Raw genomic sequence first — 92,823 nt, 5'->3', positions numbered from 1 at the left:
GGTGGTGCCTTCCCTCCCCCCACTCCCCCCCCCCCCGCCACCCCCCCACGATCCGTCTGTGGCCCCTTCGCCGCGATACGACACCCCCGGAAACCGCATGTTCGGCCGGACGGGACTGTCAGGCGGAGGCGCCCTCCGGCGCCGGTGTGCCGTCGGGCAGGGCGTGCCGGCGGTCGTCACGCATGAGGACGCTCGCGACGATCGTCACCACGACCACGACGACGCCCATGACGATGTACGAGTGGCCGAAGCCGATCGTGTCGTACGCGGCGCCGAACGCCCACGAGAAGATGACGATGCCGATCTGCTTGGCCATGTTGAAGCCGAGCATGTAGGCCGTGGCCGAGATCCGGACGTCGAACATGCGAGTCAGGTACTTCATCACCGAGATCAGCATGAGCGGCATCTCGATCGCGGCGAGCAGGCGCCAGACGATCAGCATCTCGGTGGAGGTGAAGAACGCCGAGCCGAGCACGCGCACGACGAGGACCAGGCCGAACAGGAGGAGGCCGTTCTTGGCGCCGATCCGGTTGATGAGGAACGGCGTCGCGATCATGACGACCGCCTCGAGCAGGATCTGCACGAACACCACGCGGGAGAACAGCACCTGCGAGTCGATGCCGCCGGTGACGAACTGCGCGAAGTAGTTGGGGAACTGCTGGTCGAACACGTCGTAGAGGGCCGCCGTACCGAACATCAGCACCATGAAGCCGACGAACGACCGGTTCGTGAGGAGCTCCCTGACGGTGGCGAGGGAGACCTTGGTGCGGGCGCCTCCGTCGGCGTCGCCGCTCACCGCCGCGTACCCGGGCTCGCCCGGCTTGGGGGTGCGCGCCACGAAGAGGAGCACCCCGAGGACGATCGCGGAGAAGGTCCCGGCCCACCAGATGTTGTCGGGGTTCGAGGCCCAGATGAACCCGCCGACGAGGGACGCGGTGGCGCCGGCGACCGACCCGAACAGGCGCACGTGCCCGTACTCGAAGCCGTTCGCCCGCGCGTTGCGCTCGTTGAAGGTCTCGACGATGCCGACGCCCGCGTTGAGCGTCAGCGACAGGAAGATGCCGCCGACGACGGCGCCGAGCACCTGGTTCGCGTTGACGATCGGCGTGAACACGAACGCGAAGAACGGCCCCATCATCGCGCCGACCAGGACGACGAAGGCGAAGAGGTTCTTGCGGAAGCCGAGCTTGTCCTGGATGAAGCCGTAGAACGGCTGCAGGCAGAACGCCGTGAACGCCATCACCGAGTTCAGCAGACCGATGTTGCCGTGCGACATCCCGGCCTCGGTCTCCAGCCAGCGGCTGAGGAACGTGAAGGCGAGCTGCCAGATCGCGAAGTAGAAGAAGAACAGTCCGCCGAAGTTCCAGAACGCGGGCTTGCGCAGCGAGTCCCGGGCGCGGGGCTTGGTGGCGCCGTCGGGGGTCGCGGTGGTGGTGCTCATCAGAAGGCTCCGTCGGCGGGGAGGACCTCGGTCGAGGTCGGGGTGGGGCGGGTGTCGGGCACCGGCGTGCCCCACACGGGGTTGCCGTCGGCGTCGAAGGGCAGCACCTGCGCGCGGGCGTGGCGGTTCGGGTCCCACAGCGGGTCGCCGGAGATCTCGGTGTAGGTGCGCGCGTGGTAGACGAGGACGGCGTCGCCGTCGGGCGTCTCGGTGAACGAGTTGTGGCCGGGGCCGTACTGGCCCACGGACGGGTCGCTGACGAACACGGGCTCGGTGCTCTTGGTCCACGACGCCGGGTCGAGGAGGTCGGCGCCCGAGTCCGCGGTGAGGAGGCCCATCGCGTAGTCGATGCCGGTGGCGGCGCCGGAGTAGGTGAGGAAGACGCGGCCGTTCCGGACGAGGACGGACGGGCCCTCGTTGACCCAGAAGCCCTTGGTCTCCCAGTCGAACTCGGGGCGCGTCAGCTCGACCGCCGGGGTGGCGAGCGTCCACGGGTTCGCCATGCGGGCGATGTACAGGTTGGAGTGGCCGCGGACCGTGAGGTCCTGCTGCGCCCAGACGAGGTACTGCTCGCCGTCCGTCACGAAGCTCGTGGCGTCCAGCGCGAACGACTCCCACCCGGTGTCCACCTGGCCGCGCTCGATCCACTCCCCCTCGAAGGGGTCGTCGGCGGTGTTCTCCAGCACGAAGATGCGGTGGTTGAACGTCTCGTTCTCGCTCGGGGCGTCCACGGTGCCGTGGTCCACGGGGGCGGCGGCGTAGTAGATGTACCAGGCGCCGTGCACCCGGTGGATCTCGGGGGCCCAGATGAGCTGCGACTGCGGGCCGGTGGCGTGCCGCTCCCAGATCGTCACCTCCTCGGCCTTCTGCAGGTCCTCGAGGCGGTCGGCGCGGCGCAGCACGATGCGGTCGTACCGGGGGTGCGAGCCGGTGAAGTAGTAGGTGCCCTCGTGCCGGAGCACGCACGGGTCGGCGCGCTGCAGCACGATCGGGTTGACCGTGACCTGGTCCGTCAGTTCGGCCTGCATGGTGTCTCGTCCTCCGGTGTCCTGCTCTGGTCCGGCAGCGCGCAGCGGTGCTGCTCCACGGGAGAATGTAAACGATGTAAACCGACCCGCGCTGTGACCTCGGAGACGCCTTTCCCGAGAGCCGCGCCATGACCTGCGCGAAGGTGCCCGCGATGTGACGAGGCCCACCCCGGAGCCGCCCACGGAGCAGGACGGCGGGAGCCTCAGTGCGTGACGACGAGCCCCAGCGACTCGGCGAGGACGACCGCCTGGGCCGGGTCGACGACGGCGCCGGTCAGCCGGGCCGCGCGCGGGTCCAGCGCCGACAGGTCGGTGCCGCGCAGCACCGCCCCGCGCAGGTCGACGTCGGCCAGCTCCGCGCCCGACAGGTCCACGCCGATCACCGTGGCCCCGGACAGCCGCGCCCCGTCGAGGTCGGCCTCGCGCATCCGCAGGCCCTCGAGGTGGACGCCGTCCATCGCCGCCCGGCGCAGCGTGACGAAGGACCAGTCCCCGCGCTCCGCCCGCAGCAGGTCGAAGCGGCAGTCGTCGAAGCGGGAGCCCACGAGCTTGCAGCCCTCGAACGACGCGTCGAACAGGTTGGTGCGGCTGAACGTGCACCCCGTGAACGCGGACTCCCGCCACGCCGACGCGTTGAACCGCGCCCCGCGGAACGTGCACTCCTCGAAGGTGGCGCCGGTGGCCGTCACCTCCGTGAGGTCGACCTCCACGAGCTCCACCCGCTCGAACGTGCGGCCGGAGAGGTCCCGGCCGTACCAGTCCTCACCCCGCACGGTGCTCCCCGGTTCGATCGTGTCCGGGACGGTCCTCCGCTCGGCGTCGCTCATCCCCGAACGCTAGCCCGACCCGACGACACCGGCCCCGCCCTCGGTGCGGCGCCCCGCGCCCACGCCGAGGCGTAACCCGACCGCGGACAGATGGCGACATCCCGGGCATCGCTCTGTCACGCGGACTACCTCGCGGGATCTCGCGCTACCTCGGCCTGGTCCGGACTACCTCGCGGGATCTCGCGCTACCTCGGCCTGGTCCGGACTACCTCGCGGGATCTCGCGCTACCTCGGCAGGTCGGGCACGACCTCGGCGGAGCGGGTGACACTGGACCCGTGCCCGACACCACGACGCCCCGAGGGCTGATCCTGACGCCCGGCGCGGGCGCGAGCCGCGACCACCACACGCTCGTGGCGGTGGAGCGGCGGCTGGCCGCGCTCGACCCGCCGCTGCCCACCGAACGCGTGGACTTCCCGTACCGGCTGGCGGGCAAGCGGATGCCCGACCGGCCGCCGGTCGCCGTCGCGCACCTGCGCGACGAGGCGGCGCGGTTCGCCGGGTCGCTCGGCGTCGGGACCGACGCGCTGCTGCTGGGCGGCCGGTCGTACGGCGGACGGATGTGCTCGATGGCGGTGGCCGAGGGCCTGCCCGCGGCGGGCCTGGTGCTGCTCAGCTACCCGCTGCACCCGCCGGGCAAGCCCGAGAGGCTGCGGGTCGAGCACTTCCCGCAGCTCGACGTCCCCGTGCTGTTCGTCTCGGGCGACCGTGACCCCTTCGGCAACCCGGACGAGCTGGCCGAGCACGCGGCGTCGATCCCCGGCCCGGTCACGACGATCACGCTGCCCGGCGCGCACGACGTGCGCGGCAAGGACGACGACGTCGCAACCGCCGTCGCGGACTGGGCGCGCACGCTCTGACCTCTCCCGCGCGCCCGCATGTCCACCGATGCGCGCTTTTGTCCGCTCGCGCTCGGCACGACCGTCCGCCTGCCAGCATCTGTCCCGTCACGACCGTCGTCCGACGGCACATGTGTGCAAGGAGGCCCTCATGTCCACGAGAAAGCTCCGACGCTCCGGCGTCGCGTTCCTCGCCGTCGGCGCCGTCGCCGCGCTCGGCGCCTGCAGCGGCGGCGACGCCTCGGGCGGCGGCGACGAGGACGTCACCCTCACGTTCGCGTGGTGGGGCGACGCGTCGCGCGCCGAGCGGTACGAGAAGGCGATCGACCTGTACGAGGAGAAGAACCCGCACGTCACCATCCAGTCGTCCTACGCGTCGTTCGCCGACTACTGGACGTCCCGGAACACGGAGGCCGCGAGCGGCAGCCTGCCCGACGTGTTCCAGATGGACGTCTCGTACCTGTCGCAGTACGGCGGCACCGGGCAGATCGCCGCGCTCGACGAGTTCGCCGCGGACGGCACGATCGACATCTCGACGTTCCCGGAGAACGTCATGCCGGCCGCGAAGGTGGACGGCAGGCTGGTCGGCATCCCGACCAGCACGGGCGGCATCGCGAACTTCTTCAGCACGGGTCTCCTGAAGGACCTCGGGGTCGACGTGCCCGACGGCGACCTCACCTGGGACGAGTACGACGCCGTCCTGTCCCAGGTCGGCAAGGCCGGCACGGACCACGACCCGAAGGTGAGCGGGTCGACGCAGTACACGCAGATCTGGACGGTCTTCGAGATCTGGCTCGCGCAGCAGGGCAAGTCGCTCTACGCCGCGGACGGCGCGCTCGGCTTCACGGAGGCCGACCTCACCGCGTGGTGGGAGCGCGCGACGCCGCTGTTCGACGACGACGGGTTCATCGACCCCAAGCGGCAGGAGCAGCTCAACGGCGCGGACGTGCTGGGGTCGGGCGTCACGGCGAGCGAGCTGAGCTTCTACAACTTCCTGGTGCGCTTCTCGGAGGGCAGCGCGGGCGGCGAGTTCGCGATGACGCTGCCGCCGGCCGACGATCCCGGCAACCGGGGCCTGTACCTCAAGCCGTCGCTGGAGCTGTCCATGTCGGCGAACTCGGAGCACCCCGAGGAGGCGGCGAAGTTCATCGACTTCATCGCCAACGACCCCGAGGTGAGCAAGGAGTTCGGTCTCTCGCGCGGCGCCCCGATCTCCCAGCCCGCGCTCGACGCCCTCGAGCCGGAGGGCCTCGACAAGCAGATCCTCGAGTACTGGGAGCAGCTGTCCGAGGTGGCCGGCGACACTCCCCCGCCGCCGCCCGAGGGCGCCGGCGCCGTGGAGGTCGAGTTCACCCGCATCGCGCAGGACATCGGCTTCGGCACCACCGGCCTCGACGACGGCGTCAAGGAGTTCTTCTCCATCGCCCCGGGGATGCTGGGCTGACGCCCGGACCCGCACCGGGCGTGCTGCCCTGATCCTCGAACAGCGGTCTTGAGGATCAGGGCAGCACGCTCGACGCGTTGCCTTCAGCGGCCGCCCGCGGGTGTCGCCGGGTACTCGGCGGGCTTCTTGCCCAGCTCGACGGCGAGCTCGTGCCGGCCCGCGAGGATGTCGGCCCGCTCCTCGTCGCGCTGGCGCAGGGCGTCCGCCTGCAGCTCGGGCGAGAGGTGGTCCCAGTACAGGGTGCCGTCGAGGTGCTGCGCCTCGTGGATGAAGGCGCGGGCCAGGAACCCGCGGCCGGAGAGCTGCACCGGGCCTCCGTGCTGGTCGACGCCCCGCACGGTGGCGGCACCGGGTCGCTCCAGCGGCTCGTACGCGCCGGGCACCGACAGGCACCCCTCGTCCTCGGTCTCCGGCTCGGCGTCGTGGTCCATCTCGAGCACGGGGTTGACGACGTGCCCCACGTGCCGGTCGCCGCGCTCGTCGGTGACGTCGTAGACGAACAGGCGGATCCCGACACCGACCTGCGGCGCCGCCAGCCCCACGCCCTCGGCGTTCTCCATCGTGGCGAACATGTCGTCGACCAGGCGCGCGAGCTCCGGCGTGGAGAACGTCTCGACGGTCGCGGCGGGGGTGTGCAGCACCGGCTCGCCGATCTCCGTGATCCGCAGCACGCGGCCGCGCGCCGCCTCCGGCGCCTGGGCCGGGTACGGGTCGGCGGGCTCCCCCAGCAGGTACGTGGTGGGCCGACGTCGTCCGAAGCTCCAAGCCATGCGCCGAGCCTATTTCAGGACGACGGGGACCCGCGCCCAGCCGCCGACGGGCGGCGCCTCGCGCACCGGTGCCTCGTCGTCGGCGGGCAGGATCCGTTCGGTGCCGGCCAGCAGCTCGGAGACCGCGACGCGCAGCTCCATCAGGGTGAGCGCCCTGCCGGGGCAGACGTGCGGCCCGACGCCGAACACGAGGTTCGCGGCGGCGTTCTCCTCGGGGCGGAACGCGTCCGGGTCGCCGAAGACCTCCGGGTCGCGGTTCGCGGCCGTCCAGCTCAGCAGCACCCGGTCGCCGGCCGGGACGGTGCGGCCGCCGATCTCCACGTCGCGGGTGGCGCGCCGCCGGTTCGACACGAACGGGTCGTCGATGCGCAGCACCTCCTCGATGGCGGCCTCGATCGCGGCGTGCTCGCCGCGAGCGACGCGCTCGCGGGTGACGTCCTGCCGGTCGGGGTGGGTGGCGAGCCGGTGCACGACCACCCCGAGGCACGCCGCCAGGGACCCCAGGTCGCCGGCCGTCCAGTTCCGCAGGATCGAGACGACCTCGGCGTCCGTGAGCGGGCGGCCGTCGACCGTCTCGTGCAGCAGCCTCGTGGTGACGTCGTCGGGCGCGGCGTCCCTGGCCTCGCGCCGCTCGCGCACCAGCGACCCCACGAGCTCGTCGAACCGCGCGGCGACGGCCGCCGTGCGCGTCAGGTCGCCGGAGCGGGTGGCGTCGTGGTTGTCCGCCATCCACGCGACGAGCGCCCCCTCCAGCTCGGCCGGCCAGCCGAGCCACGTCGTCTGGGTGCGCACCGCGAACGGGGCGCCGAGGTCCGCGATGGCGCCGACCGTGCGCCCGCGCGGCAGCGCGGCGACGATCGCCGCCGCGTGCGCGCGGCACTGCTCCTCCTGCTCGGCGACGGCGGCGTCCGTGAGGTAGCGGTCGACGACGGCCCGGTACGCCGCGTGCTCCGCGCCGTCGAGCGAATTGGGGATCGCCCGGTGCCGGCCGGCCGCGCTGGAGAACGTCTCCGGGTCGGTCGCGGCGGCGACCACGTCCGCGTGCCGCAGCAGCGTCCACGTGCCGAGCCCGTCGTGGTCCACGGGGCACACCCCGCGGCGGGCGTCGAGGTGGGCGCGCAGATCGGCGGGGCCCGTGGCCCCCGCGTGGGCGTCGGTCGTCATGGCCCCACCGTAGGGGCGGGCGTCTCGTGGTTCTCCCCGAGCCGTGTCATACCGCAGGGGGACCCCCGCCGGCGCGGAATCCGCTCGTGGTCCGACGCGGCGGGCCCGCCGACGCGGGCACCTTGGGTGTCATGACACCTCTGCTGAGCGCGCGTGGACTGACGATGCAGTACCCCGGCGGGGTCACGCCCGCCCTGGACGCCGTGGACCTCGACATCGCCGCCGGCGAGTCGGTGGCGATCATGGGCGCGTCCGGCTCCGGCAAGACGACGCTGCTGCACTGCCTCGCGGGCATCCTGCGTCCCACGGCCGGGTCGGTCACCTTCGCGTCGGGGCAGGGGCCGGTGCGCGTCGAGTCGCTCGACGACGCGGCCCGGTCGCGGCTGCGGCGCGAGGAGCTCGGCTTCGTGTTCCAGCAGGGCCTGCTGCTCGACGAGCTGACCGCGCTCGAGAACGTCGCCGTGGCCCGGATGCTCGGCGGGGTGCCGCGCGGGCAGGCCGAGGCGGAGGCCGCGCAGTGGCTGCAGTACCTGGGCCTCGCCGGGCTCGAGCAGCGGCGGCTCGGCGAGCTGTCCGGCGGGCAGGCGCAGCGCGTCGCGATCGCTCGTGCCCAGGTCACGGGTGCCCGGCTGATCTTCGCCGACGAGCCCACCGGCGCCCTGGACTCCGCCACGTCCGTCGAGGTGCTGGACCTGCTGCTCTCCGCCACCACGCAGGGCCGCACGCTCGTCGTCGTCACGCACGACGCCGACGTCGCGCGCCGCTGCGCCCGCACCGTCGTCCTGCGCGACGGCCGCGTGGTCTCGGACACCGCCGCCCCCGCGGCGGCCGCCGACGCCGCCGAGGTGTCGCGATGACCGCCACCGCCCCGGCGCCCGCGCCGTCCGCCGTCCCGGGCGCGCGCCCCGCGGGCGCGCTCGCCACCGCCGTCCACCTCGCCCCGCTGTTCCGGCGGCGGCGCGACGACGACCGCCTGGCCACCGCCCTGCCCGTGGCGAGCTTCGCCGTGGTCACCGCCCTGCTGCTCGTGGTGCTGGGCGGCGCGCAGGCCTTCTTCGGCTGGGACGACGACCTGGCCTCCACCTACGAGACGCTCGCCGTCATCGCCGTGGTGCTGCTGCTCGTGCCCCTCGCCACGGTGGGCGCGTCCGCCGCGCGCCTCGCCGCCCGACGGCGCGACGAGCGGCTCGCGTCCCTGCGCCTGCTCGGCGCGACCACCGGCACGATCACGGCGCTCACGGTGCTCGAGGCGGCCGTGACGGCGCTGGTCGGGGCCGTCCTCGGCGTCGTGCTCTACGCGGTCCTCGCGCCGCTCGTGGGCCTGCTGCACTTCCGCGGCGAGGCGCTGGGCGCCCAGATGTGGGTGCCGTGGTGGTGGCTGCCGCTCGCGGTGCTCGGCGTCGCGCTGCTCGCCGCCGCGAGCGCCGTCGTCGGGCTGCGTGCCGTCGTCGTGACGCCGCTGGGCGTGCGCACACGCCAGCGCCCGGGCACCGCGCACTGGGTCCGGGTCGTGATCGCCGTCGGCGTGCTCGTCGTCGGGCTCGGCCTCATGCAGGTGCTGGGGGTGCTCGGGGAGATGGGCGGCATCGTCGCGATCGTCGGCACGCTCGCGGCGATCTTCGGCGGCATGCTGCTCGCCCTCGACGCCCTGGGCCCGTGGTTCGTGCGTGTGCGGGCGCGACGCCAGGCGCGCAAGGCGCAGACGGTGCCGCGGCTGCTGGCCGCGCGCATGGTGCTCGAGGACCCGAAGGCTGCCTGGCGGCAGGTGAGCGGCGTCGCGATGACCAGCTTCGTCGGCGTCTTCGGCGCCGTGGGCCTCGCGATGGCGGACATGACCTCGACCGAGGGCATGGACGCCGACGAGCGGTGGCTCATGCAGGACGTCTCGACCGGCGTCCTCGTCACCGTGGCGGTCTCGTTCCTCATGGTCGCCTGCTCGGTGGGCATCAACCAGGCCGCCTCGACCCTCGACCGCGCGGCGGTGCACGTCTCGCTCGACCGCCTCGGCGTGCCGCGGGACGTGATGAGCGAGGCCTCCCGCCGCGCCGTGATGTCGGCGCTGTGGATGGTGGCCGGCGGGTCGGCGCTGTGCGCCGCCGTGCTGCTCTTCCCCCTGGTCGGGATGGCGATCTTCGTCCAGCCCGTCGCGATCGTCACCGCGCTGGCCGTGTTCGCGCTCGGGTTCCTCGCCGTCCGCGGCGCGGCGGCGCTCAGCGCCCGCCTCGTGCCGGGGATCCTCGCCCGGCCCGAGCGCGCGCTCTGACGCCGCCGGTCAGCCGGCGGAGCCGTCGGTCTTCTTTCCCGTCTCGCGCTCCCACGCGTCGAGCTGCTGGGTGAGGGCCCGCGCCAGCTCGAACACCTGCTGCGGGGGGATGCGCACGCGCGAGACCACCCGCCCCGGCACCACGCGGCCGGTGACCGCTCCTGTGTCGGGGTCGGTCACCGGCTGCGGCGGCTTCGTGGCCGCGACGAAGTCGATGACGAACGACGTCGACGTGTGCCACAGCGACGCGAAGTCCGCCGGGACGCCTCCCTCCAGCTCGGTGGGGACGTCGATCTTGAACTTCACCTCGTTGCTCGCCATGGCCACCACTGTCGCGCTCCTGCGCCCCCACCGCCAGCAGCCCGGCGGTGGGCACGGCGTGCCGGCCGCGCGGTCAGGAGCGCCCACACCGCCAGCCCCACGACGAGGGCCCAGAAGGCAGACCCGACGCCGAGCAGGACGAGGGGGCTCGCCGCCGTGAGGAACGTGGCCGTCGCGGCGACCCGGTGCTGCTCGTCGCGGAGGGCGGCGGACAGGGCGGAGCCGAAGGTGGCGAGCAGCGCGAGGCCGGCGACCGTCTCGAACACCCCCGCCGGGGCCGCCGCGACGAGCGCCGTGACCAGCGGCGACAGGACGGCGAGCACCAGGTAGGCCCAGCCGGCGCTCTGCGTCGCCACCCAGCGGCGCCGGGGGTCGGGGTGCGCCTCGGCCGACGCCGGGAGCGCCGCGGTGATGGCGGCGAGATTGACCGCGTGGCCGCCGGCGAACGCGCCCACCACCGTGCCGGCGCCCGTGACCAGCAGCGTCTCCCGCCACGGCACGGTGTAGCCGAAGGAGGCGAGGACGCTGACCCCCGGGACGTTCTGCGACGCCATCGTCACGACGTACAGCGGGAGGGCGATCCCCACGATCGCGGGCAGCGTGAGCGCGGGCGCCGTCAGGGCGAGGCCCGGCGGCCGCAGCGCGAGCGTCCCGTCCCCCGCGGCGACCGTCCCCAGGACGACGGCGACGGAGAGCACGAACGCCGCCGGGGTGGCCCACCGCGGCGCCAGGCGGGCGAGGAGGAGCCACAGCACGATCACGGGCGCGACGAGCAGCGGCGCGGCCGTGACGGCGACCAGCGGCTGCAGGCACAAGGAGAGCAGCACCCCCGCGAGCATGGCCTGGGCCACGGGCACGGGGATGGCCGCGACGAGCCGGCCGAGCGCGGGCCAGGCCGCGGTGAGCCCGATCAGGGCGCCGCACACCACGAACGCCCCGACGGCGGCGGGCCAGCCGCCGGCGACCCCGCCCGCGCCCACCAGGACGGCGGCGCCGGGGGTGGACCACGCCAGCGTCAGGGGCGCGCGGTGACGGCGGCTGAGCCAGATCATCCCGAGCCCCTGGACGACGCACAGGGCGAGGAGGCCGGACGCCGCCTGTTCCGAGGTGGCCCCCACCGCCCCCAGGCCCGCGACCACGACCGCGAACGAGCTGGTGAAGCCGACCAGGGCGGCGACGATCCCGACGCCGACGGGCTGCGCGAGCGAGCGTTCCACGAACGGAACGGTAGGCCCCGTCGGCCGCGTTCCGCAAACAGAACGCTAGGGTGGCCTCGTGCGATCTGCCGAGCTCTCCGCGCTCATCGGCGAGCGCCTCACCGCCGCCCGTGCCGTCCGAGGGCTCTCCCTCGGCGCCCTCGCCCGCGCCGCCGGGATCGGCAAGGGCTCGCTGTCGGAGATCGAGGCCGGGTCGCGCAACCCGAACCTCGCCACGCTCTACGCCCTCGCCGGCGCCCTCGACGTCCCGATGTCGTGGCTGCTCGCGGAGCAGGCGGGCGCCGAGGTGTCCTCCCCCGGCATCCGCACCCGGCTGCTGGCGGCGACGCAGGCGGACGACGCCACCGTGGAGGTCTACGCCCTGCGGCTCGACCCGGGCACCATGCACCGCTCGGAGGCGCACGGCGCCCATGTCACCGAGCACCTGCTGGTCACGCGGGGCCGGGCCGAGGTCGGGCCGCTCGACGCGCCGGCCGAGCTCGCGACCGGCGAGTCGCTGCGGTGGCGCGCGGACTCCCGGCACGGGTACCGCGCCCTCGACGACGCGCCCGCGGAAGCCGTGCTCACCATGTGGTGGCGCCCGATCGACGCAAGGTAGTCATACAGGTTCACGACTTGTATGCTCACCTGACGCCGGGGACGAGCCCGGCCCGGCCGCGACGGCGGCCCGCAGACGCGAGGGAGCGCCATGCCCTACCAGCCCGACGCCATCCGGTCCGTGCAGCTCTCGACGCTCACGCTGCCGCTGGCCACCGCCATCTCCGACGCCAAGGTGTTCACCGGGCGGCAGAAGCCCATGACCGAGGTCGTGTTCCTCGTCGCCGAGATCACCACCGAGCAGGGCCACGCGGGCCTCGGCTTCTCGTACTCCAAACGCGCGGGCGGGCCGGCCCAGTACGCGCACGCCAAGGAGGTCGCCCATGCGGCGATCGGCGAGGACCCCAACGACATCGCCAAGCTGTACACGAAGCTGCTGTGGGCCGGCGCCTCCGTGGGCCGCTCCGGCGTCGCGACGCAAGCGCTCGCCGCGGTCGACATCGCCCTGTACGACCTCAAGGCCAAGCGCGCCGGCCTGCCGCTGGCCAAGCTGCTCGGCGCGCACCGGGACTCCGTGCGCACCTACAACACCTCCGGCGGCTTCCTGCACGCGAGCATCGACGAGGTGAAGGACCGGGCGTCGCGGTCGCTGGCCGAGGGCATCGGCGGCATCAAGATCAAGGTCGGCCTGCCGGACACCCGCACCGACCTGGCCCGCGTCGAGGCGGTGCGCGAGCACCTCGGCGCCGACGTCCCGCTCATGGTCGACGCCAACCAGCAGTGGGACCGCACCACCGCGCTGCGCATGGGCCGCCGGCTCGAGCCCTACGACCTGGTGTGGATCGAGGAGCCCCTGGACGCCTACGACGCCGAGGGCCACGCGGCCCTCGCCGCCGCCCTGGACACGCCGGTCGCGACCGGCGAGATGCTCGCGTCGGTGGCCGAGCACGAGCGCCTCATCGCCGCCCGGGCCTGCGACATCATCCAGCCCGACGCCCCGCGCGTCGGCGGGATCACGCAGTTCCTGCGGCTGCTCACCCTCGCGGACCAGGCCGGGCTGGACCTCGCGCCGCACTTCGCGATGGAGATCCACCTGCACCTGGCGGCCACGTACCCGCGCGAGCCGTGGGTGGAGCACTTCGACTGGCTCGACCCGCTGTTCGAGGAGCGCCTGGAGACGAAGGACGGCCGGATGCTCGTGCCGGACCGTCCCGGGCTCGGCGTCACCCTCACGGAGCAGGCGCGGGCCTGGACCACGGACAGCGTGCTGGTCGGGTCGCGTTGAGCGCCGGCCGGGGCGCAACGCCCGGGGTGCGGCGGATGGAAGCATGAGCCCATGCCCCCTACCCTGAGCGGCGCGCTCGTCGCCGCGCTGCGGGCGCGGATCGTCGACGGCGGCATCGCCCCCGGCGAGAAGCTGCCCAGCGAGACCGCGCTCGCCGCCGAGCACCAGGTCAGCCGCACCGTCGTGCGCGAGGCGATCGCCCGCCTGAACCTCGAGGGCCTGGTCCACACCCGGCGCGGCAGCGGCAGCTACGCGCTGGCGCCGCCGGCCGGGGAGGGCGACGACGTGCCCCTCGCGCGCTCGCTCGAGGACCGGCTCGACCTGGTCGACTTCCGCCTGGGCGTCGAGACGCAGGCGGCCGCCCTCGCCGCGGAGCGCCGGTCGGACGCCCACCTCGACGCGCTCGCCGCCCGCCTGCGGGACCTCGACGGCGCCCAGGGGCACCCGGCGACGGCGATGCAGCACGACTTCGCGTTCCACCGGCTCGTCGCGGAGGCGGCGCAGAACCGGTACCTCCTGGAGGCGCTGGACCGGCTCGGCCCCCAGATGATCGCGATGCCGCGCGGCCGCCTGGGCTCGCCCGCCACGCCTCCCCCGGGCACGGAGGACGGCACGCCGCGGCGGTTCGCGACCGTCACGCAGGAGCACCAGGCGATCCTCGACGCCCTGGCCGCCCGGGACCCGCTCGCCGCCGCGGCGGCGATGCGCGTGCACCTGGCCGGCTCCCGGCGCCGGCTGCTGGCGGAGTCGGGCGGCCGCTGACCGGCGGCTCAGCCCGCCTGCGCGCCGGCGCTCTCGGGCGCGCGCCCCGCACCGCCCAGCGGCAGGGCGAGGATCGCCAGGTCCAGCCACCGGCCGAACTTCGTGCCGACCTCGGGCAAGCGCCCGACGTGCGCGAACCCGAGCGACTCGTGCAGCCGGACCGACGCGGCGTTGCCCGCCTCGATGTCGGCGAGCATGACGTGGTGCCCGGCGGCACGGGCGCGGGCGACGAGCTCGACCAGCAGCGCCCGGCCCAGCCCACGGCCCTGGTACCCCTCGGCCACGTAGACCGAGTCCTCCACCGTGTGGCGGTAGCCGAACTTCGCGCGCCACTGCGCGTAGGTGGCGTACCCGGCGACCGCGCCGTCGTCGTCGGCCACGAGGATCGGGTTCCCCGCGGCCGCCTGGGCGCCGAACCACCGCTCCCGCTCCGCGCGCGGCACCTCGTCGTCCGTCCAGATCGCGGTCGACGTGCGGATGGCCGCGTTGTGGATCTCCAGGAGGGCATCGAGGTCGGCGTGGACGGCGTCGCGCAGGATCATGCGCATATAGTAGCCATCATGTTCACTATCGTATTCGCGGGTGGCGCGTGACCGACGACCTCGGCGCCGCCCTCGCCCACACCCTGCAGGCCGCCCGGGCCGACCGCGGGCTGAGCGTCGCCGCGCTCGCCGAGGCGTCGGGCGTCTCGCGCGCGATGATCTCCCGCATCGAGCGCGAGGACGCCCAGCCCACCGCCGCGCTGCTCGGCCGGCTCGCGGCGGCGCTCGGCATGACGCTGTCCGAGCTCGTGGCCCGCGCCGAGGGCGACACGAGGCGGCTGGCCCGCCGGGCGGAGCAGCCGACGTGGACCGACGCGGGGACGGGGTACGTCCGGCGCGCGGTGTCCCCGCCGGCGAGCGCCGCGCTGGAGCTCGTGGAGGTCGAGCTCCCGCCGGGCGCCGAGGTGACCTACCCCGCCGAGTCGTACCGGTTCGTCGACCAGCAGATCTGGGTGCTCGACGGCGCGCTGCGGTTCGTCGAGGGCGAGCAGGTGCACGACCTCGGCCCCGGCGACTGCCTCCAGCTCGGCGCCCCGGCCGACTGCACCTTCGTCAACGCGACGCGGTCGTCGTGCCGCTACCTCGTCGTCCTCGACAAGCTCGCGGCCCCGCGCCCGCGGTGAGCACGGCTACGACGCCGGCTTGACCGCCAGCACGGGGTGCTCGGCCTGCAGCAGGATCCGCTGCGCGACGGAGCCCATGATGAACTTCCCCACCGGGCTGCGACGCCGCAGCCCGATGACGATGAGGGTCGCGTCGTGCCGCTCGGCGAGCTCGAGGATCTCGTCGCTGAAGTCGTCCCGGTGCGTGCCGCGCACCACCCGGGCGGCGACGCCGGCATCGGACGCCGCGGCGAGCACCCGGTCGAGGTCGTCGTCCGTCGCGACCGTCGTCTCGACGAGCGACCCCTCGCGCGCGGAGTTCACGACGAGCAGGTCCTCGCCCCGCAGCCGGGCCTCGGTGATGGCCGCCGTGGCGGCGGCCTCCCCCACCGGGGTGGGGACGTATCCCACGACGATGCTCATACGGATGCTTCCTCTCGGTCGGGGGTCGGCGCCTGCGCGGGCCGACGGCGACGGGCGGACTGCACGAGGGGCCAGACCGCGACGACGACGAACAGGGCGAGCAGCACGGCGGAGATGGGCCGGGAGACGAACCCGGAGGGGTCGCCGCCGAACATCAGCAGCGAGCGCCGCACGCTCTCCTCCAGCAGGGAGCCGAGCACGAAGGCCAGCACCAGCGGGCCGGGCTCGAAGCCGAACTTCTTCATGAGGTAACCGACGGCGCCGAAGACGACGACGAGCAGCACGTCGAAGGCGGAGTTGTTGATCGTGTACGCGCCGATCATCGTGATGAGGGCGGTGATCGGGGCGAGGATCGCGGCCCGCACCCGCAGGATGCGCACGAAGACGCCCACCAGCGGGATCGACATGATCAGCAGCAGGATGTTGCCGACGTACATCGAGTTCACGACGCCCCAGAACAGCTCGGGGTGCTGATCGACGAGCTGCGGGCCGGGCGTGATGCCCTGGATGAGCAGGGCGCCGAACATCAGCGCCATCGTGGCGTTGGCGGGGATGCCGAGGGTGAGCAGCGGGATGAACGAGCTGGTGGCGGCGGCGTTGTTCGCCGTCTCCGGCCCGGCGACGCCCTCGATGGCGCCCTTGCCGAAGCGCGACGGGTCCTTGGCCCGCTTCTTCTCGGCCGCGTAGGCGGCCATCGACGCGATGGTCGCGCCGCCGCCCGGCAGGATGCCGAGGAAGAAGCCCAGCACGGACCCGCGGGTCACGGCGCCGGAGGACTCGCGCAGGTCGGCGCGCGACGGCCAGACGTTCGTCACCTTGCCCGGGGCGTGCACGGCCCGGTGTCGCTCCTCGAGGTTGTAGAGGATCTCCCCGAGCCCGAAGAGGCCCATCGCGACGGGCACGAAGTCGATCCCGTCGGCGAGGTCGAGGCTGCCGAAGGTGAACCGCTCGGTGCCGGTGAACGCGTCGCGGCCCACGGTCGCGAGCAGCAGCCCGATCGCCGCCGCGACGAGGGCCTTGACCCGCGCGCCGGACGCGATCGTCGAGACGAGCAGGATGCCGAGCAGCGCGAGGGCCGCGTACTCGGGCGGCCCGAAGTCGAGGGCGAAGCTCGCGACGACCGGCGCCAGGAAGGTGAGCCCGACGATGGCGACGGTGCCGCCGACGAACGACCCGATGGCGGCGATGCCCAGAGCGGTGCCGGCCTTCCCCTGCCGCGCCAGCGCGTGCCCGTCGAGCACGGTGACCACCGAGCTCGCCTCGCCGGGCAGCCGCAGCAGCACGGAGGTGATGGTGCCGCCGTACTGGGCGCCGTAGAAGATGCCGGCGAGCATGATGATCGCGGTGACGGGCTCGATCCCGTAGGTGAGCGGCAGCAGGATCGCGATCGTCGCGGCCGGGCCGAGGCCGGGCAGCACGCCGATGAGCATCCCGATGAGCACCCCGACGAGGCAGTACAGCAGGTTCGTGGGCTCCAGCACGACCTCGAACCCGGCCATGACGTTCTGCAGGTTGTCCACGTGACGTCTCCTTCAGACGGTCGGGCGGGTCAGAACAGGTGCGGCACGTTGGTGCCGAGCGCGGCCACGAACACGAGGTACAGCGCGACGACGGCGCCCAGCGAGCACACGACCGACGTGCGCCACGACTCGCCGCCGAGGAACCGCATCCACACGAGGCTGAGCAGCAGGGACGGGATCTCGAAGCCGATCACGGGCAGCAGCGCGACGAGGCCGAGCAGCGTCGCGAGCCCGACCAGCGGCATCCACGAGTGGCGCGTGAACCGCTCGCCGTCGCCGCCGGCCCGGCCCACGACGAGCTGCGCCAGCGCGAGCACGACGAGCGCCACGCTCACGACCAGCGGCCACATGCCCGAGCCGGGCTGGGCGGGCGTGCCCACCCCGAGGGCGAGCGCGACCACCACCCCGCCGACGCCGACCGCGAGGGTGACGAGGCCCGCGCCGAGGTTGGCGACCGGGCCGGCCGGGGGCGGGCCGTCGTCGTGCACCTCGGGCTCGGCGGCGGGCTCGGCGGCGACGGCGGGCTCAGGGTTCGGGGGGTGCGGCGCGGTCATCATCGGTCTCCTCCGGCGGGCTCGCCGCTCACTCGGCGAGCGAGATGTCGTACTCCGCGGTCAGGTCCTGGTACTTCTCGGCGAGCGCCGTCCACTCCTCGACGACCTCCTCGCCGCTGATCTCGTGCGGCGTGAGCAGGTTGTTCTCGTTGAACGACGTGTACGCGTCCTCGGCCACGGCGGCGTCCACGGACTCCACGAGCCGCGCCTTGACGTCCTCCGGCAGCCCCTTGGGCGCGGCCAGCGCCCGGTACTGCGACACGGGCACGTCGTAGCCCTCCTCGACGGCGGTGGGCACGTCGGGCAGGAACTGGTTGCGCTCGGCGGAGAACGCGAGCAGCGGCACCACGTTCCCGGCGTCGAGCTGCGGCTTGGCCTCGCCGAGCTGGATGGTCGCGACCTGCACCTGGTCGCCGACGACGGCGGTGAGGGCGGGCGAGCCGGAGTCGAACGGCACGCTCGTCCCCTCGATCTCGGCCTGGGCGAAGAGCACCGCCTGGGCGAGCTGCGAGCCCGTGCCGACGCCCGTCGTGCCGTAGGTGACCTTGCCGGACGCCGCCTGGAGGTCGTCCAGGCTCTCGAAGCCCGACTTCTTGCTCGCGACCAGCACGTAGTCGTCCTGCGAGAGCCCCTTGAGGACGTCGACGTCGTCGAGCGAGACGGCCTCGTCCTCCGAGACCGCGAGCGGCGTGATGGTGATGAGCGACGCGTTGAGCAGCACGAGGTTCGAGCCGTCGGCCGGCTTGCCCGCCACCTCCTGCGTGGCGACGGCGCCGTTCGCGCCGGCCCGGTTCACGACGGGCACCGAGACGCCGAGGTCGGTGGCCATGCCGTCCGCGAGCGCCCGGGCGATCAGGTCGGTGGAGCCGCCGGCGTCCTGCCCGACGGTGAGGGTCACGGGGCGGGAGGGGAAGTCCGACGACCCCCCGGCGCCGCCCGATCCCCCGGCGACGTTGCCGCCGCAGGCGGCGAGGGTGAGCGCGGCGACCGCGGCGGTGGCACCGGCGACGGCACGGCGGTGGGCAAGTCTCATCACAGCTCTCCTCGTTGAGATCTCGATCGAGCGGCGCGAGCGTCGTCGCCGCGTCAAGTCCGGTCGGGCGACGACTCTAGGGAGCCATACGATGCCTGTCTAAGCCTCAATCTGCATGGCTTGATCCAATGAAGGCATCAAGGAGACCCGGGATGAGCACCGCGTACACCCTCGACCAGGTCCGCTGCTTCGTGGCCGTGGCGGAGGAGCTGCACTTCGGCCGCGCCGCCGAGCGCCTGAGCATGACGCAGCCCCCGCTGAGCCGGCAGGTGCAGAAGCTCGAGCACGCCGTCGGCGTGGCGCTGCTGGAGCGGGACAACCGGCACGTGGAGCTCACCACCGCCGGCGCGGTCTTCCTCGTCGAGGCGCGCCGGCTGCTGACGTCTGCCGACGCCGCGCCCGCCCTCGCCCGCCGGATCGCAGCGGGCCGCGCGGGCGTGCTGCGGCTCGGGTTCACCGCGGCGACGGGCTTCAGCCTGCTCGGCACGCTGGTGCAGGAGATCGCCGAGGTCATGCCCGACGTCGACCTCGACCTGCAGGAGCTGGTGACGGTCGAGCAGCTCGAGGCCATCCGGCGCGGGGAGCTCGACCTCGCCCTGGGCCGCCCGCCCTTCGACGACCCGCGGCTCGACTCGCACCTGCTCCTGTCGGAGGACCTCGTCCTGGTGGTGCCCGAGGGACATCCCCTCGCGACGCTGCGCAGGCCGGTCGGGACGGCGGACCTGCGCGACGTCCCGCTCATCGGCCACCACCCGACGAAGGCGCGGTACTTCTACGACATGGTCGTGCGGTACGTGGACGTGGAGCACGCGAACGTGGTGCACGTCGTGAGCCAGATCCTCACCATGTGCTCGCTGGTCGGCGCCGGGCGCGGCGTCGCCTTCGTGCCCGAGTCCGCCCGGCTGCTCGGCCTGACCGGCGTCCGCTTCTGCGACCTGGCCGACGTGCCGCACGCCGTCGTCGAGCTGCACGCCCTCTGGGACCGGGGCTCCAAGAACCCCGCGCTGCACGAGCTCGTGCGCCACCTCCGCGCGGTGCACGACTGATCCGCACCCAGGAAGTCGATACCCGCACGGCATGAACCGATGCCATTCCGGGCTTGGACAGGCATCATGAACGCTTCTTAGGTTGTCCGACGAACTGTCACCGCCGACGTCTGTCACCAGGAGGGGCCATCGTGGCCACGTACTCACCCTCGGAGCTCGCCGCCACCCTCAAGGAGGGCCTGCTCTCGTTCCCCGTCACCCCGTTCACCGCGGACGGCGAGGTCGACGACGCCCGGTACGCCGAGCACATCGCGTGGCAGACGAGCTTCGGGATCGGCGGGCTCTTCGCCGCCGGGGGCACGGGCGAGGGCTTCAGCCTCACGCCGGCCGAGACCGCGCGCGTGGTGGCGCTCGCCGTCGAGGCCGCCGACGGTGCCACCCCCGTGCTCGGCAGCGCCGCCGGCAACACGGCCCAGGCTGTCGAGAACGCACGGGCGGCCGAGGAGGCGGGCGCCGAGGGCGTCCTGCTGCTGCCCCCGTACCTCACCGACTGCGACCAGGACGGCCTGCTCGAGCACGCCTCCGCGGTGTGCGCCGCGACGAGCGTCGGCGTCATCGTCTACAACCGCGCCAACGCCGTGTACTCCGCGCAGACGGTCGCCCGGCTGGCCGAGCGGCACCCGAACTTCATCGGCTTCAAGGACGCCCTCGGCGACATCGAGCAGCTCACGCGCGTGGTCGCCACCAACGGCGACCGTCTCTTCTACCTCGGCGGCCTGCCCACCGCGGAGACGTTCGCGCTGCCGCTGCTTCAGCTCGGCATGAGCACCTACTCCTCGGCGATGTACAACTTCGTGCCCGAGTTCGCGCTCGAGTTCTACCGCGACGTGCGGAACCTCGACCGCGCCGCCGTCACCGAGAAGCTCACCCGGTTCGTGCTGCCCTACCTCGACATCCGCGACCGGGCCAAGGGGTACGGCGTCTCGATCGTCAAGGGCGGTCTGCGGGCCGTCGGGCGCGACCTCGGCGGCGTCCGGCCCCCGCTGCAGGACCTCACCGAGCGCGACGTCGACGACCTGCGCGCCCTCGTCGACGCCGCCGGCGTCCGCCCGGCCGACGTCGCCCTCACCCGCTGACCCGAGGACCGGCCACCCGCACCCACCCGCGCACCGACCTGCGCACCCAGGAGGGAACCCCATGACCGTCACCGCCGTCCTCGCCGGGCACTCGATCGTCGCCGGAGAGCCGCTGGTCGGCGCCGCCGGCACGGCCGTCGCCCACGACCCCGCCACCGACGAGGCGCTCGAGCCCGCCTACTCGCTCCTTTCCGTCGACCAGCTCGCGCACGCCACGGCCGCCGCGGAGGAGGCCTTCGCGTCCTTCTCCGCGCTGGCCCCCGAGCCGCACGCCCGCTTCCTCGAGCGCGTCGCCGCGAACCTCGAGGCCGCCGGGACCGCGATCGTCGCGCGGGCGATGCGGGAGACCGGCCTGCCCGAGGCCCGGCTGACGGGCGAGCTCGCCCGCACCACGGGACAGCTGCGCCTGTTCGCCGCCGTCGTGCGGCAGGGCGACCACCGCGGCGTCCGCGTCGACCCCGCCCTGCCCGACCGCACCCCGCTCCCCCGCGCGGACCTCCGCCAGCGCAAGGTGCCCGTCGGCCCCGTCGCCGTGTTCGGCGCCAGCAACTTCCCGCTCGCGTTCTCGGTGGCCGGCGGCGACACCGCCTCGGCGCTGGCCGCCGGCTGCCCCGTGGTCGTCAAGGCGCACGGCGCGCACCCGGGCACCGGCGAGCTGGTGGGCCGCGCCGTGGCCGACGCCGTCGCCGCCGAGGGTCTGCACCCCGGCGTCTTCTCCCTCGTCTACGGCCCCGGCGCGCGCGTCGGGCAGGCGCTGGTGGGCGACCCGGTGATCCAGGCGGTCGGGTTCACCGGCTCCCGCTCCGGCGGGCTCGCGCTGGTGGCCGCGGCCGCCGCCCGCCGCGTGCCGATCCCGGTGTTCGCGGAGATGAGCTCGATCAACCCGGTGATCGTGCTGCCGGGCGCCCTGGACCCGGACGACGGGGGCGACGCCGACGCGCTCGCCGCGCCGTACCTGGCGTCGGTGACCGGGTCGTCCGGCCAGCTGTGCACCGCCCCGGGGATCGTGCTCGTGCCGCGCTCGGCGCACGGCGACGCGTTCGTCGACGCCGTCCGCCGCACCGCCGAGGCCACCACCGGGCAGACCATGCTCACCGCCGACATCGCCCGGGCGTGGCACGACGGCGTGGACGCCCTCGCCGCGCAGGACGGCGTCGCCCTCGCCGGCACCGGGACGCCCGGCGCCGCGCGCAACGCGCCCGCGCCGTCGGTCTTCGTCGCCGACGTCGCCACCTTCCTCGCCAACCCGGTGCTGGAGGAGGAGATCTTCGGCGCCGCCTCGCTCGTGGTGCGCTACGCCGACGACGACGAGCTCCTCGCCGCCGTGGGCCGCCTCGAGGGGCAGCTCACCGCCACGCTGCACCTCAGGGAGTCCGACCGCGCCACGGCCGCCCGCCTGCTGCCCGCGCTGGAGCGCAAGGCCGGCCGCATCCTGGCCAACGGCTGGCCGACCGGCGTCGAGGTGGGCCACGCGATGGTGCACGGCGGCCCCTTCCCCGCGACGTCGGACGGGCGCACGACGTCCGTCGGGACGCTGGCGATCGAGCGGTTCCTGCGGCCCGTCGCCTACCAGGACCTGCCCGAGTACCTGCTGCCCGAGCCGGTGCGGCCGGACAACCCGTGGCGCCTCACCCGGCGCGTGGACGGCGTGCTCCGGCCCGCGGCCGGCGCGGAGGGTGCCCGGTGAGCGCCCCGACCGTCGCCCGCGTGCGGGTCGTGCCCGTCGCGGGGCACGACTCCATGCTGCTCAACCTCTCCGGCGCGCACGCGCCGTTCTTCACCCGCAACGTCGTGCTCGTCGAGGACTCCGAGGGCCGCACCGGGCTCGGCGAGGTGCCGGGCGGGGAGAAGATCCGCGCGACGGTCGAGGAGGCCGCGGCCCTCGTCGTCGGGCAGCCCGTCGCGCGGTTCCGGTCCGTGCTGCGGGGCGTCGCGGCCCGGTTCGCCGGCCGGGACGCGGGCGGGCGCGGCAACCAGACGTTCGACCTGCGCACCACCGTGCACGCCGTGACCGGGCTCGAGTCCGCGCTGCTCGACCTGCACGGGCAGGCCCTCGGCGTCCCGGTGGCTGAGCTGCTCGGCGAGGGGCAGCAGCGCGACGCCGTCCCGATGCTCGGCTACCTGTTCTACGTCGGCGACCCGGACGCCACCGACCTGCCCTACCTGCGCGAGCCCGACGGCCCGGACGCCTGGTCCCGGCTGCGCCGCGAGGCCGCCATGGCCCCCGACGCCGTCGTCCGCCTCGCCGAGGCCGCGCGGGAGCGGTACGGCTTCCGCGACTTCAAGCTCAAGGGCGGGGTGCAGGCCGGCGACGCCGAGGTCGACGCCGTCGTCGCGCTCAAGGAACGCTTCCCCGACGCCCGGATCACGCTCGACCCGAACGGCGGCTGGCTCCTGGACGACGCCGTCCGGCTCGGACGACGGATGCGGGGCGTCGTCGCCTACGCCGAGGACCCGTGCGGCGCCGAGGGGCGGTTCTCCGGCCGCGAGGTGATGGCCGAGTTCCGCCGCGCCACCGGGCTGCCGACGGCGACCAACATGATCGCCACCGACTGGCGCGAGCTCGGGCACGCGATCCGGTCGGACGCCGTCGACATCCCGCTCGCCGACCCGCACTTCTGGACGATGGCGGGCTCCGTGCGCGTCGCGCAGCTGTGCCACGAGCTCGGCCTCACCTGGGGCTCGCACTCCAACAACCACTTCGACGTCTCGCTCGCCATGTTCACGCACGTGGGCGCCGCCGCCCCCGGCGAGATCACCGCGCTCGACACGCACTGGATCTGGCAGGACGGCCAGGGGCTCACCCGCCGCCCGCTCGAGATCTCGGGCGGCGAGATCCGGGTGCCGACCGCGCCCGGCCTCGGCGTCGAGCTCGACCCCGACCGCCTCGCCGAGGCGCACGCGCTGTACCTCGAGCACGGGCTGGGCTCGCGGGACGACGCCGTCGCGATGCGGTACCTCGTGCCGGGCTGGGAGTTCGACCCGAAGCGCCCCTGCCTCGTGCGGTGAGGTCCCGGCGTCACGGTTCCGGGTGCGGCGCCCCGTCGTCCGCCCGGAACCGGCCGAGCTCCGCCCGGGCGAAGGCCACGCGCTCGGTCTCGCGCCCCTGGGCCGCGCCCAGCGCGTCCGCGAGGTCCTTGGCCGCCTCCAGGCGGTGCCCCCGGCGGCGACGGTCGCGGAGGCCGCCGCCGCGGCGGAACGCGCGCCGCTGCTTCCAGGCGCCCGCGAGCGCGTCGGCCTCCTCCGGGGTGAGGGTGCCGTCCTCGACCTCGGGCGCCATCAGGTCCCGCATGGCCGCCCGCTCCGGGCCGACCGTCACGTGGAAGACGACCAGCACGACCGCGATCGCGACGACGACCTGCACCGCCAGGATCACCGGGATGAGCGGGCCCCCGCCCGCCAGCGCCGCGGTGCTGTCCCACGCCCAGTGCAGCGCCATCGCGACGAGGCAGAACAGCAGCCCGCGCCCGACGCGCCGACGCTGCGCGACCGTGCCCACGAGGTAGACCACCCCGGCGCCGAAGATCGCGGAGTACAGGATGTGCGACGTGAACCCGGTGGCGAGGCGCAGCACCACGGTGTTCAGGCTGGAGCCGACCGGGTCGACCCCGAACCCCTCCGGCGCGGAGTTCAGCGCGTACAGGATGTCCTCGAGGATCTCGAAGCCGAGGCCCACGAACGCGCCGACGACGAAGCCGTCGAACGCGGTGCGCAGCACGCGCGGCGCGATGAACAGGAGCAGCAGGACCCCGGCGCCCTTGCCCCACTCCTCCATGAGCGGCGCCGCCAGGCCCGCCCCCCAGTCCACGGCGAACGCCGGGCCGCCCAGCTTGGCGTAGAGGCTCAGGAGGGCTGCGTTCCCGTGCAGCGCGATCGCCCAGGTGGCGGCGAACCCGCCCCAGAGGAAGGCGGCGACCCGCAGGTCCAGCGGCTGGCGGGAGTACCGGTCGATGTGGGTGGTGAACCACCAGAACAGCACCGCGTACGCGGCGAAGATCGCCGCCGAGATGCTCAGCGGCTCGCCGTAGGCGGGACCCTGGCTGCGCACCTGGGAGACGGCGAACCAGAGGCCGTACGCGATCACGGCCACGAACACCCACAGGCACGCGTTGCGCGGCTGGACCCACGAGACGCGTCGGCCCCAGCCGACCTCGTCGACGACCTGGGCCCGCCGGTCGAGCAGCTCCGTGCGGGTCATGACGCCTCCACCGAGGTGACGGGACGGATCGAGCGGATCATGCCCACGACGTCGGACTCGAGCTCCGCGTCGTCGGTCTCGTGGGGACCGGTGAGGACCACCTCCACGCCGGTGCCGTCGAAGACGTACGCCGCGACAAGCCCCGTCCCGCCGGTGAACGTGAACCGGCCGGCGACCCCTCGCTCGCCCTGGGCGGTCCGGAACGTCTCCACCTGGCCCATGTCGATGGTGGCGCCGTCGCTCAGCCGCTCGTTGTTCTTCTGCAGCTGCGCCATCAGCTCGGCGGGCGTCCCGTCGAACGTGTCGGAGACGACGGAGAACGTGAAGCCGTCCTTCGACACCTGGGCCGTGTTCGGGAAGCCGCCGGACTCCGGGGGCTCGGACGCGAGCACGCCCGAGTCGATGCTCCACCCGGCGGCGGGGTCGAACTCGACGCCGTCGACCCGGATGACGTCGCCCGCCTTCGCGGGGTCGTCCACCGGGACGCTCCGGTCGAGGGCCGGCAGCCCCCACATCGCCACCGCGACCAGCACGACCACGATCGCCGCGGGCAGCAGCGTCACGCGGTCCATCCCCAGCCAGCGGCGCTCCACCGGCACCCAGTCCGGCGGCACGCTCTGCTGCTCCGGCGCGACTCCCGCTCCCATGGCCCTCCCCCGGACGCGACGGGCGCACGCGTCGGCGTCGCCCGGCAGCGCGGAGATCGCGCGGCTGTACGGAAGATCGCACGACCCGGGAGGATGCGCGCGGCGAGGACGCACTTCGCCCCGGTTCGTCCGTCGAGGCGGGGGCGCGGCACGCGGCGCCGGGAGCAGCGGTATCAGACGGTCCGTGCGGCCGTCGTTCCATGCAGGGGCCGGTTCTCCCGACCCGACGCACCACCGAGGAGACGCCCGATGTCCGCCATCGACGCATCCGTCACCGCCCCGACGGCGGCTGCCCCGACCTCCGCCGCACCCGTCCCGGCTCCCGCCCCTGCCGTGGCCGAGCCGCCGGTGGTCACGGGCGCCACCGGGCACGCCACCGTGTCACCGCGGCTACGCACCTACGCGTACGTCGTCGCGCTCGTCGTCGGCGCGCTCGCCACTGCCGCGTCCACCATCACCGCCGCCGTGGCGCCCGGGTCCGCGCAGACCGTGACCGCCGTCGGCGGCGCCGTCGCGGGCCTGTTCGCCACCATCTCCGGTGGCCTCGGCACCGCCTACCGCCCGACGTCGTCGCGCGGCACGTCCTGACCGCCGGGCCCCGGGCACGACCGCGCCCCGCGCCACGACCCCCCTGCGTCGTGCCGCCCGTCGCGTCGATCAGGCCGCGGACGCCCTCCTCAGCCGTCGTCGCACTCGGGGCACTGCGCGGAGAGCTCCTCCAGCGCGTCCTCGTGCCCCCGGCACGGGAGGTGCCACCCGGTGTTGGCGATGATCGTGTGGCTGACGGATCTGCTGGAGACCGACTCAGCGCCCGACTCCGCGCCCGACTCCGCGCCCGACTCCGCGCCCGACTCCGCATGGACCACCGCCGCCGCGATCCCCTGACCGCACACCAGGCACCTGGTCGACGCCACGTACTTCACCGTGGCCATGCCCCCACCGTGGCTCCGCGCCACGATGCACGCATCCCGGTCGGCCTGACCACACCTGCCCGCCGGGTGGCGGCCCCGCATCGCGTCCTCCGGTTGCCCGCGGCCGCGGTCTGAGCTTAAGTTAATCGCGATTCACGCTGGGGTGGATCGGAGACCACATCACGAGGGCTCGGACGGCGCCGCGGGACAGGGGGGCGAGACAGGCGGCGTCGACGATCCGCGGACGAAGGGGTTCGACGTGGGCGAGATCAGCAGACGGAGTCTTCTCAGGGCAGGCGGGACGATCGGGGCGCTCGGTGCGCTCGCCGGTGCGGCCCCCGCGCACGCATGGACGTGGTCGTCGTCCGGGTCGGTCGCCGGCACGGGCACCGGCCGCGACCCGCGCGAGGTGTGGGACGACCTGGCCGACCCGGTGCTCGCGAACCTGCTCGACACGGGCGGGGTGCCCGCGGTGAACGCGGCGCTCGCCTCCTGGACCACCAACGGCCAGGCGCTCCCGGCCGGGCTTCCCGCCGACGTCGAGGCGCTCGTCACGCGGGCGCGCGAGCTGCCCTCGTGGGTCGACCACTCGCGGCTCGACAAGGCGTTCACCTTCACGACGAAGCGGGGCCTCTACCTCGGTGTGCTGTACGGGATGAACAGCGGCATGATGAGCGCCGCGATCCCGCGCGAGGCCCGGGCCGTCTGGTACTCGAAGGGCGGCGCCGACCTCACCGACCGCATCGCCAAGACCGCGAAGCTCGGCTACGACATCGGCGCCCACCACGCCTACCGGCCCGACGGGAAGATGATCGTCACCTGCGTGAAGACCCGCCTGGTCCACGCGGCGGTGCGCCACCTGCTGCCGCAGTCGCCGCACTGGTCCGCCGTCGCCGACGAGCGGGTGCCGATCAGCCAGTTCGACATCATGGTCACCTGGCACAGCCTCGCCTCCTCCGTCTGGCAGAAGCTCGTGGAGTGGAGGGTGCCGATCTCCTCGGCGGAGGCCGACGCCTACCTGCACCTGTGGCAGGTGACGGGCCACATGCTCGGCGTGCTCGACGAGTACATCCCGTCGAGCTGGGACGAGGCGCTGGCGCAGCGCGAGCAGGTGCTCGTCCCGCTGCTCGCCAGGACCGACGAGGGCGTGCTCATCGCCGACAAGCTCGTCAAGCTGGGCGAGAACCTCGACTTCACGCTGGTCACCAAGCCCGCCTTCGAGGCCGTCACCCGGTACATGCTCGGCGACAGGGTGACCGACATGCTCGAGCTACCCCGCCGGCCCGTGCTCGACGCGACGATCTCGGCCGCCTGGATCCCGTTCGTGCGCGCCCGCGAGCTGGGGCTCCTCGTCCCCGGCTCGCCGGCCGTCTACTGGCTGTTCGACGAGCTCCTGCGCAAGGTCGCGCTGCTCTACCTCGAGCCCACGAAGCCGATCGACATCGACATCCCGACCATCAACAACCCGGACTACGACTAGCGGGTCACGACCCCGACCCTTCCCCCGACTCCGGCGGCAGGTCCGCGGTCACGGCGCCGTCGCGCCGTCCGTGCCGTTCGTACCCGGAGGACGCGTCCGCTCGTGGACGTCGTCGAGGTGCGCGCGCAGCTCGGGCGGCCCGTGCACGACGAAGCCGCAGTCTGCCGCCAGCAGACGCAGCGCCAGCCACGCGACCGTGTCCGGGGTGCTGCGCCACCGCGTGCCGTCGCCGTCGGCGGCGAGCGTGCCGTCGCCGAGGTGGTCGGCCAGGCGCTCCCGGGCGACGGCGAGGGGGAGGCGCAGCGTGACGTCCGCCCGCACCGTGGGCGCCATCGCCGCTTCGTCCCGCTCCAGGTGCGCGGGGACGTCGGCGGCGCGCAGCTCGTGACGCGACGGCGCCCCGGTGGCCCGCGGGTCGCTGACCCGGTCGGCACGGAAGGTCCGCCAGTCGTCGCGGTCGAGGTCGAACGCCACGAGGTACCAGCGCCGTCGGACGACGACGAGCTGCTGCGGCTCGACGTGCCGTGGCCCGCGACCGCCGCCCCGGGCCTCGTAGGTGAGCCGGACCCGCTCGCGGTTCGCCGCCGCACCGGCCAGCACGGTGAGGACGTCGGGATCCACGGCTCCCCCGGCCGGCCGCTCCCAGGTCATCGCGCTCGCGCCGAGCGTCCGGACGCGGTGCCGGAGCCGGGACGGCAAGGACCGGCTCAGCTTGGTGAGCGCGCGGACCCCCGCGTCCTCGAGGCCCGGGAGGCCGTGCACGGCGACGGTGCGCAGGCCGAGCGCGACGGCCACGGCCTCGTCGTCCTCCAGGAGCAGGGGCGGCATGGAGGTGCCGGCCACCAGGCGGTACCCGCCGTGGGCGCCGAGCGTGGCCTCGACGGGGTAGCCCAGCTCGCGCAGGCGGTCGACGTCGCGGCGCACGGTGCGCGGGGTGACGTCGAGCCGCTGCGCCAGCTCGCTGCCCGACCACACGCGGGCGGTCTGGAGCAGCGACAGCAGGGCGAGCACGCGCGAGGTGGGTCCGGTCATGGCGACATCGTCTCGCCGATCGCGGACAGGAACAGTCCTCTTTCATGCCTAGCGTGGGGGAACCAGCGCACGCATTACGACGGGAGAGCACCATGACCGCACGTCAGAGCACCGCCCCGGACGGCTACACGACCGTGGCCCCGTGGGTCGTCACGGACGACACCGGCGCCTTCCTCGACTTCGTCACGGAGGTGTTCGACGGCGAGGAGATCGCCCGCGTCGCCACCGAGGACGGCTCGATCGGCCACGGCGAGACCCGCGTGGGCGACACCGTCGTGCTCGGGTTCGACCGTCGCCCCGAGTGGCCCGCCATGCCCAGCCTGCTGCGCGTCTTCGTGCCCGACGCCGACGCAACCTTCGCGAAGGCCGTCGCGGCGGGCGCGCAGGTCGTGACGGACCTCTCCGACAGCGCCTTCGGTCAGCGCGGCGGACGCGTCAAGGACCCGTTCGGCAACGTCTGGTGGGTCGTGAGCCACGTCGAGGACGTGCCCGAGGAGCTCGTGTGGCAGCGCCTGCAGCAGCCCGGGTTCGCCGACCAGATGCGCGTCGCGCAGGAGACGCTCGACGCCGAGCTGAGCGGACGGTCGCACGGCCGCAGCAGCGCGCCCGTGCGCTGAGCACCGCGGGACGACGAAGGCCCGGAACCGCGAGGTTCCGGGCCTTCCGTGCTGAGCCGCCTATCAGAATCGAACTGATGACCCATTCATTTCCAGAATAAATCTGCTGACACTCTGGCATCACCGAAAGCGCGTGTGACATGCAAAAAGACAACCCGCGGACAACCCGGGGATAGCCCAAGATGTACCCCAAGATGTACCCCAGAATCGAGGCGACGTGAGACGGAGCGAGCAGGCCAGGCGGAGGCAGTACGGCACCGGAGGCGTGAGCTACGACGCCAAACGCGGCCGCTGGATCGGGACGATCGAGGTCGGCTACACCCGCGCCGGCGGCCGCCGACGCATCAAGGTCTCCGGCAAGACCAAGGGCGAGGCGCAAACCAAGCTCCAGGCCCGCCAGAAGCAGATCATCCGCGAGGGCGTTCCCGCTGCCGGCACCCGCCGCCTCACCGTCAAGGCCTGGGCCGACGACTGGCTCGAGATGACCGCCGACAAGGCCCGCAGACGGCCGCCGGGGACCGCAAGGCCTGGCGCGCCCTGCAGGACGAGGCGCAGGTGGCCCGGGTTATCGACGGACCCGCGCGTCCCGGCGTCCAGTACGACGACCGCGGCCCGAATCTCGTCGGCCGCTATTACGTCCCCCACGAGGCCCGGCACACCACTGCCACGATCCTGCTCGAAGCAGGCGTGTCCGAGCACGTCGTCATCGCGATCATGGGTCACGCCAGCATCATCACGAGCCGCGGATACCAGCACGTCTCTCAGTCGCTCGCCCGCCGCGCACTCGACGACGTTGCAGGCCGCCTCGGGTTGGTAGCAGGGTGAAAGGTCAGACTTCGTCCAGCCTCTGAATTGACTTGGCGGTGTACTTCACCGAGACCTCGCCACCGGGCTTGCGTACCTCGACAGCATCCGCGATGACGCGTACGCGACTCCCCCAGACAGCGTTCTTCAACGCGTCCGCCGGCAGCTTCGACCCACGCACGTACTCCCAAGTGCCGAGGTCCGTCTCGATCGCGAGAGCCGTCTTGTCGCTGATCGTGTGCAGGACACCGACGACTTCCGCTTCACCATGATCAAGCTCCCGCGACGCGATCAGCGCCGACAGTCGCCCGGCGTCCGACGCGGGGAGAATGGCGCGCCGAGTCGGCTTGCCCGGCTCGCGCCACGTCACATCTGTCTCGAAGTCACCCACGGAGAGCATCTTGCTGAATTCGCGCAGCGCTGCCGCAGCTCTTGGCCCGAGGTCCGAGATCTCGTTGAGCAGCGGCCCTTCGTCCGCGTCGGCAGGCAGCGCTCGGGCAGCGTCAAGGAGGCCAATGACTTCGCTCACGGCCTCATCCGTACGCTGCGTCCGCGGCTCGTCGATGAGCTGGATATCACCGTCTGGCCTGAGCTCCTGAGCGGGGGTGATCTCGGGCATGAAGTCCAATACGACGGACCCGACATAGGGGCTCGCCGCGAGCCGCAGGTGAGTCCGAGCGAGTACCGGCGCAGGGAAGGATCCACGCAGGTTGCGGTAGCCCTCCTGCGCTGCCCCCACGGCGGTGACCAGCCGCTGGAACGTGGTCATCACTTCCCCGACCGCAGCCATGCGCGCCGCCGAACCCTCGACCCCTCTCCCGGCCAGGTGAAGGGTGCCGGTGGAGACCATCGAGCGCCCTGGGAGCTCCTCACCCCCGACGGCTTCCATCGCCCGTCGGGCGAGGTCGTCCGGTGTCTTCCAGGTCGCCGGCTCCGCCGCGGCCAGCAGACGTTCCTGGACAGCACGGGCACGCTCACTCATGGCCATCGAGGTTCACCTCCAGGTAACCGCGTCGCGGAATCGAGTCCAAACGTGAGGGAGGAGCCCCCTTCGCCCCCGAACGCAGACGCAACCAGAGGTCGTCCCAATAGCCGCGCTGCCGGAGGTACTGCATATCCTCGGGCCCCCGCGGAGCCGCAGTCCCATTCGACACCCACGGTACGACATAGGCGTCGACCCGCAGCCCGACGCCGTGCAGCCATCCGGGCGTCGTGAATGTCTGTAGAGCGCTGGCGGTGGTGGCATCAGCCGCAGCCCGCTGGAGCTCCGTGTCCTCGACCCAGTACACGACGTCGATATCACCCGGTTCGGGCTTCGTCGTCAGGAACGACCCCCCGAGCCATGCGCAGGCGATCCGGACGTGCGAGGCCAGGATCGTCGTAGCGTCGAGCCACTCCTCCCACAGCTCCTCGCGCCGCGGCAACGGGAACGGCTCGACCAGGGCCGCCCGTATCTCAGGGATCGTCGCGGGGAAGCGCCCGACCGGCAGCGCGCCGGTGTTGGCGTCGAACTCCGGGATCACTCGTGGGCCACCTTGCCGCGGCTACGCGACGAAAGAAGGCGTTCCGCAGCGGCGGAGACCCCACCGTCCCGTGAAGGACTGCTGTCAACCCCACTCACGCGGACCGCAGCTGCGGACTCACGCGGCGCGGCTGCTTCCTCCACGACGTCACGGGGAGCGGCGTCGTTGCGCTCGCGCAGGAGCTCCTCGACCCGGCGCTGAAACTCCTCAAGGCGCTCGACCCGCTCGACGAGACCGCTGAGGTCCTCGAGGGTCACATGCTTCGCCGGCACAGCCTCAACGACGGCCGCTCCATCTACGGCGATGGGCCCCAGGACATTGGCCGCCAGCCTGAAGGCGCGCTTCGGGGGCGACGCCGAGCGCTCCCAGTTGCCCACGGTGCGCAGGCTCACCCCAGCAAGCTCGGCGAACCTCGGGCGCGACATGCCCGCTCGCTCCCGGGCCGCCCGGATGTCCTCGCCGTCCATATGGGTAACTCTGACAGGCAACCTCAGGCAAGACGAACTGGCGCGACAGCATTTCACCCCCCGGATACCAGAAAACCAAGGGTGTAACTCACGCCCATTCCTGCTGGCAGGACCGATAATTGCCCATCTTGCCTGGCACCTGTTGCATGTCTTGCCTGAACTTGCCTAGACTGCCAACCATGCACCAGAGACTCCTCCACGGGCCCGCCGTTCGGGCCCTGCGCGAGGCCCTCGGGATCAAGCACGGGGTGTTCGCCGTCGAAGTCGGGATCAGCCCCGGCTACCTCACACACGTCGAGAAGGGCGCCAAGCAGCCCTCCCCCGCGGTCGTCGCGTCCATCGCGAAGCGCCTCGGCGTCTCCATCGACCAGATCACCTACTTGGTGAGCGCGGACGCGAAGGCCTCACCGACGGTGGCCGCCTGATGGACCTCGCCGTGATGACGTCGCCCCTCGCCCTCGACCTCGCCGGGGCCGCCGCACTCACTCCGTTCACCGAGAAGGTGATCCGCGCGGCCATCACCCAGACGGATCCCACCGCATGGCCACCGCCGCTTCGCGCGAAGGTCGTCGGCCGCATGACCGACGGCCGGCCCCGCAAGTACATCGTCCTCGTCGACGACCTCAAGCAGTGGCTGGAGGGGCCGTCGGGGGCAGGATGGTGGTCTCGGTCATGGCTGGGGTCCCTCCGCTCTGGACGACGTCGTACGACGACGGAGGATGGCACGGGTGCAGCGCTTCTCCCGCATGTACCCCGAGATGTACCCCAGGCCCCCAGACCAGCCTAGGGACGCGAAACGGCCCGGCACCTGATTTCCCAGGTGCCGGGCCGTTTCTGTGTCGGAGCCGCCTATCAGAATCGAACTGATGACCTATTCATTACGAGTGAATCGCTCTACCGACTGAGCTAAGGCGGCGTGCCGCGCACCGGTGCGGAACCGGATCAACGGGCGCGCCTACAGTACCCGACGCGCGGGGCCGTCTCCAAAACCGCAGGCTCCGGGCCGCGCCGCTTCCGCGCGACAGGCCGTGCTGACCTCCGCATACTCGTGCCCATGCAGCCCACGACGACGCAGAGCACGGTCATCACCACGGGCCGAGGGTGGTGGTGGAAGACGCTCGTCCTCGGCATCCTGCTGTGGGCCGTCACCGCCGTGGTGACGTTCAGCACCCAGAACTCGAACCTCATCCCGACGGTGATCCTGCTGGGCAGCTTCCTCGTGCCGTTCAGCGTGGTGCTGTTCGTCGTGGAGAAGGCGCACGGCTCGATCGACATCATGCTGCTGCTGGGGGCGTTCTTCTTCGGCGGCATCTTCGGCGTGCTGGGCGCGTCGATCCTGGAGTCGCACCTGTCGCCGTCGCTGTGGATCTACGTGGGCGTGGGCGCGATCGAGGAGGCCGTGAAGATCGCCGTGTTCCTCGTGGTGGGCGCGCGGGTCGCCGAGAAGACGGGGCTCAAGGGCGCTCTCCTCGGCGCGACGGTCGGCGCCGGGTTCGCGGCCTTCGAGTCCGCGGGCTACGCGTTCAACGCGAGCCTCACCCGCCTGGGCCAGATCGACCTCAACGCCCTGCTGCAGACGGAGGCCGTGCGCGGCCTGCTCACGCCGGTCGGGCACGTGCTGTGGACGGCGATCCTGGGCGCGGCGATCTTCGGCGCGGCGTCGGCGGCCGGGAGGTACCGCTTCACGGGCGGCGTCGTGCTCGCCTACCTCGCGGTGGTCGCGCTGCACGCCCTGTGGGACTCGATGGGCTTCATCTCCGCCTACCTCGCGCTCAAGGTCACGGGCGGCGTGCACTACGAGCTCGCCTACGGCCAGCTGCTGCCGGTCGCGTCCGACAACGCCTCGACGTGGTCGACCGTGTTCTACGTCCTCGGGCTCGTCGTCATCTCCGTGCTGGGCGTGCTCGCCCTGCGGCACTGGGCGCGCGCGAAGCGCCCGGCCGAGGTGTCCGTCTGAGCCCGAGCCGTCAGCAGGTGGTGCCGTCCGCCGGCACGTCCCCGTCCACGAGGTAGGACTCGACGGCGTCGGCCACGCAGCCCCGCGACGGCTGGTAGGCGGTGTGCCCCTCGCCCTGGTAGGTGAGCAGCACGCCGGAGTCGAGGGTGCTCGCCAGCCCCTCGGCCCACACGTACGGCGTGGCCGGGTCGTTGGTCGTGCCGACGACGACGATGGGCGGCGCGCCCTTCGCCTCCAGGTCGAACTCCTGCTCCACCTGGGGGTACTCCGCCCCGGCGCACGTCAGCCCGCCGTAGCCGAAGAACGAGCCCATCGTCGGCGCGTCCTTCTCGATCGCTGCGGCGTCGGCCCGCATCTGGTCGACGTCGGTCGTGGCCCGGTCGTCCAGGCAGTTCACGCCGCGCAGCGCCTCCTCCGAGTTGGACGAGTAGCTGCCGTCCGCGTTCCGGTCGAAGTACTGGTCGGACAGGTAGAGCAGCACGTCGCCGGTGCCCTCGTTGATGGCCTCGTCCAGGCCCTGGGTGAGGGCGGGCCAGCTGCCCTGGTTGTAGAGGGTGACGGCGATGCCGTAGAAGGCGAGGCTCTGCGTGACCGTGCGCCCCGAGCTGGACGTGGGGTACGGCCGCTCGAAGGCGTGGTCCAGCACCTGCCGGATCTGCCGCATGCCGTCGTCGACCGAGCCGGTGAGCGGGCAGTCCGCGCCCGCCTGGCAGTCCTGCACGTAGGCCCGCAGCGCGTTCTCGAAGCCGACCGCCTGCCCGTGGGAGATCTCCTCCGAGCTCAGCGTGGTGTCGATCGCGCCGTCCAGCACGAGACGGCCGGCACGGTCCGGGAACAGGCCCGCGTACGTCGCGCCGAGCTGGGTGCCGTAGGAGAAGCCGAGGTAGTTCAGGGCGTCGTCGCCGAGCACCGCGCGCAGCATGTCCATGTCGCGAGCCGCGCTCTGCGTGTCCACGTGGCCGAGGACCTCGCCCGAGTTCTCGGCGCACGCCGCGTTCCACGCCTCGTACTCCTCCTGCATCGCCTGGAGGCCGGCGTCGGTGCTGCGGTCGAAGTCCTTGGCCAGCGACTCGTCCTTGCGGGCGTCGTCGAAGCACGTGAGCGGGGTGGAGCGCTGCACGCCGCGCGGGTCGAACCCGACGATGTCGAACGCGTCCTGCAGCCGCTTGCCGAACGTCGCGCCACCGCCCTGCGCGTCGCCGCGCACGAAGTCGACGCCCGACGCACCCGGCCCGCCGGGGTTCACCAGCAGCGAGCCCTCCGGGTCCTTGCCGTCCGCAGGGTTGCGTACCAGGGACAGCTCGATGCTGCCCGCGTCCGCGTCCTGCCAGGACAGCGGCGCCGACGCCGTCGCGCACTGCAGGCCGTCCTCGCAGTCCTCCCACTCGAGCGACTGCCCGTAGTACTGCTCGAAGCCCTCGGGGGCCTGCGACGCGGCGGGCCCGGAGGCCGGGCCCACCGGCGACTGCTCCTTGGCGGGCGACGTGCACCCGGCGAGCAGCACGGCCGCGGCGACGACGGCGGCGGCGCCGCGCGGGCCCGAGCGTCGGAGGCTCGAGCGACGGAGGCTCGCGCGGAGGGAGGTCGTGCGGCGGGCGGTCGGGCGGCGCTCGTCGGAAATCACCCGCCCAACCTACCGTCGCCGCGGACCCCGGTCCGACGTGCTCAGCCCGCGGCCGGGACCCAGGCCACGGGGCCTGCCGTGGCGTCCTTCGCGCGCGGCCTCACCTCGACCTCGCCCAGGTCCCCGAGGCGCACGGTCACCGGCGTCCCCGCGTCGGCGTCGGACGGGACGGCGACGGCGCTCGTCGTCGGCGCGTAGTCCATCGTGCACGGGCCCGGGTCCGGCTCCACCATGCCGACGACGACCACCTCGTGCGCGTCGTCCCAGGCGGCCTCGGCCTCCGCCACCCGCGGGCACGAGCTCGACCCGTACGTCACCACCAGCAGCACACCGGGGGTGGGCGACCAGGCGGCCCCGGCGGGGCTGTCGAACGTCCCCTCGGCGCCGTCAGGCAGGCCGCGCACGTGCTCCCCGGGCTCCGGTGCGGCCGCGCCGTCGGACGGTGCCGGGCTGGATGAGGGGCCGGCCGGCGAGCTCGGTGAAGGGCTCGACGACGGCGCTGCCGGCGACGACGGCGCGGGCGAGCCCGACGTCGACCCGCTGCCCGGTGAACCACCGGACGCGCAGGCCGTCACGAGCACGGCGAGGGCGGCCACGGCGCCGGCCAGCAGGGGACCGCGGAGGGCGCGGAGGGTGCGATCCGTCACCGGGCGACCGTCTCGCGGACGTCCGCGAACCGCAACCGCTCGGGCGTCTCCTGCGGGGCCGCCTTGCGCAGGAAGTCGCGCCGCTTGGCCGCGAAGCCGCGCCGGTCGTCGAAGAGGTCGCGCGCCATCTCCGCGAGCTCGATCGTGCGGTAGTACGACAGCGGACGGCGGGGCGCGCGCACCTGGGCCGCGGCCGCGACCTCGGCCCGGCGCTCGGGCGTCGTCAGCGCGGCGGCGCGGTCGGCCAGCCACCCGGCGAACCGCTCCGGGTCGCGCGGGCCGACGGCGTCCACCAGGCCGGTCCGCGCCGCCTCCGCGACGGACACCGGCAGCTTCGCGCTGAGCAGCCGGTCGGCGTCGACCTCGCCGAGGCGGGACGCGACGGTCCACGTGTGGAGCTCGGAGCCGAAGATGCCCATGTCGTAGTACGGGTTGAGCACGACGCCGTCGCGCGCGACGACGACGTCGGCGCACAGGCCCGCCATCACGCCGCCCGCGCCCGCGTTCGCGGTGAACGCGGCCACGGTGAGCTGGTCGGCCGCGGCGATCGCCTCGCACAGGTCGTCGATGGCCTGGATGTTGGCCCACGCCTCGGCGGCCGGGTCGGCGGCCGCCTCGATCGCGCCCAGGTGGATGCCGTTCGAGAACGCGTGCTCGGTGCCGCGCACCACGAGCACCCGCGTGTCCTCCGTCAGGGCCTTCTCGACCGCGGTCGTGAGACGGCGGCACTGCTGGGTGTGCATGGCGCCGCTGTACGACCGGATCGTGAGGTAGCCGACGTCGCCGTCGCGCTCGTACACGGACTCGGCGAGAGCGGCCGGCGCCGGGCGGAACGGCACGCCGGCGACGTCGAGCACCCACGACGCGGGCAGCTTGGTGCCGCGCTTCTCGGCCAGGGTCGCGGCGTACCCGACCCACAGGGTGCCGTCGCCGGTGGCGATCGCCACGGCGTCCTCGTCGCGCCCCACCACCATGCCGGGGGCGGCCAGCGGGTCCACCGGCTCGGGGACCGCGACGGCGTCGAACAGGCAGAAGCGCGCGCCCTGGAGCGTCGCGGGGGCGCCGGGCGCACCGTCGGCCGCCGCGATCGTGCGCGCCAGCTCGGCGGCGGGGCGGGACAGGTCGAGCTCGAACGCCGCCCGGCGCAGCAGCGGCAGCTCGCCGGTTCCCGGCACCTCGCGCTCGAGCCGGTCGGCGGGCGTCGGGTCCTCCCCCGCCGCGACCTTGCGCAGCACCTCGTCGACGCACGCCAGCGCGGCGTCGGCCACGAGCCCGTTGTACAGGGCGCTCTTGGCGACGGGGACCGTGGGGAGCGCGAACGTCGACGTCGCCCACACCGGGCCGGCGTCCATCTCCTCCACCGTGGACAGCGCGGTCACGCCCCACCGGTCGCGGCCGTCGAGGATCGCGTGGTCGAGGGAGGACGGACCGCGGTCGCCCACCGGTCCGGGGTGCACGACGACGGTGGTCCAGCGCCGCCAGACGTCCTCGGGCACCCGGTGCTTGAGGAACGGCGCGAGGATCAGGTCCGGGCCGATCGCCTCCACCCGCGCCGTCAGCTCCTCCGGCGAGCCGAACGCCGGCGCCAGCTCGACGCCCACGTCGTGGCCCCGGTCCGCCAGGTGCCCCCACACGCGTTGTGTGAGCCCGTTGAACGCCGAGACGAGCAGCAGGATCCTCATGCCAACCCCCAGTCTGGTCATGGGGCCACCATGGCCCCCGCCGCGGAACACCTCACCGCATGAAGGGGTGATGAGGCAACTGTCGCCCGCGAGACCCGCGCGGGGTGGTCACCCCTGGGGGCGGAGCGCGACGGCCATCGCCTCGAGCGCCAGGAGCGGCGCCACGTTGCCCTCGAGCCGCTCGCGGGCGACGCCGATCGCGTCCATCCGGCGGATGGTCTGCTCGGGCGTCGAGTCCGCGGCGAGCGCGCGCACGGTGCCGTCGTGCTCGGCGTTCACGAGGTCGACCGCGGCGCCCAGCTGCACCACGAGCACGTCCCGGTACAGGGACAGGAGGTCGACCATCGACCGGTCGAGCACGTCGCGCTGGCGGCGCGTGGCGCGCCGCTTCTGGTCGTCCTCGAGCTGCTTGAGCTGCGAGCGCAGCCGGGGCGGCAGGGTGTCGCCGTCCTGCACGCCGAGGGCGCGCATCAGCTCCGCCTTCTCGACGGCGTCGCGCTCCGTCGTGGCCGCCACGGCCTCGGCCTTCGCGACGTCCACCAGCTCCCCCGCGGCGAGGACGGCGTCCCCGACGCCGCGGATGCGCCGCGCGATCTCGAGGACGGCGTCGCGACGCTCGCGCGCGTCGGCGTCCCGGGCGAGCCGGCGGGCGAGCCCGACGTGCGACTGGGCGGCGCGCGCCGCGGTGAGCGCGACCGCCGGGTCGATGCCGTCGCGGCGCACCAGCAGGTCCGCGACGTCCTGCGCGGGCGGCACGCGCAGCACGACGCCACGGCATCGGGACCGGATGGTGGGCAGCACGTCCTGCGCGCTCGGGGCGCACAGCACCCAGACGGTGTGCGGCGGCGGCTCCTCGATGGCCTTGAGCAGCACGTTGGTGGTGCGCTCGGCCATACGGTCCGCGTCCTCGACGACGATCACGCGGTAGCGGCCGGAGGACGGCGTGCGTGCCGCGGTCATGATGAGGTCGCGCACCTCGTCGATGGTGATGACGACCTTGTCCGTGGCGACGACCGTGAGGTCCGGGTGCGTGCCTGCCAGCGTCGTCGTGCAGGCGCGGCACCGCCCGCAGCCACCGGTCTCGCCGTCGGTGCCGGTGCACTGCAGCGCCGCGGCGAACGCCCGCGCCGCGACCGACCGGCCCGAGCCGGGCGGGCCGGTGAGCAGCCACGCGTGCGTCATCGCGGCCGGATCGGTGGCAGCGCGGCGCAGCGTGGCGACGGCGTCCGGCTGGCCGACGACGTCGTCCCACACGCTCACGCGCGACCCTCCCCGGCCTTGTCCCCCTCGGTGTCCTGCACGGTCGCGGCCTCCTCGACCACGGGGGTGAGGTCGAGCCGGGCGGCGACGTCCACGCGCACCTGTGCCTGCACGTCGTCCAGGCTCGCCGAGGCGTCCACGACGACCCAGCGCTCGGGGTCGGCGGCGGCCCGGCGCAGGAACGTCTCCCGCGTGCGGCGGTGGAACTCGTCGCCCGCCCGCTCCAGCCGGTCCGGCTCGCCCGACAGCCGGGCGGCCCCGACCAGCGGGTCGAGGTCCAGCAGCACCGTGACGTCGGGCAGCAGGTCGGCCGTGGCCCACAGTGAAAGCGCCTCGATCTCCTCCTCCGACAGCTCCCGGCCGCCGGCCTGGTACGCCACGGAGGAGTCGAGGTAGCGGTCGGTGACGACCACGGCCCCGCGCGCGAGCGCCGGCCGCACCACCGTGGCGACGTGGTGGGCGCGGTCCGCCGCGTACAGCAGGGCCTCCGTGCGGGGGTCGAGGTCCTCGCCGTGCAGCACCTCCCGGCGCAGCGTGGCGCCCAGGTCCGTGCCGCCGGGCTCCCGCGTCACGACGACCTCGCGGCCCGTGACCTCGTGCAGCCACTCGCCCAGCAGGCGCACGTGCGTGGACTTGCCGGCGCCGTCGCCGCCCTCGAACGAGACGAAGTACCCGGGTGCGCTGCTCACGCCGGACACCCTAGCCGTGACCGACGACACCGCCGCCCGCCGTAGCGCCGGGCACCGTGCGGGGGCACGATGGCAGTGATCCCTCGACACGCAGGAGGTTCGATGTCCACCCAGCCGCAGCCGTCCCAGACCGTGCTCACCGAGGAAGAGTCCTGGTCGCTGCTCGCCGGGCAGAAGATCGGCCGGTTGGTCACGTCGGTGGCCGGCGAGCCGGAGATCTTCCCCGTGAGCTTCGCGGTCGCCGACCAGCGCATCTTCCTGCGCACCAAGCCCGGCACCAAGCTCGCCGAGGTGACGATCAGCCCTCGGGTCGCGTTCGAGGCCGACGAGATCGGCGACGACGGGGCGTGGAGCGTCGTGGTCAAGGGCCGCGCCCAGATCCTCGAGCACGAGGACGACCTGGCCGAGGCGCGCACGACCGGGCTCGTCAGCTACCTCGAGGACGGCAAGACGGTGTGGATCCGCATCGCGCCGAGCGAGGTCTCCGGCCGCCGGCTCGTGCCGGGCGACCTGCGCTGACCGTCCCCGCCGAGGGCCCGGGTCACTCCCCCGGGTAGACGACGCCCACCTGGCGGCGGACGTCGTCCATGGTGCGCATGACCTCGAGCGTGCCGTCCCACGACATGCGCGGGCTCTCGACGTCCCCCGCCGCGACGCGGCGCGCCACCTCGGCGGCCTGGTACTGCTTGCCCTCGCCGCGGAAGCCGTCGTACGCCCAGGTGGCGCCGTCGTGCCGCTCGACCGTGAACGACGTCGGCGCGTAGAACGTGCGCGCCACCTCGATCCGCCCCTCGGTGCCCGAGATCACGGCCGTGTTCGCGGTGCGCGCCCACAGCGTGGTGGACAGGGTGGCCTGCGTGCCGCCGGGGTAGCCCAGCACCATGCCGATCTGGCCGTCGACGCCCGTCTCGGTGAGCGCGCCGACCGCAGTGACGGTCTGGGGCGCGCCGAGCAGGTCGTGCGCGAAGGACACCGGGTAGACGCCGAGGTCCAGCAGCGCGCCGCCGGCCAGGCCCGGCGCGTAGAGCCGGTGGGCGGGGTCGAAGGGGAACTGCTGGCCGTGGTCCGCGATCACGCCCACGACGCGGCCGATCTCGCCGCGCGCGATCACGCCGCGCAGCGCCGCGACGTGCGGCAGGAACCGCGTCCACATCGCCTCCATGACGAAGACGCCGGCCGCGCGCGCGGCGTCGAGCACCTCGCGCGCCTGCGCGGTGTCCTGGGTGAAGGCCTTCTCGACGAGCACGTGCTTGCCCGCCCGGATCGCCAGCAGCGCGTGCTCGTGGTGGTGCGAGTGCGGCGTCGCGACGTACACGACGTCGACCTCGGGGTCGGTCACCAGCGCGTCGTAGTCGCCGTGCGCTCGCGCGCCCGGCGCGTGGGCCGCCGCGAACGCCTCGGCCTTGGCCACGTCGCGCGAGCCCACCGCGACGACCGACGCCGCCGTGTGCTGCCGGACGCCGTCGGAGAAGGACCCGGCGATGTTGCCGGCGCCGAGCACGCCCCAGCGCACGGCCGGAGCGGTCCGCGGGTCGGGCACCGTCCCGGCGAGGTCGTCGGTGGTGAGGCCGGGCGCGAACGAGGCGGGTGTGACGTCGGTCATGGCCGACACGGTACCCGCCGGACGGCGGCCCGCGGAGGGTCGGGTCTCAGGCCGGGACGCCGCCCGACGCCGCCACCACCCGGTTGGCGACGTCCCGCACCTGCTCCAGCTCCACCAGGCTCAGCCCGCTCGCCGCGACCACCTTCGCGGGCACCTCCTCCGCCTGGTCCCGCAGCGCGCGACCCGTCGCCGTGAGGTGCAGCTCGACGACGCGCGCGTCGCCGGCGCCACGGCGGCGCTCCAGCAGGCCCTGGCGCTCCAGCCGCTTGAGCAGCGGCGAGAGCGTGCCCGGGTCGAGCAGGAGCCGCGCGCTCAGCCCGGTGACCGTCGTCGTCGCGCCGGCGCGGTCGTCCTGCCACAGCCCGAGCATCACGAGGTACTGCGGGTGGGTGAGCCCGAGCGGCTCGAGGATCGGGCGGTAGATCGACACCATCGCCCGGGCGGCCGCCGAGAGCGAGAAGCACACCTGCGCCTCGAGGCGCAGCGGGTCGGCGGGCAGGTCCATGCGCCCACCCTACGAGTCGGCATATAGTTGGCGCACCAATGGTTGGCCCACCAAGCTTTGCTGAGGGAGTGTCATGGCACGCCGCGAGGACGACGACCGGACCTGGGGCATGAAGGTCACCGAGAGCCTCCTGAGGTTCTTCGGGCCCGCGTCGATCCGCCGTACGCCGCCGATCCCGCCCAGCGCGGAGGACCTCGCCCGCGACGCCGCGCTGCGCCGCTCCCTGCAGCGCGTCACCCACCCCGACGGGCACGTGTACCTCGTCGAGCGCGAGGACTGACCGCCTCAGGTCGTGCGAGCGCCGTCGCGCTACTTCTTGGCGGCCGGCTTCTTCGTCGCCGGCTTCTTCGCGGCGGGCTTGCGCGTCGTCGTGCGCTTCTTGGCCGGGCCGGCCGCCCGCTTCTCCGCCAGCAGCTCGACGGCCCGCTCGGGCGTGATGCTCTCGGGCGTCAGGTCGCGCGGCAGCGTCCGGTTGGTCTCGCCGTCGGTGACGTACGCGCCGAAGCGGCCGTCCTTGACCACGATCGGCTTGCCGCTGGTCGGGTCGTCGCCCAGCTCCCGCAGCGGCGGGGTGGCCGCGCGGGCGCCCCGCCCGCGCTTCGGCTCGGCGTAGATCTTCAGCGCCTCGTCCAGCGTGATGGTGAAGAGCTGCTCCTCCGACGCGATGGTCCGCGAGTCCGTGCCCTTCTTGAGGTACGGGCCGTAGCGGCCGTTCTGGGCGGTGATCTCGTCGCCCGACTCGGGGTCGGTGCCCACGACGCGCGGCAGCGACAGGATCTTCAGCGCGTCGTCGATCGTCACCGTCTCGAGCGTCATCGACTTCAGCAGCGACCCGGTGCGCGGCTTCGGCTGCGCGGCCTTCGCCTTCTTCTGCGCCGCCGCCGAGAGGCTCGGGTCGATCTCCGGCAGGTCGAGCACCTCGGTGACGTACGGGCCGTAGCGGCCGTTCTTCGCGATGATCTCGTTGCCCGACACCGGGTCCGTGCCGAGCACCTTGCCGTCCTCGGCGCCGGCGGCCAGCAGCTCGCGCGCCTTCGCCACGGTGAGCTCGTCGGGCGCGACGTCGTCGGGGATGGACGCGCGCGGCGGGCTCTGCCCCTCCTCGACCTCGGCGCCCAGGTCCTCGACGTACGGGCCGTACCGGCCGACGCGCACCCGGATGCCCTCGCCGATCTCGACCGAGTTGATCGCCACGGGGTCGATCTCGCCGAGGTTCTCCACCAGCTCGTGCAGGCCCCAGCCGGTGCTGTCGCCCGAGCCGTCGCCGAAGTAGAACCGCGTCAGCCAGGCCACGCGGTCCCGGCTGCCCGACGCGATCTGGTCGAGGTCGGCCTCCATCTCGGCCGTGAAGTCGTAGTCCACCAGCCAGCGGAAGTGCTCCTCGAGCAGCTTCACGACGGCGAACGCGAGCCAGGTGGGCACCAGCGCCTGGCCCTTGGTGCGCACGTAGCCGCGGTCCTGGACCGTCGAGATGGTCGCCGCGTACGTGGACGGGCGCCCGATGCCGAGCTCCTCCAGCGCCTTGACCAGCGACGCCTCCGTGTAGCGGGCGGGCGGCGTGGTCGAGTGCCCCTCGGCGGCGAGGTCGTCGCCGCGCAGCGGGTCGCCCTCGGCCATGCGCGGCAGCCGCGCATCCTTGCCCGACGCGCCGGCGCCGTCGCCCTCGGCGACGTCCGTGCCCTCCTCGTACGCGGCCAGGAAGCCACGGAAGGTGATGACGGTGCCGGACGCCGAGAACACGGCGTCGCGGCCCGCGAGCTCGCCCGCGGCGCCGGTCAGCGAGGCCGCGAGCCGCACGGACGCCGTCGACCCCTTGGCGTCGGCCATCTGCGAGGCCACGGTGCGCTTCCAGATCAGCTCGTACAGCTTGAACTGGTCGCCGGAGATCTCGCGGGCCACCTGGGCGGGGGTGCGGAACGAGTCGCCCGCGGGGCGGATGGCCTCGTGCGCCTCCTGCGCGCCCTTGCTCTTGGACGCGTACAGGCGCGGGGCGCCCGGCACGTACTCGGGGCCGTACAGCTCGGCCGCCTGCCGACGCGCGGCGTCGGTGGCCTCCGCGGACAGCGACGGCGAGTCGGTCCGCATGTAGGTGATGTAGCCGTTCTCGTACAGCGCCTGCGCGGTGCGCATCGCCTGGCGCGCGCTCATGCGGAGTTTGCGACCGGCCTCCTGCTGCATCGTCGAGGTGGTGAACGGCGCGGCCGGCTTGCGGGAGTAGGGCTTGGTCTCGAGCGACCGGACGGCGAAGGCGGCGTCCGCGAGGCCCGCGACGACGGCGCGCGCCGACGCCTCGTCGAGCTGGACCACGCCGGTGCGCACCTTGAGGCGGCCGCGGTCGTCGAAGTCGCGGCCGGACGCCACGCGGTCGGCCCCGAGCCCGGTGAGGCGGGCGCGGAACGCCTGCCCGGAGTCGTCGCCCTCGGTCGGCGCGAACTGCCCGGTGACGTCCCAGTAGTCGGCGGGGACGAACGCCATGCGCTCCCGCTCGCGCTCCACGACCAGCCGCGTCGCGACGGACTGCACACGGCCCGCGGAGAGGCCCTGGCGCACCTTGCGCCACAGCACGGGCGAGACCTCGTAGCCGTAGAGGCGGTCCAGGATGCGGCGGGTCTCCTGCGCGTCGACGAGGTCCTCGTCGAGCTCGCGGGTGTTCTCCAGCGCCCGCAGGATCGCCTCGCGGGTGATCTCGTGGAACACCATCCGCTTGACCGGGACCTTCGGCTTGAGCTCCTGGATGAGGTGCCAGGCGATGGCCTCGCCCTCGCGGTCCTCGTCGGTGGCGAGGTAGAGCTCGTCGGCCTCCTTGAGGGCCTTCTTCAGCTCGCGGACCTTCTGCTTCTTGTCCGCGTGCACCTCGTAGTAGGGGTCGAAGCCGTTGTCGACGTCGACGGCGAACTTGCCGTACGGGCCCTTCTTCATGTCCGTCGGCAGGTCGCGCGGCTGCGGCAGGTCGCGGATGTGCCCGACGCTCGCCTCGACCTCGAAGTCGTCACCGAGGTAGCCCTGGATCTTGCGGGCCTTGGTGGGCGACTCGACGATCACGAGCTTGCGTGGCTGGGGCATCCGTTCCTGCTTTCCCTGGTGCTGCGGCGGTGCGGGCGGCGTGCTGCTGCGGTGGTGATGGTGGCCGGCCGACCGGTCATGTCACGGTACGACATCTGCTCGTCACTTCCCCGACACGGCCGCCGGGCGGCACTCTACCGAGACGTGCGGCGGGGCTGCGCGGTGAGCTGCCGGAGCACGAGGAGCGCCGCGAACGCCGCCGCGGTCACCGCGAGCACCCCCAGGACGCCCGCCGCGTACGCGGTGAGGTCCGGCGACAGGGGCACCGGGTCGCCGTTCGTGACGAGCCCCACGAGGGTGCCGCCGGAGACGACGACGCCGACCGCCGACGCGGCGAGCAGCAGGCCCGCCACGACGTACGACCCCGGTGCCGACGAGGATCCGCCCCGTCGGTGCGGCTCGTCCGTCGACGACGCGGGCGTGAGCGCGCAGACCGCGGCCCCCCACGCCAGGACGACGAGCACCGCGGCGACGACGTCCGACGGCCGGTGCCACTGCCCCACGAGCGTCGAGACGCCGGTGGCCGCCGTGTAGGCGGCACCGAGGATCGCGACCACCGGCCGCCAGGCCCGCGGCGTGACGAGCAGCAGCGCGACCGACACGGACGCAGCCACGGTCGTGTGCCCGCTGGGCAGCGTGTTGGGGCCGGTCCACCCGGGCAGCAGCTCGGGCCGGTCGAGGACGCCGTGCTTGAGCACCTGGGTCGTGACGTTCGCGCCGGCCACGAGCACCGCGACCTGCAGCGCCAGCACCCAGCGGCGCCGCACCAGGGCGACGAGCATCGCCACCCCGACCCCCGCGACGACGAACGCCACGGAGACGACGTCGAGCACGGGCTCGGCGACCTGCCACAGGCGCCCCTGGCCGTAGGTCGCGCCGCCGAACGCGAGCTCGTCGACGCGCTGGCCCGCGGTCGTCCCGACGAAGAACCGCCAGGTGAGCCACACCCCGAGCACGGCGAGGACGGCCACGACCCCGGCGGCGACGCGCGGCGCCGTCCGCGCCTGCGGGACGGTCCGACGTCCACGCCACGCGCCGACCGGCAGGATCGGCGCGCCGACGCCCGCCGTCCCCTGCGAAGGGGTCGGCGGCGTCGGGGGGCGCGTCTCGGTGAGCACGGGGCCACGCTACCCATTCCGGTGTGTCGGAAACGTATGCGCGGCGTGGGGACCTCTCCGCGCGCTACGGGCGGGTGTGCCTCAGCGTGACGGTGTTGGAGAAGACCTGGCGGACGCTCTGGTCCTTGGGGGTGTACTGGACCTTGATGTAGGACTTCCCGGGCGAGCCCGACAGCAGCACCCCGGGCACACGGAGGGTCCGCCGCCCGTCGTCGACCTTCCACGACCAGTTGGTCCAGCAGCCGGCCCAGCGGGACTGGGGCGACTGCGGGTCGCGCGTCCAGAGGCACAGGCGGCCGCGCTCGGGGAGCCCCGCCGTCGTGACCGTGACGGTCGCGCGGACCGAGCGACGGTCCGACCAGTCGGCGGGGAACGACGTGCGATCCATGCGGAACGTGACCTTCGGCCGCGCCTCGGCGACCTTCTGGCTCCAGGCCCGCTGCGACCGCTCGAAGGTGGACGGCCCGACGTACTTGACCACCATGTACTGCGGTTCACCGCCCTGCGCCTTCACGCCGGTGGCGGGGACGTACAGCGACGCCTTCCCCTTCGCGAGCGTGCCGGTGCGCAGCTTCTTGCCGTACGACCACAGCTCGACCCTGCCCGTCGGCGTGGCTCCGGGCGACGAGACCGTCACGGCGACCCGGCGCCCCTTGCCGTAGGTCCACGTCCTCCCGGTCGACACGGCGACGGACGTCGCCCGGGGGCGGACGACGAGCGTGTGCCACCGGTCGACGTGCTCCTCGTACTCCGGGGCGCCGTCGAACTCGATTGCCAGGTACGAGTAGCCGAACGCGAGCCTGCTCGCCGGGAACCGCAGCGTCGCCTTCCCGCCCACCACGGCGGCGGAGGCCAGCGACTTCCCGTCGCCGCTGCGCGTGACGGACACGCGCCCCACGGGCGTCCCGAGCGTGGACGTGACGCGCACCGGCACGACGACGTCCGAGCCGTAGCGGACCGAGGACGGCACCGTGGCCTTCACCGTGACCGGCTTGCTCGTGGCCTGCACCCGGGCCCCCCAGCTCGACACGGGTTCCCCCGCGAGGGTCCTGTGCACGAACCGGAGGGTCCGCCAGCGGGCCACCTCCGTGCCGTCGAGGGCGAACGCGGCGACACCGTCCACCAGCGGCGCCGACCGCTCCACCCCGCCGCCGAGGTCGACGGTCACCTCGCCCTCCCTCGGCTCGTCCGTGCCGGTGAGGTCGAAGCGGAGCTCGTGCGCGTCGCCGTAGTACCACTCCGTCGTGCTCAGCACCGGGGTCGTGGGCTCGACGACCTCGACCACGGCCGAGCCGGTCGAGCGGAGGGGGTAATTCCCGGTCTGCGGGTCGACGCCCGTGGACGTGTCGACGTGCCCCACGACGACGCGGAGAGGGCCGGGCCGGAGGTCGACGCTCGGGATCACGATCGTGGCCCGGCCGTCCGTCAGCGGTGCACGCGCACCCGAGCCGTTCGCCAGCCAGGATGCCTCCCCGACGCCGGGCGCGCCGTCGCGGGTCACGGTGACCTCGAGGGTGATGTCCTGCCCCCGCCACCACCGCTCGTGGACGGGCGCGACGACCGTGGTGTCCTGCCCGACGTCGGCCACGGCCGTCGGCACCACCAGCCCGGTCGACACCAGGGCGAGCGTCAGCATCGCGCCGATCGCCCCCATCCACCGCCGCACTCCTGCGCCCACGCGCACACCGCCCTCCGTCGAGCCCGCGTGCAACATAGCGGCAGGTCAGACGCCGATCCAGACCTCCGAGGGCGCCCCTTGCCCGACCGTGAAACTTCATACCTCCCGGGGGTGTCGTCGACCGGTCAGCGGGCGAGCTCCGGCGGCAGGCCGCTCGAGCCCGCGCCCACCAGGTCGGCGTCGTGCAGGTGGCACGCGACGCGCCGCTCCTCGCCCGTGCGCGGCGGCCCCAGCACGGGGCGCACGTCGCGACAGACGTCCATCGCGTGCGGGCAGCGCGGCGCGAACGGGCAGCCCGCGCCGAGCCGCTGGAGGTCGGGCGGGGCGCCGGGGATGCCGGACAGCTCGCGCCGCGGCCCGCGCAGCGGGGGGAACGAGCCGAGCAGGCCGGCGGAGTACGGGTGCCGCGGCCTGCGGTAGACCTCCTGCGCGGTGGCCTCCTCCACGATCTCGCCCGCGTACATGATGGCGATGCGGTCGGCGACCTCCACCAGCAGGGACACGTCGTGGGTGATCAGGACGACGGAGAACCCCAGCCGGTCGCGCAGCTCCATGATCTGCTCGAGGATCTGGCGCTGCATGACGACGTCGAGCGCCGTCGTCGGCTCGTCCATGAGCAGCACCTGCGGCTCCAGGGCGAGCGCCATCGCGATCATCACGCGCTGCCGCATGCCGCCCGAGAGCTGGTGCGGGTACGCGCGGAGGCGGTCCGCGGAGATGCCGACCATCTCGAGCAGCTCCGCCGCCCGCGCCTCGAGGTCCCGGGGCGACAGCCCGGGCCGGTGCGCCCGGATGCCGTCGGTGAGCTGCCGACCGATCCGGAAGACCGGGTTGAGGGAGCTCATCGCGCCCTGGAACACGATGGCGACGTCGCGCCAGCGGGCGGCGCGCAGCTGCGCGTCGGTCAGGCCGAGGACGTCGCTGCGCCGGCCCTCGCGGTCGGTGAGCCACACCTCCCCGCCGGTGATGAGGCCGGGCGGCGGCAGCAGCCGGGTCGCGGCGTACGCGAGCGTCGACTTGCCGCAGCCGGACTCCCCCGCCAGGCCGAGCACCTCGCCGCGGTGCAGGGTCAGGTCCACGCCCCGCAGCACGTGCGTCGGATCGTCGCCGAAGCCGTAGTCCACGTGCAGGTCGCGGATCTCCAGCACGAGCTCGCTCATCTGTCCTCCTGGGTGGGCTCGGTGGGGCGCGCCGGCCTCACCACCGGGGTGAAGCCGACGCGCGGGCGGATGCCACGGCGGCGCAGGGTGCGGGCGTGCATGCCGGTGCTGCGCAGGCGCGGGTTGACCAGCTCGTCGATGCCGAAGTTGATCAGGGTGAGCGCCATGCCCAGCAGCGCGATGCACAGGCCGGCGGGCACGAACCACCACCAGGCGCCGCGCTGCAGCGCCAGGTTGTTCTGCGCCCAGAACAGGATGGTGCCCCAGTTCCACTCGCTCACCGGCGTGATGCCGATGAACGCGAGCGTCACCTGGCTGAGGACGGCGAACGTCACGGTGCCGACGAAGCCCGCAGCGATGATCGCCGTGAGGTTGGGCAGCACCTCCGCCAGCACGATGCGCCACGTGCGCTCGCCCGTGGCCCGCGCCGCCTCGACGAAGTCCCGCTTCCGCAGGGACAGCGTCTGGGCGCGCAGCACGCGCGCGCCCCACGCCCACCCGGTCACGCCGATGACGAGCGCCACGGTGATGCCGCCCGCGCTGGGCAGCTGCGCCGCGATGATGATGATGAGCGGCAGCTGCGGGATGACGAGGAACACGTTCGACAGCGCCGAGAGCCCCTCGTCGCCCAGCCCGCCGACGAACCCGGCCGTGACGCCGACGAGCACGCCGAGCACGGTGGCACCGAGCCCGGCGACCAGCCCGACGACGAGCACGCCGCGCGTGCCGACGATGATCTGCGACAGGATGTCGCGCCCTGTGTGGTCGGTGCCGAGCCAGTGCGCGCCGGACGGCGGCTGCAGCAGCTCGGTGCTCACCTGGTTCGGGTCGTAGGGCGCGATCCACGGGCCGACGACGGCGAGGATCCCGAAGAACACGAGGATCGCGATGCCGACGAGCGCCTTGGAGTTGCGCAGGAACAGCAGCCGGGGGCGCCGGCCCGGGCGCGCGACGCCCTGCCCGACGTCGTCCGGCCCCGTGGGTGCCGCGACCTCGATCGCGGTGGTCGATGTGGCCATGTCAGCCCTCCTGCCGGGTGCGGGGGTCGAGCGCCGCGTAGGCCAGGTCCGCCACGAGGTTGGCGACCAGCACGGACAGCGTGATGACGAGGAAGCAGCCCTGCATCAGCGGGTAGTCGTGGGTGGAGACCGCCTGGTAGAGCGTGTAGCCGATGCCCTGGTAGCTGAAGACCATCTCCATGACGAGCGTGCCGCCGACGACGAAGCCGAGTGCCAGGGCGAAGCTGGAGACCTGCGGCAGGATCGCGTTGCGCGCCGCGTACCCCACGACGACCGCCCGGGCGGGCAGGCCCTTGGCGTGCGCCACGGTGACGTAGTCCTCGCTGGAGACGGTGACCATCATGTTGCGCATCCCGAGGATCCAGCCCGAGATCGACGACACGACGATCGTCAGCGCGGGCAGGGTGCCGTAGTAGATCACCGAGCCGACGAACTCCCAGCTCAGCGACGGCACCATGCCGCGGTCGTAGCTGCCGTTGGACGGGAACCAGCCGAGGTTGACGGCGAACACCGCGATGGCGATGAGGCCCAGCCAGAAGTACGGCACCGCCGAGAAGAAGGTCGTGATCGGCAGCAGCGAGTCCGCCCAGGTGCCGCGTCGCCAGCCGATGCCGGTGCCGACGGCCGTGCCGAGCAGGAACGCGATGATCGTGGCGATGCCGACCAGGCCGACCGTCCAGGGCAGCGCCTGCGTGACGATGTCGGACACGGGTGTCGGGAAGTGGGTGAAGCTCAGCCCGAGGTCGCCGTGCAGCAGCATCTGCCAGTAGTGCACGTACTGGTCCCACAGCGACATGTCCTGGTCGAGCCCGAACAGCACGCGCAGCGACTGCTCGGCGTTCGAGTCGATCCGGCCCTGCATGCGCCCCATGAGGGCGGTGACCGGGTCGCCCGGCAGCAGGCGCGGCACGAAGAAGTTGATGGTGATGGCGGCCCAGGCGGTGAACAGGTAGAACAGCGCGCGGCGCAGCACGAACCTCATGCGTCCCCTCCCGTCGGCGTCAGCACCGGGGCGTCGGCGCGGTCGGCGTACCCCCAGCAGGCGGCCTGCCGGGGCTCGCCCGCCGGCCCACTGCCGACGTCGAGCAGGGGCGGCGCCTCGGCCGCGCACAGGTCGGTGGCGAACGGGCAGCGCGGGTGGAAGCGGCAGCCCGAGGGCGGCCGCACCAGGCTGGGCGGCTCCCCGCGAGGGGCGCCCGCCGGCCGCTCGGCGAGGTTCTCCGGGTCGGGTGCCGACGCCAGGAGCAGCCGCGTGTACGGGTGCTTCGGGTCCTGGGTGACCGACTCGCTGTCCCCCGACTCCACGACCCGCCCCGCGTACATGACCAGGGTGGTGTCCGCGAAGTACCGCGCCGAGGCGATGTCGTGCGTGATGTAGAGGATCGCCAGGTGCAGCCGGTCGCGCAGGTCGGCGAGCAGGTTGAGGATGCCGAGCCGGATGGACACGTCGAGCATCGAGATGGGCTCGTCGGCCAGCAGCACCTCCGGGTCGGCCGCGAGCGCCCGCGCGATGGCGATGCGCTGGCGCTGCCCGCCGGACAGCTCGTGCGGGAACTTGTCGACGTACCGCTCGGCGGGCGTGAGGTGCACGCGCTCGAGCAGCTCGGCGAGGGCCCGTTCCAGCTCGTCCCCGCGCAGGCGGCCGCGGTGGATGCGCAGCGCCCGCGTGAGCGTGTACCGCACGGGGTGCACCGGGTTCAGCGACGAGAACGGGTCCTGGAAGATCATCTGGACGCGGTTCACGTAGCGGCGGAACGCGCGGCGTCCGCGCGCCCGCGCGTCGGTCCCGCCGAGCAGCAGCCGGCCCGCGGTGGCGGGCTGGAGCTGGGAGAGCAGACGCGCCACGGTGGACTTCCCGGAGCCGGACTCGCCGACGAGGGCCACGACGCGGCCGGCGTGCAGCGCGAGGTCCACGCCGTCGACGGCGTGCACGACGGCGCCGCGCCCGGAGCCTCGGCCGCCGCCCTTGACCAGGTAGTGCTTCGTGAGCCCGACGGCCTCGAGCACGGGCGCGCCGGGGTCGGTGCTGGGGGTGCCCCCCGGGGCGCCGGCAGGCGCCCCGGGGGTGGTGGTGTGGAGGGACATCAGGACGCGGGCTCCAGGTGCATGACGATCTGGGCGGCCTGGACCCCCGTGGGCTGCGGCTGGTTGTACGGGTCGTCCTCGGACGGCCAGCCGACGTAGTTCAGCGACGAGTACTGCGCGGTGGCGGGGCGTGACCAGATCGGGATGGCGGGCACCTGCTCCACGTAGACCTGCTGGATCGTGTCCATCGCGGCCTGGCGCGTGGCGTCGTCGGTCGCCGCCGCGTAGTCGGCGAACGCCTTCGTCGCGGCGTCGTCCTGGAACCGGCCGAAGTTCCACGTGGCCGGCTCGCCGAGCTTCTTGTACTGCGCGCCGTCGAACTGGTCGGCGTACATGTCCCACGGCGTCGCGCCGCCGTCGGTCCAGTGCAGCGTGGCCTGGAACTCGCCCGGCGGGATGACGTCGGCGAACCAGCCGTCCTGGTTGACGGGGTTGACCGTGGCGTCGGCGCCCAGCGTCGCGGCCGCGTTCTTGATGAGGTCGAGCGCGGTGAGGTAGTCGTTCCAGCCCGCCGGGTTGGTGAGCTCGAAGGTCACCTTCTCGCCGTCCGGGTCGACGAGCTTCTCGCCCTCCCAGGTGTAGCCGGCGTCGGTGAGCAGCGCCTTGGCCCCCTCGACGTCGACGGCGAGGTCGGTGTCCGCGTAGGCGTCGGAGAGGAACGGCTCGCCCGCGGGCAGCGGCAGGCCGGTCGCGTTCGTCAGCGGCGGGTTGACGCCGGAGGTGGCGACGTCCACCAGCTCCTGCCGGTCGACGACCATGTTGAGCGCCTGCCGGAAGGCGACGTCGTCGAACGGCTTCTTCTCGTTGTTGAGGAACAGCGCGTCGATGCCGAGGCCGGCGGCGGCGTACTGGTGGTAGTGCTCCGGGTCCTGCGCGATGTAGACGTTCTCGTAGTCGGCGATGAACGTCCAGCCCCACTGCGCCTCGCCCGTGGTGAGGGCCGTGGTCAGGGCGTTGTTGTCGTTGTACGACGAGTACCGGATCTCCGGGACCTTGGGCTGACCGCCCCAGTAGTCGTCGCGCGCCTTCACGGTGGCCGCCTGCGGCGTCCACGACTCGAGCGTGTAGGGGCCGGTGCCGACGGGCTCCTCGTTCGTGAACGTCGTCGGGTCGTCGACGTCCTTCCACAGGTGCTCCGGCACCATGAGCAGGTCGTACAGCTTGGACTGGTTGACGTACTGCGGGGCCGTGAACGACACGGTCACGGTGGTGCCGTCGGTCTCGACCTTGTCGTACGGCAGCGCGGCCGCGTTGAGGCCCTCGTGGTCGATCCGGAGCTGGATCGAGAACGCGACGTCGTCCGCGGTGAAGTCCTCACCGTCCGACCAGGTCACGCCCGACCGCGGCGTGATGACGGCCTGCGTGTAGTCCTCGTTCCACTCGATCTTCTCGGCGAGCCAGGGCTCCGGGTCCTCGGACGGCTTGGCCTGGTTGCGCATCATGAGCGGCTCGTAGATGACGAACGCGTAGCCGAGGGAGAGCGCGGACGAGCCGGTCGCGAACGGCGACTGGTTCTGGGTCTGCACGCCGTTGGGCATGCCGACGGTCAGGGTCTCCGTGCCGACGCCGCCGGAAGAGGCGGACGGGCTGTTCCCGCCGGCGCCGCCGCCACAGGCCGCGGCCAGCAGGGCCACGACCGCGGCGCTCGCGACCGCCGTGCTGAGCTTGCGGATTCTCACGGTGTGCCTCCTTGCACGAGCCCCGCCGCCGATGGCGGGGCGATGGGTAGGTGATCGGTGCTGGATGGTCAGGGCTGGATGGTCAGGGCTGGATGGTCAGGGCTGGATGTCGGGCGCGACGACGAGGTCGACGTCGAGCCGGGGGTCGCGCACCGAGCGGCTCGCGGTGAGCCGGTAGGTGCCGGGCGGGGTGGTCCAGCCGCCGGCGGCGGCGTCCCACGTCTGGAGGTTGCGCCGGGGGACGCCCACCTCGGCGGTGGCTCGCTCTCCCGGCGCGGCGTCGACGACGGCGAAGCCGCCGAGCCAGCGCACGGGGCGCTCGGGATCGGTGGCGACCGTGCCGGCGGGCGGGGTCACGTAGACCTGCACGACCTCGCGCCCCGGGCGCGTGCCGGTGTTGCGCACGGCGACGCGCACGACGACGTCCTCCCCTGCGCCGGCAGGTACGGCGTCGGCGGCCTCGTACTCCCACGTCGTCCAGCCGAGCCCGTGCCCGAACGGGGCGGCGGGCTCGGGGCCTCCCGCCGCCGGCCCGGCGTCGAGGCGGCGCTCCCAGGCGCGGTAGCCGACGTCGAGCCGCTCGGCGTAGTCGACGACGCCGCCGGCGGGGATCGCGTGCGGCACGGGCACGTCCGCGGCCCGGGCGGGCAGGGTCCACGGCAGGCGGCCGGACGGCTCGGTGACCCCGGTGAGCACGTCCGCGAGGCCGGTCCCGGCCTCCTGGCCGGGCAGCCAGCCCCACAGCACGGCCGGCGCCTCGTCGTACCAGGGCAGCAGCACCGGCGCACCGGCGTTGACGACCACCACGGTGCGCGGGTTGGCGGCGAGCACGCGCCGCACCAGCTCGTCCTGCGTGCCGGGCAGCGCCAGGTCGGCGCGGTCGTAGCCCTCGGACTCGACCTCGTGCGTGGTGCCCACGACGACGACGGCGACGTCGGCCTCCCTGGCCGCGGCGGCCGCCGCCTCGAGCTCGTCCTCGGCCGTCGGCCCGGGCAGCCGGTGCACCAGCGCGCCGCGCACGAACCGGTCGTAGCCGACGGGGTGCACCACCTGCAGCTCCGCCTCCAGCAGGGTGCCGTCGGCGTCGCCCTCGACGGCGAGGGTCGAGGCGATCGGGTGGTTGTGGCCCGAGGCGAGGATGACGTCCTCGTCCACGACGACGTCGCCGGCGGAGGCCGTCCTGCCGTCCACCGTGACCTGGTGCGCCCCCACCGTGCCCACACCGAGCTCGTGGGTGCCCGGCTCGTCGGTGCGGACCCGTGCGCTGAGGCGCAGGGTCGCGTCGTCGGGGCCGACGTCGGCGCACCAGCCGTCCCAGGCGCCGCGGGTCTCGACGCGGTGGACGGTGCCGTCGGCGGCGAGCCACTCCAGGCGCACGCCCGGCGCGCCGGTGACGGGGTCGGTGCAGCGGGCCGGGTCGAGCGCCGGCGGGTTGCGCAGCACGCGCGAGCCGGCGACGAGATCGACGACCGAGCCCGCCGGGAGCGCGGCGCGCAGCGCCTCGGCGGGGTACGTGAGGCGGTCCGGCACGACGAACGACGAGCCACCGCCCTGGAAGAACGGCTCCACGGCGTGCGCCCCGAGCAGCGCCACGCGCAGGGGCGCGCCGTCGGGCCCGTCCGCGACCGGGACCAGGCCGTCGTTCTTGAGCACGACGACGGAGCGTCCGACGAGCTCGCGCAGCAGCGGCACCGGGTCCTCGGCCGGGACGGGCTCGCCGTCGACGACAGGTCCGCCCTGCAGCGCGAGCCGCCCGACGCGGTGCGCGAGCCGCAGCAGGCGGCGCACCTTGTCGTCGAGGTCGGCGACGGCCACCTCCCCGGACCGGACGGCGGCGAGCAGGCCGTCGCCCCACGGCCCGTCGGGCCCGGGCATCTGCAGGTCGAGGCCGCCGCGCACGGCGGGCGCGACGGACTGCGTGGCGACCCAGTCGCTCACGACGAGGCCGTCGAAGCCCCACTCCTCCTTGAGGACGCCGGTGAGCAGCGGGCGGTGCTCGAGGGCGGGCGCGGCGACGGTGCCGTCGTCGACCCCGCTGTACGCGCCCATGACGCTCCACGCACCGGCGGCGACGAGGCGGTCGAACGGCGCGAGGTACACCTCCCGCAGCGTCCGCTCGTCGACGCGGGCGAGGTAGCGGGTGCGGTCCGTCTCGGAGTCGTTGGCCACGTAGTGCTTCACGCACATCCCGACCCCGCGCTCCTGCGCCGCGGTGACGAGGGCGACGGCGACCTCGGCCGTGAGGTGCGGGTCCTCCGAGTAGCACTCGAAGTGCCGCCCGCCGACGGGCGTGCGCTGGAGGTTGACCTGCGGCGCCAGGACCACGTCCACCCCGTGCCGGCGGGCCTCCGCCGCGAAGAGCCGTCCCGTGCGCCGGGCCAGCTCGACGTCCCACGTGGCGGCGAGCGCCGACGGCGCGGGCAGCATCGCGGAGGTGCCGTGGCCCTGCGGGTCGCGCACACCCACCGGGCCGTCCGACATGACGACGGGCTCGAGCCCGATCCGCTCGACGGCGCGGGTCGCCCACATGGACGCGCCGACCACGAGGGCGGCCTTCTCGTCGACCCCGAGGAGGTCGACGAGCGCGTCGATCTCGATCTCGGTGCTGGCGTCGGTGCTGGCGTCGGTGCTGGTGTCGGTGCTGGTGACAGCGGTCTGCGATGACACGCGGCGGTACTCCCTCGTCCTGGTCGGCGTCGACTGGCGCCCAGTGAAGCACAGTTACTGACAGGTAAGTAAGTAGACGAAGGTCACAGTATGGTGACGCCATGGCAGACGGCAGCACCCCGCGACGGACCCGCCCCTCGAAGGCCGAGCGGCGCGAGGAGATCCTCGGCGCGGCGACGCGCGTGTTCGGCTCGAAGGGCTATCACGCGGGGTCGCTGGTCGACGTCGCCGAGCAGGTGGGCATCACGCACGCGGGCGTGCTGCACCACTTCGGCAGCAAGGACAAGCTGCTGTGGGCCGTGCTGGAGTACCGCGACCGGGTCGACGTCGAGCACCTCGAGGGGCAGCACATCCCCGGCGGACTCGACCTGTTCCGCCACCTCATGACGACCGCGCGGATCAACGCCGACCGGCGCGGCATCGTGCAGGCCTACTCGGTGCTCACGGGCGAGTCCGTCACCGACGGCCATCCGGCGGCCGCCTGGGTCACCGAGCGCTTCACGGTGCTGCGCGGCGAGATCACCACGGCGCTGCGGCAGGTGGCGCAGGAGCGCGGCGTGGCGCTCGAGGAGGCACGCGCCCGCAGCGCCGCCAGCGCCGTCATCGGCGTCATGGACGGCCTCCAGGTGCAGTGGCTCCTGGACCCGGACGCCGTCGACCTCGCGGAGGAGACCGCGTTCGCGATCGAGGCGATCCTCGCCGCCGTCCTCGCCGGGCCGGACGCCCCGCGCGTCGTCCCCGCGAGGTAGTCCAGAGATCCGCGAGGTAGCTCGGAAGACCGCGAGGTAGCTCGAAGAACCGCGAGGTAGCTCGTCGGGCCACGGTGGAGCGCCACCGGGCCGACCTGTGAGCTACCTCGCGGGTCTTCCGAGCTACCTCGCGGATCTCTGGACTACCTCCCGGCGGTCAGCCGGTCACCAGGGTGAGGTCGTAGGCGTCGAGGATCTCGCCCACCGGCTGGAAGAACGTCGTGCCGCCGGACGTGCAGTCCCCGGAACCGCCGGACGTGACGCCCTGCGCCTGGTCGCCCGCCAGCAGCGAGCCGCCGGAGTCGCCCGGCTCCGCGCACACGTCGGTGCGGATGAGCCCGTCGACCGTGCCCTCGGCGTAGGAGACCGAGACGTCGAGCGCCTCGACCGTGCCGCAGTGCCAGCCCGACGTCGAGCCGGAGCGGCACACCTGGGCCCCCACCGGCGCCGGCTCGGCGCCCGCGACGGCGACCTGGCCGCCCGCCCAGTCGTTTACGGCACCGACCGGCGTGCTTCCGAGCCCCACCTGGACGTACCCGTAGTCGTCGCCGGGGAAGCTCGACCCGGCGAACGTGCCCGTGGGCTGCGACGTCGGGTCGCCCGCGGAGCCGCAGTGCCCCGCGGTGACGAAGCCGTCCGTGACGGCGAAGCCCACCGAGCAGCGCGACGCCCCGTTGATGTAGTACGCGTTGCCCCCGACGACGTCGTCGAGCACCCGTGGCCGCTCGGCGGTCGTGCGCACCGTGGCGGCGCCGCTCGGCACGCCCGCCGCGGCCAGCGCGTCGTCGACGTCCGCCCGGGCGTCCGCCCCTGCCAGCGTCTCGACCACGAGGGTGTTGTCCTGCACGTCCACGTGCCAGCCGGTCACGCCGGCGGCCGCGGCGGCATCGTCGCCCAGGTCCGCGGCCCAGCCCTCGAGCTGGTCCAGCGAGTACCGGGCGTCCACCGCCCGACCGCCCGCCGCACGCACGGCGGCCTCGACGGCACCGCCCGCGTCGCCCGTCGTGGCGACGAACAGCCGGTCGAGCTCGGGGTCGAGCCACGCGCCGGCGAAGTCGTCACCGAGCTTCTCCCGCAGCCGCTCCTGCGCGGCCGCGGCGTCGTCCTGGAAGTCCAGCCGTTCGACGGCGCGCTCCTTCGACACGCCGAGGTCGTCCGTCATGGCCCGCAGGAGCCCGGCCGGATATCGGTCCGCGCCCGCGACGTCGTCGTCGGGGTCCGGACCGGCGGCCTGGGCCGTCGCCGCGGTCGCCGCGAGCGTGAGCCCGGCAGCCGTGGCGGCCATCGTCCTGAAGGTCGTGCGTCTCATCGGAGAATCCCTTCCGTCAGGTACCGGACGGTTGCCCGGCGCACCACACGCTACGGGGGTGACCAGCCCGCGGCCAGGGCGCGTCCAGCCCGCCGCCGGGTGCACACTGATCCTTCGTGCACCCGATCCCGTGGCTGCGCCCGCACCGGGTGCCCGCGACGTCCCCCGCCTCGCCCGCGAGCCTGCGCCGTCGTCCGGCGCAGGTGGTCACCCTCGCGTTCCTCGCGACGATCGCGGCCGGAACGTTCCTGCTGAGCCTGCCGATCAGCGCCACGGGGCGCACCGCAAGCTTCGTCGAGGCCCTGTTCACCGCCACCTCCGCGACCTGCGTGACCGGGCTCGCCGTCGTGGACACCGAGACGTTCTGGACGCCGTTCGGGCAGGTCGTGATCCTGCTGCTCATCCAGGTGGGCGGCTTCGGCGTCATGACCCTCGCGTCGCTGCTCGGCCTGCTGCTGACCCGCCGCCTGGGGCTCAGCACCCGCCTGGTGGCGACCGAGTCGACCCGCTCGGTCGGGATGGGCGACGTCCGGCGCGTGCTGCTCGGCGTGCTGCGGTTCACCGTCGTCACCGAGCTGGTGGTGGCCGCGCTGCTCACGGCGCGGTTCGCCGCCGCCTACGACGAACCGCTCGGCCACGCCGTCTGGTCCGGCGTGTTCCACGCGGTGTCCGCGTTCAACAACGCGGGCTTCTCGATCTACAGCCAGAACCTCGTGCCGTTCGTCGCCGACCCGTGGGTGTGCCTGCCGATCTGCGCGGCGATCATCATCGGCGGCCTCGGCTTCCCGGTGCTGCTGGAGCTGTGGCGCCTGCACCGCACTCGCAGGACCGAGGACGGGCCGACCGATCTGCAGCGCCTGTCGCGCTGGAGCGTGCACACGCGGCTCACCGTGCTGATGACGGTGGTGCTGCTCGTGGTGGGCACGGTGTTCTTCCTCGCGGCCGAGTGGCGCAACCCCGGCACGTTCGGGCCCCTCGACCCGCCCGCGAAGGTGCTGGCCGCGTTCACGCAGGCGGTGATGCCCCGCACCGCGGGCTTCAACTCCGTGGACCTGTCGCAGACCAACAACGGCACGTGGTTCTTCACCGACATGCTGATGTTCATCGGCGCCGGGTCGGGCGGCACCGCCGGCGGCATCAAGGTGACGACGTTCGCCGTCCTCGCCGTCGCGATCTGGTCGGAGCTGCGGGGCGACCCCGACGCCACGCTCTGGGACCGGCGCCTGACACCGAGCACCCAGCGGCAGGCGCTCACCGTCGCGCTCGTCGGCGTCGCCGCCGTGGTGCTGCCCACCCTCGCGATCACGCTGTCCACCAGCCTGTTCACCCTGGACCAGGTGCTGTACGAGGTGGTCTCCGCGTTCAGCACCACCGGCCTGTCCACCGGCATCACCGCGGACATGCAGCCCTGGCACCAGCTCGTGCTCGTGGCCCTGATGTTCCTCGGCCGGCTCGGGCCCATCACGCTCGGCACCGGCCTCGCGATGCGCGACCGGCAGCGCCTGTACCGGCGCCCGGAGGCGGCCGTCGTCATCGGCTGACGCCCCCGCCACGCAGCGAGCGTGCTGGATCGATCCTCAGACGGCCGGTTCGAGGATCGATCCAGCACCGACGATTCCTCGCGTGTCAGCAGTTCGTCCCGGCGTACGTGCCGACGGCCTGCGCGGCCTCCTGGAACTCCGAGCCGGTCATGGCGGACATGGCGTCCTGCAGCTTCGTCATCGCCTCGGCGTCGGTGGGGTCCTCGGCCGCGGCGCTCAGGCCGTCCGTCGCGGTGCGGAACGACGTGGTCAGCGCCTCCCAGTCGTCGGCGATCTCCGCGGGCGGCTCGCCGACGCTCTCGAGCGTGGTGGTGAGGTCCTCGAGCTTGTCGACCGTGGGCTGCAGGTCGGACGGGTCGACGTCGCCCATCGCGGAGGACGCCTCGGTGAGGGCCTGGACGGCGCCGCACACGTCGCCGCCGGCCGCCTCGTCGGCCGGGGCCTCCTCCTCGGCCGGGCTCTCCTCGGCCGGGCTCTCCTCGGCCGGGCTCTCCTCGGGCGCCTGCTCCTCGGCGGCGGGCGTTCCCTCGCCGGAGCCGGACCCCGAGTCGCCGGAGCCGCCGCAGGCGGCGAGGCCGAGGGAGAGCAGGGCGGCGGCGGCCACGGCGGTGGCACGGGTCATCGTCAGTCGGTTGCGCATGGGGACCATCGTGACCGACGGGCGCCGCTCCTGCGCCCCGGCGCGACGGGGAGTTCTCCCCATGTGGCACGGCCCACGCCCGGCAGGCCCCCGGGCGGCGCCGTCAGTCAGCGGGGCGGAGGAAGCCGTCGCGCACCAGGCCGCGGACGGCGGGGAACAGCTCGGCCCGCAGGTCGTCGGCGGGGACGTCGAGCAGCGCGCCCAGCGCCCCGACGATCTGCCCGACGGCGAGCTCGCCGTCGCACACCCCGACGAACGCCGCGAGGCCGGTGGAGGCGTGCACCCCGCGCCCCAGTCCGTCGCCCTGCCGGATCACGACGACGTTCGGGTCCGCCTGCCCGGGCGTGTGGAACCGCTCCTCGGTGACGTCGTCCGCGACCACGAGGTGGGCGCCGGCGAGCGCCGCGTCGTCGCGCGCCTCGAGCCAGTCGTGCGCCGCGAGCGACGCCGCGACGTGCGCGCCGAGCGGCTGGTGCACGGAGCCGGTGTGCTCCTCGAGGCGGCGCAGCGTCGGCCGCGCGCCGCCCGTGGGCCGGCGGAGGGTGACGATCCCGAAGCCCACGGCCTCCACGCCGCGGGACGCGAAGTCGTCCAGCCACGCGCCGTACGCGGCGGCCCAGGCGCCCGGCTCGCGCTCCGGGGTGGTGCCGCCGTCGCGGATCCACGTCTCGGCGTACTCCGCCGGGTCGAGCACCTCGCGCTGGATCACCCAGCCGTCCAGGCCGGCGGCGTCGAGCCACGCGCCCACGCGCTCGTCCCACGGCTCGCCGCGCCGGTGCTCCCAGTTGCCCAGCAGCTGCGCGACACCGCCGGGCGCGAGCACGCCGCCGACGTCACGCACCAGGTCCCGCACCAGGTCGTCGCCCGAGCGGCCGCCGTCGCGGTACTCGTAGTCGCCCAGCGCCTCCGCCACCGCGGCGCCCGCCGCGCCGGCGTGCGGGGTGATGACGAACGGCGGGTTGGAGACGACCAGGTCGAAGCTCTCCCCCGCCACCGGGTCCAGCATCGACCCGTGCCGCAGCGCGACGTCGACCCCCGCCGCCGGGGTGTTGAGCGCGAGGTTGAACCGGGCGAAGCCCAGCGCGCGCCGGGACAGGTCGGTCGCCACGACGTGCCGGGCGTGCCGCGCGGCGTGCAGCGCCTGGATGCCGCAGCCCGTGCCCAGGTCGAGCACGCGGCCCACCGGCGTGCGCGCCGTGACCTGGGCGAGCGTCGTGGACGCGCCGCCGGCGCCCAGCACGTGGTCCGTCGCGAGCCGACCGCCCGTGGCCAGCTCGGCGAGGTCGCTCGCCAGCCACCACGACGCCTCCCCGCCCGCGTCGACGGCGGCGTACGGGCGCAGGTCGACGACGGCGCGCACGGCGTCGTCGTCACCCTCACCCGCCGCGGCCACCAGCCCCAGGTGGGCGGCACCGGCGGTGCCGAGGCCGGGCAGCGCCCGGTCGAGCGCCCCGCGCGGCACCTCGTCGGCCAGCAGGAACAGCCGGGCGAGCACGGCGCGTGGCTCGTGCGCGGGCCCGACGTCCGCGAGCGCGCGGCGGGCCGGCACGGTCTGCTCGCGGTGCAGCGCCGCGGACGCGACCTCGCCCAGCGCCTCGCCGACGCCGTCGACGGTGTAGCCCGCCGCCGTCAGGTCCGACCGCAGCGCGTCGACCAGGGACCCGGCGTGCCCCGCCGCGCCGGGCACGGGCGCCGAGACAGTCGTGGAGGCAGGCGTCGGGGCGAGGCCGTCCGTCGTCATCGGCCCGCGCACTCGGTCGACAGGAACGTGGTGATGTCCTTGGCGGCCGTCGTGGCGTCGGCCGTGTCGTCCGCGGTGATCGCGCCGGCCATCGCGGAGCTCACGGCGTTCGCGTCGTCCGCGTCGACGCCCTCGAACGCCGTGACGGCGCTGTCGAGGTAGTCCGCCATCGCGCCCCAGGGCTCCGCCACGCCCTCCGGCGGCTCGGCGTCTGCCATCGCGGTGTCCGCGGTGCGGAAGCTCTGCACCAGCGCGCGCGGGTGCTCCGGGCTGAGGTCGACGAGCGCGCGGTTGGTCGTGGACCAGGCCTGCTGCAGCCCGGCGCACGTCTCGCGGTCGAGGCCCTCGCCGTCCGTCGCGTCCGCGCTCGGGTCGGGCGACGCCTCCGGGTCCGACGCCGCGTCCTTCGACCGGCTCGGCTCGCCCTCGACGCCCATCGCGAGGTCGCCGGGGATCGAGACCGCCGGGGCGGGCTCCGCGACCGGCTCCTCGCCGCCGTCGGACTGTCCGCAGCCGGCCAGCGCGGCCCCGGTCACGAGCATCCCCACGACGACGACCGGGAGGTGGCGGGGCAGGAGGCGGGCGCGGCGCATCCCCCTATGGTGCGTCACCGCCCGCGCGCGCGGAAATCTCCGCTCAGTCGGCGGGCGCGTCGTCCGGGGTGTCGTCCGACGTGTCGTCCGGGGTCTCGTCAGGCGCGTCGGTCGCGCCGCAATCGTCCTTGAGGAAGGTCGTGACGCGGTTCGACGCCGCCGTCATCGCCAGGGTGTCGAGCTCCGCCAGGGCCTCGGCGACGGCGGTCGCGACCTCGCCCTCGCCGGCCGCCTCGATCTCGTCGGCGACCGCGCCGACGTAGGTCGCCACGGTGAGCCAGTCGTCACGCACCTCCGTGGGCGGACGGACCTCGGCGAGGGCGTCGCGGGCACCCACGAAGCCGCGCCGCAGGGTGGCCGGGTCGTCGGCCGTCATCTCGACCTGGAGGGACGCCGACCGCGACCACGCGGCCTGCACCACCGGGCACTCGTCGGGCGGGCCGGCCGCGAGGACCGCCTCGGCGGGGGCGCCGGCGTCCGCCACGAAGCCGGACGCCACCCCGACCCCCATGCCCAGGAGCAGCGCGACGGCGCCGGCGGCCGCGAACGACGAGCGGCGACGCCAGATCCCCGGCACCGGTCGCCTCAGGCGACCGACCACGCCGCGCGAGGCGCCACCGGCGCGTCTCGTGCTGGCCCTCATGCTGCCGAAGGCTACCGGGAGAGCGCACGACGCCGGAACGTCGCCGCAGGTGGGAGCATGCGGCTTGACCCGTGGCGGGCGTTCGGCCAGATTACGCGCGTGACCTCCACCACGCCCGGCCTGTGGGTGCATCCCGAGAATGACCCGCGAGCGACGGGCGTCGACCCGGTCGGCGAGAAGGAGACCCTCTGGGAATACCTCTGCCGCTACCGCATGACGCTGGTCATGAAGTGCGAGGGCCTCGACGCCTCGCAGCTCGCGCGCCGTGCCGTGCCGCCGTCGACGCTCTCGCTGCTCGGGCTCGTCCGGCACCTCGCGAACGTCGAGCACCACTGGTTCCGGCGGGTGCTGGAGGGCCTCGACGAGCGCGGCCCGTTCGAGCTGCCCGGCTACCCCGACGTCGACTTCGACGGCGCCCTCCCGGACGCGACCTGCGTCGACGAGGCGTGGGACGCCTGGCACCGCGCCGTCGAGGCCGCGGACGACTGCTTCGCCGGCGAGGACCTGAGCCGCGAGGTGCCCTACGACGGCGGTACCGTCGAGGCCCGCGACGTGCTGCTTCACGTGCTCGAGGAGTACGCCCGGCACATGGGCCACGTGGACCTGCTGCGCGAGTGCATCGACGGGCGCACGGGGCTCTAGCCCCGCGCCCCACCCCGCGCCCCGACCCCGCGCGGCCGCGTAGCGTGCCGACCATGGCGGGTGTGCGGAGCTTCCTCAGCGGCGTCCTGGTCCTGCTCGCGGTGCTGGCGGCGGTGGTCACCGTGCCCGCGCGGTACGTCGAGGGCACCCTGCTGGACACGGACGCGTACGTCGCGGCGACGGCGCCGCTGGCGGACGAGATCACCACGCAGGACGCGGTGGCCGAGGCGCTGACCGGCACCGTGGTCGGCCAGATCGACTCGGGGGTGCTCGCCGGGGCGCTGCGCCCGGTGATCGGCGAGGTGGCCGACGTCTTCGTGCGCTCGGACACCTTCCCGCCCGCCTGGGAGGAGGCCAGCCGGCAGGGGCACGCCGCGACGGTGGCGGTGCTGCGCGACGAGAGCGACGTCGTCGACGCCGCCGACGGCGTGGTGACCCTCCCCCTCGACCCGTTCCTGGAGGCGGTCGCGCAGGCGCTGCGCGACCGCGGGCTGCCCGTCCCCGAAGGCTTCGCGACGACCGGCGCCGACGTCGTCCTGTACGCGTCCGACGACCTCGCCACCGCCCAGTCGGCCGTCGCCGTGCTGGACCGGTGGACCCCGTGGGCGCTGCCGGCGACGGTGCTGCTCGCCGTCCTGGCCGCCCTCGTCGCCCGGCCCGGACGACGCCTGCGCACGGTCGCGGTGACCGGGGTGCTGACCGCCGTCGCGATGCTCGTGCTCCTCGTGCTGCTGCCGGAGGCCGTGCAGGCGGTCTTCGCCGGGCTCGACGTCGGCGCAGCGGGACGCCAGGTGCTCGACGACACCGTCGACGCGCTGCTGGTGCCGCTGCGCACCCGGCTCTGGTGGGCGTTCGGGGCCGCCGCGGCCGTGGGGGTCGGCGCGGGGGTCACGGCCGGCGTGCTGCGCCGCGGGCGCGCGTCCTGATCCTGCGGCAGGGCAGGTCGAACGCCTGGTCAGGCGTCCGAGGTGGCCCAGAAGAGGGCCTGCGCCGCCTGGCCCAGGCCGCCCTTCGGGTGGGTGCGGAAGAACACCGACGTGCCGAACACGACGGCCCGCGCGCCCGACTCCGCCTCGCCCGAGACCACCGCGGCGTGCCCTGCCGCCGCGTCGGGGCCGTCCGACCCCGCGCCGGACGGCGTCCAGTGCCCGGCGAGGAACGGCCGGTCCACGTCGTAGGACTGCTCGGCCGTGGTGCCCTCGCCCAGGTCGGTGAACCAGGTCGCCGGATAGACGAACGCCTGGTCCTGGGGGTGCGCGGACAGGAACGACGAGCGCGCGGTGTCGACGTCGACGATCCCGTTGCCCGACCGGTTGCCCGTGACGGCCGAGCCCTCCACGAGCCCGTACGTCTCGGCCACGGCGAACGCGGCCGCCGTGCGACCCACGACCGAGCCGCCGTCGTCCACCCAGCCCTGCACCGCCTCCCGGCCGGCGCTGCCGGCGGGCAGCGTCAGCGACGACCCGACCCAGAGCACGTCGGCGTCCTCGAGGCCCGTCGTCCCGGTCGCCGCGCCGGCCTCGATGCCGGCCGCGGTGACCCGGACCAGGTCGTCGAAGCCGAGCTCGGTCAGGGACAGCAGGTCGTCCTGGCTGCCCGCGTACGCGACCGTGAGGTCGTCGAGCTCCGCCGCCTCGTCGAGACGGCGCAGCTCCTGCCGCGTCGCGGCCTCGAACGGGACGTCGTGCTCGCGCGCGACCTCCCGGACGGTCCGGCCGTCCCCGCGCCCGACGACGGCGCGCCCGTCGTCTAGGAGCCAGACCGGGACGTCCTCCTCGAGCAGCGCGTTGAGGGCGCGGTAGTCCTCGACGCCCGCGACGTCGAACGCGACGTGCCGCGCCCCGTGCGGCACGCGGGCGTCCGACGGCTCGCCGCGCAGCGGGACGACCTTCCCGACCGGACGGTCCGTGGTCGACCCGACGCTGTCGACCGTCGCGCCCCACAGGGACGACAGGCTCCACGCCGAGATGTCGTACATCGACGGCACCTTCGCCGAGATGTCGGTGCCGAGGTCGAGCAGGGCGTTCGCCAGGCCGCGCAGCGGCTGGTGCAGGTCGACGACGAACGAGCCGCGCGGGTAGGTGGTGCCGCCGACGCGGGTGGCGCGCGTCAGCGTCCCGACCTCGATGCCGTGGAACAGGAGCTGGTCCACCAGCGCCTCGGCGTCGGCGGCAGACCGCTGCCCGTCGCCGACCGGGATCACGTAGGCGCGCGGCAGGTCGACCGGGTCCTGGTCGTCGACCACGTCCCAGTGCTGCTTCCACTCGTCCGGCCCGGGCACGGCCGCCACGTCGTCGACCGTCAGCGCGTCCTTCGGCTCCCCCGCGACGCCCCGGCGGAACGCCTCGATCTGGTCGTCCAGCATGGCGTCGTGGTGCCCGGCCACGTAGTCGATCATCGAGGTCATCGTCTGCTTCGCCACCGCCGTGTTGATCACGGCGTCCTCGGGCGTGGTGGCCGGGCCGGTGCGGCCCTTCGGCAGCTCGACGGTGCTGGTCGTGGCGCCGTGGAACGCGGCGTACTGCGCGGTGAAGATCGGCGGGTAGTCGTCCCATCCGGACGGGGTGTCGCGGTAGGGGATCTTGATGAAGCCGGTGTTCTCGTCGACCGCCTCGTCCGTGGCCGGGTCGTAGTAGGTGTTCCCGGGGATCTGCGCGGCGACCACGTCGTCCTCCACCTGGCGCGCGATCGCGTACCCATGGGGGATGAACAGGTCGTACTCGTAGTTCTCGCCGTGCGGCGGCCCGCACGGCTCCACCTGCAGCACGTCGGTGTAGCCGTGGAAGTCGGCCGCGTAGAGCGGCTGCAGCGCCTGCGCGGTCGCGACGAACGACCGCGACTCCGGCGTCGCCCCGGTGATCATGTCGCGGTTCGCGTCGAGGCTCAGGCTCGTGGCCCGGGTGCCCAGGGTGCGCCCGTCGGGGTTGAGCGTCAGCGAGAAGTACAGCCGGTGGTCCTCGAGCAGGGCCGCGGTGGCCGGGTCGTCGGACGTCGCCAGCTCGTCGATGACCTGCATCGCGGCGTCGGTGCCCTCCCACTCGTTGCCGTGGATGTTGGCGCTGATCCACAGCGGCGTCTTGTAGCCCTCGGCGAGGCGGCGGTCGGCCGCGGCCCGCTCCGGGGACGTGCGGATCTCCTCCCGCCACCCGGTCTGCCGCGCGGTCTCGCGGCGGGACTCCGGCGCCGTCACGGTCACCAGGTACAGGTCGCGGCCCGCCGTGGACCGACCCACCACCTGGGTCGAGACCCGGTCGCTCGAGTCCATGAGGGCCGTCAGCCGCGGGGCGATCTCGGCGTAGCTGATCGTGCCGTTGAGGTCGGTCGCGTCGTCGTCCGCCGGCGGGTACACGGTGAGGTCGGGCTGGGACGGGTAGGCGCGGGGCATGTCGATCGCGCCGCCGGTCGTCCCGCCGCCGTGGCCGGGCCCGGAGCGTTGTGCCGTGCGCGCCAGCTCGGCGAACGACGCCGCGCCGGCGGCAGGTGCGTCCCGCTCGGGCCCGCGGCCCGGGCGGTCCCGCCGGTCGTCGGCGGCCGCGGCGCTCACGAACGTCGTCGCCAGGAGGGTGAGGGTGCCGAGCACCGCGACGGTGCGTGGGAGCTTCATGGGTCTCCTTCTTCTCGTCGGCGGCGTGGACTCCGTCGTCCCGCCAGGGGCCGGCGCCGAGCGCCGTCCCCGGCCCAGCATGTCGCGACCCGGGAGCTTCGGCACGGCCGGAAACACGACGTTCACGGGGAACGACGACCGACCGGGGACTATCCCCTTGCGTGCGCGTCGTCGGGGGGAGTCGGATGTCGCCATGACAGATCCCGCGACGACGCCCGAGGCACGCCGGTTCCCCGACCTGTGGGTGGACCCCGAGGACGACCCCCGCCAGCAGTGGGCCGACCCGGTCGGCGAGCTGGAGACCCACTGGTCCTACCTGCGGTCCTACCGCGCCACGATCGAGATGAAGTGCGAAGGGCTCGACGCCGAGCAGCTCGCCCGCCGCTCCGTGCCGCCGTCGACCCTGTCGCTGCTGGGGCTGGTGCGCCACCTGGCCAAGGTGGAGCATTCCTGGTCCCGCCGCGTCCTGCAGGGCGCGATGGACCTGCCGAAGCTCTACGTCGCCGACGGCGGCCCGGACTGGGACTTCGACGGCGCGGTCGCGGACCCTGAGATCGTCGCGGAGGCGTGGACCTCCTGGCGGCGCGAGACGGCGGCCGCCGACGCGTGGCTCGCCACCCAGACCGACGCGGACATGGGGCGGGTCGTGCCGTTCGACGGCACCAGCTCGACGGTGCGCGACATCCTCGAGCACCTCGTCGAGGAGTACGCCCGCCACGCCGGGCACGCCGACCTGCTGCGCGAGTGCATCGACGGCCGCACCGGCCAGTGACCCCGGCCGCCGGTCGAGCCTGTCGAGCCTGTCGAGCCTGTCGAGACCCTGCCGCGGGTCTCGACAGGCTCGGCCACCGGGCCGCTACGTCGCGGGGACGCTCGCCGTCTCGTCCGCCTGCTCGCGGTCCACGCGCGCCGCGCGGAGGCGGGACATGATGACGGCGCCGAAGGCGATGCCCGCCGCGACGACGGCGATGACGATGCGCACCGCCTGGTTCGCGTCGGCCGGCACGCTCAGCATCACCACGGCAGGCGCGATGAGCACCGACACGAGGTTCATCACCTTGATGAGCGGGTTGATCGCCGGGCCGGCGGTGTCCTTGAACGGGTCGCCGACCGTGTCGCCGATGACGGTGGCGGCGTGCGCCTCGGAGCCCTTGCCGCCGTAGGCGCCGTCCTCGACGATCTTCTTCGCGTTGTCCCAGGCGCCGCCCGAGTTGGCGAGGAAGACGGCCATGAGGACGCCGGCGCCGATCGCGCCCCCGAGGAACCCGGCCAGCGGCCCGACCCCGAGCCCGAACCCGACCGCGATGGGCGCGAACGCCGCCAGCAGGCCGGGGGTGGCGAGCTCGCGCAGCGAGTCGCGGGTGCAGATGTCCACGACGCGGCCGTACTCGGGCCGCTCCTCGTAGGTCATGATCCCGGGGTGCTCGCGGAACTGGCGGCGCACCTCGAAGACGATCGCGCCCGCCGCGCGGGTCACGGCGTCGATGGCGAGGCCGGAGAAGAGGAACACCGTGGCGGCGCCGAGGATCACGCCCACGAGCGTCACGGGCGACACGATCTCGAAGCTGAGCATCGCCGGGACCAGGCCTGCGCCCCGCTCCGCGACCTCGCCCAGCGCCGTCGACACGGCGTCGGCGTACGAGCCGAAGAGCGCGGTCGCGGCGAGCACCGCCGTCGCGATAGCGATGCCCTTGGTGATCGCCTTGGTCGTGTTGCCCACCGCGTCGAGGTCCGTGAGGATCTGCGCGGCCTCGTCGTCGACGTCGCCGGACATCTCGGCGATGCCCTGCGCGTTGTCGCTCACCGGCCCGAAGGTGTCCATCGCGACGATGACGCCGACGGTCGTGAGCAGCCCGCAGCCCGCGAGCGCCACGAGGAACAGGGACAGCCAGAGCGAGCCGCCGGCGAGCAGGAAGACGCCGCAGATCGCGGCGGCGATGACGCCCGCGGTGTAGACGGCGGACTCGAAGCCCACCCCGATGCCGGACAGCACCACGGTGGCCGCGCCGGTGCGCGACGTCGCCGCGACGTGCAGCGTCGGCTTCGACGTCGTGCCGGTGAAGTAGCCGGTGATCCACAGGATGATCCCGGCGAGCACGACGCCGATGATGACGGCCAGCGACGCGACGACGCGCGGGTCGGCGGTGACCTCGCCGAGCTCGGCGGTGCCGGACAGGTCGGCGAACGACGACGGCAGGTAGACGAACGCGGCGACCGCGGCCAGCAGGGCCCCGACGACGGCGGACAGGTAGAAGCCACGGTTGATGGCCTTGAGGCCGTTCTCGCTGCCCCGCACGCGGGTGACGAGCACGCCCAGCAGCGCGACGAACGCGCCGACGGCGGTGACGATCAGCGGGAAGACGAGGCCCTGCTCCCCCATCACGGCCTTGCCGAGGATGAGGGCGGCGACCAGGGTGACGGCGTACGACTCGAAGAGGTCGGCGGCCATGCCGGCGCAGTCGCCCACGTTGTCGCCCACGTTGTCCGCGATGGTGGCGGCGTTGCGCGGGTCGTCCTCGGGGATGCCCTGCTCGACCTTGCCGACCAGGTCGGCTCCGACGTCGGCCGCCTTGGTGAAGATGCCGCCGCCGACCCGCATGAACATGGCCAGCAGCGCGGCGCCGAAGCCGAAGCCCTCCAGCACGGCCGGTGCCTCCGTGCGGTACACGAGCACGACGAGCGCCGCCCCCAGCAGCCCGAGCCCCACCACGGACATGCCCACGACGCCGCCGGTGCGGAACGCGATCCGTGCACCCTCCGCACGCCCGTCGGGGCGGGTCGAGGCTGCGGCCACCCGCACGTTGGCGCGCACGGCGAGCCACATGCCCAGGTACCCGATGGCGGCGGAGAACGCCGCACCGAAGAGGAACGCGATCGACCGCCCGACCCGGACCCCGCCGTCGCCGGGCAGCGCGAAGAGCAGCAGGAAGACCGCACCCGCGAACAGGGCCAGCGTGCGGAACTGGCGGTTGAGGTAGGCGGAGGCCCCCTCCTGGACGCCCCGCCCGATCTCCTGCATGCCGGGCGTGCCCTCGGGGGCGGCGAGCACCTGCCGCCGCAGGGTGGCCGCACACACGAGCGCGGCCAGCCCGATGACGGCGATGACCGCGACGATCGTGATGCTGCTGGAACCGAACGTGAGCATCCGTCCTCCTTGACGTGCTTCCTCGACCCGGCGGGACGGCGGTGACCGCCCGTCGGTAAGGTCCCGCCGTCGCCGTTGACGGCGGGATGCGGGGAGTCTACCCACATGTGACGGCCGTCACGAACCACCGTGGAATCCTGGCCCCAACGTTTCCCGTCCGCCGGCCGTCCAAGCGGGTGACGACGGCACGGGAGGGACTGGTGGGTCGACGATGAGTCGCTGGGAGGACGAGCTCGCCGAGCTCGCACGGGCACGGGGCCGCGCCCTGGTGGGGTACGCCTACGTGCTGTGCGGGGACCAAAGGCTCGCGGAGGACCTGGTGCAGGACGCGCTCGTCAAGGTGTTCGCGCGGCTGCGCCGCGGCACCTCCGGGGAGGCGCGGGGCGGCGCGGGCGTGCACCCGCTGGACGGCGGCGGGACGAGCGAGGCGTACGTGCGGCGCGCGATCCTCACGCTCTTCCTCGACGAGCACCGGCGCACGAAGCGCTGGGCGGCGGCGCGGCCGCTCGTGGCCACCGCCGACCGGACCCGCGGCGCGGCCTCGGGCGCGACGGCGCGTGCGGACGTCGCCGCCGCGCTCGGTCGCCTGGCCCCGCGCGAGCGGGCGTGCGTCGTCCTGCGCTACCTCGAGGACCTCACCGTGCCGCAGGTGGCCGACGCGCTCGGTCTCGCGCAGGGCACCGTCAAGCGCTACCTCGCCGACGCGACGGCGACGCTGCGCGACGTGCTGCGGGTCGCCGACGACGGGACCGGGCGCACCACCACCACGACCACGGGACGGAGGGCCGGACGATGAGCACGAACCGCGCGCGGGACGACTGGGCGGACGCCCGCACCGACGAGGCGCTGCGCCGCGAGCTGGACGCCCTCGCCGGCCTGGGCGCGTCGGCCTCGGGCCTCGACGACGCGCTGGGATCGGTGCGCCACCGGGTGCGACGACGGCGCACCGCCAAGCAGGCCGGCATCGGCGCCACCGTGCTCACCGTCGCCGCCGGGCTGGCGCTGGGCGGCGCCGCGCTGCTGCCCGACGCGCCGCAGCCCCTGCCCGGCCCGGCGACCAGCCCGACGCCCACGCCGTCGCCCTCGGGCGAACCCTCCCCGGACACGGGCACGGGGACCGCCTCCCCGCCCGAGACTGCGGGCACCGCGACGGGCTACCAGCCGGCGTGGCTCGAGGGCACCGACCTGGAGTGCGGCATGCGGTTCGACGACCTGCCGGTGAACACCGACGGCCGCCGGCTCGAGCTCCTCGGGGAGCCCGCGCTCGAGGACGACACCAGCGCCGACGGCACCGAGACCGTCCGGACCTGGCGCGCACCCACCCGGCTGACGGTCGAGCGGGCGGCCGACGCCGGGCGCCGGGTGAGCGCCCCCACGCTGCTGTGGCAGCTGGGTGCCCGTGTCGTCGACGTCGGTATCGACACCACCGAGCCGGGGATGGACCAGGTGGGCGACGCGCCCGCCGCACGTGACGCCGAGGACACGCCGCTCAGCACCTGCGATCCCGACCCCCGCACGGTGGACGGTGTCACGACCGACGAGTTCCGGACCGTGCTCGGCGCCGGGACGTACCAGGTGCGCGCGTTCGTGCAGCTGTGGTCGCCCGACCTCACGGACGTCGAGCTCGTCCTGTCCGACCCGGTGACCGTCACGCTCGAGGACCCGGTCGCCGGGGCGGGAACCGCGCGCGCCCCCGCAGGGACGTCAGACGCGAGCGGCCCGGAGTGCTCGGCCCGCGGGCTCGACCTGCCGGACCCGGACGTCGCGGGGCTTCCGGAGGCGACGCAGGTCACCGTGGTCTCGCTGTTCGACGCCGCTCGTGCGTGCGACGACGAGCGGCTGATCGAGCTCGCCGAGGCGCCCCGGCGGGTCGACGAGAACTGGGGCGCGCGCTCGCCGCGCGAGCTCCTCGAGCTGCCGGGGGCGGAGGAGACGGAGGACGTGTACGCGATCCTCGCGCGGCTGCTGTCGGGGACGCGGGTGTGCGCCGTCGAGCCGGTCGGCGACGACGGCGTCCAGCGCGCGTACGGCTGGCCGCGCATGTCCATGGGCGGCGGCTGCCCCTCGGCCGAGGCCGACTGGCAGGCGGCGGTGGGCGCCGGCGCGATCACGCAGCACGAGTCCGACACGATGCGCGCGGCGGGACCGGACGGGTACGAGGGGTGGCGGCTGACCGTCGACGGGGACGGCAGGTGGATGCAGCTCGTCGACGGCTGGCTGGGGCCGCGCGGCGACTGAGCGGCCCGCCGCGCGCTCCGGTCACGTGGAAAGATGACGGTCATGCCCGACGTCGTCCCCGCAGCCGCCCGCGCCCACACCGAGGACCTGGGGGCGTTCGTCTCCGCCTCGCCGTCGTCGTACCACGCCGCGCGAGAGGTGGCCCGGCGCGCCGAGGCCGCCGGCTTCGTCCGGCTGGACGAGACGGCCGCGTGGGACGTCGTGCCGGGCGGGCGCTACGTCGTGGTCCGCGACGGCTCGGCGATCGCCGTCGCGGTGCCGCCGACCGCGGGCGCGACGACGTCGTTCACCATCCTCGGGACGCACACCGACTCCACCGGGTTCAAGCTCAAGCCGAAGCCGACCACCGGCCGCGACGGCTGGGTGCAGGCCGGCGTCGAGGTGTACGGCGGCCCGCTGCTCAACTCGTGGCTGGACCGCGAGGTGGAGCTCGCCGGTCGCCTCGTCACCTCCGACGGCACGGAGCACCTGGTGCGCACCGGGCCGATCGCGCGCATCCCGCAGCTCGCGATCCACCTGGACCGCTCCGCGAACGAGGGGCTGACGCTCGACAAGCAGCGGCACACGCAGCCCGTCGTCGGGCTCGGCGACGTGTCGCAGGCCGACGTGCTGGCGGAGCTCGCCGCCGCGGCCGACGCGAGCATCGCCGCGTCCGACGTGCTCGGCTACGACGTCGTCCTGGCCGAGACGCAGCCCCCGCGCGCGTTCGGCATCGGCGAGGCGCTGTGGGCGTCGCCCCGCCTGGACAACCAGCTCTCGACGCACGCGGCGATCACGGCGCTGCTCGGCGTCGCGCCGGAGGACCTCACGGGGATCGGCGTCGTCGCGGCGTTCGACCACGAGGAGATCGGCTCGGGCTCGCGCTCGGGCGCGGCCGGCCCGTTCCTGGAGGACGTGCTGCGGCGCGTGTCGGCCGGGCTGGGCGCCTCGGAGGACGAGCGGGCACGGGCGTTCGCGGCGTCGCTGTGCGTGTCGTCCGACGTCGGCCACGCGGTGCACCCGAACTACCCGGAGCGGCACGACCCGGCGAACCACCCGCACGCGGGCGGCGGCCCGATCCTCAAGATCAACGCCAACCAGCGCTACGCGACGGACGCGCACGGGGCCGCCCGCTGGCAGGCCGCGTGCGCCACGGCCGGGGTGCCCAGCCAGGAGTTCGTCTCGAACAACACGGTGCCCTGCGGCTCCACGACCGGGCCGATCACCGCGACGCGCCTCGGCATCCGGGTGGTCGACGTCGGCGCCGCCATCCTGTCGATGCACTCGGCGCGCGAGCTCACCGCCGTCGTCGACCCCTGGTACCTGTCCCGCGCGATGCAGGCGGTCCTCGCCGGCTGACCCCCGTCGCGGTGAGGGCCGTCAGCGCAGGCCGAGCTTGCGGGTGCAGTGCGGCCACTGCCCCCAGCCGGCGCGGTCCTGCAGGATCTGCGCGCGCTTGGTCTGCTCGGACTTGCCGTGGCGGTGCGGCAGGCCCTTGCCGCCGACGGCGTGCCAGGTGCGGCCGGTGAACTGGTACATGCCGTAGAACCCGTTGCCCGTGTTGGTGCGCGGGTTGCCACCCGACTCGCAGCGCGCGAGCTGGCCCCACACGTTGCGCTTCGTGATGCGGCTGGTGGAGATCCAGCCCGTCCTGCCGCCGGGCACGCGCACCTTGACACGGTTGGTGTCGCGGCCGGTGGTGCGGGCCAGGACGGTGACCTTGGTACCGAGGCGCGCCTTGGTGACCTTCGTCGAGCGCGAGCCGATGTCCTTGGTCAGCGTGACCTTCCCCTTGGTGTACCGGGTGCCGGACACGTCCTTGAGCTTGGTCGCCGTGACGGCCTTCTTGGACACCCAGCCGACCTTGCCGGCGGGCGTGCGCACCTGGAGGCGGTGCGTGCCGCGGTCGAGGACGCGGAGCCGCGTGCCGTCGTCGGGCCGGGCGACGGTCCGGGACCTGCTGGACGGGGTCTTCGTCAGGGGGGCCTTGTTCCACTTCACCCAGCGGACGCCGCCACCGCCGGCGGCGGTGCGCACGGACTGCGTGACGGCGGACGCGGGGGCCGCGGAGGCGGGGCTCGCAGCGGCCGCGGCCGGCACCACCATGGCGGAGGTGACGAGCGCGCCGGCGACTGCGGCCACGACGGAACGACGGGGGGTGGATCGAGGCATGCGTACCAGGGAACGATGTCACGATCGGATAACAAAACCCGTTCGGGAATGCTCACGCCCTCTTCACCGGATGCGGACGCCATCCCGGGTCAAACGGCGACATCACGCCGCTACCGCACGCTTCGCCCATGGGCTGACATGCCCGAACTGCGCCTCAGGCGCGGCGGCGCCGGCGCACGAGCAGCAGTGCGGCCCCCGCGCCGAGCAGCGCGGCCGCGGCGACGACCAGCCCTGCCACGGTCGCGCCCGTGCGCGGCAGCTGCGCGACGGCGTCCGTCGTCCCGTCGGCCTGGTCCCCCGCCAGCGCGACCGCCTGCTCCGGGGCGTCGGCGTCGACCAGCGGCAGCGCGCCGCCCGCGACGTCGTGCGACGACCCCGTCGCCTGGGGGCGTGACGCCGAGGGCTCGTCCGCGGGCGCGGGCTGCGTGTCGTCATCGGACGCGGCGCCCGGCGTCTCGGGCTCGCCGCCGGGGACGGCCGGCTCCTCGGTCGTGTCCTCCCGCGGGGGCGTGACCGGGGACGGGGTCTCGGGCGCGGGTGTCTCGACGTCGGGCGTGGACGGCGCCTCCGTCGCCGGGGGCGTCGAGGGCTCGGGGGCCTCGGACGGCTCGGGGACCGACCCGGTGGCCGGTGTGCACACCGGCTCCTGCCCACCCTCGCCGAAGTGCTCGTTGTAGCCCTCGACCTGGACCCAGGTGATGCACAGCTCTGCGGGGACCTCGCCGAGCACCGCGGACCACGGCAGGAACTGCTTCCCGACGTACGCCCCCGAGGGCCTCTGGTTGAGGGTCTCGAAGTGGATGCCGGCGCCCTGCTGTCCCGCCCCTGGCGTCGTGTACCGGATGTTGACGTGCCCGCCGTCGCGGAAGGCGTCGCCCGCGGGCAGGGTGAGCCCGTCCGCCGTGACCTGGTAGGGCGGCTCGTCGTCGGAGCCGCCGGCGGCAGCCGGCCCGGCGGAGATCAGGAGGAGGGCGGCGGCGGTCGCCGCGACGGTGGCATGGCGCATGAAGGGGTCCTTCGTCGGAGTCGGGGGTGCGGCCGGGCCCCGGGAGACGGAGCGGCCTGCAGCCGAAAGATCCTAGGGTCGATCCGTCGGGGAAATGCGTCTTTCGCATGATTTCAGCCTGATGTCGGACAAACTTCACCCTCCTGCCGTGCGTCCGTCGGCACGACCGCGCGCCCTGCGCGCGGTGCGAGACTGTCGCCCGTGCCCGCCGCCCCCGACCTCGAGCCCGAGCAGCACCCGCTGCTCGACGTGCTCACCGCGCACGGCGCGCGGGCGGACCGGCTCACGCACGTGCGCACCTTCCCCGCGCGCGCCGGGGTGACGTCGGACTGGCCGGCCTGGGCGGACCCGGGCGTGGTCGACGGCTACCGCACGCTCGGTGTCGACCGCCCCTGGGCGCACCAGGTCGAGGCCGCCGACGCCGCCCGGTCCGGGCGGCACGTCGCGCTCGCGACGTCGACCGGCTCGGGCAAGTCCCTCGCCTTCTGGCTGCCCGCGCTCACGGCGGTGCGCGGGGCCGAGCCCGCCACCGTGCTCTACCTCTCCCCCACCAAGGCGCTGGCGGCCGACCAGCTCGCGGGCCTGGAGCGGCTGGTCGCGGGGATGCCCGGGACGCGCCCCCGCGTGGCGACCTGCGACGGCGACACCCCCACGGAGGAGCGTCGTTGGGTGACCGAGCACGCCGACGTCGTGCTCACCAACCCCGACTTCCTCCACTTCTCGCTGCTGCCCGGCCACCGGCGGTGGGCGCGGCTGCTGCGCGGGCTCCGGTACGTCGTCGTCGACGAGGGGCACGCGTACCGCGGCGTCTTCGGGGCGCACGTGTCGCTGGTGCTGCGTCGGCTCACCCGGCTGGCGGCCCACTACCGCCCCCTGTCGGACACCCAGCTCGCCGGGGTGGGCGCGGCGTCCGACCGCCGGGCGGCCGCGGACGGGTCGGACGCGCCGCTCGCCGGCGCCGACCCTCGGTCCGACAGGTCGCCCGTGTTCGTGGTGGCCAGCGCGACGACCGCGGAGCCCGCGGCGAGCACGGCGCGGCTGGTGGGGGTGGCGCCCGAGGACGTCGTCGCGGTCACGGCGGACGCGTCGCCGGCGGGGCGGCGCACGTTCGCGCTGTGGCAGCCGCCGGAGGTGGCGGGGTTCGAACGGTCGCGGGCCACGGGCGAGGCGCCGTCGCACGACGACGACCCGTGGGCGCTGCCCGACCCGCTCGACCCGACCCACTCCGAGCACGAGGCCGAGGCCGTGCTCACGACCCGCGGTGCCGCGGAGCACCCGCGCCGCTCGGCCACCGCCGAGACGGCCGACCTGCTCGCCGACCTCACGGCGCACGGCGCGCGCACGCTCGCGTTCACCCGGTCGCGGCGGGGGGCGGAGTCGGTGGCGCAGCAGGCGCGTGACCACCTGCGACCGGTGGCCGCGGGGCTGGAGGCACGGGTGGCGAGCTACCGCGGCGGGTACCTCCCGGAGGAGCGCCGCGAGCTGGAGGAGGCGCTGCGCACCGGCGAGCTGCGCGGGCTGGCCACGACCAACGCGCTCGAGCTGGGCGTCGACATCTCGGGGCTCGACGCCGTGCTCGTCGCGGGCTGGCCGGGCACCCGCGTGTCCCTCTGGCAGCAGGCGGGGCGCGCCGGGCGAGCCGGCGCCGAGGGCCTGGTCGCGTTCGTCGCGCGCGAGGACCCGCTGGACACGTACCTCGTGACCCACCCCGAGGCGGTGTTCGACGCCGCGCTCGAGGCCACCGTCTTCGACCCGGCCAACCCGCACGTCCTGGCGCCGCAGCTGTGCGCCGCCGCGCAGGAGGTGCCGCTGCGCGCCGACGATCTCGCCGCCTTCGGGGACCCGGTGGCGGTGCGCGAGGTGCTCGACGTGCTCGTCGCCCGCGGCGCGCTGCGACGCCGCCCCTCCGGCTGGTACTGGACGCACGCGCAGCCCGCGTCGGCGATGGCCGACCTGCGCGGGACGGGCGGGCGGCCCGTGCGCGTGGTCGAGGCGACGACGGGGCGGCTGCTCGGCACCGTGGACGCCGGGTCGGCGGACGGGCAGGTGCACGACGGCGCGGTGTACGTGCACCAGGGCGCGACGTTCGTCGTGGATCATCTGGATCTCGCCGAGCACGTGGCGCTCGTGGTGCGCAAGGACGTGGAGCACGGCACCTGGTCGCACGAGGTCATGGAGATCGCGATCGACGAGGTGGGGCACCGGCCGGTCGAGGGCCGCGACTGGGGCCCCGTGCGGTGGGGCCTGGGCCCGGTGGAGGTGACGAGCCAGGTGGTGAGCTTCCAGCGCCGCCGGCTGCCCGACATGCAGGTGCTCGGCACGGAGGCGCTCGACCTGCCGTCGCGCACGCTGGCCACGACCGCCGTCTGGTGGTCGGTGCCGGACTTCGTGCTGCGCGCCGCGGGGATCTCCGCGGACGAGACGCCGGGTGCGCTGCACGCGGCCGAGCACGCGTCGATCGGCCTGCTGCCGCTGCTGGCGACGTGCGACCGGTGGGACCTGGGCGGCGTCTCGACGGAGGTGCACCCCGACACCGGGGAGGCCACGGTCTTCGTGTACGACGCGTACCCGGGCGGCGCCGGCTTCGCCGAGCGCGGGTACGAGCTGGGCGCGCGCTGGCTGCGCGCCACCCGCGACGCGATCGCCGCGTGCGCCTGCGCGGAGGGGTGCCCGGCGTGCGTCCAGTCGCCCAAGTGCGGCAGCGACAACGCGCCCCTCGACAAGTCCGCGGCCGTGCGCTTGTTGGATGCCGTGCTGAGCCACGCGCCGGCGGAACCTACCATCGTGAGGTGACTACCGAGATCGACCTCGCCGAACGCCGCCGTTCCCGCGAGGACACGCGCGTCGACCCAGCCAACTCCCGCTCGTGGCTGCTGCTGTCGGCACTGCGCGACGACATGTTCGACGCCGCCCAGCTCTCCCGTGCCGACCAGGTGATCCTCGACTGCGAGGACGCGGTCGACGACAGCCGCAAGGACGAGGCCCGTCAGAAGGTGCTCGACTGGTTCTCCGCGGGCGGCCGCGCCTGGGTGCGCATCAACGAGCGCGGCTCGCAGGCGTGGGCGGACGACGTCCGCGCCCTGTGGGACTCGAAGGGCCTGCGCGGCGTCATGCTCGCCAAGACCGAGTCGCCCGACCAGGTGATCGACACGGCCCAGCGGCTCGGCGGCAGCGTGCCGGTGATCCCGCTGGTCGAGTCCGCGCTGGGCATCGAGGACGCCGTGAGCATCGCGCGCGCCCCCGGGGCCTTCCGCCTGGCGTTCGGCTCCGGGGACTACCGCCGGGACACGGGCACCGCCAACGAGTCCCTCGCGATGGCCTACCCGCGCTCGCGCCTCGTCACCGCCAGCCGGATCGGCGGGCTGCCCGGCCCGATCGACGGCCCCACCGTCGGCACCAGCCACTCGCTGCTGCGCGAGCAGTCCGCGGACGGCGTGGCCCTCGGCCTCACCGGCAAGCTCTGCCTGGACCTGGAGACGCCGGCCGTCATCAACGAGTCCTTCAGCCCGTCCAGCGCGGACGTCGCATGGGCGATCGACTTCCTGGCCGACTTCGAGGCGTCCGGCTCCGTGATCCGCGACGGGTCGGACAAGCCCCGCCTGGCCCGCGCCCGCAAGATCAGCGAGCGCGCCGCGCTGTTCAACGTCAACCCCTCCTGATCCCGGCCCCGGCCGCACCTCGGTCCCGGCACGCCTCACGGCGATGCCCCAGGCCGAGGTGCAGGCTCGGTCCCGGCCGCCGGCTCGCGGCCGGGTGACGCGCCGGGTCTCGGCCCGGCGCGGGCGTGCGCGGTGGCGTCGCCGAGCGACCCCGCCCACGGCCCGACGTCCGGGCCGAGGGCGGCACGCGACGCCCGGACGCCGACCGTGCCGCCGTCCTCCGGGACGCACGCCACCACCTGCCCTCCGTTGCGGTGCACGGCCTCGGCGGCCGTCGCGCAGGGGTCGGCACCCTGCCGCCACGCGGTCGCGGCGGCGAGCGCACCCAGGTCCGCGGCGGCCTGGGCCGCACCTCGCGCCCGCTGCGCGGCCCCCAGCGCGCCGACGGCCAGCGCGAGCAGCACGACCACCGCCGTCAGAGCGAGCACGACGACGGTCCCCGCGCCGCGCTCCCGGCTCGCGGACGTCCCGTCCTGCTCCGCCCTGGATTCGCGCGTCCTGCCGCCGCGCGACCTGCCCTCGCGCGTCGCGTCGCCCGCGGCGCTCACGGCTCGACCCACGCCGTCGCGTCGCCGGACGCCCGTACGGGCGCTCCGGCGAACCAGCCGCCCACGACCGGCCGCGTCACGGAGACGCGCACCCACGTGCCGTCGCGCGTGACGGCCAGCTCGGCGTCGTCGCCGCCGACCTGCGCGACGGCGTGCCGGGCCGCCGCGTCGTCCTCCCCGATGGCGTAGGCGCGTGCCCCGGCCCGGGCCGCGTCCAGGGCGCGCATCTGCGCCGTGGACGCGGCCGCGAGGCTGAGCACCGCGACCAGCAGGAGGACCACCACCGGCAGGCCGACGGCGAGCTCGGCCGTCACCGCACCCCGCTCGCCGTCGGCTCCCGGCGGCCGTCCCCCGTGGGCACGCGCCGGGCGTGCCCTTCTGCTGCGGTGCGGGCGCATCAGACGGACAGCGCCGAGCTGATGATGTTCTCCAGCAGACCGCGGACGGTGTCGCTCTTGAGCACCGCGATGAGCAGGCCGGCGAACCCGACCGCCGCCACGGTGGCGACGGCGTACTCCGCGGTGGCCAGCCCCGCCTCCGGATCCGGGTGGGCAGGCGCCGCCTCGGCCCCCCGGCCCCGGCCGCCGGTCGCGCCGACCTCCGGCGCCGCCCCCGGCCCCTGCTCGCCCTCGGCCGCCGCGCGGCCGTCGTCCTCGTTCGTCATGGCTCCTCCGTGTTCCTCTCGTGGGTGTTCCTTGCGGTGTCCTTCGTGCGACCTGGCCCGGACGGTCCGGGCCGGTCGTGCCGCGTCCACCCGGCCGGGCGGGCGCGGCGGACCCGGGCGGCGCCCGGGTCGTCGTGGGCCGGGCACGGTCACCCGGACAACAGGTCGACGCCCAGCGCGAGCAGCACGGGCACGAGGCCGATCAGCACGAACGCGGGCAGGTAGCACGCGCCGAGCGGCAGCACGAGCCGCACGGCCAGGCGCGCCGCCGCCGTGCGCGCGGCCGCACGCCGCGCACGCAGCAGCTCCTCGCCCGCGGCCCGCAGCGCGCCGGACGGGGACGCACCGTCGGTCCAGGCCCCGCGCAGCGCCCGGTGCGCCGGGCCGAGCCGGTCCGGGGCGTCGCGCCACGCGCCCTCCCAGTCGGCGCCGAGCCGTAGCGCGTCCGCCGCCGCCCGCAGGGCCACGCCGTCGGGCGACCTCGAGCCGGACGCCCCGGACCACGACGCGCCGTCGAGTGCCGCGCCCGTCGCCTCGAGGGCGCGGGGCACCCCGGCTCCCGCGCGCAGGGCGGCACCGAGGAGCTCCAGCACGACGGGCACGTCCACGGGATCCGCAACGCGCCCGTCGGCGTGCGTGGGCGCGCGACCGTCCAGGGCCAGGCACGCCACCCGCCTGTCGGCGGCACCGCGCGCCAGCCACCAGGGCAGGAGCGCGAGCAGCACGGCCGCCGCGACCGTCCATGCGGCCGCCGCGAGCGTGAGCGCGCCGGGCCCGGCCGGGATCTCGGTCATGTCGCCCCCTCCCCCGCAGCCCGGGCGGCCGCGACCAGCCGGCGGGTCCACACCCACCCGGCCGCGAGCAGCAGGAGCCCCAGGCACACCGCGACGGATCCGACCCCGCCGTCGAACGCCGTCGCCAGCGGGTCGGCGCCGAGCACCCAGCCGAGCGCCGCTCCCAGCAGCGGCAGCCACATCAGCACGCGCGCGGTGGCGCGCGGCCCGGCCAACGACGCCTCCCGCTCCCCGCGGGCCTCCGCCTCGGCCACCAGCGCCCCGGACACGGCGTCGAGCACCGACGCGAGCGGGGCCCCCACGTCACGGGACAGCACCGCCGCGGCCACCACCGACCGGGCATGCCCCGCCCCGCCGACCACGGGCGCCAGGGCCGCCAGGTCAGGCACACCGGTGGCGTCGACGGGCACCGCGAGCGCGCGCGACCAGGCCGCCGCGGGCGGCGCCCCGGACCGCAGCAGCGCCATCACCTGTGCGACGGCGACCCGCACCGCGTCCGCCTCCGTCGACGCGTCCCGTCCGCGGCGCCGCAGCGCCCCCGACCGGCGGCGACGCGGGACCGAGCGGCGCGCGAGGCGGTCCGCGCGGCGTCCGCCGCGTCCCAGCAGCAGCCACGCGGCGAGCGCCACCCAGAGCCCGACGGCCGGCGGGCCCGCCCCGAGCCCCGCGGCGAGCCCGGTCACGACGACCACCGCCCCACGAGCTCCTCCCACGCGCCGTCGGGCCGAGGGTCCGCGCCCGGCGACCACTCGGCGGCACGACGGACCGTGAGCCGGCCGTCGCCGTCCCGCCCGACCAGGCCGATCTCGGCCAGGTGGCGACGGCCGCCACGCCGCCGCAGGTGCAGCACCACGTCGAGGGCGGCGGCCGCCTGCGCGGCCACGGCGTCCCGCGGCATCCCGGCCAGGGCCGCGAGCGCCTCCAGCCGCGCGGGGACGTGCTCGACGGCGTTGGCGTGCACCGTCGCCATCCCGCCGTCGTGGCCGGTGTTCATGGCGAGGAGCAGCTCACGGACCTCGGCGCCGCGGCACTCGCCGACGACGATCCGGTCCGGCCGCATCCGCAGGGCGCCGCGCACCAGCTCGGTGAGCGTGACCTCCCCGACGCCCTCGACGTTGGGGCGCCGGGCCGCGAGCGACACCACGTGCCGGTGCCGGGGCGCGAGCTCGCGGGCCTCCTCGACCACGAGCACCCGCTCGGCGGGCGGCACCAGCGAGAGCAGCGCGGCGAGCAGCGTGGTCTTCCCGGTGCCGGTGCCGCCCGTGACGAGCAGGTTGGCCCGGCCGGTGACGAGCGCGTGCAGCACGGCCTCCCACCGCGGCGGCAGCCCGCCCCCGGCGACCAGGGTCTCCACGGAGTGCGCCGCCTGCCGCAGCACCCGCAGCGCGATCACCGCGCCGGCAGGGGCGACCGGCTCCACGACGGCGTGCAGCCGGGTGCCGTCGGGCATGCGCGCGTCCACGGTCGGGGCGGCGTCGTCCAGGCGCTGCCCGGCGACGGCCGCCATCCGCACGGCGAGTGCTCGCACGGCGTCGGGGGTGCCGAGGTCGATGTCCACCCGCCGGAGCCCGTCGCCGCGGTCCACCCAGACGTCGTGCGGCCCGTTGACGAGCACGTCGGTGACGTCGGGCGCGTCGAGCAGCTCCTGCAGCGGCCCGGCGCCGGTGAGCTCGGCCCGGGCCGCGCGCGCGAGGTCGGTCAGCGCCGCCGACCCGAACACGCGCCCGGTGGCCTGGAGGGCCACCCGCACGGCGGCGTCGTCGAGCGCCGTCCCGGACGGGCCGACACGGGCCCGCACGTCGTCGAGCAGGTCGCGGTCGACGAGCGCTCGTCCCGTCACGACGCACCTGCCAGCGCCGTCACGAGCGAGGCCGCGGCACGACCGAGCGGGGTCCGCCTCCCGACGGGTGGCCCGTCGCCGCGGTCGACGGCGGCGGCGAGGCGGGGGTCCGCGCGCACGGTCGCGGCCACCGGGAGCCCGACGGCGTCGCCCAGGGCAGCCGCGTCGACGCGGCCGGGTGCGGGCCGCCGCGCGACGAGCCACGGGTCTCTCACGTCGAGCTCGACCAGCTCGGACCACGTCGCCAGCGCGCCGGCGACGCCGGGCGCGGTGCACGGAGCGACGAGCAGCACCGCGTCGGCGGTGGTCACGAGCATCCGCGCGGCCGCGGTCCACGCGGCGGGGCGGGGCAGGTCGAGCACCACCGTCTCGCCGCCGCGCAGCACCCCGGTGCAGACGTCCACGACCACCGCGTCGTCGGGGCGGGCGGGGCTCAGCCGTGCACCGGAGAGCACGGGTACCGCACGCCAGCGGGGCAGCGCGGCGACCAGCCCGACCCCGTCCACGTCCCCGCGGGCGGCGGCGAGCTCGGGCCAGCGTGCCCCGGGCTCGTCCTCGATGCCGAGCAGCACGTCGACGCCGGGGCCCGGCAGGTCGAGGTCCACGAGGACCGCGCCCTCCCCCGCCCGCCGGAGCCCCTGGGCGAGGGCCGCGGCCAGGGTGCTCACCCCGGCGCCTCCGCACGCGCCGACGACGGCGACCGTGCGGCGCCCCCGCCCCGGTGCCCAGGGCGCGGGCCCGTGCGGCGGCCAGGTGGTCGTCGGCCGGGTGGTCGTCGGCCCGGGGTCCGTCGGCACGGTGCTCGGCGGCACGGTGCTCGGCGGCCGGGGCAGCGTGCGGGTGGGTGCGTCGTCCATGCGCCCCAGGCTCGTCCGCACCGCGGACCCGCCGGGGTCGCGCGCGACGATCTGTGGACGGCGGTCGCCTGGGGGCGCGTTCCGTGCCGCGTCAGGCCGCGGCGGCGTCCTCCTGGACGGGCGCGACGTCGTCGGCCCGACGCCCCCGCTCCCGCTCGGCGCGCAGCGCCGGCAGGAAGCACAGGACACCCAGCACGCTGAACGCGCCGCCGAGCATCATCGCGAGCGGCGTCGACCCGCTCTGCGCCACCCAGCCCAGCGCGGGCGACGCGACGGCGTACGACGCGAACCCCACCATCGACGCCATGGACAGCACGGTGGAGCGGTTGTCGCGGCGCGCCTCGCGGTGCAGCAGGGCGTTGTAGCTCGGCCCCGAGCTGCCGTGCAGCCCGTAGGTGACGAGGTAGGCGACCACCAGCATCGCCGGGCCGCCCGCCAGCCCCATCCACACGGCGCCGAGTCCGTTGAGCACGCGGGCGGCCATCGCCGTGCGGGCCACCCCGAACCGGCGGCTGGCGAGGCCGCACAGGGCCGCGCCGAGGGCGAAGGCCCCCCACCCGATCGACGCGACCGGACCCATGACGGCGCCCGCCGCCGCCTCGCCGCCGAGCAGCTCCGCCATCCGGATGGGCTGCAAGGACTCGAACACGACCATCGCCGTCGCCGCGAAGAGCTCGACCAGGAGCAGGCCGCGCAGCACGCGGTTGTCGCGCGCGAGCCGCAGGCCGGAGGCGACGACCGCGGGCATCTGCCGGGCGGAGCCGACGGTGGACCGCAGCGCCGCGCGCCAGCGGTGGCGTCGCGCCGGCACCGCGCCCGTGCCGACGGCCGCCGGGCGACGCGGCGCCTCGCGCACGAGCATCGCGACCATCACGAGGTGCACCACCGCCAGCACCGCGTACGTCGCGTACGGGAGCGCGAGCGCCGACCACCCGGTGAACGGGTGCCACCAGACGAGCCCGCCGGACACGAGCGCGCCGAGGGCGATCGACACCCCGAGCACGGTGCCCTGGTGCGCGAGCGTGCGGTCGACGTCGGCCCCGGGGTGCTTCGCGTGCACGGCGTCGACGAACCACGCCTCCAGCGGACCGGAGTCCAGCGCGCGGAACATGCCCATGAGCGCAGCCGCGACGACGAACGCCCAGACCGACTGCGCCAGCAGGAACGTGGTGGCGGCCAGGACCTGCACCACGGCGGAGGCGATGAGCATCGGCCTCCGCCCGACCGCGTCGGCGGTGCCGCCGGTCGGGAGCTCGAGCGCGAACACGACGAGGCCCGTCACGGAGGCGAGGGTGAGCGTCTGGGCCACGGTGAGGCCGCGCTCGATCGGCAGCAGCGTCGTGACGGTGACGACCAGCCCGACGGGGAACCACCGGGTGGCGGTGAGCAGGAGGAAGACGCGCTGCGGGCTCATGACTCGTCCTTGCTCTCCGAGGCCCGGTCGACGGCGGCCGGCACGTCGTCGGCGTCGAGCGGGAACAGGAACCGCCACAGGTGCAGGCGCCGCGCGCGGGGGTCGCCGGTGCCGACGCGCAGGTACCTGTTGACCACGGCCTCGAGCTCCTCCGCCATCGCGGCCGCCTGCTCGGGCGTGACGTCCACCCAGGTGTCGGTCATGCCGGCGACGTCGGTCCACTCCTTCGGCCAGCTCTCGGCGACGTCGAGCCAGTGGGCGTAGCTCGTGTCGAACTGGCGGTGATAGTCGCGCACCAGCCAGCCGAGCGCCGTCTGCGCGTCCTCGTCGCCGCCGAAGTCGGAGTCTCGCCATCCGTGGCTCTGCGTGGCCGCCTGCCAGAGGCGCTCCTTGCCGCGCCCCTCCTCGGTGTCGGTCACGAGACCGACGGACTCCAGCTTGCGGAGGTGGTAGCTGGTGGCGCCGGTGTTGGTGGACAGCTCGGCCGCGAGCGCCGTCGCCGACGCCGGGCCCCCGCGCCGCAGCGCGCCGAGCAGCCGCGAGCGCAACGGGTGGGCGAGGACCTTGGCGGCCTCGGCGGTCAGCTCGAGGTGGGTGTACGGGCGCTCCGGCGTCGGTTCCATGCGTGCACAGTAACCATGCACAACTCTTGTGCACAAGGCTTCTGCACAAGAGTTGTGCATGAATTTCGGCTCGACGCGGCGACCCGCACGGCTAGGCTCGCCCCGTGACCGACCAGCGACCCGGACCGCGCGAGGCGGCACCGGCGACACCCCGGGCGCGCGTCGCGGCCTTCTTCGACCTCGACAAGACGATCATCGCGACGAGCTCGTCGGCCGCGTTCTCCAAGCCGTTCTACGCCGGAGGCCTCATCACGCGCGGCGACGTGCTGCGCAGCGCGTACGCGCACCTCCTCTTCTACGCCGGCAACGCCGACGCCGACCAGACGGAGCGGATGCGCAAGCACCTGTCCGAGCTCGCCACCGGCTGGGAGGTGAGCAAGGTGCAGCAGATCGTCGCCGAGACGGTGCACGAGCTCATCGACCCGTACGTCTACGCCGAGGCCGTCGAGCTCATCGCCGAGCACCACGAGCTCGGGCACGACGTCGTCATCGTGTCCGCCTCCGGCACGGAGCTCGTCGAGCCGATCGCCACCGTGCTCGGGGCCGACCACGTCGTCGCCACCCGCATGGCCGTCGAGGACGGCCGGTACACCGGCGAGATCGAGTTCTACGCCTACGGGGAGCAGAAGGCCGAGGCCGTGCGCGAGCTCGCCGCCCGCCGCGGCTACGACCTCGAGCGCAGCTACGCCTACTCCGACTCCGTGACGGACGCGCCGATGCTGGGCGCCGTCGGGCACGGCTTCGCCGTCAACCCCGACAAGACGCTGCGCCGCGTGGCCGCCGAGAACGGCTGGGGCGTGCTCACGTTCTCCCGCCCCGTGGCCCTCCGCTCCGCGATCCGTCCGCCCGCCGTGGCCCTCGCCGCGGGCGGCGTCGTCCTCGCCGGTGTGGCCGCCTGGCTGCTCCGGCGCTGGTGGCGGCGTCGGCACGCCTGAGCGCTTGCAGGACCGCCCGGGCGGGCGTTCCATGGAGGGAGACAGCCGGACGCTGGACCCACGCTAAGGAAGTCCCCGGTTGAGGACCCACTCGGTGGGAACGACCCCGCCCAGTGATCGGACCAAGCGCCTGCTACCCGCGTCCGGGCTGGCGAGAGCGGCGCTCGGACGACACGTCTCCCGGGCGCCGTCCTCGTGTCGGCTCACCGGTCCCGGTCGCGCCACTCCGCCGCGAGGATCCCGTAGGTGTAGCCGTCCACCCACCCCAGCTCGTCGTGCCACGAGTCCTGCACGCCGTGCTCCTCGCGCCGCATGCCCACCTTCTCCATGACGCGCCACGACGCCGTGTTGGCGGCGAAGCAGCCGGCCGTGACCCGGTGCAGCCCCAGCTCGGCGAACGCGACCTCGAGCAGACCGCCCGCGATCGCGGTCGCGACGCCGCGGCCGGCGTACGCCGGGTCGACCAGGTAGCCGAGGGACCCCTGGGCACCGCGCCAGACGTCGCCCTGCGACTGCCCCATGGCGTCGCTCACGGACAGCGTCCCCGTCCCGACGACGGCGCCGTCCAGGACCGCGACGGCCGCGTGATCGGTCGGGTCGTCCACGGACGCGAGCCAGGACGCGCGGAACCGCTCCGGGTCCACCTGCGTACGCAGCAGCCAGCGCGTCACGTCGGGCCGGTTGCGCCACGTGAGCACCTGGTCCAGGTCGGCGGACGTCGGCGGGCGCAGCACGATCGGGCCTGACCGTCGCGGCCACGTCACCTCTGGGGTCGTCATGATGCACGTCTACCAGGCGCGACGGCGGCGGGCCCACGGCTTTTCGTCGCCACCCGGGCACCCGGCGAGGCGAGCGACGACCGATCCGGCGACCTTTTTGCAAGGAGTGCGGCCGAACCGTGGGACGGCGTGACCCCGGTCACGCGCCAGGTCTAGACTCCCGACGGCGGGCCCTGCGGGGCGCCGCCGTCCCCGGGGTCGCGACGCGCCGTCGTTCGCCGGGGAACGCACCAGCGACGATGCGCACCGGAGGTAAGCGTGCCAGAGAACGAGACCACCGCCCCCAGCCTCGAGAACCTGTTGCACGAGACGCGAGCGTTCCCGCCCAGCCCCGCGTTCGCGGCGCAGGCGAACGCCCAGCCGTCCCTGTACGAGGAGGCCGCGGCCGACCGGCTCGGGTTCTGGGCCGACCAGGCACGGGAGCTGGTCAGCTGGTCCACGCCGTTCACCCAGACGCTGGACTGGTCCGAGGCCCCGGTCGCGAAGTGGTTCGCCGACGGGAAGCTCAACGCCGCGTACAACGCGGTGGACCGGCACGTCGAGGCCGGGCTCGGCGACCGGGTCGCCCTCCACTTCGAGGGCGAGCCGGGCGACACCCGCACGGTCACCTACGCGGACCTCCAGCGCGAGGTCTCCCGCGCCGCGAACGCGCTCACGTCGCTGGGCGTCACCAAGGGCGACCGTGTCGTCGTCTACCTGCCGATGCTCGTCGAGTCGGTCGTCGCGATGCTCGCGTGCGCCCGCATCGGAGCCCCGCACTCCGTGGTCTTCGGCGGCTTCTCCGCCGACGCGCTGCGCAGCCGCATCGCCGACGCCGAGGCGAAGCTGGTCATCACGGCCGACGGCGGCTACCGCCGCGGCGCGCCGTCCGCCCTCAAGCCCGCCGTCGACGCGGCGCTCGCGCCCAAGGACGGCGAGCCCGCGACCACCGTCCAGCACGTGCTCGTCGTGCGCCGCACCGAGCAGGACGTCGAGTGGACCGACGGCCGCGACGTCTGGTGGCACGACGCCCTGGAGCAGGCCGACCCGGTGCACGAGCCGGTCGAGGTGGACGCGGAGCACCCGCTGTTCATCCTGTACACGTCGGGCACCACGGGGAAGCCGAAGGGCATCCTGCACACCACGGGCGGCTACCTGACGCAGGCGGCGTACACGCACAGGAACGTCTTCGACCTCAAGGCCGAGAGCGACGTCTACTGGTGCACCGCCGACATCGGCTGGGTCACCGGGCACTCGTACGTCGTGTACGGCCCGCTGACCAACGGCGCCACCCAGGTGATCTACGAGGGCACCCCGGACACCCCGCACCGCGGCCGCTGGTGGGAGCTCGTCGAGAAGTACAAGGTCTCGATCCTCTACACCGCCCCCACCGCCATCCGTACCTGCATGAAGTGGGGCGAGGACATCCCCGCCGGCTTCGACCTGTCGAGCCTGCGCGTGCTCGGCTCGGTGGGCGAGCCCATCAACCCGGAGGCGTGGATGTGGTACCGCCGCGTCATCGGCGGCGACACGGCACCCATCGTCGACACCTGGTGGCAGACCGAGACGGGCGCGATCATGATCAGCCCGCTGCCCGGCGTCACCGCCACCAAGCCCGGCTCGGCACAGGTGGCCCTGCCCGGCATCGTGGCCGACGTCGTGGACGACGAGGCGCGCTCCGTGCCCGACGGCGGCGGCGGGTACCTCGTGCTCTCCGAGCCGTGGCCGTCCATGCTGCGCGGCATCTGGGGCGACCTCCAGCGCTTCAAGGACACGTACTGGTCGCGGTTCGAGGGCCTGTACTTCGCCGGCGACGGCGCGAAGAAGGACGAGGACGGCGACATCTGGCTGCTCGGCCGCGTGGACGACGTCATGAACGTCTCCGGCCACCGCCTGTCGACGACGGAGATCGAGTCCGCCCTCGTCTCGCACGACGTCGTGGCCGAGGCCGCCGTGGTCGGCGCCAACGACGAGACCACCGGCCAGGCCGTCGTGGCGTTCGTGATCCTGCGCGGCGAGCACGCCGACCGCGCGTCCACCCCCGAGGGCGCCGAGGAGGTGCAGCAGGAGCTGCGCAACCACGTCGCCAAGGAGATCGGTCCGATCGCCAAGCCGCGCCGCATCCTCGTCGTGCCGGAGCTGCCCAAGACCCGGTCCGGCAAGATCATGCGCCGCCTGCTGCGCGACGTCGCCGAGAACCGCACCGTGGGCGACGCGACCACGCTCGCCGACTCGTCGGTGATGGACCTCATCTCCGCGGGCCTCGCCAAGCCGTCGGCGGCCAACGAGGACTGAGACCGGCACGACAGGCCGAGCCTGCCGGGACCGCACCGTCCCGGCAGGCTCGGCCTAAGCGTTTCATCGGCCTGACCGGCTCCGGCACCTCGACCAGGGTGGGACCGCACGCGCAGCGCGTGCCGAGTCGCACGAGAGACGAGGACGTCCCGCCATGCAGCGCTCACCCCACCCACCCCTTCCTCCCGGCACGACGACCCGCCGTGCGGCGCGGCGCGGCGTCCCGGCGGCGGTCGCCGCGGCCGCGCTCGCGGCCGGCGCGGCGGCCACGTTCGTCGCGACGGCAGCCGACGCCCGGGCCGACACCCCGCCCGGCATCCACGTCGCCGACGGCCGTGTCGTCGAGGCCGACGGCACCGACCTCGTGCTCCGCGGCGTCAACCACGCGCACACCTGGTACACCCAGCAGACGGCGTCGTTCGCGGACATCAAGGCCGCGGGGGCCAACAGCGTGCGGGTCGTCCTGTCCAGCGGCGACCAGTGGACCCGCAACAGCCCGGAGGACGTCGCCGACGTCGTCGACCTGTGCGAGGAGAACCAGCTGGTCTGCATCCTCGAGGTGCACGACACCACCGGGTACGGCGACACGTCCGCGCCCGCCGCCGCCACCCTCGACCAGGCGGTCGACTACTGGGAGGACCTGTACCCGACACTCGCGGGCACCGAGGACTTCGTCGTGGTGAACATCGGCAACGAGCCGATGGGCAACGACGACGCCACCAACGAGACCTGGGGCAGCGCGACCTCCGACGCCATCGTGCGGCTGCGCGACATCGGGTACGAGCACGCGCTCGTCGTCGACGCGCCCAACTGGGGCCAGGACTGGAAGAACTACATGCGGCCCGCGGCCGCCGACGTGTTCGCCTCCGACCCCGACGCCAACACGATCTTCTCGATCCACATGTACAGCGTGTACAACCAGCACCAGACGGTGACGGACTACCTCGAGTTCTTCGTGGACGCGGGGCTGCCGATCATCGTCGGCGAGTTCGGCTGGCAGCAGACCTCCGCCGACGTCGACGAGGACTGGGTGCTGTCGGAGGCGGAGCGCCTCGACCTGGGCTGGCTCGCCTGGTCGTGGAGCGGCAACACCGACCCGTACCTCGACATGGTGCTCGGCTTCGACGCCACGAACCCCAGCGCGTGGGGCACCCGGATCATCGACGGCGCCGACGGCCTGCGGGAGACCGCCGTCGAGGCGTCGTGGTTCGGCGGCGGCACCGAGCCGACCGACCCGCCCACCGACCCGCCCACCGACCCGCCCACGGACGACGCCTGCACCGCCACGGTGCGGGTCGTCGCCTCGTGGTCCGGCGGCTGGCAGGGCGAGGTGGTCGTGACCGCCGGCGACGCCGCCGTCGACGGCTGGGACGTCGCGTTCGCGCTGCCCACGGGCGTCACGGTCGCCCAGGTCTGGGGTGGCGAGGCGACGTCGGACGCCGACGGCGTCCACGTGACCCACGCCGCCTGGAACCGCACGCTCGCCGCGGGAGCCACGGCGACCGCCGGGTTCATCGGGACGGGGAGCGCGCCGCCCGCCGCGCCGACCGCCACCTGCACGACGAGCTGACCCGCCCGGACGCCGACCATGCGGTGGCGCACGTTCTGACGGTCCAGAACGTGCGCC

General features: G+C 74.3%; 87 protein-coding genes and 1 tRNA gene. 33 read left to right on the top strand and 55 right to left on the bottom strand.

Annotated features, from left to right (window positions below; all coding sequences use genetic code 11):
* Positions 1-118: 118 nt before the first annotated feature.
* From ACFVS0_RS16640 to ACFVS0_RS16630, 3 genes are all read right to left on the bottom strand, one after another.
* Positions 119-1,441, bottom strand: coding sequence for an oligosaccharide MFS transporter (locus tag ACFVS0_RS16640; RefSeq protein ID WP_430588575.1), 1,323 nt, complete (start codon positions 1,439-1,441; stop codon positions 119-121).
* Positions 1,441-2,469, bottom strand: a complete 1,029-nt coding sequence (locus ACFVS0_RS16635) for a family 43 glycosylhydrolase (protein WP_430552449.1) — start codon at positions 2,467-2,469, stop codon at positions 1,441-1,443. Before ACFVS0_RS16635 ends, ACFVS0_RS16640 begins: the two co-directional genes overlap by 1 nt.
* Positions 2,470-2,672: 203 nt before the next feature.
* On the bottom strand, positions 2,673-3,296 hold the full coding sequence (locus ACFVS0_RS16630; RefSeq protein WP_430588574.1) for a pentapeptide repeat-containing protein: 624 nt from the start codon (positions 3,294-3,296) through the stop codon (positions 2,673-2,675).
* 276 nt (positions 3,297-3,572) lie between these two features.
* Here ACFVS0_RS16630 and ACFVS0_RS16625 point away from each other — a divergent pair, with 276 nt between their 5' ends.
* Entirely contained in the window at positions 3,573-4,154 is a 582-nt protein-coding gene (locus tag ACFVS0_RS16625; protein ID WP_430588573.1) for an alpha/beta family hydrolase, read from the top strand.
* 130 nt (positions 4,155-4,284) lie between these two features.
* Entirely contained in the window at positions 4,285-5,577 is a 1,293-nt protein-coding gene (locus ACFVS0_RS16620; RefSeq protein WP_430588572.1) for an ABC transporter substrate-binding protein, read from the top strand.
* Between the two features lie 83 nt (positions 5,578-5,660).
* Here the strand turns inward: ACFVS0_RS16620 and def are convergent, their stop codons facing one another.
* Entirely contained in the window at positions 5,661-6,347 is a 687-nt protein-coding gene (def, locus tag ACFVS0_RS16615) for a peptide deformylase (RefSeq protein ID WP_430552445.1), read from the bottom strand.
* Positions 6,348-6,356: 9 nt separating this feature from the next.
* Positions 6,357-7,511, bottom strand: coding sequence for a cytochrome P450 (locus ACFVS0_RS16610; protein WP_430588571.1), 1,155 nt, complete (start codon positions 7,509-7,511; stop codon positions 6,357-6,359).
* Between the two features lie 131 nt (positions 7,512-7,642).
* Between ACFVS0_RS16610 and ACFVS0_RS16605 the strand changes: the two genes are divergently transcribed.
* A complete protein-coding gene (locus tag ACFVS0_RS16605) occupies positions 7,643-8,368 on the top strand; it encodes an ABC transporter ATP-binding protein (RefSeq protein ID WP_430585937.1) in 726 nt (241 codons plus the stop codon).
* Positions 8,365-9,774, top strand: a complete 1,410-nt coding sequence (locus tag ACFVS0_RS16600) for an FtsX-like permease family protein (RefSeq protein ID WP_430588570.1) — start codon at positions 8,365-8,367, stop codon at positions 9,772-9,774. The genes ACFVS0_RS16605 and ACFVS0_RS16600 overlap by 4 nt, the downstream gene beginning before the upstream one ends.
* A gap of 9 nt (positions 9,775-9,783) precedes the next feature.
* Here ACFVS0_RS16600 and ACFVS0_RS16595 read toward each other — a convergent pair whose 3' ends face one another.
* Together ACFVS0_RS16595 and ACFVS0_RS16590 are read right to left on the bottom strand one after the other, a co-directional pair.
* Entirely contained in the window at positions 9,784-10,095 is a 312-nt protein-coding gene (locus ACFVS0_RS16595) for a DUF3467 domain-containing protein (RefSeq protein ID WP_430552441.1), read from the bottom strand.
* Positions 10,077-11,312, bottom strand: a complete 1,236-nt coding sequence (locus tag ACFVS0_RS16590; protein WP_430552440.1) for a benzoate/H(+) symporter BenE family transporter — start codon at positions 11,310-11,312, stop codon at positions 10,077-10,079. The genes ACFVS0_RS16595 and ACFVS0_RS16590 overlap by 19 nt, the downstream gene beginning before the upstream one ends.
* A gap of 58 nt (positions 11,313-11,370) precedes the next feature.
* Here ACFVS0_RS16590 and ACFVS0_RS16585 point away from each other — a divergent pair, with 58 nt between their 5' ends.
* The 3 genes from ACFVS0_RS16585 to ACFVS0_RS16575 all read left to right on the top strand — a co-directional run bounded on the left by ACFVS0_RS16585 (position 11,371) and on the right by ACFVS0_RS16575 (position 13,896).
* Entirely contained in the window at positions 11,371-11,910 is a 540-nt protein-coding gene (locus ACFVS0_RS16585; RefSeq protein WP_430564000.1) for a helix-turn-helix domain-containing protein, read from the top strand.
* A gap of 90 nt (positions 11,911-12,000) precedes the next feature.
* Complete coding sequence (locus ACFVS0_RS16580; protein ID WP_430588569.1) at positions 12,001-13,134, top strand: mandelate racemase/muconate lactonizing enzyme family protein; 1,134 nt, start codon at positions 12,001-12,003, stop codon at positions 13,132-13,134.
* 51 nt (positions 13,135-13,185) lie between these two features.
* Positions 13,186-13,896, top strand: a complete 711-nt coding sequence (locus ACFVS0_RS16575; protein ID WP_430563998.1) for a FadR/GntR family transcriptional regulator — start codon at positions 13,186-13,188, stop codon at positions 13,894-13,896.
* A gap of 8 nt (positions 13,897-13,904) precedes the next feature.
* Here the strand turns inward: ACFVS0_RS16575 and ACFVS0_RS16570 are convergent, their stop codons facing one another.
* Positions 13,905-14,438, bottom strand: a complete 534-nt coding sequence (locus ACFVS0_RS16570) for a GNAT family N-acetyltransferase (RefSeq protein ID WP_430563997.1) — start codon at positions 14,436-14,438, stop codon at positions 13,905-13,907.
* A 47-nt stretch (positions 14,439-14,485) separates the two neighbouring features.
* Between ACFVS0_RS16570 and ACFVS0_RS16565 the strand changes: the two genes are divergently transcribed.
* A complete protein-coding gene (locus tag ACFVS0_RS16565) occupies positions 14,486-15,061 on the top strand; it encodes a helix-turn-helix domain-containing protein (protein ID WP_430552435.1) in 576 nt (191 codons plus the stop codon).
* A 6-nt stretch (positions 15,062-15,067) separates the two neighbouring features.
* On the opposite strand, the gene ACFVS0_RS16560 is transcribed toward ACFVS0_RS16565, so the two are convergent.
* The 4 genes from ACFVS0_RS16560 to ACFVS0_RS16545 are packed head-to-tail and all read right to left on the bottom strand — an operon-like array spanning position 15,068 to position 18,573.
* Positions 15,068-15,463, bottom strand: coding sequence for a universal stress protein (locus ACFVS0_RS16560; RefSeq protein ID WP_430552434.1), 396 nt, complete (start codon positions 15,461-15,463; stop codon positions 15,068-15,070).
* The gene (locus ACFVS0_RS16555; RefSeq protein WP_430552452.1) at positions 15,460-16,962 is read right to left on the bottom strand and encodes a tripartite tricarboxylate transporter permease; all 1,503 of its coding nucleotides are present in this window, start codon (positions 16,960-16,962) and stop codon (positions 15,460-15,462) included. The genes ACFVS0_RS16560 and ACFVS0_RS16555 overlap by 4 nt, the downstream gene beginning before the upstream one ends.
* Before the next feature lie 50 nt (positions 16,963-17,012).
* The gene (locus ACFVS0_RS16550) at positions 17,013-17,537 is read right to left on the bottom strand and encodes a tripartite tricarboxylate transporter TctB family protein (protein WP_430563996.1); all 525 of its coding nucleotides are present in this window, start codon (positions 17,535-17,537) and stop codon (positions 17,013-17,015) included.
* A 28-nt stretch (positions 17,538-17,565) separates the two neighbouring features.
* Entirely contained in the window at positions 17,566-18,573 is a 1,008-nt protein-coding gene (locus ACFVS0_RS16545; RefSeq protein ID WP_430552432.1) for a tripartite tricarboxylate transporter substrate binding protein, read from the bottom strand.
* 149 nt (positions 18,574-18,722) lie between these two features.
* Between ACFVS0_RS16545 and ACFVS0_RS16540 the strand changes: the two genes are divergently transcribed.
* The 4 genes from ACFVS0_RS16540 (at position 18,723) to ACFVS0_RS16525 (ending at position 23,701) form a co-directional block, all read left to right on the top strand.
* Positions 18,723-19,616 carry a LysR family transcriptional regulator gene (locus tag ACFVS0_RS16540; protein WP_430552431.1) on the top strand — a complete coding sequence of 298 codons (894 nt, stop codon included), beginning with the start codon at positions 18,723-18,725 and terminating at the stop codon, positions 19,614-19,616.
* 131 nt (positions 19,617-19,747) lie between these two features.
* Positions 19,748-20,692, top strand: a complete 945-nt coding sequence (locus tag ACFVS0_RS16535; protein ID WP_430588568.1) for a 5-dehydro-4-deoxyglucarate dehydratase — start codon at positions 19,748-19,750, stop codon at positions 20,690-20,692.
* Positions 20,693-20,753: 61 nt separating this feature from the next.
* Positions 20,754-22,379 carry an aldehyde dehydrogenase (NADP(+)) gene (locus ACFVS0_RS16530; protein WP_430588567.1) on the top strand — a complete coding sequence of 542 codons (1,626 nt, stop codon included), beginning with the start codon at positions 20,754-20,756 and terminating at the stop codon, positions 22,377-22,379.
* Positions 22,380-22,432: 53 nt separating this feature from the next.
* On the top strand, positions 22,433-23,701 hold the full coding sequence (locus ACFVS0_RS16525; protein ID WP_430564010.1) for an enolase C-terminal domain-like protein: 1,269 nt from the start codon (positions 22,433-22,435) through the stop codon (positions 23,699-23,701).
* Positions 23,702-23,711: 10 nt separating this feature from the next.
* Here ACFVS0_RS16525 and ACFVS0_RS16520 read toward each other — a convergent pair whose 3' ends face one another.
* On the bottom strand, positions 23,712-24,890 hold the full coding sequence (locus ACFVS0_RS16520) for a PrsW family intramembrane metalloprotease (RefSeq protein WP_430588566.1): 1,179 nt from the start codon (positions 24,888-24,890) through the stop codon (positions 23,712-23,714).
* Positions 24,887-25,537: a hypothetical protein gene (locus tag ACFVS0_RS16515; RefSeq protein WP_430563992.1), complete on the bottom strand. Its 651-nt coding sequence runs from the start codon at positions 25,535-25,537 to the stop codon at positions 24,887-24,889. Before ACFVS0_RS16515 ends, ACFVS0_RS16520 begins: the two co-directional genes overlap by 4 nt.
* Positions 25,538-25,786: 249 nt before the next feature.
* Between ACFVS0_RS16515 and ACFVS0_RS16510 the strand changes: the two genes are divergently transcribed.
* Positions 25,787-26,125 carry a hypothetical protein gene (locus ACFVS0_RS16510; RefSeq protein ID WP_430552426.1) on the top strand — a complete coding sequence of 113 codons (339 nt, stop codon included), beginning with the start codon at positions 25,787-25,789 and terminating at the stop codon, positions 26,123-26,125.
* Between the two features lie 89 nt (positions 26,126-26,214).
* Here ACFVS0_RS16510 and ACFVS0_RS16505 read toward each other — a convergent pair whose 3' ends face one another.
* Entirely contained in the window at positions 26,215-26,469 is a 255-nt protein-coding gene (locus tag ACFVS0_RS16505) for a hypothetical protein (protein ID WP_430588565.1), read from the bottom strand.
* A gap of 238 nt (positions 26,470-26,707) precedes the next feature.
* Between ACFVS0_RS16505 and ACFVS0_RS16500 the strand changes: the two genes are divergently transcribed.
* Positions 26,708-27,928, top strand: coding sequence for an oxygenase MpaB family protein (locus ACFVS0_RS16500; RefSeq protein WP_430588564.1), 1,221 nt, complete (start codon positions 26,708-26,710; stop codon positions 27,926-27,928).
* Between the two features lie 48 nt (positions 27,929-27,976).
* Here the strand turns inward: ACFVS0_RS16500 and ACFVS0_RS16495 are convergent, their stop codons facing one another.
* A complete protein-coding gene (locus ACFVS0_RS16495; RefSeq protein WP_430588563.1) occupies positions 27,977-28,960 on the bottom strand; it encodes a helix-turn-helix transcriptional regulator in 984 nt (327 codons plus the stop codon).
* 92 nt (positions 28,961-29,052) lie between these two features.
* Here ACFVS0_RS16495 and ACFVS0_RS16490 point away from each other — a divergent pair, with 92 nt between their 5' ends.
* Entirely contained in the window at positions 29,053-29,577 is a 525-nt protein-coding gene (locus tag ACFVS0_RS16490; RefSeq protein WP_430588562.1) for a VOC family protein, read from the top strand.
* 555 nt (positions 29,578-30,132) lie between these two features.
* The gene (locus tag ACFVS0_RS16485) at positions 30,133-30,402 is read left to right on the top strand and encodes a tyrosine-type recombinase/integrase (protein WP_430588561.1); all 270 of its coding nucleotides are present in this window, start codon (positions 30,133-30,135) and stop codon (positions 30,400-30,402) included.
* 4 nt (positions 30,403-30,406) lie between these two features.
* Here the strand turns inward: ACFVS0_RS16485 and ACFVS0_RS16480 are convergent, their stop codons facing one another.
* The 3 genes from ACFVS0_RS16480 to ACFVS0_RS16470 are packed head-to-tail and all read right to left on the bottom strand — an operon-like array spanning position 30,407 to position 32,371.
* Entirely contained in the window at positions 30,407-31,369 is a 963-nt protein-coding gene (locus tag ACFVS0_RS16480; protein WP_430588560.1) for a hypothetical protein, read from the bottom strand.
* Positions 31,356-31,904, bottom strand: coding sequence for a DUF6932 family protein (locus ACFVS0_RS16475; RefSeq protein ID WP_430588559.1), 549 nt, complete (start codon positions 31,902-31,904; stop codon positions 31,356-31,358). Before ACFVS0_RS16475 ends, ACFVS0_RS16480 begins: the two co-directional genes overlap by 14 nt.
* Positions 31,901-32,371: a helix-turn-helix domain-containing protein gene (locus ACFVS0_RS16470; RefSeq protein WP_430588558.1), complete on the bottom strand. Its 471-nt coding sequence runs from the start codon at positions 32,369-32,371 to the stop codon at positions 31,901-31,903. Before ACFVS0_RS16470 ends, ACFVS0_RS16475 begins: the two co-directional genes overlap by 4 nt.
* A 179-nt stretch (positions 32,372-32,550) precedes the next feature.
* On the opposite strand from ACFVS0_RS16470, the gene ACFVS0_RS16465 reads away from it, so the two are divergent.
* Positions 32,551-32,796 carry a helix-turn-helix domain-containing protein gene (locus tag ACFVS0_RS16465; protein ID WP_430588557.1) on the top strand — a complete coding sequence of 82 codons (246 nt, stop codon included), beginning with the start codon at positions 32,551-32,553 and terminating at the stop codon, positions 32,794-32,796.
* Between the two features lie 418 nt (positions 32,797-33,214).
* On the opposite strand, the gene ACFVS0_RS16460 is transcribed toward ACFVS0_RS16465, so the two are convergent.
* A tRNA-Thr gene (locus ACFVS0_RS16460) sits at positions 33,215-33,287 on the bottom strand.
* 138 nt (positions 33,288-33,425) lie between these two features.
* On the opposite strand from ACFVS0_RS16460, the gene ACFVS0_RS16455 reads away from it, so the two are divergent.
* Entirely contained in the window at positions 33,426-34,328 is a 903-nt protein-coding gene (locus ACFVS0_RS16455; RefSeq protein ID WP_430552421.1) for a PrsW family glutamic-type intramembrane protease, read from the top strand.
* 10 nt (positions 34,329-34,338) lie between these two features.
* On the opposite strand, the gene ACFVS0_RS16450 is transcribed toward ACFVS0_RS16455, so the two are convergent.
* The 5 genes from ACFVS0_RS16450 to tmk form a co-directional block, all read right to left on the bottom strand.
* A complete protein-coding gene (locus ACFVS0_RS16450) occupies positions 34,339-35,952 on the bottom strand; it encodes an alpha/beta hydrolase (RefSeq protein ID WP_430585847.1) in 1,614 nt (537 codons plus the stop codon).
* A 41-nt stretch (positions 35,953-35,993) separates the two neighbouring features.
* Positions 35,994-36,599 (bottom strand): hypothetical protein, encoded by a 606-nt coding sequence (locus tag ACFVS0_RS16445; RefSeq protein ID WP_430588556.1) that lies wholly within the window; start codon positions 36,597-36,599, stop codon positions 35,994-35,996.
* Positions 36,596-38,281: an enoyl-CoA hydratase-related protein gene (locus tag ACFVS0_RS16440; RefSeq protein ID WP_430585845.1), complete on the bottom strand. Its 1,686-nt coding sequence runs from the start codon at positions 38,279-38,281 to the stop codon at positions 36,596-36,598. The genes ACFVS0_RS16445 and ACFVS0_RS16440 overlap by 4 nt, the downstream gene beginning before the upstream one ends.
* 108 nt (positions 38,282-38,389) lie before the next feature.
* Positions 38,390-39,541, bottom strand: coding sequence for a DNA polymerase III subunit delta' (locus ACFVS0_RS16435; protein WP_430552417.1), 1,152 nt, complete (start codon positions 39,539-39,541; stop codon positions 38,390-38,392).
* Entirely contained in the window at positions 39,538-40,230 is a 693-nt protein-coding gene (tmk, locus tag ACFVS0_RS16430; protein ID WP_430563983.1) for a dTMP kinase, read from the bottom strand. Before tmk ends, ACFVS0_RS16435 begins: the two co-directional genes overlap by 4 nt.
* A gap of 102 nt (positions 40,231-40,332) precedes the next feature.
* Between tmk and ACFVS0_RS16425 the strand changes: the two genes are divergently transcribed.
* Positions 40,333-40,749 (top strand): pyridoxamine 5'-phosphate oxidase family protein, encoded by a 417-nt coding sequence (locus tag ACFVS0_RS16425; protein WP_430563982.1) that lies wholly within the window; start codon positions 40,333-40,335, stop codon positions 40,747-40,749.
* Positions 40,750-40,771: 22 nt separating this feature from the next.
* On the opposite strand, the gene ACFVS0_RS16420 is transcribed toward ACFVS0_RS16425, so the two are convergent.
* Both ACFVS0_RS16420 and ACFVS0_RS16415 read right to left on the bottom strand, forming a co-directional pair.
* Positions 40,772-41,833 (bottom strand): Gfo/Idh/MocA family protein, encoded by a 1,062-nt coding sequence (locus tag ACFVS0_RS16420; protein ID WP_430588555.1) that lies wholly within the window; start codon positions 41,831-41,833, stop codon positions 40,772-40,774.
* Positions 41,834-41,879: 46 nt separating this feature from the next.
* Complete coding sequence (locus ACFVS0_RS16415; protein ID WP_430552413.1) at positions 41,880-42,338, bottom strand: MarR family winged helix-turn-helix transcriptional regulator; 459 nt, start codon at positions 42,336-42,338, stop codon at positions 41,880-41,882.
* 73 nt (positions 42,339-42,411) lie between these two features.
* Here ACFVS0_RS16415 and ACFVS0_RS16410 point away from each other — a divergent pair, with 73 nt between their 5' ends.
* A complete protein-coding gene (locus ACFVS0_RS16410) occupies positions 42,412-42,618 on the top strand; it encodes a hypothetical protein (protein WP_430588554.1) in 207 nt (68 codons plus the stop codon).
* A gap of 29 nt (positions 42,619-42,647) precedes the next feature.
* Here ACFVS0_RS16410 and topA read toward each other — a convergent pair whose 3' ends face one another.
* From topA to ACFVS0_RS16365, 9 genes are all read right to left on the bottom strand, one after another.
* Complete coding sequence (gene topA, locus ACFVS0_RS16405) at positions 42,648-45,401, bottom strand: type I DNA topoisomerase (RefSeq protein ID WP_430588553.1); 2,754 nt, start codon at positions 45,399-45,401, stop codon at positions 42,648-42,650.
* 134 nt (positions 45,402-45,535) lie between these two features.
* On the bottom strand, positions 45,536-46,519 hold the full coding sequence (locus ACFVS0_RS16400) for a phosphatase PAP2 family protein (RefSeq protein WP_430585841.1): 984 nt from the start codon (positions 46,517-46,519) through the stop codon (positions 45,536-45,538).
* Between the two features lie 64 nt (positions 46,520-46,583).
* Complete coding sequence (locus tag ACFVS0_RS16395) at positions 46,584-48,197, bottom strand: hypothetical protein (protein WP_430588552.1); 1,614 nt, start codon at positions 48,195-48,197, stop codon at positions 46,584-46,586.
* Between the two features lie 125 nt (positions 48,198-48,322).
* Positions 48,323-49,357, bottom strand: coding sequence for an ABC transporter ATP-binding protein (locus ACFVS0_RS16390; RefSeq protein ID WP_430588551.1), 1,035 nt, complete (start codon positions 49,355-49,357; stop codon positions 48,323-48,325).
* Positions 49,354-50,376, bottom strand: a complete 1,023-nt coding sequence (locus tag ACFVS0_RS16385; RefSeq protein WP_430588550.1) for an ABC transporter permease — start codon at positions 50,374-50,376, stop codon at positions 49,354-49,356. Before ACFVS0_RS16385 ends, ACFVS0_RS16390 begins: the two co-directional genes overlap by 4 nt.
* A gap of 1 nt (position 50,377) precedes the next feature.
* A complete protein-coding gene (locus ACFVS0_RS16380) occupies positions 50,378-51,358 on the bottom strand; it encodes an ABC transporter permease (protein WP_430552406.1) in 981 nt (326 codons plus the stop codon).
* Entirely contained in the window at positions 51,355-52,461 is a 1,107-nt protein-coding gene (locus ACFVS0_RS16375; RefSeq protein ID WP_430563974.1) for an ABC transporter ATP-binding protein, read from the bottom strand. The genes ACFVS0_RS16380 and ACFVS0_RS16375 overlap by 4 nt, the downstream gene beginning before the upstream one ends.
* A complete protein-coding gene (locus ACFVS0_RS16370; RefSeq protein ID WP_430588549.1) occupies positions 52,461-54,140 on the bottom strand; it encodes an ABC transporter substrate-binding protein in 1,680 nt (559 codons plus the stop codon). The genes ACFVS0_RS16375 and ACFVS0_RS16370 overlap by 1 nt, the downstream gene beginning before the upstream one ends.
* A 96-nt stretch (positions 54,141-54,236) precedes the next feature.
* Complete coding sequence (locus ACFVS0_RS16365) at positions 54,237-56,807, bottom strand: beta-glucosidase (RefSeq protein ID WP_430588548.1); 2,571 nt, start codon at positions 56,805-56,807, stop codon at positions 54,237-54,239.
* A gap of 101 nt (positions 56,808-56,908) precedes the next feature.
* Here ACFVS0_RS16365 and ACFVS0_RS16360 point away from each other — a divergent pair, with 101 nt between their 5' ends.
* Positions 56,909-57,556 carry a TetR/AcrR family transcriptional regulator gene (locus tag ACFVS0_RS16360; RefSeq protein ID WP_430552402.1) on the top strand — a complete coding sequence of 216 codons (648 nt, stop codon included), beginning with the start codon at positions 56,909-56,911 and terminating at the stop codon, positions 57,554-57,556.
* A gap of 157 nt (positions 57,557-57,713) precedes the next feature.
* Here ACFVS0_RS16360 and ACFVS0_RS16355 read toward each other — a convergent pair whose 3' ends face one another.
* A complete protein-coding gene (locus ACFVS0_RS16355) occupies positions 57,714-58,865 on the bottom strand; it encodes a S1 family peptidase (RefSeq protein WP_430552401.1) in 1,152 nt (383 codons plus the stop codon).
* Between the two features lie 116 nt (positions 58,866-58,981).
* Here ACFVS0_RS16355 and ACFVS0_RS16350 point away from each other — a divergent pair, with 116 nt between their 5' ends.
* Positions 58,982-60,406, top strand: coding sequence for a TrkH family potassium uptake protein (locus tag ACFVS0_RS16350; RefSeq protein WP_430588547.1), 1,425 nt, complete (start codon positions 58,982-58,984; stop codon positions 60,404-60,406).
* Positions 60,407-60,491: 85 nt separating this feature from the next.
* Here ACFVS0_RS16350 and ACFVS0_RS16345 read toward each other — a convergent pair whose 3' ends face one another.
* From ACFVS0_RS16345 to ACFVS0_RS16330, 4 genes are all read right to left on the bottom strand, one after another.
* Positions 60,492-61,046 carry a hypothetical protein gene (locus ACFVS0_RS16345; RefSeq protein ID WP_430588546.1) on the bottom strand — a complete coding sequence of 185 codons (555 nt, stop codon included), beginning with the start codon at positions 61,044-61,046 and terminating at the stop codon, positions 60,492-60,494.
* Positions 61,047-61,149: 103 nt separating this feature from the next.
* Positions 61,150-62,787: a methyltransferase gene (locus ACFVS0_RS16340; RefSeq protein ID WP_430588545.1), complete on the bottom strand. Its 1,638-nt coding sequence runs from the start codon at positions 62,785-62,787 to the stop codon at positions 61,150-61,152.
* Entirely contained in the window at positions 62,784-63,380 is a 597-nt protein-coding gene (locus tag ACFVS0_RS16335) for a hypothetical protein (RefSeq protein ID WP_430552397.1), read from the bottom strand. Before ACFVS0_RS16335 ends, ACFVS0_RS16340 begins: the two co-directional genes overlap by 4 nt.
* A gap of 43 nt (positions 63,381-63,423) precedes the next feature.
* Complete coding sequence (locus ACFVS0_RS16330) at positions 63,424-64,023, bottom strand: hypothetical protein (protein ID WP_430588544.1); 600 nt, start codon at positions 64,021-64,023, stop codon at positions 63,424-63,426.
* A 99-nt stretch (positions 64,024-64,122) separates the two neighbouring features.
* Between ACFVS0_RS16330 and ACFVS0_RS16325 the strand changes: the two genes are divergently transcribed.
* Both ACFVS0_RS16325 and ACFVS0_RS16320 read left to right on the top strand, forming a co-directional pair.
* Positions 64,123-64,665 carry a DinB family protein gene (locus ACFVS0_RS16325; protein WP_430564468.1) on the top strand — a complete coding sequence of 181 codons (543 nt, stop codon included), beginning with the start codon at positions 64,123-64,125 and terminating at the stop codon, positions 64,663-64,665.
* Between the two features lie 53 nt (positions 64,666-64,718).
* A complete protein-coding gene (locus tag ACFVS0_RS16320) occupies positions 64,719-65,591 on the top strand; it encodes a hypothetical protein (protein WP_430588543.1) in 873 nt (290 codons plus the stop codon).
* A 29-nt stretch (positions 65,592-65,620) separates the two neighbouring features.
* On the opposite strand, the gene ACFVS0_RS16315 is transcribed toward ACFVS0_RS16320, so the two are convergent.
* Positions 65,621-68,269, bottom strand: a complete 2,649-nt coding sequence (locus ACFVS0_RS16315) for a M14 family zinc carboxypeptidase (protein WP_430588542.1) — start codon at positions 68,267-68,269, stop codon at positions 65,621-65,623.
* A 193-nt stretch (positions 68,270-68,462) separates the two neighbouring features.
* Between ACFVS0_RS16315 and ACFVS0_RS16310 the strand changes: the two genes are divergently transcribed.
* A complete protein-coding gene (locus ACFVS0_RS16310) occupies positions 68,463-69,041 on the top strand; it encodes a DinB family protein (protein WP_430564465.1) in 579 nt (192 codons plus the stop codon).
* Positions 69,042-69,125: 84 nt separating this feature from the next.
* Here the strand turns inward: ACFVS0_RS16310 and ACFVS0_RS16305 are convergent, their stop codons facing one another.
* Complete coding sequence (locus ACFVS0_RS16305; RefSeq protein ID WP_430585829.1) at positions 69,126-71,414, bottom strand: sodium-translocating pyrophosphatase; 2,289 nt, start codon at positions 71,412-71,414, stop codon at positions 69,126-69,128.
* Positions 71,415-71,625: 211 nt separating this feature from the next.
* Between ACFVS0_RS16305 and ACFVS0_RS16300 the strand changes: the two genes are divergently transcribed.
* The 3 genes from ACFVS0_RS16300 to ACFVS0_RS16290 are packed head-to-tail and all read left to right on the top strand — an operon-like array spanning position 71,626 to position 74,990.
* A complete protein-coding gene (locus ACFVS0_RS16300) occupies positions 71,626-72,210 on the top strand; it encodes a sigma-70 family RNA polymerase sigma factor (protein ID WP_430552390.1) in 585 nt (194 codons plus the stop codon).
* Positions 72,207-73,652: a hypothetical protein gene (locus tag ACFVS0_RS16295; protein ID WP_430588541.1), complete on the top strand. Its 1,446-nt coding sequence runs from the start codon at positions 72,207-72,209 to the stop codon at positions 73,650-73,652. The genes ACFVS0_RS16300 and ACFVS0_RS16295 overlap by 4 nt, the downstream gene beginning before the upstream one ends.
* 42 nt (positions 73,653-73,694) lie before the next feature.
* Positions 73,695-74,990: a M18 family aminopeptidase gene (locus ACFVS0_RS16290; RefSeq protein ID WP_430588540.1), complete on the top strand. Its 1,296-nt coding sequence runs from the start codon at positions 73,695-73,697 to the stop codon at positions 74,988-74,990.
* A 21-nt stretch (positions 74,991-75,011) separates the two neighbouring features.
* Here the strand turns inward: ACFVS0_RS16290 and ACFVS0_RS16285 are convergent, their stop codons facing one another.
* Positions 75,012-75,803, bottom strand: coding sequence for a transglycosylase family protein (locus ACFVS0_RS16285; RefSeq protein WP_430564460.1), 792 nt, complete (start codon positions 75,801-75,803; stop codon positions 75,012-75,014).
* A gap of 154 nt (positions 75,804-75,957) precedes the next feature.
* On the bottom strand, positions 75,958-76,809 hold the full coding sequence (locus tag ACFVS0_RS16280; RefSeq protein WP_430588539.1) for an LPXTG cell wall anchor domain-containing protein: 852 nt from the start codon (positions 76,807-76,809) through the stop codon (positions 75,958-75,960).
* Between the two features lie 201 nt (positions 76,810-77,010).
* On the opposite strand from ACFVS0_RS16280, the gene ACFVS0_RS16275 reads away from it, so the two are divergent.
* Positions 77,011-79,602 (top strand): DEAD/DEAH box helicase, encoded by a 2,592-nt coding sequence (locus tag ACFVS0_RS16275; protein ID WP_430588538.1) that lies wholly within the window; start codon positions 77,011-77,013, stop codon positions 79,600-79,602.
* The gene (locus tag ACFVS0_RS16270) at positions 79,599-80,468 is read left to right on the top strand and encodes an HpcH/HpaI aldolase/citrate lyase family protein (RefSeq protein ID WP_429765942.1); all 870 of its coding nucleotides are present in this window, start codon (positions 79,599-79,601) and stop codon (positions 80,466-80,468) included. Before ACFVS0_RS16275 ends, ACFVS0_RS16270 begins: the two co-directional genes overlap by 4 nt.
* Before the next feature lie 35 nt (positions 80,469-80,503).
* Here ACFVS0_RS16270 and ACFVS0_RS16265 read toward each other — a convergent pair whose 3' ends face one another.
* The 9 genes from ACFVS0_RS16265 to ACFVS0_RS16225 form a co-directional block, all read right to left on the bottom strand.
* A complete protein-coding gene (locus tag ACFVS0_RS16265) occupies positions 80,504-81,016 on the bottom strand; it encodes an Rv3654c family TadE-like protein (protein WP_430588537.1) in 513 nt (170 codons plus the stop codon).
* Positions 81,013-81,330 (bottom strand): TadE family type IV pilus minor pilin, encoded by a 318-nt coding sequence (locus tag ACFVS0_RS16260; RefSeq protein WP_430552383.1) that lies wholly within the window; start codon positions 81,328-81,330, stop codon positions 81,013-81,015. Before ACFVS0_RS16260 ends, ACFVS0_RS16265 begins: the two co-directional genes overlap by 4 nt.
* An 83-nt stretch (positions 81,331-81,413) precedes the next feature.
* Complete coding sequence (locus ACFVS0_RS16255) at positions 81,414-81,680, bottom strand: DUF4244 domain-containing protein (protein WP_430588536.1); 267 nt, start codon at positions 81,678-81,680, stop codon at positions 81,414-81,416.
* A gap of 149 nt (positions 81,681-81,829) precedes the next feature.
* On the bottom strand, positions 81,830-82,474 hold the full coding sequence (locus tag ACFVS0_RS16250; RefSeq protein ID WP_430564455.1) for a type II secretion system F family protein: 645 nt from the start codon (positions 82,472-82,474) through the stop codon (positions 81,830-81,832).
* Positions 82,471-83,157: a type II secretion system F family protein gene (locus tag ACFVS0_RS16245; protein WP_430588535.1), complete on the bottom strand. Its 687-nt coding sequence runs from the start codon at positions 83,155-83,157 to the stop codon at positions 82,471-82,473. Before ACFVS0_RS16245 ends, ACFVS0_RS16250 begins: the two co-directional genes overlap by 4 nt.
* Complete coding sequence (locus ACFVS0_RS16240; protein WP_430588534.1) at positions 83,154-84,314, bottom strand: TadA family conjugal transfer-associated ATPase; 1,161 nt, start codon at positions 84,312-84,314, stop codon at positions 83,154-83,156. Before ACFVS0_RS16240 ends, ACFVS0_RS16245 begins: the two co-directional genes overlap by 4 nt.
* Positions 84,311-85,171: a septum site-determining protein Ssd gene (gene ssd, locus ACFVS0_RS16235; protein WP_430588533.1), complete on the bottom strand. Its 861-nt coding sequence runs from the start codon at positions 85,169-85,171 to the stop codon at positions 84,311-84,313. Before ssd ends, ACFVS0_RS16240 begins: the two co-directional genes overlap by 4 nt.
* 91 nt (positions 85,172-85,262) lie before the next feature.
* On the bottom strand, positions 85,263-86,585 hold the full coding sequence (locus ACFVS0_RS16230) for an MFS transporter (protein WP_430588532.1): 1,323 nt from the start codon (positions 86,583-86,585) through the stop codon (positions 85,263-85,265).
* The gene (locus ACFVS0_RS16225) at positions 86,582-87,208 is read right to left on the bottom strand and encodes a winged helix-turn-helix domain-containing protein (RefSeq protein WP_430564450.1); all 627 of its coding nucleotides are present in this window, start codon (positions 87,206-87,208) and stop codon (positions 86,582-86,584) included. The genes ACFVS0_RS16230 and ACFVS0_RS16225 overlap by 4 nt, the downstream gene beginning before the upstream one ends.
* 104 nt (positions 87,209-87,312) lie before the next feature.
* Here ACFVS0_RS16225 and ACFVS0_RS16220 point away from each other — a divergent pair, with 104 nt between their 5' ends.
* Positions 87,313-88,143, top strand: a complete 831-nt coding sequence (locus ACFVS0_RS16220; protein WP_430552375.1) for an HAD family hydrolase — start codon at positions 87,313-87,315, stop codon at positions 88,141-88,143.
* Positions 88,144-88,346: 203 nt separating this feature from the next.
* Here the strand turns inward: ACFVS0_RS16220 and ACFVS0_RS16215 are convergent, their stop codons facing one another.
* Complete coding sequence (locus tag ACFVS0_RS16215) at positions 88,347-88,922, bottom strand: GNAT family N-acetyltransferase (protein ID WP_430588531.1); 576 nt, start codon at positions 88,920-88,922, stop codon at positions 88,347-88,349.
* Between the two features lie 258 nt (positions 88,923-89,180).
* On the opposite strand from ACFVS0_RS16215, the gene acs reads away from it, so the two are divergent.
* Positions 89,181-91,196, top strand: a complete 2,016-nt coding sequence (gene acs / locus ACFVS0_RS16210) for an acetate--CoA ligase (protein WP_430552373.1) — start codon at positions 89,181-89,183, stop codon at positions 91,194-91,196.
* A 154-nt stretch (positions 91,197-91,350) separates the two neighbouring features.
* Positions 91,351-92,766, top strand: a complete 1,416-nt coding sequence (locus ACFVS0_RS16205; RefSeq protein WP_430588530.1) for a cellulase family glycosylhydrolase — start codon at positions 91,351-91,353, stop codon at positions 92,764-92,766.
* The last annotated feature ends 57 nt before the right edge of the window (positions 92,767-92,823 follow it).

It is taken from the genome of Isoptericola sp. NPDC058082 (assembly GCF_042885055.1).
Classification (GTDB): Bacteria; Actinomycetota; Actinomycetes; order Actinomycetales; family Cellulomonadaceae; genus Isoptericola.
This window is presented reverse-complemented; position numbering and strand designations above follow the sequence as displayed.

What these genes read in the sequence shown, in the direction of transcription:
- def (WP_430552445.1), bottom strand. Translation starts at nt 6,347, where the DNA reads ATGGCTTGGAGCTTCGGACGACGTCGGCCCACCACGTACCTGCTGGGG.
- ACFVS0_RS16305 (WP_430585829.1), bottom strand. Translation starts at nt 71,414, where the DNA reads ATGCTCACGTTCGGTTCCAGCAGCATCACGATCGTCGCGGTCATCGCC.
- ACFVS0_RS16640 (WP_430588575.1), bottom strand. Translation starts at nt 1,441, where the DNA reads ATGAGCACCACCACCGCGACCCCCGACGGCGCCACCAAGCCCCGCGCC.
- ACFVS0_RS16605 (WP_430585937.1), top strand. Translation starts at nt 7,643, where the DNA reads ATGACACCTCTGCTGAGCGCGCGTGGACTGACGATGCAGTACCCCGGC.
- ACFVS0_RS16455 (WP_430552421.1), top strand. Translation starts at nt 33,426, where the DNA reads ATGCAGCCCACGACGACGCAGAGCACGGTCATCACCACGGGCCGAGGG.
- ACFVS0_RS16285 (WP_430564460.1), bottom strand. Translation starts at nt 75,803, where the DNA reads ATGCCTCGATCCACCCCCCGTCGTTCCGTCGTGGCCGCAGTCGCCGGC.
- ACFVS0_RS16520 (WP_430588566.1), bottom strand. Translation starts at nt 24,890, where the DNA reads ATGACCCGCACGGAGCTGCTCGACCGGCGGGCCCAGGTCGTCGACGAG.
- ACFVS0_RS16330 (WP_430588544.1), bottom strand. Translation starts at nt 64,023, where the DNA reads ATGAGGGCCAGCACGAGACGCGCCGGTGGCGCCTCGCGCGGCGTGGTC.
- ACFVS0_RS16630 (WP_430588574.1), bottom strand. Translation starts at nt 3,296, where the DNA reads ATGAGCGACGCCGAGCGGAGGACCGTCCCGGACACGATCGAACCGGGG.
- ACFVS0_RS16375 (WP_430563974.1), bottom strand. Translation starts at nt 52,461, where the DNA reads ATGTCCCTCCACACCACCACCCCCGGGGCGCCTGCCGGCGCCCCGGGG.
- ACFVS0_RS16555 (WP_430552452.1), bottom strand. Translation starts at nt 16,962, where the DNA reads ATGGCCGGGTTCGAGGTCGTGCTGGAGCCCACGAACCTGCTGTACTGC.
- ACFVS0_RS16335 (WP_430552397.1), bottom strand. Translation starts at nt 63,380, where the DNA reads ATGCGCCGCGCCCGCCTCCTGCCCCGCCACCTCCCGGTCGTCGTCGTG.
- ACFVS0_RS16560 (WP_430552434.1), bottom strand. Translation starts at nt 15,463, where the DNA reads ATGAGCATCGTCGTGGGATACGTCCCCACCCCGGTGGGGGAGGCCGCC.
- topA (WP_430588553.1), bottom strand. Translation starts at nt 45,401, where the DNA reads ATGCCCCAGCCACGCAAGCTCGTGATCGTCGAGTCGCCCACCAAGGCC.
- ACFVS0_RS16505 (WP_430588565.1), bottom strand. Translation starts at nt 26,469, where the DNA reads ATGGCCACGGTGAAGTACGTGGCGTCGACCAGGTGCCTGGTGTGCGGT.
- ACFVS0_RS16620 (WP_430588572.1), top strand. Translation starts at nt 4,285, where the DNA reads ATGTCCACGAGAAAGCTCCGACGCTCCGGCGTCGCGTTCCTCGCCGTC.
- ACFVS0_RS16635 (WP_430552449.1), bottom strand. Translation starts at nt 2,469, where the DNA reads ATGCAGGCCGAACTGACGGACCAGGTCACGGTCAACCCGATCGTGCTG.
- ACFVS0_RS16300 (WP_430552390.1), top strand. Translation starts at nt 71,626, where the DNA reads ATGAGTCGCTGGGAGGACGAGCTCGCCGAGCTCGCACGGGCACGGGGC.
- ACFVS0_RS16610 (WP_430588571.1), bottom strand. Translation starts at nt 7,511, where the DNA reads ATGACGACCGACGCCCACGCGGGGGCCACGGGCCCCGCCGATCTGCGC.
- ACFVS0_RS16600 (WP_430588570.1), top strand. Translation starts at nt 8,365, where the DNA reads ATGACCGCCACCGCCCCGGCGCCCGCGCCGTCCGCCGTCCCGGGCGCG.
- ACFVS0_RS16355 (WP_430552401.1), bottom strand. Translation starts at nt 58,865, where the DNA reads ATGAGACGCACGACCTTCAGGACGATGGCCGCCACGGCTGCCGGGCTC.
- ACFVS0_RS16360 (WP_430552402.1), top strand. Translation starts at nt 56,909, where the DNA reads ATGGCAGACGGCAGCACCCCGCGACGGACCCGCCCCTCGAAGGCCGAG.
- ACFVS0_RS16250 (WP_430564455.1), bottom strand. Translation starts at nt 82,474, where the DNA reads ATGACCGAGATCCCGGCCGGGCCCGGCGCGCTCACGCTCGCGGCGGCC.
- ACFVS0_RS16495 (WP_430588563.1), bottom strand. Translation starts at nt 28,960, where the DNA reads ATGACCGGACCCACCTCGCGCGTGCTCGCCCTGCTGTCGCTGCTCCAG.
- ACFVS0_RS16340 (WP_430588545.1), bottom strand. Translation starts at nt 62,787, where the DNA reads ATGACGACGGACGGCCTCGCCCCGACGCCTGCCTCCACGACTGTCTCG.
- ACFVS0_RS16310 (WP_430564465.1), top strand. Translation starts at nt 68,463, where the DNA reads ATGACAGATCCCGCGACGACGCCCGAGGCACGCCGGTTCCCCGACCTG.
- ACFVS0_RS16540 (WP_430552431.1), top strand. Translation starts at nt 18,723, where the DNA reads ATGAGCACCGCGTACACCCTCGACCAGGTCCGCTGCTTCGTGGCCGTG.
- ACFVS0_RS16280 (WP_430588539.1), bottom strand. Translation starts at nt 76,809, where the DNA reads ATGCGCCATGCCACCGTCGCGGCGACCGCCGCCGCCCTCCTCCTGATC.
- ACFVS0_RS16550 (WP_430563996.1), bottom strand. Translation starts at nt 17,537, where the DNA reads ATGACCGCGCCGCACCCCCCGAACCCTGAGCCCGCCGTCGCCGCCGAG.
- ACFVS0_RS16440 (WP_430585845.1), bottom strand. Translation starts at nt 38,281, where the DNA reads ATGAGGATCCTGCTGCTCGTCTCGGCGTTCAACGGGCTCACACAACGC.
- ACFVS0_RS16465 (WP_430588557.1), top strand. Translation starts at nt 32,551, where the DNA reads ATGCACCAGAGACTCCTCCACGGGCCCGCCGTTCGGGCCCTGCGCGAG.
- ACFVS0_RS16315 (WP_430588542.1), bottom strand. Translation starts at nt 68,269, where the DNA reads ATGAAGCTCCCACGCACCGTCGCGGTGCTCGGCACCCTCACCCTCCTG.
- ACFVS0_RS16290 (WP_430588540.1), top strand. Translation starts at nt 73,695, where the DNA reads ATGCCCGACGTCGTCCCCGCAGCCGCCCGCGCCCACACCGAGGACCTG.
- ACFVS0_RS16230 (WP_430588532.1), bottom strand. Translation starts at nt 86,585, where the DNA reads ATGAGCCCGCAGCGCGTCTTCCTCCTGCTCACCGCCACCCGGTGGTTC.
- ACFVS0_RS16215 (WP_430588531.1), bottom strand. Translation starts at nt 88,922, where the DNA reads ATGACGACCCCAGAGGTGACGTGGCCGCGACGGTCAGGCCCGATCGTG.
- ACFVS0_RS16595 (WP_430552441.1), bottom strand. Translation starts at nt 10,095, where the DNA reads ATGGCGAGCAACGAGGTGAAGTTCAAGATCGACGTCCCCACCGAGCTG.
- ACFVS0_RS16530 (WP_430588567.1), top strand. Translation starts at nt 20,754, where the DNA reads ATGACCGTCACCGCCGTCCTCGCCGGGCACTCGATCGTCGCCGGAGAG.
- ACFVS0_RS16525 (WP_430564010.1), top strand. Translation starts at nt 22,433, where the DNA reads ATGCTGCTCAACCTCTCCGGCGCGCACGCGCCGTTCTTCACCCGCAAC.
- ACFVS0_RS16255 (WP_430588536.1), bottom strand. Translation starts at nt 81,680, where the DNA reads ATGACGAACGAGGACGACGGCCGCGCGGCGGCCGAGGGCGAGCAGGGG.
- ACFVS0_RS16415 (WP_430552413.1), bottom strand. Translation starts at nt 42,338, where the DNA reads ATGGACCTGCCCGCCGACCCGCTGCGCCTCGAGGCGCAGGTGTGCTTC.
- ACFVS0_RS16425 (WP_430563982.1), top strand. Translation starts at nt 40,333, where the DNA reads ATGTCCACCCAGCCGCAGCCGTCCCAGACCGTGCTCACCGAGGAAGAG.
- ssd (WP_430588533.1), bottom strand. Translation starts at nt 85,171, where the DNA reads ATGGACGACGCACCCACCCGCACGCTGCCCCGGCCGCCGAGCACCGTG.
- ACFVS0_RS16570 (WP_430563997.1), bottom strand. Translation starts at nt 14,438, where the DNA reads ATGATCCTGCGCGACGCCGTCCACGCCGACCTCGATGCCCTCCTGGAG.
- ACFVS0_RS16580 (WP_430588569.1), top strand. Translation starts at nt 12,001, where the DNA reads ATGCCCTACCAGCCCGACGCCATCCGGTCCGTGCAGCTCTCGACGCTC.
- ACFVS0_RS16480 (WP_430588560.1), bottom strand. Translation starts at nt 31,369, where the DNA reads ATGGCCATGAGTGAGCGTGCCCGTGCTGTCCAGGAACGTCTGCTGGCC.
- ACFVS0_RS16510 (WP_430552426.1), top strand. Translation starts at nt 25,787, where the DNA reads ATGTCCGCCATCGACGCATCCGTCACCGCCCCGACGGCGGCTGCCCCG.
- ACFVS0_RS16390 (WP_430588551.1), bottom strand. Translation starts at nt 49,357, where the DNA reads ATGAGCGAGCTCGTGCTGGAGATCCGCGACCTGCACGTGGACTACGGC.
- ACFVS0_RS16420 (WP_430588555.1), bottom strand. Translation starts at nt 41,833, where the DNA reads ATGACCGACGTCACACCCGCCTCGTTCGCGCCCGGCCTCACCACCGAC.
- ACFVS0_RS16345 (WP_430588546.1), bottom strand. Translation starts at nt 61,046, where the DNA reads ATGCGCAACCGACTGACGATGACCCGTGCCACCGCCGTGGCCGCCGCC.
- ACFVS0_RS16470 (WP_430588558.1), bottom strand. Translation starts at nt 32,371, where the DNA reads ATGGACGGCGAGGACATCCGGGCGGCCCGGGAGCGAGCGGGCATGTCG.
- ACFVS0_RS16295 (WP_430588541.1), top strand. Translation starts at nt 72,207, where the DNA reads ATGAGCACGAACCGCGCGCGGGACGACTGGGCGGACGCCCGCACCGAC.
- ACFVS0_RS16385 (WP_430588550.1), bottom strand. Translation starts at nt 50,376, where the DNA reads ATGGCCACATCGACCACCGCGATCGAGGTCGCGGCACCCACGGGGCCG.
- ACFVS0_RS16320 (WP_430588543.1), top strand. Translation starts at nt 64,719, where the DNA reads ATGGCGGGTGTGCGGAGCTTCCTCAGCGGCGTCCTGGTCCTGCTCGCG.
- ACFVS0_RS16515 (WP_430563992.1), bottom strand. Translation starts at nt 25,537, where the DNA reads ATGGGAGCGGGAGTCGCGCCGGAGCAGCAGAGCGTGCCGCCGGACTGG.
- ACFVS0_RS16225 (WP_430564450.1), bottom strand. Translation starts at nt 87,208, where the DNA reads ATGGAACCGACGCCGGAGCGCCCGTACACCCACCTCGAGCTGACCGCC.
- ACFVS0_RS16205 (WP_430588530.1), top strand. Translation starts at nt 91,351, where the DNA reads ATGCAGCGCTCACCCCACCCACCCCTTCCTCCCGGCACGACGACCCGC.
- ACFVS0_RS16575 (WP_430563998.1), top strand. Translation starts at nt 13,186, where the DNA reads ATGCCCCCTACCCTGAGCGGCGCGCTCGTCGCCGCGCTGCGGGCGCGG.
- ACFVS0_RS16490 (WP_430588562.1), top strand. Translation starts at nt 29,053, where the DNA reads ATGACCGCACGTCAGAGCACCGCCCCGGACGGCTACACGACCGTGGCC.
- ACFVS0_RS16410 (WP_430588554.1), top strand. Translation starts at nt 42,412, where the DNA reads ATGGCACGCCGCGAGGACGACGACCGGACCTGGGGCATGAAGGTCACC.
- ACFVS0_RS16380 (WP_430552406.1), bottom strand. Translation starts at nt 51,358, where the DNA reads ATGAGGTTCGTGCTGCGCCGCGCGCTGTTCTACCTGTTCACCGCCTGG.